Annotated in this window: 105 protein-coding genes, 1 tRNA gene and 5 pseudogenes (2 of these 111 only partly in view); 61 read left to right on the top strand and 50 right to left on the bottom strand. The window is 65.0% G+C overall.

The window, feature by feature from the left end:
- From THIX_RS19495 to ureA, 3 genes are all read right to left on the bottom strand, one after another.
- Positions 1–1,116, bottom strand: partial view of an urease subunit alpha gene (locus THIX_RS19495; protein ID WP_112487521.1) — the 5' portion only. It extends 678 nt beyond the left edge of the window; the window shows 1,116 of its 1,794 coding nt (coding positions 1–1,116); its start codon is at positions 1,114–1,116; its stop codon lies off the left edge, out of view.
- A 214-nt stretch (positions 1,117–1,330) separates the two neighbouring features.
- Positions 1,331–1,639, bottom strand: coding sequence for an urease subunit beta (locus THIX_RS19490; RefSeq protein WP_112487520.1), 309 nt, complete (start codon positions 1,637–1,639; stop codon positions 1,331–1,333).
- Positions 1,640–1,652: 13 nt separating this feature from the next.
- The gene (gene ureA / locus THIX_RS19485; protein WP_112487519.1) at positions 1,653–1,955 is read right to left on the bottom strand and encodes an urease subunit gamma; all 303 of its coding nucleotides are present in this window, start codon (positions 1,953–1,955) and stop codon (positions 1,653–1,655) included.
- A 363-nt stretch (positions 1,956–2,318) separates the two neighbouring features.
- On the opposite strand from ureA, the gene urtA reads away from it, so the two are divergent.
- The 5 genes from urtA (at position 2,319) to urtE (ending at position 8,035) form a co-directional block, all read left to right on the top strand.
- Positions 2,319–3,560, top strand: a complete 1,242-nt coding sequence (gene urtA, locus THIX_RS19480) for an urea ABC transporter substrate-binding protein (protein ID WP_112487518.1) — start codon at positions 2,319–2,321, stop codon at positions 3,558–3,560.
- A gap of 134 nt (positions 3,561–3,694) precedes the next feature.
- Positions 3,695–5,323 carry an urea ABC transporter permease subunit UrtB gene (urtB, locus tag THIX_RS19475; protein WP_112487517.1) on the top strand — a complete coding sequence of 543 codons (1,629 nt, stop codon included), beginning with the start codon at positions 3,695–3,697 and terminating at the stop codon, positions 5,321–5,323.
- Positions 5,324–5,327: 4 nt separating this feature from the next.
- On the top strand, positions 5,328–6,479 hold the full coding sequence (urtC, locus tag THIX_RS19470; RefSeq protein WP_112487516.1) for an urea ABC transporter permease subunit UrtC: 1,152 nt from the start codon (positions 5,328–5,330) through the stop codon (positions 6,477–6,479).
- Positions 6,472–7,323 (top strand): urea ABC transporter ATP-binding protein UrtD, encoded by an 852-nt coding sequence (gene urtD, locus THIX_RS19465; RefSeq protein ID WP_371412951.1) that lies wholly within the window; start codon positions 6,472–6,474, stop codon positions 7,321–7,323. Before urtC ends, urtD begins: the two co-directional genes overlap by 8 nt.
- A gap of 19 nt (positions 7,324–7,342) precedes the next feature.
- Entirely contained in the window at positions 7,343–8,035 is a 693-nt protein-coding gene (gene urtE / locus THIX_RS19460) for an urea ABC transporter ATP-binding subunit UrtE (protein WP_112487515.1), read from the top strand.
- 18 nt (positions 8,036–8,053) lie between these two features.
- Here urtE and THIX_RS19455 read toward each other — a convergent pair whose 3' ends face one another.
- Positions 8,054–9,058 (bottom strand): integron integrase, encoded by a 1,005-nt coding sequence (locus THIX_RS19455; protein WP_112487514.1) that lies wholly within the window; start codon positions 9,056–9,058, stop codon positions 8,054–8,056.
- Positions 9,059–9,587: 529 nt separating this feature from the next.
- Between THIX_RS19455 and THIX_RS19450 the strand changes: the two genes are divergently transcribed.
- Positions 9,588–9,782: a hypothetical protein gene (locus THIX_RS19450; RefSeq protein WP_112487513.1), complete on the top strand. Its 195-nt coding sequence runs from the start codon at positions 9,588–9,590 to the stop codon at positions 9,780–9,782.
- A gap of 198 nt (positions 9,783–9,980) precedes the next feature.
- Here THIX_RS19450 and THIX_RS19445 read toward each other — a convergent pair whose 3' ends face one another.
- Complete coding sequence (locus THIX_RS19445) at positions 9,981–11,342, bottom strand: IS1380-like element ISCARN34 family transposase (protein WP_086558171.1); 1,362 nt, start codon at positions 11,340–11,342, stop codon at positions 9,981–9,983.
- A gap of 584 nt (positions 11,343–11,926) precedes the next feature.
- On the opposite strand from THIX_RS19445, the gene THIX_RS19440 reads away from it, so the two are divergent.
- The 4 genes from THIX_RS19440 to THIX_RS19425 all read left to right on the top strand — a co-directional run bounded on the left by THIX_RS19440 (position 11,927) and on the right by THIX_RS19425 (position 15,670).
- Positions 11,927–12,151 (top strand): addiction module protein, encoded by a 225-nt coding sequence (locus THIX_RS19440; RefSeq protein ID WP_112487512.1) that lies wholly within the window; start codon positions 11,927–11,929, stop codon positions 12,149–12,151.
- Complete coding sequence (locus THIX_RS19435) at positions 12,148–12,441, top strand: type II toxin-antitoxin system RelE/ParE family toxin (RefSeq protein ID WP_112487511.1); 294 nt, start codon at positions 12,148–12,150, stop codon at positions 12,439–12,441. Before THIX_RS19440 ends, THIX_RS19435 begins: the two co-directional genes overlap by 4 nt.
- A 177-nt stretch (positions 12,442–12,618) precedes the next feature.
- Positions 12,619–14,097 (top strand): IS1182 family transposase, encoded by a 1,479-nt coding sequence (locus THIX_RS19430; RefSeq protein WP_112487510.1) that lies wholly within the window; start codon positions 12,619–12,621, stop codon positions 14,095–14,097.
- 553 nt (positions 14,098–14,650) lie between these two features.
- On the top strand, positions 14,651–15,670 hold the full coding sequence (locus THIX_RS19425; protein ID WP_112488482.1) for a ketopantoate reductase family protein: 1,020 nt from the start codon (positions 14,651–14,653) through the stop codon (positions 15,668–15,670).
- Between the two features lie 66 nt (positions 15,671–15,736).
- Here the strand turns inward: THIX_RS19425 and THIX_RS19420 are convergent, their stop codons facing one another.
- Both THIX_RS19420 and phaP read right to left on the bottom strand, forming a co-directional pair.
- Positions 15,737–16,534: a serine protease gene (locus THIX_RS19420; RefSeq protein ID WP_112487509.1), complete on the bottom strand. Its 798-nt coding sequence runs from the start codon at positions 16,532–16,534 to the stop codon at positions 15,737–15,739.
- Between the two features lie 305 nt (positions 16,535–16,839).
- Positions 16,840–17,391: a TIGR01841 family phasin gene (gene phaP / locus THIX_RS19415; RefSeq protein WP_112488481.1), complete on the bottom strand. Its 552-nt coding sequence runs from the start codon at positions 17,389–17,391 to the stop codon at positions 16,840–16,842.
- 415 nt (positions 17,392–17,806) lie between these two features.
- Between phaP and THIX_RS19410 the strand changes: the two genes are divergently transcribed.
- Genes THIX_RS19410 through THIX_RS19375 form a run of 8 tightly spaced genes read left to right on the top strand, consistent with a single transcriptional unit; the run spans position 17,807 to position 27,255 of the window.
- Complete coding sequence (locus THIX_RS19410) at positions 17,807–18,526, top strand: nitroreductase (RefSeq protein WP_112488480.1); 720 nt, start codon at positions 17,807–17,809, stop codon at positions 18,524–18,526.
- Complete coding sequence (locus THIX_RS19405) at positions 18,523–18,888, top strand: DnaJ family domain-containing protein (RefSeq protein ID WP_112487508.1); 366 nt, start codon at positions 18,523–18,525, stop codon at positions 18,886–18,888. Before THIX_RS19410 ends, THIX_RS19405 begins: the two co-directional genes overlap by 4 nt.
- Complete coding sequence (pncB, locus tag THIX_RS19400) at positions 18,885–20,105, top strand: nicotinate phosphoribosyltransferase (protein WP_112487507.1); 1,221 nt, start codon at positions 18,885–18,887, stop codon at positions 20,103–20,105. Before THIX_RS19405 ends, pncB begins: the two co-directional genes overlap by 4 nt.
- A 58-nt stretch (positions 20,106–20,163) precedes the next feature.
- Entirely contained in the window at positions 20,164–20,826 is a 663-nt protein-coding gene (locus THIX_RS19395) for a lactate utilization protein C (protein WP_112487506.1), read from the top strand.
- Positions 20,816–22,243 (top strand): sodium:proton antiporter, encoded by a 1,428-nt coding sequence (locus THIX_RS19390; protein WP_112487505.1) that lies wholly within the window; start codon positions 20,816–20,818, stop codon positions 22,241–22,243. Before THIX_RS19395 ends, THIX_RS19390 begins: the two co-directional genes overlap by 11 nt.
- On the top strand, positions 22,240–23,229 hold the full coding sequence (locus THIX_RS19385; RefSeq protein ID WP_112487504.1) for a D-glycerate dehydrogenase: 990 nt from the start codon (positions 22,240–22,242) through the stop codon (positions 23,227–23,229). The genes THIX_RS19390 and THIX_RS19385 overlap by 4 nt, the downstream gene beginning before the upstream one ends.
- Before the next feature lie 20 nt (positions 23,230–23,249).
- Complete coding sequence (gene rmuC, locus THIX_RS19380) at positions 23,250–24,791, top strand: DNA recombination protein RmuC (RefSeq protein WP_112487503.1); 1,542 nt, start codon at positions 23,250–23,252, stop codon at positions 24,789–24,791.
- Positions 24,792–24,828: 37 nt separating this feature from the next.
- Complete coding sequence (locus tag THIX_RS19375; RefSeq protein WP_112487502.1) at positions 24,829–27,255, top strand: adenosylcobalamin-dependent ribonucleoside-diphosphate reductase; 2,427 nt, start codon at positions 24,829–24,831, stop codon at positions 27,253–27,255.
- Between the two features lie 78 nt (positions 27,256–27,333).
- Here the strand turns inward: THIX_RS19375 and THIX_RS19370 are convergent, their stop codons facing one another.
- The 8 genes from THIX_RS19370 to THIX_RS19335 form a co-directional block, all read right to left on the bottom strand.
- Positions 27,334–28,941: a gamma-glutamyltransferase family protein gene (locus THIX_RS19370; RefSeq protein ID WP_112487501.1), complete on the bottom strand. Its 1,608-nt coding sequence runs from the start codon at positions 28,939–28,941 to the stop codon at positions 27,334–27,336.
- 45 nt (positions 28,942–28,986) lie between these two features.
- A complete protein-coding gene (locus THIX_RS19365) occupies positions 28,987–29,871 on the bottom strand; it encodes an ABC transporter permease (protein WP_112487500.1) in 885 nt (294 codons plus the stop codon).
- 2 nt (positions 29,872–29,873) lie between these two features.
- A complete protein-coding gene (locus THIX_RS19360) occupies positions 29,874–30,815 on the bottom strand; it encodes an ABC transporter permease (RefSeq protein ID WP_112487499.1) in 942 nt (313 codons plus the stop codon).
- A 38-nt stretch (positions 30,816–30,853) separates the two neighbouring features.
- Positions 30,854–32,389, bottom strand: a complete 1,536-nt coding sequence (locus THIX_RS19355) for an ABC transporter substrate-binding protein (RefSeq protein WP_112487498.1) — start codon at positions 32,387–32,389, stop codon at positions 30,854–30,856.
- A gap of 187 nt (positions 32,390–32,576) precedes the next feature.
- Positions 32,577–33,677, bottom strand: a complete 1,101-nt coding sequence (locus THIX_RS19350) for an ABC transporter ATP-binding protein (protein ID WP_112487497.1) — start codon at positions 33,675–33,677, stop codon at positions 32,577–32,579.
- Complete coding sequence (locus tag THIX_RS19345) at positions 33,674–34,708, bottom strand: ABC transporter ATP-binding protein (protein ID WP_112487496.1); 1,035 nt, start codon at positions 34,706–34,708, stop codon at positions 33,674–33,676. The genes THIX_RS19350 and THIX_RS19345 overlap by 4 nt, the downstream gene beginning before the upstream one ends.
- Positions 34,705–35,424 (bottom strand): DUF1028 domain-containing protein, encoded by a 720-nt coding sequence (locus THIX_RS19340; protein WP_112487495.1) that lies wholly within the window; start codon positions 35,422–35,424, stop codon positions 34,705–34,707. Before THIX_RS19340 ends, THIX_RS19345 begins: the two co-directional genes overlap by 4 nt.
- Positions 35,425–35,674: 250 nt before the next feature.
- Positions 35,675–36,352 (bottom strand): GntR family transcriptional regulator, encoded by a 678-nt coding sequence (locus THIX_RS19335; protein ID WP_112487494.1) that lies wholly within the window; start codon positions 36,350–36,352, stop codon positions 35,675–35,677.
- A 105-nt stretch (positions 36,353–36,457) separates the two neighbouring features.
- Between THIX_RS19335 and mdcA the strand changes: the two genes are divergently transcribed.
- Together mdcA and THIX_RS19325 are read left to right on the top strand one after the other, a co-directional pair.
- Positions 36,458–37,984 (top strand): malonate decarboxylase subunit alpha, encoded by a 1,527-nt coding sequence (gene mdcA / locus THIX_RS19330; RefSeq protein WP_256359982.1) that lies wholly within the window; start codon positions 36,458–36,460, stop codon positions 37,982–37,984.
- A pseudogene (locus THIX_RS19325) lies at positions 37,953–38,241 on the top strand (hypothetical protein); the annotation flags it as partial. The gene mdcA and the pseudogene THIX_RS19325, both read left to right, overlap by 32 nt.
- 46 nt (positions 38,242–38,287) lie before the next feature.
- Here THIX_RS19325 and efp read toward each other — a convergent pair.
- Together efp and earP are read right to left on the bottom strand one after the other, a co-directional pair.
- The gene (gene efp / locus THIX_RS19320) at positions 38,288–38,842 is read right to left on the bottom strand and encodes an elongation factor P (RefSeq protein ID WP_112487493.1); all 555 of its coding nucleotides are present in this window, start codon (positions 38,840–38,842) and stop codon (positions 38,288–38,290) included.
- Positions 38,843–38,914: 72 nt separating this feature from the next.
- Positions 38,915–40,072, bottom strand: a complete 1,158-nt coding sequence (earP, locus tag THIX_RS19315) for an elongation factor P maturation arginine rhamnosyltransferase EarP (RefSeq protein WP_112487492.1) — start codon at positions 40,070–40,072, stop codon at positions 38,915–38,917.
- Between earP and THIX_RS19310 the strand changes: the two genes are divergently transcribed.
- The 14 genes from THIX_RS19310 to pbpG all read left to right on the top strand — a co-directional run bounded on the left by THIX_RS19310 (position 40,064) and on the right by pbpG (position 54,535).
- Positions 40,064–40,768, top strand: a complete 705-nt coding sequence (locus THIX_RS19310) for a uracil-DNA glycosylase (RefSeq protein ID WP_233224639.1) — start codon at positions 40,064–40,066, stop codon at positions 40,766–40,768. The two genes, earP and THIX_RS19310, sit on opposite strands and share 9 nt — an antisense overlap.
- Positions 40,769–40,781: 13 nt before the next feature.
- Entirely contained in the window at positions 40,782–42,761 is a 1,980-nt protein-coding gene (uvrC, locus tag THIX_RS19305) for an excinuclease ABC subunit UvrC (protein ID WP_112487491.1), read from the top strand.
- A gap of 98 nt (positions 42,762–42,859) precedes the next feature.
- Positions 42,860–42,934 (top strand) — tRNA-Val (locus tag THIX_RS19300).
- A 176-nt stretch (positions 42,935–43,110) separates the two neighbouring features.
- Complete coding sequence (locus THIX_RS19295; RefSeq protein WP_112487490.1) at positions 43,111–44,340, top strand: integrase arm-type DNA-binding domain-containing protein; 1,230 nt, start codon at positions 43,111–43,113, stop codon at positions 44,338–44,340.
- Between the two features lie 110 nt (positions 44,341–44,450).
- Entirely contained in the window at positions 44,451–45,221 is a 771-nt protein-coding gene (locus THIX_RS19290; RefSeq protein ID WP_112487489.1) for a hypothetical protein, read from the top strand.
- A 144-nt stretch (positions 45,222–45,365) separates the two neighbouring features.
- Positions 45,366–45,614, top strand: coding sequence for an AlpA family transcriptional regulator (locus tag THIX_RS19285; RefSeq protein ID WP_112487488.1), 249 nt, complete (start codon positions 45,366–45,368; stop codon positions 45,612–45,614).
- A 109-nt stretch (positions 45,615–45,723) separates the two neighbouring features.
- The gene (locus THIX_RS19280) at positions 45,724–46,062 is read left to right on the top strand and encodes a CHC2 zinc finger domain-containing protein (RefSeq protein WP_112487487.1); all 339 of its coding nucleotides are present in this window, start codon (positions 45,724–45,726) and stop codon (positions 46,060–46,062) included.
- Between the two features lie 2 nt (positions 46,063–46,064).
- The gene (locus tag THIX_RS19275; RefSeq protein ID WP_112487486.1) at positions 46,065–48,077 is read left to right on the top strand and encodes a DUF3987 domain-containing protein; all 2,013 of its coding nucleotides are present in this window, start codon (positions 46,065–46,067) and stop codon (positions 48,075–48,077) included.
- Positions 48,064–48,489, top strand: a complete 426-nt coding sequence (locus tag THIX_RS19270) for a hypothetical protein (protein ID WP_146748640.1) — start codon at positions 48,064–48,066, stop codon at positions 48,487–48,489. The genes THIX_RS19275 and THIX_RS19270 overlap by 14 nt, the downstream gene beginning before the upstream one ends.
- Complete coding sequence (locus THIX_RS19265; protein WP_112487484.1) at positions 48,486–48,770, top strand: hypothetical protein; 285 nt, start codon at positions 48,486–48,488, stop codon at positions 48,768–48,770. Before THIX_RS19270 ends, THIX_RS19265 begins: the two co-directional genes overlap by 4 nt.
- A 2-nt stretch (positions 48,771–48,772) precedes the next feature.
- On the top strand, positions 48,773–49,303 hold the full coding sequence (locus tag THIX_RS19260; RefSeq protein WP_112487483.1) for a hypothetical protein: 531 nt from the start codon (positions 48,773–48,775) through the stop codon (positions 49,301–49,303).
- Between the two features lie 7 nt (positions 49,304–49,310).
- The gene (locus THIX_RS19255) at positions 49,311–49,856 is read left to right on the top strand and encodes a hypothetical protein (RefSeq protein WP_112487482.1); all 546 of its coding nucleotides are present in this window, start codon (positions 49,311–49,313) and stop codon (positions 49,854–49,856) included.
- Positions 49,857–50,100: 244 nt separating this feature from the next.
- Positions 50,101–52,881, top strand: coding sequence for a DNA methyltransferase (locus THIX_RS19250; RefSeq protein WP_112487481.1), 2,781 nt, complete (start codon positions 50,101–50,103; stop codon positions 52,879–52,881).
- 529 nt (positions 52,882–53,410) lie between these two features.
- A complete protein-coding gene (gene pbpG / locus THIX_RS19245; RefSeq protein WP_112487480.1) occupies positions 53,411–54,535 on the top strand; it encodes a D-alanyl-D-alanine endopeptidase in 1,125 nt (374 codons plus the stop codon).
- 14 nt (positions 54,536–54,549) lie between these two features.
- Here the strand turns inward: pbpG and THIX_RS19240 are convergent, their stop codons facing one another.
- Positions 54,550–55,359, bottom strand: coding sequence for an IclR family transcriptional regulator (locus THIX_RS19240; RefSeq protein WP_112488478.1), 810 nt, complete (start codon positions 55,357–55,359; stop codon positions 54,550–54,552).
- 119 nt (positions 55,360–55,478) lie between these two features.
- Here THIX_RS19240 and THIX_RS19235 point away from each other — a divergent pair, with 119 nt between their 5' ends.
- The gene (locus tag THIX_RS19235; RefSeq protein ID WP_112488477.1) at positions 55,479–56,222 is read left to right on the top strand and encodes a (Fe-S)-binding protein; all 744 of its coding nucleotides are present in this window, start codon (positions 55,479–55,481) and stop codon (positions 56,220–56,222) included.
- Positions 56,222–57,631, top strand: coding sequence for a lactate utilization protein B (locus THIX_RS19230; protein WP_112488476.1), 1,410 nt, complete (start codon positions 56,222–56,224; stop codon positions 57,629–57,631). The genes THIX_RS19235 and THIX_RS19230 overlap by 1 nt, the downstream gene beginning before the upstream one ends.
- A 19-nt stretch (positions 57,632–57,650) precedes the next feature.
- Here THIX_RS19230 and pagP read toward each other — a convergent pair whose 3' ends face one another.
- The 3 genes from pagP to aat are packed head-to-tail and all read right to left on the bottom strand — an operon-like array spanning position 57,651 to position 59,728.
- Positions 57,651–58,220 (bottom strand): lipid IV(A) palmitoyltransferase PagP, encoded by a 570-nt coding sequence (gene pagP / locus THIX_RS19225; protein WP_112487479.1) that lies wholly within the window; start codon positions 58,218–58,220, stop codon positions 57,651–57,653.
- 18 nt (positions 58,221–58,238) lie between these two features.
- Positions 58,239–58,985: an arginyltransferase gene (locus THIX_RS19220; protein ID WP_112487478.1), complete on the bottom strand. Its 747-nt coding sequence runs from the start codon at positions 58,983–58,985 to the stop codon at positions 58,239–58,241.
- The gene (gene aat, locus THIX_RS19215) at positions 58,982–59,728 is read right to left on the bottom strand and encodes a leucyl/phenylalanyl-tRNA--protein transferase (protein WP_112487477.1); all 747 of its coding nucleotides are present in this window, start codon (positions 59,726–59,728) and stop codon (positions 58,982–58,984) included. Before aat ends, THIX_RS19220 begins: the two co-directional genes overlap by 4 nt.
- A gap of 144 nt (positions 59,729–59,872) precedes the next feature.
- Here aat and THIX_RS19210 point away from each other — a divergent pair, with 144 nt between their 5' ends.
- Positions 59,873–60,400, top strand: coding sequence for a gamma carbonic anhydrase family protein (locus THIX_RS19210; RefSeq protein WP_112487476.1), 528 nt, complete (start codon positions 59,873–59,875; stop codon positions 60,398–60,400).
- A gap of 31 nt (positions 60,401–60,431) precedes the next feature.
- On the top strand, positions 60,432–61,370 hold the full coding sequence (locus tag THIX_RS19205; protein WP_112487475.1) for an Hsp33 family molecular chaperone HslO: 939 nt from the start codon (positions 60,432–60,434) through the stop codon (positions 61,368–61,370).
- Positions 61,371–61,504: 134 nt separating this feature from the next.
- Here THIX_RS19205 and ftsB read toward each other — a convergent pair whose 3' ends face one another.
- The 7 genes from ftsB to THIX_RS19170 form a co-directional block, all read right to left on the bottom strand.
- Positions 61,505–61,852 (bottom strand): cell division protein FtsB, encoded by a 348-nt coding sequence (gene ftsB / locus THIX_RS19200; protein WP_112487474.1) that lies wholly within the window; start codon positions 61,850–61,852, stop codon positions 61,505–61,507.
- 42 nt (positions 61,853–61,894) lie between these two features.
- The gene (eno, locus tag THIX_RS19195; RefSeq protein ID WP_112487473.1) at positions 61,895–63,178 is read right to left on the bottom strand and encodes a phosphopyruvate hydratase; all 1,284 of its coding nucleotides are present in this window, start codon (positions 63,176–63,178) and stop codon (positions 61,895–61,897) included.
- Between the two features lie 68 nt (positions 63,179–63,246).
- On the bottom strand, positions 63,247–64,083 hold the full coding sequence (gene kdsA, locus THIX_RS19190; RefSeq protein ID WP_112487472.1) for a 3-deoxy-8-phosphooctulonate synthase: 837 nt from the start codon (positions 64,081–64,083) through the stop codon (positions 63,247–63,249).
- Between the two features lie 6 nt (positions 64,084–64,089).
- Entirely contained in the window at positions 64,090–65,781 is a 1,692-nt protein-coding gene (locus THIX_RS19185; protein ID WP_112487471.1) for a CTP synthase, read from the bottom strand.
- A 95-nt stretch (positions 65,782–65,876) separates the two neighbouring features.
- Positions 65,877–66,716: an alpha/beta fold hydrolase gene (locus THIX_RS19180; RefSeq protein ID WP_112487470.1), complete on the bottom strand. Its 840-nt coding sequence runs from the start codon at positions 66,714–66,716 to the stop codon at positions 65,877–65,879.
- Positions 66,717–66,764: 48 nt separating this feature from the next.
- Positions 66,765–69,449 (bottom strand): DNA mismatch repair protein MutS, encoded by a 2,685-nt coding sequence (gene mutS / locus THIX_RS19175; protein ID WP_233224638.1) that lies wholly within the window; start codon positions 69,447–69,449, stop codon positions 66,765–66,767.
- Positions 69,450–69,463: 14 nt separating this feature from the next.
- On the bottom strand, positions 69,464–70,369 hold the full coding sequence (locus tag THIX_RS19170) for an inositol monophosphatase family protein (RefSeq protein ID WP_112487469.1): 906 nt from the start codon (positions 70,367–70,369) through the stop codon (positions 69,464–69,466).
- Between the two features lie 66 nt (positions 70,370–70,435).
- On the opposite strand from THIX_RS19170, the gene THIX_RS19165 reads away from it, so the two are divergent.
- From THIX_RS19165 to cysE, 4 genes and pseudogenes are all read left to right on the top strand, one after another.
- Positions 70,436–71,287, top strand: coding sequence for an RNA methyltransferase (locus THIX_RS19165; RefSeq protein WP_112488474.1), 852 nt, complete (start codon positions 70,436–70,438; stop codon positions 71,285–71,287).
- A gap of 355 nt (positions 71,288–71,642) precedes the next feature.
- Positions 71,643–72,869 (top strand): annotated as a pseudogene (locus tag THIX_RS19160) (IS110-like element ISCARN20 family transposase); the annotation flags it as partial.
- Positions 72,870–73,133: 264 nt separating this feature from the next.
- Positions 73,134–74,459, top strand: a complete 1,326-nt coding sequence (locus tag THIX_RS19155; protein WP_086558138.1) for an IS110-like element ISCARN20 family transposase — start codon at positions 73,134–73,136, stop codon at positions 74,457–74,459.
- A 176-nt stretch (positions 74,460–74,635) separates the two neighbouring features.
- Positions 74,636–75,403, top strand: coding sequence for a serine O-acetyltransferase (cysE, locus tag THIX_RS19150; protein WP_112487468.1), 768 nt, complete (start codon positions 74,636–74,638; stop codon positions 75,401–75,403).
- 150 nt (positions 75,404–75,553) lie between these two features.
- On the opposite strand, the pseudogene THIX_RS19145 reads toward cysE, so the two are convergent.
- The 6 genes and pseudogenes from THIX_RS19145 to THIX_RS19120 form a co-directional block, all read right to left on the bottom strand.
- Positions 75,554–76,192: pseudogene (locus tag THIX_RS19145) on the bottom strand (selenium-binding protein SBP56-related protein); the annotation flags it as partial.
- A 94-nt stretch (positions 76,193–76,286) separates the two neighbouring features.
- Positions 76,287–77,111, bottom strand: a complete 825-nt coding sequence (locus THIX_RS19140; protein ID WP_112487467.1) for a UDP-2,3-diacylglucosamine diphosphatase — start codon at positions 77,109–77,111, stop codon at positions 76,287–76,289.
- Complete coding sequence (locus tag THIX_RS19135; protein WP_112487466.1) at positions 77,101–77,592, bottom strand: peptidylprolyl isomerase; 492 nt, start codon at positions 77,590–77,592, stop codon at positions 77,101–77,103. Before THIX_RS19135 ends, THIX_RS19140 begins: the two co-directional genes overlap by 11 nt.
- Before the next feature lie 12 nt (positions 77,593–77,604).
- The gene (locus tag THIX_RS19130) at positions 77,605–78,231 is read right to left on the bottom strand and encodes a peptidylprolyl isomerase (protein WP_112487465.1); all 627 of its coding nucleotides are present in this window, start codon (positions 78,229–78,231) and stop codon (positions 77,605–77,607) included.
- Complete coding sequence (locus THIX_RS19125; RefSeq protein WP_112487464.1) at positions 78,228–79,466, bottom strand: murein L,D-transpeptidase family protein; 1,239 nt, start codon at positions 79,464–79,466, stop codon at positions 78,228–78,230. Before THIX_RS19125 ends, THIX_RS19130 begins: the two co-directional genes overlap by 4 nt.
- Before the next feature lie 66 nt (positions 79,467–79,532).
- A complete protein-coding gene (locus tag THIX_RS19120) occupies positions 79,533–80,675 on the bottom strand; it encodes a tetratricopeptide repeat protein (RefSeq protein WP_112487463.1) in 1,143 nt (380 codons plus the stop codon).
- Positions 80,676–80,817: 142 nt separating this feature from the next.
- Here THIX_RS19120 and cysS point away from each other — a divergent pair, with 142 nt between their 5' ends.
- From cysS to THIX_RS19095, 5 genes are all read left to right on the top strand, one after another.
- On the top strand, positions 80,818–82,197 hold the full coding sequence (cysS, locus tag THIX_RS19115; protein WP_112487462.1) for a cysteine--tRNA ligase: 1,380 nt from the start codon (positions 80,818–80,820) through the stop codon (positions 82,195–82,197).
- Between the two features lie 25 nt (positions 82,198–82,222).
- Positions 82,223–82,843, top strand: coding sequence for a DNA-3-methyladenine glycosylase (locus THIX_RS19110; protein ID WP_371412949.1), 621 nt, complete (start codon positions 82,223–82,225; stop codon positions 82,841–82,843).
- A 104-nt stretch (positions 82,844–82,947) separates the two neighbouring features.
- Positions 82,948–83,922, top strand: coding sequence for an acetyl-CoA carboxylase carboxyltransferase subunit alpha (locus THIX_RS19105; RefSeq protein ID WP_112487461.1), 975 nt, complete (start codon positions 82,948–82,950; stop codon positions 83,920–83,922).
- A 62-nt stretch (positions 83,923–83,984) separates the two neighbouring features.
- Positions 83,985–84,980, top strand: a complete 996-nt coding sequence (tilS, locus tag THIX_RS19100; RefSeq protein WP_158540965.1) for a tRNA lysidine(34) synthetase TilS — start codon at positions 83,985–83,987, stop codon at positions 84,978–84,980.
- Between the two features lie 165 nt (positions 84,981–85,145).
- On the top strand, positions 85,146–86,402 hold the full coding sequence (locus tag THIX_RS19095) for an aspartate kinase (RefSeq protein WP_112487459.1): 1,257 nt from the start codon (positions 85,146–85,148) through the stop codon (positions 86,400–86,402).
- 8 nt (positions 86,403–86,410) lie between these two features.
- Here THIX_RS19095 and THIX_RS19090 read toward each other — a convergent pair whose 3' ends face one another.
- The 3 genes and pseudogenes from THIX_RS19090 to THIX_RS19080 form a co-directional block, all read right to left on the bottom strand.
- The gene (locus THIX_RS19090) at positions 86,411–87,760 is read right to left on the bottom strand and encodes an ATP-binding protein (protein WP_112487458.1); all 1,350 of its coding nucleotides are present in this window, start codon (positions 87,758–87,760) and stop codon (positions 86,411–86,413) included.
- Positions 87,761–87,870: 110 nt separating this feature from the next.
- Positions 87,871–88,524 (bottom strand): annotated as a pseudogene (locus THIX_RS19085) (response regulator); the annotation flags it as partial.
- Between the two features lie 61 nt (positions 88,525–88,585).
- Positions 88,586–88,857: pseudogene (locus tag THIX_RS19080) on the bottom strand (IS5/IS1182 family transposase); the annotation flags it as partial.
- A gap of 625 nt (positions 88,858–89,482) precedes the next feature.
- On the opposite strand from THIX_RS19080, the gene THIX_RS19075 reads away from it, so the two are divergent.
- The 9 genes from THIX_RS19075 to THIX_RS19040 all read left to right on the top strand — a co-directional run bounded on the left by THIX_RS19075 (position 89,483) and on the right by THIX_RS19040 (position 97,802).
- Positions 89,483–90,076, top strand: a complete 594-nt coding sequence (locus THIX_RS19075; protein ID WP_112487456.1) for a gamma carbonic anhydrase family protein — start codon at positions 89,483–89,485, stop codon at positions 90,074–90,076.
- Between the two features lie 555 nt (positions 90,077–90,631).
- Positions 90,632–92,698: a PAS domain S-box protein gene (locus tag THIX_RS19070; protein WP_112487455.1), complete on the top strand. Its 2,067-nt coding sequence runs from the start codon at positions 90,632–90,634 to the stop codon at positions 92,696–92,698.
- Complete coding sequence (locus tag THIX_RS19065; RefSeq protein WP_112487454.1) at positions 92,695–93,516, top strand: response regulator; 822 nt, start codon at positions 92,695–92,697, stop codon at positions 93,514–93,516. Before THIX_RS19070 ends, THIX_RS19065 begins: the two co-directional genes overlap by 4 nt.
- 19 nt (positions 93,517–93,535) lie before the next feature.
- Positions 93,536–94,297: a Crp/Fnr family transcriptional regulator gene (locus tag THIX_RS19060; protein WP_112487453.1), complete on the top strand. Its 762-nt coding sequence runs from the start codon at positions 93,536–93,538 to the stop codon at positions 94,295–94,297.
- Positions 94,298–94,398: 101 nt separating this feature from the next.
- Positions 94,399–94,527 carry a hypothetical protein gene (locus THIX_RS24655; protein WP_256359991.1) on the top strand — a complete coding sequence of 43 codons (129 nt, stop codon included), beginning with the start codon at positions 94,399–94,401 and terminating at the stop codon, positions 94,525–94,527.
- A gap of 822 nt (positions 94,528–95,349) precedes the next feature.
- Positions 95,350–95,820 (top strand): hypothetical protein, encoded by a 471-nt coding sequence (locus THIX_RS19055; RefSeq protein WP_158540964.1) that lies wholly within the window; start codon positions 95,350–95,352, stop codon positions 95,818–95,820.
- A gap of 17 nt (positions 95,821–95,837) precedes the next feature.
- Positions 95,838–96,266, top strand: a complete 429-nt coding sequence (locus tag THIX_RS19050; RefSeq protein ID WP_112487451.1) for a molybdopterin-binding protein — start codon at positions 95,838–95,840, stop codon at positions 96,264–96,266.
- A 275-nt stretch (positions 96,267–96,541) separates the two neighbouring features.
- Positions 96,542–96,700 (top strand): substrate-binding domain-containing protein, encoded by a 159-nt coding sequence (locus THIX_RS19045; protein ID WP_233224636.1) that lies wholly within the window; start codon positions 96,542–96,544, stop codon positions 96,698–96,700.
- Between the two features lie 82 nt (positions 96,701–96,782).
- Complete coding sequence (locus THIX_RS19040) at positions 96,783–97,802, top strand: sulfurtransferase (protein WP_112487450.1); 1,020 nt, start codon at positions 96,783–96,785, stop codon at positions 97,800–97,802.
- 108 nt (positions 97,803–97,910) lie between these two features.
- Here the strand turns inward: THIX_RS19040 and THIX_RS19035 are convergent, their stop codons facing one another.
- The 5 genes from THIX_RS19035 to THIX_RS19015 all read right to left on the bottom strand — a co-directional run bounded on the left by THIX_RS19035 (position 97,911) and on the right by THIX_RS19015 (position 103,122).
- The gene (locus THIX_RS19035) at positions 97,911–98,396 is read right to left on the bottom strand and encodes a GNAT family N-acetyltransferase (protein WP_112487449.1); all 486 of its coding nucleotides are present in this window, start codon (positions 98,394–98,396) and stop codon (positions 97,911–97,913) included.
- A 9-nt stretch (positions 98,397–98,405) separates the two neighbouring features.
- A complete protein-coding gene (locus THIX_RS24405) occupies positions 98,406–98,612 on the bottom strand; it encodes a DUF2867 domain-containing protein (protein WP_371413018.1) in 207 nt (68 codons plus the stop codon).
- Positions 98,613–98,766: 154 nt separating this feature from the next.
- Positions 98,767–99,267 (bottom strand): MarR family winged helix-turn-helix transcriptional regulator, encoded by a 501-nt coding sequence (locus THIX_RS19025; protein WP_112487447.1) that lies wholly within the window; start codon positions 99,265–99,267, stop codon positions 98,767–98,769.
- A 21-nt stretch (positions 99,268–99,288) separates the two neighbouring features.
- Complete coding sequence (locus THIX_RS19020) at positions 99,289–101,550, bottom strand: FAD-dependent oxidoreductase (protein ID WP_112487446.1); 2,262 nt, start codon at positions 101,548–101,550, stop codon at positions 99,289–99,291.
- A gap of 558 nt (positions 101,551–102,108) precedes the next feature.
- The gene (locus THIX_RS19015) at positions 102,109–103,122 is read right to left on the bottom strand and encodes an NAD-dependent epimerase/dehydratase family protein (protein ID WP_112487445.1); all 1,014 of its coding nucleotides are present in this window, start codon (positions 103,120–103,122) and stop codon (positions 102,109–102,111) included.
- A gap of 73 nt (positions 103,123–103,195) precedes the next feature.
- Here THIX_RS19015 and THIX_RS19010 point away from each other — a divergent pair, with 73 nt between their 5' ends.
- Positions 103,196–104,098: a LysR family transcriptional regulator gene (locus tag THIX_RS19010; RefSeq protein ID WP_112487444.1), complete on the top strand. Its 903-nt coding sequence runs from the start codon at positions 103,196–103,198 to the stop codon at positions 104,096–104,098.
- A 6-nt stretch (positions 104,099–104,104) separates the two neighbouring features.
- Here THIX_RS19010 and THIX_RS19005 read toward each other — a convergent pair whose 3' ends face one another.
- The 4 genes from THIX_RS19005 to THIX_RS18990 all read right to left on the bottom strand — a co-directional run bounded on the left by THIX_RS19005 (position 104,105) and on the right by THIX_RS18990 (position 106,328).
- On the bottom strand, positions 104,105–104,533 hold the full coding sequence (locus THIX_RS19005; RefSeq protein WP_112487443.1) for an EVE domain-containing protein: 429 nt from the start codon (positions 104,531–104,533) through the stop codon (positions 104,105–104,107).
- Complete coding sequence (locus THIX_RS19000) at positions 104,530–104,901, bottom strand: VOC family protein (protein WP_112487442.1); 372 nt, start codon at positions 104,899–104,901, stop codon at positions 104,530–104,532. Before THIX_RS19000 ends, THIX_RS19005 begins: the two co-directional genes overlap by 4 nt.
- A gap of 125 nt (positions 104,902–105,026) precedes the next feature.
- The gene (locus THIX_RS18995) at positions 105,027–105,716 is read right to left on the bottom strand and encodes a YafY family protein (protein WP_112487441.1); all 690 of its coding nucleotides are present in this window, start codon (positions 105,714–105,716) and stop codon (positions 105,027–105,029) included.
- 231 nt (positions 105,717–105,947) lie between these two features.
- On the bottom strand, positions 105,948–106,328 hold the full coding sequence (locus THIX_RS18990) for a homoserine dehydrogenase (RefSeq protein ID WP_112487440.1): 381 nt from the start codon (positions 106,326–106,328) through the stop codon (positions 105,948–105,950).
- 93 nt (positions 106,329–106,421) lie between these two features.
- Between THIX_RS18990 and THIX_RS23620 the strand changes: the two genes are divergently transcribed.
- Complete coding sequence (locus THIX_RS23620) at positions 106,422–106,568, top strand: hypothetical protein (protein ID WP_233224635.1); 147 nt, start codon at positions 106,422–106,424, stop codon at positions 106,566–106,568.
- A gap of 1,063 nt (positions 106,569–107,631) precedes the next feature.
- On the opposite strand, the gene THIX_RS18980 is transcribed toward THIX_RS23620, so the two are convergent.
- A complete protein-coding gene (locus THIX_RS18980; protein WP_112487438.1) occupies positions 107,632–108,891 on the bottom strand; it encodes a DDE-type integrase/transposase/recombinase in 1,260 nt (419 codons plus the stop codon).
- On the opposite strand from THIX_RS18980, the gene THIX_RS18975 reads away from it, so the two are divergent.
- The 3 genes from THIX_RS18975 (at position 108,890) to THIX_RS18965 (ending at position 112,161) form a co-directional block, all read left to right on the top strand.
- Positions 108,890–110,860: an EAL domain-containing protein gene (locus tag THIX_RS18975; protein WP_112487437.1), complete on the top strand. Its 1,971-nt coding sequence runs from the start codon at positions 108,890–108,892 to the stop codon at positions 110,858–110,860. The two genes, THIX_RS18980 and THIX_RS18975, sit on opposite strands and share 2 nt — an antisense overlap.
- Positions 110,861–110,904: 44 nt before the next feature.
- Positions 110,905–111,894 (top strand): GGDEF domain-containing protein, encoded by a 990-nt coding sequence (locus tag THIX_RS18970; protein ID WP_112487436.1) that lies wholly within the window; start codon positions 110,905–110,907, stop codon positions 111,892–111,894.
- Positions 111,895–111,996: 102 nt separating this feature from the next.
- Positions 111,997–112,161, top strand: a complete 165-nt coding sequence (locus THIX_RS18965) for a hypothetical protein (protein WP_158540961.1) — start codon at positions 111,997–111,999, stop codon at positions 112,159–112,161.
- Between the two features lie 142 nt (positions 112,162–112,303).
- Here the strand turns inward: THIX_RS18965 and THIX_RS18960 are convergent, their stop codons facing one another.
- The 3 genes in view from THIX_RS18960 to dmpH are tightly spaced (at most 53 nt apart) and all read right to left on the bottom strand, a layout consistent with a single transcriptional unit that may run on beyond the window.
- The gene (locus THIX_RS18960) at positions 112,304–112,495 is read right to left on the bottom strand and encodes a 2-hydroxymuconate tautomerase (protein ID WP_112488472.1); all 192 of its coding nucleotides are present in this window, start codon (positions 112,493–112,495) and stop codon (positions 112,304–112,306) included.
- Between the two features lie 53 nt (positions 112,496–112,548).
- Positions 112,549–113,421, bottom strand: a complete 873-nt coding sequence (locus THIX_RS18955) for a transporter (RefSeq protein WP_112487434.1) — start codon at positions 113,419–113,421, stop codon at positions 112,549–112,551.
- Positions 113,422–113,466: 45 nt separating this feature from the next.
- Positions 113,467–113,582 carry the end of a 2-oxo-3-hexenedioate decarboxylase gene (gene dmpH / locus THIX_RS18950; protein ID WP_112487433.1) on the bottom strand. 673 nt of this gene lie beyond the right edge of the window, so 116 of the gene's 789 nt are visible here — the last part of the coding sequence; its start codon lies beyond the right edge, outside the window — the gene reads right to left on this strand; its stop codon occupies positions 113,467–113,469.

Genomic DNA, 113,582 nt, shown 5'->3' with positions numbered 1-113,582 from the left:
GACGCGGCCCATGGCCTGGCTGTCGCTGGACATGATGCTGATGGCGCCGAGGTCGTGCAGCACGTCCTCGGCGGCGATGGTCTCGCGGCGGATGCGGCTCTCGGCGAAGGCCAGGTCCTCGGCGATGTTGGGGTCGAGGTGGTGGCACACCATCAGCATGTCGAGGTGTTCGTCGATGGTGTTGACGGTGAAGGGCCGCGTCGGGTTGGTGCTGGAGGGCAGCACATTGGCCTCGCCCAGCACCTTGAGGATGTCCGGCGCGTGCCCGCCGCCGGCGCCTTCGGTGTGGAAGGTGTGGATGGTGCGGCCCTTGAAGGCGGCGATGGTGTCCTCGACGAAGCCCGATTCATTGAGCGTGTCGGTGTGAATCGCCACTTGCACGTCGGTCTCTTCGGCCACGCTCAAGGCACAGTCGATCGCCGCGGGCGTGGTGCCCCAGTCCTCGTGCAGCTTGAGGCCGATGGCGCCGGCGTCGATCTGCTCGCGCAGCGCGTCGGGACGGCTGGCGTTGCCCTTGCCGAGAAAACCCAGATTCATCGGAAAGGCGTCGGCCGCCTGCAGCATGCGCGCGAGGTTCTCCGGCCCGGGCGTGCAGGTGGTGGCGTTGGTGCCGGTGGCCGGCCCCGTGCCGCCGCCGAGCATGGTGGTGACGCCGGACATCAGGGCTTCCTCGATCTGCTGCGGGCAGATGAAGTGGATGTGGCTGTCGATGCCGCCGGCGGTGAGGATCATGCCTTCGCCGGCGATGATTTCCGTGCCCGGGCCGATGATCATGTCCACCCCGGGCTGCACGTCCGGGTTGCCGGCCTTGCCGATGGCGGCGATGCGCTGGCCGCGGATGCCCACGTCCGCCTTGACGATGCCCCAGTGGTCGAGGATGAGCGCGTTGGTGATGACCAGGTCCATCGCGCCCTCGGCGCGGGTGCGCTGGCTTTGCGCCATGCCGTCGCGGATGGTCTTGCCGCCGCCGAACTTCACCTCCTCGCCATAGCCGCCGGCGCGCAGGGTGTGGTCGTCTTCCACTTCGATGAACAGCTCGGTATCGGCCAGCCGCACGCGGTCGCCCACGGTGGGGCCGAACATTTCGGCATAGGCGCGTCGGGAAATTTTGGACATGGTTGCGCTGCTTTCAGAAACTCAGGTTGTTGGACCGCGCTCTCCCCCTCCCGGCCTCCCCCACGAGGTGGGGGAGGTGAGAACGGGCTGCACGAAAAGAAGCATGTGCCTCCAGGCCTCGTCCACGAACGGAATGGAAACGAGAGCCCCTCCCCACTGGCGGGGAGGGCTGGGGTGGGGAGTCTTGTGGCGCGCTGCATGCCATCGCTCGGCATCAGTCGAGCTTGCCCATCACGCCTTGCCGAAATCCAACGACCACACGCTCGCCTGCAAAAGCCACGAGTTCGATGGTCCGCTGCTGTCCCGGCTCGAAGCGCACCGCGGTGCCGCTGGCGATGTTCAGGCGCATGCCGCGTGCGGCCTTGCGGTCGAAACGCAGGGCGGGGTTGGTCTCTGCGAAGTGGTAGTGCGAACCGACCTGAATCGGGCGGTCGCCGCTGTTCTCCACCAACAGGGTGATGGTGGCGCGGCCGGGGTTGAGGCTGATGTCGCCTTCGGCGCAAACAATTTCTCCGGGGATCATGCGCGGCTCCGTTTCAGACAATGGGTTGGTGCACGGTCACCAGTTTGGTGCCGTCGGGGAAGGTGGCTTCCACCTGAATGTCGGGGATGAGTTCGGCCACGCCGTCCATCACCTCGTCGCGGGTCAGCAGCGTGCGGCCATGGCTCATCAGTTCGGCCACGGTGCGGCCGTCGCGTGCGCCTTCCATCACCGCTGCGGTGATGTAGGCGATGGCCTCGGGCGCATTGAGCTTGAGCCCGCGCGCCTTGCGGCGTTCGGCCAGCAGGCCGGCGGTGAAGATCAGCAGCTTGTCTTTTTCGCGAGGGGTGAGGTCCATGGGCTTGCGGTTCTTGGTGGGTGTGTCGCCAGCTTAGCGGCGCGCACGGGCCGTGCCGCAGGCCAGCGAAGGTGAATCGGCCGTTGGAAGGGGCGCAGCAAGATCTGCGCAAAAACCATACCCATGCGTTGCCGGCGTTTCACGGCGGCTATGCCCTTGATGCGCAAGACAACACACCAAAGCGGTGCATCCGGCCGGTGCGCGGGCTGGTGCATGCGCACCGAATTGCAGCCTGGTCGCCGTGGCGCGCCTGCCTGGGCTGGGCATGCCGCTTGACCCTTGCAGGACAACTGTTATTCCGATGTGGCACGGGACTTGCTGACGTGGTGCTTGCATTTCGCATCCACCGGAGGGAGTTTCAACATGGATCGTCGTACCGCATTGAAAACCGTCGGCACCACCGTCGCCGCCGCCGCAGCCAGCAGCCTGTCGTTCCCGGCCATCGCATCGAAGAAGGCGCCGATCAAAGTCGGCATCCTGCATTCGCTTTCGGGCACCATGGCCATTTCCGAGACCGCGCTCAAGGACGTGGACCTGATGACCATCGCCGAGATCAACGCCGCTGGCGGCGTGGACGGCCACATGATCGAGCCGGTGGTGGTGGACCCAGCCTCCAACTGGCCGCTGTTCGCCGAGAAGGCGCGCCAGCTCATCTCGCAGGACAAGGTGGCCGCCATTTTCGGCTGCTGGACCTCGGTGTCGCGCAAGTCGGTGCTGCCGGTGCTCGACGAACTCAACGGCCTGCTGTTCTACCCGGTGCAGTTCGAGGGCCAGGAGGAGAACCCGCACGTGATCTACACCGGCGCGGCGCCCAACCAGCAGGCCATTCCCGCCACCGAATACCTGATGAGCAAGGACGGCGGCGGTGCCAAGCGCTTCTTCCTGCTGGGCACCGACTACGTCTACCCGCGCACCACCAACGCCATCCTGCGCGGCTTCCTGCACTCCAAGGGCGTGAAGGACGCCGACATCGCCGAGGTCTACACCCCCTTCGGCTTCAGCAACTACCAGAACATCGTCGCCGACATCAAGAAATTCGCCTCGGCCGGGCCGACCTGCGTCATCTCCACCGTGAATGGCGACTCCAACGTGCCGTTCTACAAAGAGCTGGGCAACCAGGGCATCAAGGCCACCGACATTCCGGTGGTCGGCTTCTCCATCGCCGAGCAGGAAATCGCCGGCATGGACTTGAAGCCGCTGGTGGGCCAGCTCACGGCGTGGAACTACTTCGAGTCGCTGAAGAACCCGACCAACGCCAAGTTCGTCAAGTCGTGGCAGGCCTGGGTCAAGACCAAGGGCCTGAAGGACTACCCCGTGACCGACGACCCGATGGAGGCCTCCTACATTGGCATCCACATGTGGAAGCAGGCGGTGGAGAAGGCCAAGTCCACCAAGACCGACGCCGTGCGCAAGGCGCTCATCGGCCAGAAGTTCGCCGCGCCGGACGGCTACACCGTCGAGGTGCTGAAGAACCAGTACCTGAGCAAGCCGGTGTTCATCGGCCAGATTCGCGAAGACGGCCAGTTCGACGTGGTGTGGAAGTCCAAGGGCCTGGTCCCGGGCGAGTCCTGGAGCCCGTACATCCCCAAGCCGAAGAACGCCTGAGTTCCTGAAAAAACTTCCCCTCCCCAGCCCTCCCCACGCCGTGGGGAGGGAGTGAAAGCTCCTCCCCCACTGTGGGGAGGACGGGAGGGGGAGCCTGACAAGCGCCGCCCTGCATCAAACCTGCCCTCCGCTCCATGACCAACCCGCGCAACTTGTGGCACCTCCCCGGCACCTGGCTTCGCGCGGCCTTTGGCCTGCTGCTGCTGGGTCTGCTGCCCCTGGCGCACGCCCTCACACCGCAGGAGGCCATGGCGATTTCCAGTGGCGATACCGACTCCCGCATGGCGGCTTTGCACCAGGCCGTGGGGCGCCCCGATCCGCGGCTCGCCAACTTCCTGCACAAGCTGCTGAACAACGAGGTGCAGATCGACGGCAGCATGGTGCAGGTGCAGCGGGGGGATGACTGGATCGACCTCGCCACCGGCCGGAAAGTGACGCCCAGCGCCAACGCGCAGGCGGTGATCAACAACAACTATGTGCGCAAGGAACTGCAGTCCGCCCGCGCCGCGCTGGACTTGTTTTCCGGCGACCGTGCATTGCGCCTGAAGGCCGTGCAGCAGTTGCAGGACGACCCGACCTCGGTGGATCGCGGTCTGGTGGAACAAGCCCTCAAAACCGAGAAAGACCCCGAAATTCTGGAGCGGCTGCAACTGCTGCACGCCGCCATTCTGCTGACGAGCAAGAACGCCACCGAGCGCCTGAGCGCGGCGCAAGACCTTGCCGCCAGCAACTACCCGGCGGTGCGCAGTCTGCTGCTGTCGCGGCTGGACAAGAAGGATGGCCAGTTCGTCGAGCCCGACGCCGCCGTGCGCGCGCAAATCAAGTCCAGCCTCGCCGACATCGACGAGCGCCTGGCCTGGGGCGAGTGCCTGGGCACGCTGTTTTCGGGCATCAGCCTGGGCAGCATTCTGCTGCTGGCCGCGCTCGGCCTGGCCGTGACCTATGGGCTGATGGGTGTGATCAATATGGCGCAGGGCGAGTTCATCATGATCGGCGCCTACTCCACCTATGTGATGCAGGGCTGGTTCCAACGTGATTTGCCAGGCCTGCAGAGCTACGCGCTGGTGGCGGCGGTGCCGTTCTCCTTCATCGTCGCCGGCGGCATCGGCATGGCGGTGGAGCGCACCATCATCCGCAAGCTGTATGGCCGGCCGCTGGAAACGCTGCTGGCCACCTGGGGCATCAGCCTGGTGCTGATCCAGGTCGTGCGCACCGTGTTCGGGCCGCAGAACGTGCAGGTGGACAACCCGCCGTGGATGTCGGGTGGCCTGCACGCCATGGCCAATCTCATCCTGCCCTACAACCGCATGGTCATCATCGCCTTCACCGCCTTCGTGCTGCTGGCCATGTGGCTGCTGATCTCGCGCACGCGCCTGGGCCTGTTCGTGCGCGCCGTGACGCAAAACCGGCCGATGGCCTCCTGCGTGGGCGTGCGCACGCCACGGGTGGACATGCTGGCCTTCGGCCTGGGCACGGGCATCGCGGGATTGGCGGGCTGCGCGCTGAGCCAGATCGGCAACGTCGGTCCTGAAATGGGGCAGGGCTATATCGTCGACTGCTTCATGGTGGTGGTGCTCGGCGGCGTCGGCCAGCTCACCGGCACGGTGACGGCTGCCCTCACCCTGGGCGTGGCCAACACCCTGCTCGAAGGCGTGGCCGGTGCGGTGCTGGCGAAGATCGCGGTGCTGGCGGCCATCATCCTGTTCATCCAGAAGCGCCCGCAAGGCATGTTCGCCCTCAAGGGCCGCAGCGTGGAAAGCTGAAGCCATGGCCGCCGTCACCAACGAGTCGGGCGTGGTCGTCACGCCGCCACCCCAGCCCTCGTCACCACGGGCGCAGCTGCAGCCGGCCACGAGTTTCCTGCCCGCATGGGGCTGGGCCGCGTTCATCGTCTTCCTGCTGCTGGCCTGTGTTGCCGCGCCGCTGCTGGCGCTGGCCGTGCCGCAGGGCAGCAGCCTGCATCTGTCGCAATACTGGATAGGCCTGGCCGGCAAGATTCTTTGCTACGCCATCGTCGCGCTGGCGATGGACCTGGTGTGGGGCTATGCCGGCATCCTGTCGCTGGGCCAGGGGCTGTTCTTCGCCCTGGGCGGCTATGCCATGGGCATGTATTTGAACCGCAGCATGACCGCCGCCAGCGGCAATCTGCCCGACTTCATGCAGTTCATGCAGTGGACGCATTTCCCCTGGTACTGGGCGGGCACCGAGCATTTCGCCTATGCCCTCTTCCTCGCCCTCTCCGCCCCCGGCCTGCTGGCCTTCATCTTCGGCTTTTTCGCCTTCCGCTCGCGCATCAAGGGGGTGTATTTCTCCATCATCACCCAGGCGCTGACCTATGCCGCCATGTTGCTGTTCTTTCGCAATGAAACCGGCTTCGGCGGCAACAACGGCCTGACCGATTTCAAGGTGCTGCTGGGTTTTCCCATGGGCACCGCCGGCATGACCGTGGCGCTGTTCGTCGCCACCAGCGTGGCACTGGCCGGCTGCTTCGTGTTCGCCCGCTGGCTGGTGCGCAGCAAGTTCGGCCGCGTGCTCACCGCCATCCGCGACGCCGAGAGCCGCGTCATGTTCTGCGGCTACAACCCGCTGTGGTTCAAGCTCGGCGTGTGGACCATCGCCGCGATGATGTGCGGCCTGGCCGGTGCGCTGTACGCGCCGCAGGTGGGCATCATCAACCCGAGCGAAATGTCCACCGCCAACTCGATTGAAATCGCCATCTGGACGGCCATCGGCGGGCGCGGCACGCTCATCGGCCCCATCATCGGCGCGGTGCTGGTGAACGCCGCCAAAAGCTGGCTGACCGTGGCCATTCCCGAAGCCTGGCTCTATCTCCTCGGCGGGCTGTTCATCGTCGTCACGCTCTACGCGCCTTACGGCATCGTCGGCCTGGTCAAGCAATGGAGGCGGCGCCGTGGCTGAGATCGATTGGCGGGACATCGTCTTCCAGCAGCCGAATCCCGAACTGGGCGGCAGCGTCCAGGAAGGCGGCTACGGCCATCTGCGCCAGTCGGGCGTGGACATGAGCCATGGCGTGGCGCTCTACCTCGACGACATCAGCGTGAGCTTCGACGGCTTTCGCGCGCTGAACAAGCTGTCGCTGGCCATCGACACCGGCGAGCTGCGCTGCATCATCGGCCCCAATGGCGCCGGCAAAACCACGATGATGGACGTCATCACCGGCAAGACCCGGGCCGACTCCGGCAGCGCGTTTTTCGGCCAGACCATCGACCTGCTCAAGCTGCGCGAGGCCGAGGTGGTGGAGGCCGGCATCGGCCGCAAATTCCAGAAGCCCACCGTGTTCGAAGACATGAGCGTGCAGGACAACCTGGAGCTTGCACTCAAGGCCGACAAGCGCGCCCGCAGCACCTGGCGTTTTCGCCTGAGCAGCGCGCAGCGCGAGCGGGTAGAAGAAGTGCTCACGCAAATCCGTCTGCACGACCAGGCCGCGCGCCGCGCCGGCGACTTGTCGCACGGCCAGAAACAGTGGCTGGAAATCGGCATGCTGCTCATGCTGGAGCCGCAGCTCCTGCTGCTGGACGAACCCGTGGCCGGCATGACCGACGCCGAGACCGACCGCACCGCCGAGTTGTTCATCTCGCTGGCCGGCAAGCACACCCTGGTGGTGGTCGAGCACGACATGGAGTTCGTGCGCAAGATCGCGCACAAGGTGACGGTGCTGCACGAAGGCAGCGTGCTGGCCGAAGGCAGCCTGGAGCAGGTGCAGGCCAACGAACGCGTGGTCGAGGTCTACCTGGGGCGCTGAAGCGACGAGCCACGACACCATGCTGAACATCGACGCGGTCAATCAGTACTACGGCGGCAGCCACATCCTGCGCAACGTCAGCCTGCAGCTCGACAAGGGCCAGGTGCTGACGCTGCTGGGCCGCAACGGCGTGGGCAAGACCACGCTGCTCAAGTCCCTGATGGGGCTGGTGGGCATCAAGAGCGGCGGCATCACCCTGGACGGCCAGCGCATCGACCACCTGCGACCCGACGCGCGGGCGCGGTTGGGGCTGGGCTACGTGCCCCAGGGCCGCGAAATCTTTCCCCGTCTGAGCGTGGAAGAAAACCTGCGCATGGGCCTGGCCACCAAACCCGGCGGCACCGCCATTCCCGCCGAGTTGTACGAACTGTTTCCCGTGCTCAAGCAGATGCTGCACCGGCGCGGCGGCGACCTCTCCGGCGGCCAGCAACAGCAACTCGCCATCGCCCGCGCCCTGGCGGCAGGGCCGAAGCTGCTCATCCTCGACGAACCCACCGAAGGCATCCAGCCGTCCATCATCAAGGACATCGAACGCGTCATCCGCATGCTCGCCGCACGCGGCGACATGGCCATCCTGCTGGTGGAGCAGTACTACGACTTCGCCAAGGCCCTGGCCGACCAGTACGCCGTGATGTCGCGCGGCGAGGTCATCAAGGCGGGGAAGGGCAGCGAGATGGATGCGGACGGGGTGCGGGAACTGATTTCGGTGTAGAGCGCTGCCGTCGTCTCTTTACACCCTGAGCAACCGATCCAACGGGCTGGCCGTGCCACCCGCCGCCACCTTCAGCACATGGGTGTAGATCATGGTGGTGCTCACGTCGGAATGACCCAGCAGTTCCTGCACGGTGCGGATGTCGGTGCCGGTCTGCAGCAGATGCGTGGCAAACGAATGACGTAGCGTGTGCACAGAAACTGGTTTGACAATCTGCGCAGCAGCGCTGGCCAGTTTGATGGCGCGCTGCAATCGCTCCTCATACAGGTGATGCCGACGTTCAATCTGAGAGCGGGGGTCGACCGATGGCCTGGGCGCCGGAAACACCCAGAACCAGCCCCAGCGACACCCCAGGCTCGGGTATTTGACCGACAGCGCATCCGGCACCTCCACACCGGCGGCACCGACATCACGGTCGCGCGTCCAGACTGCTCGTGCACGCGCCATTTGCGCCTTCAGCGCATCATGCAAGGTGCGAGGCAACATCACCACCCGGTCCTTGCCGCCCTTGGCTTGGCGCACCACCAAGACTTGCCGGTCAAAATCCACGTCCTTGACGCGCAGACGCAAGCCCTCCATCAACCGCATGCCCGTGCCATACAACAGACTGCCCAACAAAGCCATTTCACCATCCATGGCCCCCAACAGGGCAGCGACTTCGGCTTGCGTCAAGACCGATGGAATGCGCCTAGGCCGGCTTGGACGCTGCACCTCCGACAACCAGGGCAAATCAATCCCCAGCACATCCCGGTACAAAAACAGCAAGGCACTCAGCGCCTGATTATGTGTGGACACTGAGACCCGACGCTCATTGGCCAGCATGGTGAGAAACTGCGTCACTTCCGCGGCGCCCATGTCGCGAGGATGTCGCAACTGCCCGCCGTGCCCGCTCCACCGGACGAAAAAGCGAACCCAATACACATAGGCTTGCTCGGTCTTGAGGCTATAGTGCTTGTACCGCAAAACCTCGCTCACCTGCTCCAGCAGGCGCTTCGATTGGGGGAGATAGATGACAGGGTTCATGGCGTCACCGCTGGCTGTATGCGCATACAGTATTTGGCCTGGAACGGCTGCTGTCAAGCGGGCAGCAGCCTTGCGATGCGCTGAGCGCGTTCTTGAGTCATTGTGCTTATCCCGTCGGATATCCTGGGATGCCCGGTTTATCCGACGATCTACATTACGTTGGGCAAAGACAAATCCATGTTCTTGCACCTGAACAATTTGAAGCACAATCGCTTCCTCGGCAGTGACGGCAAGTCGCTGCCCTGGGCGGTAACGTTGCCACCTTCCCCTTCGTTCACCGCCGCATCCGTTTGCGGCACGCTTCAACGTGGCTTCGGTTTGCTCTCCGCAAGAACGCGCGATCACAACGCGCCTTGCGCGCCGCAAGCCGGTGTTCTTGGCAAACAGCGCCGCAGTGTCTCCTTCTACAAACACAGTCGCTGTGCTGCCGTTTCTTCTTCCACAACCAGGCCCAACCCATCATTCAACCGGACTGCCCGCAAGCGGGCATCCGGTTAATTCAGACGCTGGGCATCTTGAAAGTTCACATATGCGCATACTGACCTACAAGCGAACTCATGTTGGCGACCCGGATGAATTTGGTCGTTTCGGAATCAACGATTGCATGGGTCGGGTTCGCGGCTATCGCTACGATGCTGTCATTGGTGTAGGTGGTACTGGATGGGAAGCAAAAAGCCATGACATAGAACCTGAATCCGTGACTTCCGATAATCCATCGACTTGAAAGCTGATTGTGACGGCCCGATTTTCCCGATTTCCCGCAGGTTCACGGTTCGAGCGCCGTGTCGAAGGGGGCTGTGGGGCTGTGCGCGAACGATCGGCCCCCTTGATCGGTCATTTCGGGTGGGTTGCGCGCAGCCGTTCCCCCGCTGAGCCCTTGTGGCCAGCGTCTTGGGGTGCTGGGAAAGCTTGGACTGCGTCTTCAGCCGCTGGCGGCGAACTGCGCATGCAGATCGCAAAAGGCACGGGCTGCCTTGTCGTTGGCGCCCAGTCCCAACCACAGCCGCCCGCCATGGTTGATCACGCGTGCTGCGCGGATGACAAGTTCCTGGATCACAGTCTTCAGACGCCGTCGCCTGGCCGCATGGCGCACCGGTGCATGCGGCCCCAGCAGCCCTTGCTGCCCCATGAGGCGCAGCACGTTCATCGTCAGGGCCGCAAGCTGGCAGACAAGATCGTTCGTGTCGAACTTCCCCGAGGGCAGTCGCTCCAGATCCATGTCGGTTTTGAATTCCGCATGGAACTGCTCGTGCGTAGCGTGCCCGGCGTACAGGTCGATGATCGCCTCGGCGCTGATGGCCTTGGGCAAGCTTGTCGTCCAGCCCTCCAAGATGATCTCGGGGACCAAAAACTGCTGGCCACGGGCATCGACGGTGCGCTCCGTGATGCGCACAATGCGGCGCAGGCGATGGGCGATGCCTTCGACCTGCACGGCCACCTCCCAAACCGCCACGCGCTTGCCTGCGCGCGGATGCTGCCACAACAAACCCCCTTCCAGTTCCTGCCGTCGCAAGACCTCCAGAGGATCGGTCTTGCGGGGATTCCACTTGATCAGAACATCGACCCGGGGCAGTCCTGGCCTGTTGCAGCGCTGCATGTCGGCCATCAAGGCGGCCGAGCAAAACCCCGCATCCATGCGCACGAGAATCGGCGCCTTGGGGCCTGCGGTCGACAGGCGCTGCGCCATGGGCACGGCCGTCTCGAGGTTGTAGGTCGTCTCCGAAGCCGAGTGCTGCGCGCCCGGACGTAGGGCGAACTCCAGGCAAAACCCATGCGTGCCCAGGTAGGCCGCCAGCGGGCAGTAGCCATCGACCCCCGCGTAGGTGCGGCTCACCCCATCCTTGGCTGTGCCCGAGTTGTCCATCGCGAAGGTGTCGATGTCCAGCGGCACATGACCGCAAGGCAAAAGACCATAGTCCGGTTGGCTCTTGCGCAGCAGCGCTTCAATCGCCTGGGAGGTGAAGTCAAACCACAGGGCGGCCTGCGCATCCAGGCGCTGGCGCAGGGTGGGCGAGGACGGCACACCCACCAGACCCAGCGCCTCCTGGAAGAAACGATCGCCTCGAAAGCCTTCGATGGCATCGAAGTCGCTCTTGCTCTGCGCGAGCAAGCCAACATAGCTGCGCATCAGTGTGCTGGGCGGCAGTCCGCCGCGGCAAGGCCACTGGGCATCCAGGCGTTTGAACAGAGGATCGAGGCGCTTGAGGTGATGACCGACAAGGGCCAGACCGGCCACCGGCGTCAGGTCATAGTCGAGTTGCTTGACGCGAAATCCAAACCCCATGCCATACCCCGGAACGTTCACCCGCTGGGTGAGAAGACAAAGGGGTCATTTTATCGAATAAACCATTATGCATCAACAACTTATGAAAATTCCGCATGCCCGAGCTCACGGATTTAGGATAGACAGAAAAATCACATGGGTTGGCATTGGCCCCAAGCGCAAGTACGGTGGAAGTAATCGTCGTGCTGCGATAATAGAATTTGAGCACTTCGTTTTGTTTGACCGCGCTGGCCCACTTCTCTATAGCTTTGCGCCAAATCTCGCAAACAAAATCTACAACGGTCGCCGATATATTTTGGACGCATACTCCGACACAGAAATATCCGAGGTAATATCTATTATCGATTGGGCGCGCCGTATCACAGACAATCGGCAAGCAACTGGCTTGAGGAAAGTTAAGCGAAATTGCCGTCAATCCAGGTGCCAATTGGTAAAGCGAAATAATCGTTGCAGAAAGCAGCCCAACCCGTCAGTCGAGAGGGACTGCGCAAAAGCGCGCAGCCCTTAGCTCCACGTTGGGCGTCTCCATCACTCAGCACCAAGTTTGCGGTACAATTTTTATTATCTCTACGGAGGCATTTGCCATGGGAAATCAACTCGAATTCCTCGAAGCCGAAGCCCTGAAACTAACAGCCGGTGAACGCGCAGCTTTCGCCCAGCTATTGCTCGCCAGTCTCGACGAAGATGCCGAGATTGAGGAGGCGTGGGCCGTTGAAACGGAGCGCAGAATTGCTGACATCGAGAGTGGAGCGGTACAAGTCATTCCGATTGCTGACGCACTTGCACAGGTCCGTGCAGCGCTGAAGTGAAGCTCGTCGTTTCTCCATCGGCGCTCACCGAACTGCACGACGCAGCCGCGTTCTATACGCTGAAGGCGGATGTCGGGCTTGGTCTCGCGTTTGTGACTGAGTTTGAACGAACGGCCAATCTCGTTCTGGCTAATCCTTTGCTCGGTGCTGTGTTTCGAGGCACTCGCCGGAGATATATCCTCCGTCGGTTTCCATATAGCATTATCTATCAGGTCACCGCAGAGGAGCTTCGAATTCTCGCCGTGGCGCATCACAGGCGGCGCCCTGGCTACTGGGCGCAACGGAAGTAGTACGCCGTGTCACTTCGAACGGTGACGCCCAACCCATCCATCAACCCGGACGCCAGCGATAAGGCCGCTGGCGCCGGTTATGTCAGACGTTGAGGCTGTGCAAAAACACCCGCCGACCTGGAACAAGCTGCACGCTAAAGAGTCGATGTCGAAACGCTCAATGCAGGAGAGCAGGACATGGCGAGATACAAACAGATCGACCGCAATCCCCGGCTCCTGCCGGTGGTGCTGAGCGAGCAGATCCAGCCCGGCAGCTTTGAATTCGCGCTCGATCACCTGATCGACCACGAACTCGACCTCAGCGCTCTCGATGCGCGCTTTCGCAACGACGAGACCGGCGCCAGCGCCTACGACCCCCGCGTCATGCTCAAGATCGTGCTGCTGGCCTACAGCCGGGGTTTGATCAGCAGCCGACGCATCGAAGCGGCCTGCCTGCACAACGTGCAATTCATCGCGCTCAGCGGCGACAGCCAACCCAGCTACACCCACATCGCCAAGTTCGTGCGCGAGCTCGGTGACGACATTCAGGCCTTGTTCACGCAGGTGCTGCTCACCTGCGACCGGCTGGGCCTGATCGGGCGGCAGATGTTCGCCATCGACGGCGTCAAGCTGCCAGCCAACGCTAGCAAAGAACGCAGCGGCACCCACGCCGAACTGGCGCACCGGGCCGATCGGCTGGACAAGGCCGCGCGCAAGATCATCCAAGCCCACCAACGGCAAGACGCCAGCGGGGATGAGCCGGGCTTGGACAGACAACGACAGAGCCGCATCGACGCGCTGCGCAAGGAAGCGCAGGCCACGCGCGACTTCATCGCCCGCAGCGCTCCCCGACTCAACCGCAAGGGCCAGGAGCTCAAGACCAACGTCACCGACCCCGACAGCGCCAAGATGGCCACTGGCAAAGGCGTGATCCAGGGCTATGCGGCCCAAGCCGCGGTGGACAGCGAGCACCAGATCATCGTGGCGGCCGAGGTCATCGGCTCAGGCTCGGAGCAGGCCATGCTACTGCCCATGGTCCAGGCCAGCGAAGCGGTGAGAAACCAGGACACGCTGATCACGGCCGATGCCGGCGACCACAGCAGCGAGAACCTGCAGGCGCTGGCTGAGCAAGGCATCGAGGCACTGATCGCAGACAACCAGATGCGACAGCGCGATGAGCGCTTGGAAGGTCAGGGCAAAGAGGGAACGATCCGGCTGTACCGGCCCGAGGACTTCCGCGTGACCGAAGACGCCAGTCACTGCATCTGCCCGGCGGGCCAGAAGCTCTACAGCAACGGCAGCGGCTGCACGATCAACGGGCGAAGCTGCCACAAGTACACCGGCAGCAAAAGCGGCTGCGGGCCCTGCGAGCAAAGACACCGATGCCTGCGCCATCCGCAGCGCACGGCGGTGCGACAGGTGGCGATCTTTAAGAAGCAACAGGCCAGTGCGAACGAGGTGCTCGAAGCCATGAAGCACCGCATCGATAGCCCGGAGGGAAGAAGGCGCTACAGCCGGCGCATCGGCACGGTGGAGCCGGTGTTCGGCAACATCCGGCACAACAAGCGGTTGAACCGGTTCACGCTGCGCGGGCGGCAGAAGGTCGGCGTGCAGTGGCGGCTGTACTGCCTGGTGCACAACATCGAGAAACTGGCCGGGTACGATCTGAAGACATAGCGAGCATAGGCAGGCCCGGTTCGGTGCCAGAATGAGTACTGCGGGCCCGAACTGACGGGAAGATCAACCAAAAACGAGATGAGGAGGGCCGAGGCCTTGGACATCCGAACGCCCACGCTCATGCGCCAGCCAGCGGCTGGACTTGGGGTTTTTGCACAGCCTCGTTAGCAGGTTGTTGAAATACTGTTTTCGGGACTTCGAGCTATCGTTTGAACCTATCGCCATGGCACTCGGGAGCGCTTGAAGGTCGGCAAAGATGCAGAAAAGGCCGCCTTTATCGGTTGGTCATGGGTTTTTTCTATGGCGCCAGCCGTGACCGAGGTATTTCAACAGCCAGTTAGGGCCAGTGCGGTATTTTTTCCGTGCCCGGGGTCGTGGCGATGGAAAAACTTTGCGTCCATCGCCGCGCCTATGGGGTAGTGCAACCATGGCAAGGAGTCGGCGAACCGGGACGGCAACTCCTACCATGCGGCAGGACGGCAGAACCAACCGGCGACGGATTGGGTGCCGGGACGAATGGATGCGCGAACAGGCGAAAGCGCGTGACGGGAGCATGGCGATGCGGGTTGTGGTGGTGGGCGCGGGAGCGGTGGGCGGCAGCCTTGCGGTGAAGCTGGCGCGGGCCGGGCATGCGGTGGGTGTGGTCGCGCGCGGCGCGCATCTGCAGGCCATACGCGCCCGGGGTCTGCGTTTGCAAGACCCGGCTGGCGACGAGACGGCGCAGCTGCAAGCCAGCGACCGACCCGAAGATTTCGGCCCGCAAGACTTGATCGTGCTGGGCATGAAGGCCCACCAGATTGCCCCGCTGCTGCCACGCCTTGGCAGCATGCTGCAGCAGGACACCGTGGTGCTGCCGGCGATCAACGGTCTGCCCTGGTGGTATTTCCACGGCGACACCAGCCCGCAGGCGCTGGCGGCCGACGGCAGCGCTGCGCGCATCGCCTGCCTCGACCCGGACGGCAGCATGGCCGGCGCGCTCGACCTCGCGCACATCGTCGGCTGCGTGGTGCATAGCGCGTCCGAGGTCACGGCGCCGGGTGTCATCAAGGCCAACGGCCAGTACCGTTACGTCATCGGCGAGCCTGCCCATCCAGCGCAGGGGACGGCGGGTTTGAGTCCGCGCGTGGAAGCGCTCGCCGCCGCGTTGCGCGAAGCCGGATGCGACCCCAAACCCACCGCGCGCATTCGCGACGCCATCTGGATGAAGCTCATCGGCAACGCCTCGTTCAACCCGGTGGCCGCGCTCACCCGCGCGCGCATGGACCAGATTTGCGCCAGCCCTGGCCTGCTCGACCTGGTGCGTGGCGTCATGCAGGAGCTGATCGCGCTCACCCGCGCCTATGGCTGCGACCCGCAGGTGGATGCCGAGAAGCGCATTGCCATCGGCCGCGGCATCGGCCCGGTCAAGCCCTCCACCCTGCAAGACCTGGAGCGCGGCCGGCCGCTGGAAGTGCAGCCCCTGCTCGGCGCCCCGGTGGAACTGGCCCGGCGCGCCGGCATCGCCATGCCCTTGACCGAGGCCATGCTGGCGCTGCTCACCGAGCTTGACAGCCGCACGCAGCGGGCGGCGTGATTAGGCCACCTCCTGCATGACCTGAGCCAGCTCTCAGCCGTAGCCGGGCGCTGCGGCTGGCTGGTGTCAAGTCCCACCCGTGGCCAAGTTCGCGTCGGCCGCTGCACTCGCGCCTTCGTCGTCGGGCAAGAGGTCTTGCGCTTCAGGTGCCGTCAGTGTCAGCAGGATGTCGGCGTACCAGGCGCAGTTCAAGCCGAGCGATTCGTCGAGTTGCAAATCGCGTCCGCGCATGTCGATGCGCATGGAGTGCACGCCCAGAAGGGTCCACGGCAACTCGGCGTCGCCGTCCGTGTTGCGCATCACCACGGGCGCGCCGCTGGTGCCGCGGTGCGTGCGCCCATCGGTGAGGAAATAGCCCTGGCCCTGGAACCGCATGCCGAAGGAGGAGGCAATCACCGCCTGGCGCACCACCGGCAGGTGATGCAGCGTGTCGTGAAAGCCCAGCGGGAAACCGACGATCAGCAGCGAGCTTCCCACCTCCACGGCTTCGAGCGAGCTGGGCAGATGTTCGGGCGTGAAGCAGCGCAGCACAACAGACTCTGGCAGCGCCGAGCGGTCGAGTTCGATCACCGCCACGTCGATCTCGCCGGCGGCATCGCATCCCTGGCGCCAGACGGACTTGCCGTCGCGGTACAGCAGCACCGAGAGCGCCGTCGAACGCGTGAGGTTGTCTGCATCGGTATGCAGTTCGATCTCGATGCGATTGGGGAAGTGTTTGCTCGGCTTGTCGATCACCACATGGCGGCTGGTGACCAGAAACAGGTGCGCGTCGCGCTCGAACAGGAAGCCGCTCGCGCCAGTCAGCGCCCGGTCGTTGTCGAACGTGGAAACGCGGGCCGTGGTCAATAGCAGGGGCTCGATCATGGTGTCCTTCAAGGCCAGGTTGCGGGGCAGTCCGCGCTATTGTCATGTCTGCCTCGGGATTGAGCGGACAGCCGGTTGCATCCTCGCGCCCATAAAAAAAGCCGGTCAGAACGACCGGCTTAAAAGGTACTTGGAAGTACCGAGGAGACAAACGGTTCAACGACTGAATTCTGTGTGGTCAGGTTGACTGTGCGGTTGAAAACATGCGAGCAAGCGCAGCGCCACCCCTCTTGAATCTTGTTCATCCCAGGGCGGCGGTGTTGCGCGCCAACCCTGAAGCGTTCGATGGTCGGTGCGGCTCTGGCTCAGGCCGTGCGCTTGCCGCGTGAGCTGGTTTGGGCGGCCTTCATCGCCGTGTTGGTCACGGTGTTGAAGTTGGCTTCCACCACTTCGGCAGCCTGCTTGCTGGCTTTTTGCACGGTGTCGTAGGCGCTGTTGGCGGCGCTCATGGCGCTTTTCATCATGGCCACGGCGGTTTCGGTGCCGGCAGGGGCGTTCTTCACGGCCGTGTCGACCAGCGCCTGCATTTTCTTGTGCGCTTCAGCGGCGTTGGCTTCGATGGCCTTGGCGAATTCAGCCTGCGTGCCCGAGGCAATTTCATACAGGTGGTGCGAGTAGGACAACATCTTCTCGGCCATGGGCTGGGCCATGCCCGGCTGCATCGCGACCAGTTCCTGAATGTCTTTCACGGACAAGGCGGCCATGGCGGCCTCGGAGGTTTCGTGCATGGCGGTTTTCATGGTTTGCATATTCAGCTCAACCATTTTCTCCAAGCCATCGACAGCCTTGCCGGTCAGGGCAAACATGGCTTCGAGTTGGGACTTTTGCGCGGCGATCATTTGCTCGGGGGTCATCATCATGGGCTCCTAGACTTCCAAAGTTAACAGGACAGCATGCACGATTTTGACTGGGTGCCAAGTCATTTTCATGACACTGGCCTCTGTTCCCGGCATGCATATTGGTGCAGCGCACAAGGGCAATTCTAGATCGCGAAGTTGACTTGTCAAGCCCTTTTTTGTTGCGTCGCAACAAAAAGTCGGTGCACCATAAAAAATCCATATAAAACAACAGATTGCGTCTTTCGATTGGGTGGCAATCCCATGTTTGCGGAAGCGGTTTTTCCGCTTGGGCACGAGAAAACCGGGAGATTGCACTGTCGCGCCGCAACATGCGGGCGGCCACGTGCCCGCAAGCGCTGGGTCGGTGGCGCTTTCAGCGCGGCGGCACATTCCCCGGCCGGGCAATACACTTTTCCGCATGATCAAGCCCAGCATGCCCACGACGGCGGATGCCGATGCCACGGAGTTCCCTGGCGCGGCCTCGGTGGACGCCGCCATCACCAGCCGCCGCTCCATCCGCCGCTTCCTGCCCACGCCGGTGTCGCGCGCAACGATCGAAGCCATCTTGCAAGTCTCCGCGCGCGCGCCCTCCGGCACCAACACCCAGCCCTGGCAGGTGCACGTGCTCACCGGCGCGGCGCGCCAGCGCCTGAGCGCGCGCCTCGCCGCCGCCTACGACGATCCCGCGCAGGAAGCGCAGCACACCGAGGAATACGCCTACTACCCGCGGCAATGGGTGTCGCCCTACATCGACCGCCGCCGCAAGGTGGGCTGGGACTTGTACGGTCTGCTGGGCATCGCCAAGGGCGACAAGGCGGCGATGCACGCCCAGCACCGGCGCAACTACCTGTTCTTCGATGCCCCCGTGGGGCTGATCTTCACCATCGACCGCATCATGGAGCTGGGCAGTTGGCTGGACTACGGCATGTTCCTGCAGAACATCATGGTCGCGGCGCGGGCGCGCGGGCTCGACACCTGCCCGCAGGCGGCGTTCTGCCAGTTCCATCGCATCATCGAGGACGAACTAGGCCTGGGCCCGCAGCAGCAGGTGGTGTGCGGCATGTCGCTGGGCTGGGCGGACCCGGTGGCGATTGAAAACACCCTGGTGACCGAGCGCGTTCCGGTATCCGAATTCGCGAGATTCCTGGCATGAACGCGCTGGCGTGGATCGGCGCGGCCCGCATCGCCCAGGCCCTCCTGGACGGCGCGTTCGACCACCTGCCCGGCGCGGGGCGGCCGCTGGACGTGCAGCCGCGCGATGCGCTGCTCGACACCCAGAGCCGGCTCGCCCTGGGCTTGCTCGAGCGTGCCAGCAAGCTGCCGTGCGGCGCGGCGGCACGGCAGCGCGAACGCGCGCAACTGCGCCTGCTATGGGCCGCCGGGCTCAGGCGCAAGGGGTTGAACCACCAGCGCCGGGCGCCGGCCGGCATGGCCCAAACCGCCGAAGCGGATGCGCGCGAGCCGGAGCCGGGCCGCGCGCCCCGGCAGCCCGAGGCGCCGCGCCCGCAGCCATGATCATCGACTCGCTGCTCGACACCGACCTGTACAAGTTCACCATGATGCAGGTGGCGCTGCATCACTTTCCGGCGGCCCAGGTGGAATACCGCTTCACCTGTCGCACGCCGGGGCTGGACCTGGCGCGGCACATCGACGCCATCGAGCGTGAAATCGCCCATCTGTGCAGCCTGCGGTTTCGTGCGGACGAACTGGATTACCTGCGCGGCCTGCGCTTCATCAAGAGCGATTTCATCGACTTCCTCGGCTTGTTCCAGCTCAACCGCAAGGCCATCGTTCTGGCGCCGGCGCGCGACGCGGCGGGGCGCGAGACCGGCGGCATCGAATTGCGTATCCACGGGCCGTGGCTGCACACCATCCTGTTCGAGGTGCCGCTGCTGGCCATCGTCAACGAGGTGTACTTTCGCCACGCCGTGCCCGCGCCGGATCTGGATCTTGGCCGCAGGCGCCTGCGGGGCAAGGCGGCCGCCTTGCGGCAGCCCGGCCTGGAGGGCGTGCGCATCGCCGACTACGGCACGCGCCGGCGCTATTCGAAGCACTGGCACGACGAGGTTCTGCGCACGCTCAAAAGCAGCCTCGGCGCGCAGTTGGCGGGCACCAGCAATGTGATGTACGCCATGCGCCACGGGCTCACGCCACTGGGCACCATGGCGCACGAGTACCTGCAGGCCTGCCAGGCGCTGGGCCCGCGCCTGCGCGACAGCCAGACCTTCGCCCTCGAGACCTGGGCGCAGGAATACCGCGGCGACCTCGGCATCGCGCTGTCGGACGTCTACGGCCTGCAGGCCTTCCTGCGCGACTTCGATCTGTACTTCTGCAAACTGTTCGACGGCGCCCGGCACGACTCGGGCGACCCGGTGGCCTGGGGCGAGGCGCTCATCGCGCACTACCAGCAGCACCGTATCGACCCGCGCACCAAAACGCTGGTCTTCAGCGACGCACTGACCGTCGACCGCGTGATCGATCTGTACCGGCTCTTCCATGGCCGCGCCCAGCTGGCCTTCGGCATCGGCACGCACCTGACGCACGACCTGGGCCACGCGCCGGCGCAGATGGTCATCAAGATGGTGCGCTGCAATGGCCAGCCGGTGGCCAAGATCAGCGATTCGCCCGGCAAGAACCAGGTGCTGGACCCGGCCTACATCGCCTACCTGCGCGAGGTGTTCGACATCCCGCCCCAGGCGGTGCTGCCCGAGGCCGAGCCCGAAGGCGGCTGAGGCCGGTTTCGTGCCGGGCCGAGGCGCGCAGGCCGTCCGAACTCCTATCATCCGACCCATGGAGACCGCCACCGCACGACAAGCCATCCTCGACCGCATACGCGCCCGCCAGCGGCGCGATGCGCGGCTCAAGCCCGCCGAGCACCGCGCTGCCGAGGCCGACATCGCCAACCACCTGCGCGGTCCCCAGCCCGCGCTCGGCAGTGACATGGCGCAGCGTTTCGCGCAACAGGCCCAGGCGCTGCAGACCACGCTGGAGCATGTGGCCGACTGGGCGGCGGCGCCAGCCGCGGTGGCGGCCTACCTGCGGACCGGCGCGCTGCCGCTGGCCGCGGCGGTCTGGCCCGAGCTGGGCCATCTGCCCTGGGCCGAGGCGGGGCTGGCGGCGCAGCTGCGGCGCGCGCACGACGCGGACGCCGTGGGCATCACCGCCTGCTTCTGCGCCGTGGCCGAAACCGGCTCCCTGGTTCTGGCTTCGGGCCCGCGGACCCCGGCTTCGGTCCATCTGCTGCCGCAAACCCACGTCGCGCTGGTGCCGCGCAGCCGCATCCTGCCCACGCTGGAAGACGCCTTCGCGCTGCTGCGCGCGGAGCGCGGGGCCGTGCCGCGCGCGCTCAACATCGTGTCCGGGCCGTCGCGCACCGGCGACATCGAGCAGACCATCGTGCTGGGCGCCCACGGGCCGTACCGCGTGCATGTGGTGATCGTCGATGCGGCTTGATCGGGGTTTGCGGCTGGGCCTTCCTGGCGCGCTGCTGCTCGTGCCGGGCCTGTCGCAAGCCGCAGCGACCGCCGCACATGGTGTCGATGCCGCCACGCTGAGCCTGTGGTGGGGCCTGCCCTTCGCCGCCATGCTGCTGTCCATCGCCTTGCTGCCGCTGCTCGCGCCCGGGCTGTGGCACCACCATCAGGGCAAGATCGCCGGTGGCTGGGCGCTGCTGTTCCTGCTGCCGTTTTCCGCCACCTACGGCGCCGGCGTCGCCGCCGACGCGGTCCTGCACACGCTGCTGCAGGAGTACCTGCCATTCGTGCTGCTGCTCACCGCGCTCTACACCGTCAGCGGCGGCATCGCGGTGCGCGGCAATCTGCACGGCAGCCCGGCGCAGAACACCGCGCTGCTGGCCATCGGCACCGCGCTGGCCAGTGTCATGGGCACCACGGGCGCGGCCATGCTGATGGTGCGCCCGGTCATCCGCGCCAACGACGCGCGCAGGCACAACGCCCACGTGCTGGTGTTCTTCATCTTCCTGGTGGCCAACGCGGGCGGCGCGCTCACCCCGCTGGGCGATCCGCCCTTGTTTCTCGGCTTTCTCAAGGGCGTGGATTTCTTCTGGACCCTGCGCCACCTGTTCGCGCCCACCGCCTTGCTCTGCGCGCTGCTGCTGGCGGGGTTCTATCTGCTCGACCGCTGGTACTGGCGGCGCGAGGACGAGCGCAAACCCGTCGATCCCTCGCCCGACAGCCCCATCCGCATCATCGGCGCCTGGAACGTGCTGTGGCTGGCGGCCATCGTCGCCGCGGTGCTGCACAGCGGCATCTGGAAACCCGGCTTGACCGTGCATGTGCTGGGCCAGGAGCTGGAACCGCAGAACCTCACGCGCGATGCGGCGCTGGTTCTCGTGGCGCTGCTGTCCCTGCGCACCACACCGCGTGAGGCGCGCGAGGAAAACCACTTCAACTGGGGGCCGATGATCGAGGTGGGCAAGCTGTTCCTGGGCATCTTCCTCACCATCATCCCGGTCATCGCCATCCTGCGCGCCGGTAGCGGCGGCGCGCTTGCCGGGTTGGTGCGCCTGACCAGCGACGCGCAAGGCCAGCCCGTCAGCGCGGCGTATTTCTGGCTCACCGGCCTGCTGTCCGCGTTTCTGGACAACGCGCCGACCTATCTGGTGTTCTTCAATCTGGCCGGCGGCGACGCGGCCCACCTCATGGCGCAGGCCACCACGCTGGTCGCCATCTCCACCGGCGCCGTGTTCATGGGCGCGTTGACCTATATCGGCAATGCGCCCAACTTCATGGTCAAGGCCATCGCCGAGCATCGCGGCGTGCGCATGCCCTCGTTCTTCGGCTATATGGGCTGGTCGTTCGCGGTGTTGCTGCCCGCCTTCGCCATCCTCGACCTGGTGTTTTTCCGATGAGTGCTCTTACAACCGAAACGCAGCGCCCGCGCGTGCTGGTGGCGCGCGCGGTGTTTCCGGACATCGTCACGCAACTGGCGCGGGTCGCCGAGGTCGAGGCCACGCCGGACGACGCCATCCAGACCCCCGAACGGCTTCGGGAACGGCTGCGCGACAAGCACGGCGCCTTCATCACCAACAGCGAGCGCATCGACGCGCAGCTGCTCGAAGCCTGCCCGCTTCTGCGCGTGGTGAGCACCATGACCGTCGGGGTCGACCACATCGACCTCGCCGCCTGCGCGGCGCGCGGCGTCATCGTCACCCACGCCCCCGACGTCCTCACCGAGACCACCGCCGATTTCGGCTTCGCCCTGCTGCTCGCCGCCGCACGGCAGATGAGCGAGGCCGAACGCTATTTGCGCGAAGGCCGCTGGAACAAATGGCGCTACGACCTGTTCGCCGGCGCCGACGTGCACGGCGCCGTGCTGGGCATCGTCGGCATGGGACGCATCGGCCGGGCCATCGCCCGCCGCGCCGCATGCGGCTTCGACATGCGCGTGCTCTATCACAACCGCAGCCGGCTTGACGCCGGAGTCGAGCAGGCCTGCCGCGCCGAATACCGCAGCCTCGACGACCTGCTGCGTCAAAGCCAGCATGTATTGCTGGCGCTGCCCTACAGCCCGGCGGCCTACCACCTCATCGGCGCCCGCGAACTGGCGCTGATGCGGCCCGGCGCCACGCTGGTGAACGTCGCCCGTGGCGGCGTCATCGACGAGGTCGCGCTGGCCGCTGCCCTGCACAGCGGCCGTCTCGGCGCGGCCGGGCTCGACGTGTTCGAGGGCGAGCCGACCGTCAACCCGGCCTTGCTCGCCGCGCCGCGCGTGGTGCTCACGCCGCACATCGCCAGCGCTTCCGTGCCCACCCGCCGCGCCATGGTGCAGCTCGCGGTGGACAACCTCGCTGCCGTGTTGCGCGGGCAGCCGCCCCTCACCCCCGTTCGCGTTTGATTTTCCGCTGAAACCAACCCATGTCCTTCGAACTCGTCCTGCTGCTCGTCATTGCCGTGCTGCTGGTGCTCAGCCTGCTGCTGGGCTGGCTTGCGCGCATGCGGGCGCTGGCGGGCCTGCGGCAAACGCTCGCCGCCGACATCGCCCCCCAGTTCGAACGCCTGGAGCGTGAACTGCGCGGCGCGGTGCAGGCCAGCGGCCAAAGCCTGCGTACCGAGCAGGCCGGGCAACTGGCGCAGTTCCAGCAAATGCTGCTCAACCAGCAGGGCGAGAGCACGCGCACGCAAAACGCCCAGCTCGACGCCGTGAACCTGCAATTGCAAAGCCTGCAAAAGGCCGTGGGCGACACACTCGTGCAGCAGGTGGGGCAGCTCACGCAGACCAGCACCCAGACCATCCAGACCCTGCAGTCGCAACTCGTGCAGCGCCTCGATGCCTTGCGCAACACGACCGACCAGCGCCTGGTCGAATCGCGCCAGAGCGCCGAGCAGGGGCAGACGGCCATGCGCCAAGCCACCGAGCTGCGTCTCACCGAACTGCGCCAGACCACCGATAAAGGCCTGAACGAGATGCGCGGCACGGTGGAACTGCGCCTGCGCGAACTGCAGGCCGACAACGAGAAAAAGCTGGAGCAGATGCGCGTCACGGTGGACGAAAAGCTCCACGCCACGCTGGAGCAACGCCTGGGCGAGAGCTTCAAGCAGGTGGCCGAGCGGCTGGAGTTGGTGCACCATGGCCTGGGCGAAATGCAAAAGCTCGCGCAGGGTGTGGGCGACTTGCAGCGCGTGTTCAGCAACGTCAAGTCGCGCGGCGTGTTCGGTGAAATTCAGTTGGCTGGTTTGATCGAGCAGGTGTTCACGCCCGAGCAATATGGCGTCAACGTCGAAACCGTACCCGGCTCCGGCGCACGGGTGGAATACGCCATTCGCCTGCCGGGCAAGGGCGACGGCCCGCTGTGGCTGCCCATCGACGCGAAGTTTCCGCGCGAGGACTACGAACGCCTGCTCGACGCCCAGGAGCGTGCCGACAAGGCCGCCGCGGACGCGGCCTCCAAGGCGCTGGAGCTGCGCCTGCGCGACGAGGCCAAGACCATCCAGAGCAAATACATTGCCGCGCCGCACACCAGCGACTTCGGCATCCTGTTCCTGCCCACCGAAGGCCTGTACGCCGAGGCGCTGCGCCGCCCCGGTCTGGTGGAGGCGCTGCAACGCGAACATCGCGTCATGCTCGCCGGGCCCACCACGCTGCTGGCCCTGCTCAACAGCCTGCACATGGGTTTTCGCACCCTGGCGCTGGAGCAGCGTTCCACCGAGGTCTGGAAGGTGCTGGGCGCGGTGAAGACCGAATTCGGCAAGTTCGGCGATGTGCTGGCCAAGACCCGGAAAAAGCTGGATGAAGCGAGCAACACCATCGGCGCCGCCGAAACCCGCACCCGCGCCATGACCCGGCAGCTCAAGTCGGTCGAAGCGCTTCCCGCCGACCAGACCCAGGCTTTGCTGGGCCTGCCGGCAGAGGATGCCACTGACCCCGTCAGCCTCGACGACCCCGACGACGCGTTATAACCCCCAATGGGCGCGAGCCCAGGTTTCAGGAGTTTCCATGCAGCCACAAGACATCAGCCTCGACGTGCTGGCGGAGAAATACGCCAAGGGCGAGGAACGCACCATCGCCGACGTGCAGCAGCGCGTGGCTCGCGCCCTGGCTCGCGCCGAGGCCGAGCCGGCGCGCTGGGAGAGCGTGTTTTTGCAGGCGCTGCATGCGGGTTTCGTGCCGGCGGGGCGCATCCTCTCGGCGGCGGGCACCGACATTCAGGCCACGCTCATCAACTGTTTCGTGCAGCCGGTGGGCGATTCGGTGTCCGACGCGGTGGACGGCAAGCCCGGCATCTACAAGGCCTTGGCGCAGGCGGCGGAAACCATGCGGCGCGGCGGCGGCGTGGGCTACGACTTCTCGCGCATCCGCCCGGCGGGCGCGCATGTGGGCGGCACGCGCAGCCGCGCCAGCGGGCCGCTGTCGTTCATGCGCGTGTTCGACGCCTCGTGCGAGACGGTGGAATCCGCCGGCAGCAGGCGTGGTGCGCAAATGGGTGTGCTGCGCATCGACCACCCCGACATCGAAGCCTTCATTCACGCCAAGGACGCCGGCGCGTTCAAGAACTTCAACCTCTCGGTTGGCGTGAGCGATGCCTTCATGCAGGCGGTGGAGGGCAACGCCATGGTGGACCTCGTGCACATGGCACGCCCGGGCGATGACCAACTGGCGCAGGGCGCACACCAGCGGGCCGATGGCCAGTGGATTTACCGCTCCGTGCCGGCGCGTGATCTGTGGGACCAGATCATGCTGTCCACCTACGACCACGCCGAGCCCGGCATCCTGTTCCTCGACACCGCCAACCGCGAGAACAACCTGTATTACTGCGAGACCTTCGAGGCCACCAACCCATGCGCCGAGGAGTTCCTGCCCGATTACGGCTGCTGTTGCCTCGGCTCCGTCGACCTCACGCGCTTCGTGCGGCAGCCGTTCGAGCCGCAGGCAGGCTTCGACTTCGACGGTTTCCGCGCCGTGGCGGCTGCCGCCGTGCGCATGCTCGACGACGTGCTCGACGCCACCTACTGGCCGCTGCCCGAGCAGCAGCAAGAGGCGCGCGACAAGCGCCGCGTGGGGCTGGGCTTCCTCGGCCTGGGCGACGCCTGCGTGATGCTGGGCCTGCGTTACGACACGCAGCCCGCGCGCGACTTCGCCGCCGAGATGGCCCGCGTGCTGCGCGACGCCGCCTACGAGACATCCGTGCAACTGGCGCGCGAGAAGGGCGCCTTCCCGCTGTTCGACGCCGGCAAATTCCTCGCCGGCAGCTTCGCCCGCCGCCTGCCGGCTGCGTTGCGCGAAGCCATTGCCGAGCACGGCCTGCGCAACTCGCACCTGCTGGCCGTGGCGCCCACCGGCACCATCAGCCTGGCCTTCGCCGACAACGCCAGCAACGGCATCGAACCGGCGTTCTCCTGGGTCTACACGCGCAAGAAGCGCATGGCCGACGACACCACGCGTGCGTACGAGGTGGCCGACCACGCCTGGCGTCTGTACCGCGAGCAGGGCGGCGACGTGAACGCGCTGCCGCCGCAGTTCGTCACCGCGCTGGACATGTCGGCGCAGGACCACATGCGCATGCTCGCCGCGGTGCAGCCCTTCATCGACACCAGCATCAGCAAGACGGTCAACGTGCCGGCCGACTACCCCTTCGCCGAATTCAAGGACCTCTATCTCGAGGCCTGGAAATCCGGCCTCAAGGGCCTGGCCACCTACCGACCCAACACCGTGCTGGGCGCGGTGCTGCAGGCCGCCCCCAGCGCCCAGCCCGCCGTGGCCGGCCTGCCGCCCGACATCGACCCGCTCACGCGCCGCATCGAGGGCCGGCCGCAGGGCGACCTGCAGGCCGTCACCGGCAAGGTCAGCTACATGACGCCGGAAGGGCGCAAGACCGTGTACCTGTCGATTTCCTTCGCCGAGGTGGAGGGCGTGGTCGGCGGCCAGCCGGTGCGCATCGAGCGGCCCATCGAGTTCTTCATGCCGGCCGGCCAGCGCGACGAGGGGCAGCAGTGGATCGCCTCCAATATGCGCCTGCTGTCGCTGGTGGCGCGCTCCGGCGGCTCGGTGGCCAAGTCCCTGCAGAACATGCGCGAGGTGGTGTGGGACAAGGGGCCGGTGCGCTGCGGCGAGGTGATCAAGGCCGACGGCAGCCGCGCGCCGCGCTTTCACCAGTCCGAGGTTGCCGCCATCGCCTATGCGCTGCAGGAAATGCTCATGCGCCGCGGCTTCCTGGACGAGCAGGGGCGGGAGCAGGCCCTGGCGGCGCTGGCGCAGCGCGCCAAGGCGCCCGACTCGCGGCGCATCGACCTCGAAACCCCCGGCGATGCCCCGGACCTCCTGCCCGGCGGGCGCATCTGCCCCGACTGCGGCGGCCCCTTCCTGCGCCGTGTCGACGGCTGCGACCGCTGCGACAACTGCGGCTATCTCGGCAGTTGCGGCTGAGTTTGCGAGGGAGGTTTGTGGGTTACGTGCGCGTTGTCGCGTGACAGCGTCGCATTCCGCGTTTCGCGCGGGTGGATGTCAGAATCCCACGGCTTGCCCGTCGCGCCTGGAGTCGCTCGCGGCGACGTAGCCGTCCTGCGGGTCGTCCGAGAGCTTCCAGATGAACTGTCCCGCGCCGAAGTCCATATAGGCATCGGGGTCGGCCGTGACCGCGTGGCCCATCGCGCGCAATTCTTCGACGCGGTCCCGGGCCATCGTCGCCTCGCAGTCGATCGACAGTCCCGTGCCGACCTTCCAGCGCGGCGCATCGCAGGCGGCCTGCGGCTGCTGGGCATAGGTCAGCATGCGCACCAGGGTCTGCAAGTGGCCTTGCGGCTGCATATTGCCGCCCATCACGCCGAAGCTCATCTGCGGCTTGCCGTCCTTGGTGACGAACCCCGGAATGATGGTGTGGAAGGGGCGCTTGCCGCCTTGCACGAGGTTGGGGTGTCCTGGCTGCAGCGAGAATCCATGGCCGCGGTTCTGCAGGCTCACGCCGGTGCCGGGCACGACCACGCCGCTGCCGAAACCCATGTAGTTGGACTGGATCAGGCTGACCATCATGCCGCCCGCGTCGGCCGCCGACAGGTAGATGGTGCCGCCGCGCGGCGGGGCGCCGTGCTGGAACGCCGTGGCGCGCCGCATGTCGATGCGCCTGGCGCGCTCGGCGAGGTAGCCGTCGTTGAGCAGGTCGGCCGGCGTGACCTCGGTCATCGCACGCGCGTCGCCGACCCAGCGGTAGGTGTCGGCGAAGGCCAGCTTCATCGCCTCGATCTGCAGGTGCTGGGCCTCGACGCCGTCGACGGGATAGCGGCCGATGTCGAGCTTGTCGACGATGCCCAGCGCCATCAGCGCGGCGATGCCCTGGCCATTGGGCGGGATCTCGTGCACGGTATGGCCGGCATAGTCCTTGGCGATCGGCGTCACCCACTCCGGCTGGTAGCCGGCGAGATCCGCAAGGCTCAGGCTCGCGCCATGGTTCTTGGCGTGCGCGGCTAGTTTCTCGGCGACCTCGCCGCGGTAGAACGCCTCCCCCTGCGTCAACGCAATCTGGCGCAGGGTCGCGCCGGCGTCGCGGAACACGAAGCGCTCGCCAGGCCGGGGGGCGCGCCCGTAAGGCATGAAGGCCGCGGCGAAACCAGGCTGCTCCTGCAGCAGCGGAACCTGCCGCGCCCATTTGTCGGCCACGATGCAGGCCACCCCATGGCCACGCTCGGCCAGTTCGATGGCGGGTTCCAGAAGATCGGCGAACGGCAGCTTGCCCAGGCGCTGCGACAGCGCCACCCAGCCCGCCACCGCGCCCGGCGTCGTGACCGTATCCCAGCCCCGCACCGGCAAGGCGCCGCCGTGTTTGCGGGCGAAGTAGCCCGGATTCCACGCCTGCGGCGCCACGCCCGAGGCGTTGAGTCCCTGCAGTCGCGTGCCGTCCCAGACGATGGCGAAAAGGTCGCTGCCCAGGCCGTTGGACACCGGTTCGACGATGGTCATGGCCGCGGCCGCGGCAAGCGCCGCATCCACCGCGTTGCCGCCCTTGAGCAGCATGCGCAGCCCGGCCTGCGCGGCCAGCGGCTGCGACGTGGCGACGACGTTGCGCGCCATCAGCGGGCTGCGGATGGTGGGGTAGGGGTTATGCCAATCGAATTGCATGGTCTGGATTCGCGTCGAGGTTGAACTGCAAAGGATGCGGGAGATTCAACGCTGCCGGGGGTCGAGGGCGTCGCGCAGGCCATCGCCGAGCAGATTGAACGACAACACCAGGAGAAAGATCGCCGCGCCCGGCCATATACCCATCCAGGGGGCGTTGTCGATGTAGTCCTTGGCCGTATTGAGCATGCTGCCCCAACTCGGCGCCGGCGGCTGCTGGCCCAGGCCGAGAAACGACAGACTCGCCTCGGCGATCACCGCCGAAGCGATGGCCAGCGTGGCCTGGACGATCAGCGGCGCGAGGACGTTGGGCATGACGTGGCGCCAGGCGATGCGCAGGGGCGAGTTGCCGACCGCTCGCGCGGCCTCGATGTAGTCCTCCACCTTGACGTTGAGGACCTGGGCGCGCGTCAGGCGCACGAACACGGGTGTCGTGGAGACGCCGATGGCGATCATGGCGTTGGTGAGGCTGGGTCCCAGGAATGCCGCCAGGGCGATCGCCAGGATCAGGAAAGGGCAGGACAGGAAGGCGTCGGTCATGCGCGAAATCAAAGCGTCGGTCAAACCGCCGAGGTAGCCGGCGGCCAGGCCGATGGGCACACCCAGCAGCAGCGAGATCGACACCGACACCACGCCGGCCGAGAGCGACGCGCGCGTGCCCCAGATGACGCGCGACAGCACGTCGCGCCCGAGTTCATCGGTGCCAAACCAGTGCGCCGCCGAAGGCGCCTGGCGGATCGCGCTCCAGTTGGTGGCCAGCGGGTCGAACGGGGAAACCCAGGGCGCAAAGACCGCCATCAGCACAAACAACACGACGACAACGAGCCCCGCGAGTGCCGCGCGCCGGCGGTAGAGACGGCGCCAGCCCCGGCGCCAGGGGCCAGCCTCCAGGACGGGTTGGGACGCGGCAACGGCAGGGAGGACTGCGGACATGGCTAGCGGCGCAGGCGTGGGTTGATGAGGAAGGAGGCCAGGTCGGCCAGCAGGTTCAGCACGATGTAGGCGAGCGCGGTGATCAGCACCACGCCCTGCACGACGGCAAAGTCGCGGTTGGCCACGGCATCGACGATCAGCTTGCTGAAGCCGGGGATCGTGAATACCTGCTCGGTGAGGACGGCGCCGGAGAGCAGGGTGCCGAGTTCGAGGGCGCCCAGGGTGATGATGGGCGTCAGCGCATTGCGAAAGGCGTGCTTGAGCACGACCACGGGTTCGCTCAGGCCCTTGGCGCGTGCGGTTCGCACATAGTCGGCGCTGAGCACCTCCAGCATGGCGCTGCGGGTGTGGCGCATGAGCACCGCCGCGATCGAATTGCCCAGCACGAAGGCGGGCATGGCCATGCCCAGCAGATTGGCGCGAAGGTTCACGAACGGACTGACGTAGCCGGATGCCGGGAACCAGCCCAGCTGCACGGAGAACAGCAGGATCATCAGGATGCCGAGCCAGAAATTCGGCGTCGACAAGCCCCACAGCGCGAAGGCGTTGGCGGCGTAATCCCAGGCCGTGCCGCGCCCCACGGCGGCGACGATGCCTGCGGGGATGCTGACGAGCAGGGCCACCGCCATGGCCAGCAGCGACAGCTCGATGGTGACCGGAAGCTTCTGGGCGATGAGTGCCGACACGGGCTGCTGCAGGCGCATCGATTCGCCGAGGTCGCCATGCAGCACGTCGCGCACCCAATAGCCGTAGCGCACCGGCAGGGGTTGGTCCAGGTGCAGCTTCTTGTGCAGGTAGGCAACGACCGTCGGGTCCTGCTCCTCACCGGCCAGGATCAGCGCCGGATCGCCTGGCAGGAGCTGTTGCAGGCCGAAGATCAGGATCGAGACGAACACCAGGGTCGGCACGATCGAGGCCAGCCGCTTGAGGAGAAATTCGAGCATGTCGATGGCCGCGCCCTCGACGGGCGCGGCCCATGGCTTCAGGCCATCTTCAGCCCGGTCACCCGGAGCAGGCCGTCGGGGATGTCGCGCACGCCGGTGAGCTTGCGCGTGTAGCCCCACAGCCAGTGGGCGTGATAGACATAAAGAATGGGGCGGTCCTTGAGCACGCGCGCGGCGATTTGTTCATAGTCGGCCACGCGTTGCGCCGTCTGCAGATCGCTGCGCGATTTGTTCAGGAGCGTGTCCACGGCCGGCACGCAGTAACCGCTGTAGTTCAGCGGCTGTTTGCAACCGTCGAAACTGAACAGGTTCCCGTCCGGGTCGGCGCGCCCGCTCCATTGCAGGACGTAGGCTTCGTATTCCCCTTTCTCGGCCAGATTGAGCGAGGTCGCGAACTCGGTCGATTGGATCTTCACGTCGAACCCCGCGTCCCGCGCCATGGACTGCACGGCCTGCGCAAGACGCTGCGCGTCGGAGGTTGTCGGCGTCATCAGGGTGAAGCGGGGATTCGGCACGCCGGCCTCCTTCAGCAAGGCCTTGGCCTTGGCCACGTCGCGCTTGGGCACGGGGACGTTCTTGGCGTAGAAGCGATTGGTCGGTGGCACCCACTGGTTGCCCACGGTGGCCTCGCCGTTCATCACGACCTGAACCAGTCCTTCGCGGTCGATGGCCAGCTCGAAGGCCTCGCGCACACGGGCGTCGCGCCCGAGCGGGTTCTTCTGCGCCAGGGCGCTCTTGCCGACATTCATCGTGATGCCCTGGTAGCCGATTCCCGTGATGCTGGACGTCTTGAAGTGGCTGTCCTTGCGCAGCCCGGCGATGTCCGACGAAGCCATGCGTTCGATGAAGTCGAGCTGGCCCGCGCGCAGGTTCGCCAGGCGGACCGCGGAGTCGGGGATGGGTGTGTACACGACCTTGTCGAAGTGAACCGCGTCCTTGTTCCAGTATTCGGCGAAGCGCTCCAGCACGATGTGTCCTTGAGGGACCCGTTCGACGAATTTGAACGGCCCACAGCTGACCGGCTTGTTGGCGAAGTTCTCGCCTTGCGCCTGCGCGGCCTTGGGCGAGACCATCATGCCGGCACGGTCGGCAAGCACCGAAAGCAGTGGAGCGAAAGGGGCCGAAAGATTCAGTCGTGCCGTGTAGGGATCGATGACCTCGACGCTTTCCACGGGTGCAAGCTCACCGCGGCGGCTCGACCCCGGGAGGGTCTTGTGCCGCTCGATGTTGTATTTCACCGCCGCTGCGTCGAATCTCTCGCCATCTTGGAACAGGACGCCTTCGCGCAGCTTCAGCGTCAGCGCCTTGTTGTCGGGCGACCATGCATAGCTGGTCGCAAGCTGAGGCACGATATTGAGTTTCTCGTCGATGTCGAACAGCTTGTCGCACAGAGCCGCAAACACGATGCGGCCGACGAAGGTGCGCGCCAGTGTCGGGTCCAGCATGTCGGGGTCTTCGGCCAGGCCCACGCGCAGAGTCTGAACCTGCGCGGCCAAGGCTGAAGCGGGCAACGCATGCCCGACGGCCCCGGCCAGCGTGAGACTTGATGCCTTGATGAATGAACGTCGATCCATGGTGTTAATCCCCCAAAGTGAGTGTGAAAAATCCTGACCTGTGATGCCCTTGGCGATGGACGCCAACCTGACCCGGGCCGAGTCCTCGAGACGGGGCCGGATTTGGAACAACGCCAACGGGAAATGGCCTGCCCCGTTTGGCGATGGAAACCGGACTGCAGCGATCGGTGCATGTCGCAGGCGTTGCTCATGCCGGGGCTCCGGTACGGGCGGCGAAGGCCGACTGCAGCTTGGCCACGCGCGGGTTTGCCGGCGCGCCGCCGGCGCCTTTCCGCAAGGCCAAAGGCACCTCGATCTCGCGCCAGTAATGACATGCCACGCCGTGCCCGCCCTCCACAGCGAGAACAGGCGTGCTTTGCGCGCACAGCGGGCGCGCATGCGGGCAGCGCGTGTGGAAGTGGCAGCCAGGCGGCGGTGCGAGCGGGCTCGGCACATCGCCGGCCAAGGCGATGCGTCGCCGTGCCGTGCGGGGCTGCGGCGAGGGAATGGCCGACAGCAGGGCCTGGGTATATGGATGGCGCGGCGCGGCGTAGAGCGCGCGCTTGTCGGCGAGTTCGACGATGCGCCCGAGATACATCACCGCAACCCGGTCGGCGATGTGCTTGACGACGGCGAGGTCGTGCGCGATGAAAATGTAGGCGAGGCCGAACGTCTGCTGGAGGTCCTGCAGCAGGTTCACGACCTGGGCCTGAACGGACACGTCCAGCGCCGAAACCGCCTCGTCGCACACGACCAGCTTGGGTTCGACGGCCAAGGCGCGCGCGATGCCGATGCGCTGACGCTGGCCTCCCGAGAACTCGTGCGGATAGCGCAGCGCATGTTCCGGCGCCAGCCCCACGGTCTTGAGCAGCTCGGCCACGCGCTCGCGGCGCCGGCCCTCGGCAAGGCCGTGGAGGAGCAGCGGCTCGCCGAGTGTCTGGCCCACCGTCATGCGCGGGTTGAGCGAGGAGTAGGGGTCCTGGAAGATGATCTGCATGGCGCGCCGCCGCGCCCGCAGCGCCTGCGCATCCAGCGCGCCGAGGTCGGCGCCGTCGAACCAGATGCGTCCCGCGGTGGGTTCGATGAGGCGAAGAACCAGCCGCCCGAGCGTCGATTTGCCGCACCCCGATTCGCCGACGACGCCCAGGGTTTCACCGGGCGCGAGCGCAAAGTCCACGCCATCGACCGCGCGCACGGCATCCTGGGCACGGCCCAGGATGCCGCGCTTCACCGGGAAATGCTTGACCAGCCCTGCAACGCGCAGCAGCGATGAGGCCGTGGACGGATGCGCTGGCATGGGCTTGTTCATGCGGGCATGACCGGACAGGCGGCGAAGTCCATGGACGGTGTTTTTTCAAACAGGGCTTGCGGATCGAGAGGGGCCTTCCAGCATGCCGAGACATGGTTTTCACCCACGTTTCTGAGTGCGGGCGCAGCGGCATGGCATTGTGCGTCGGCAAACGGACAGCGGTCGGCAAAGCTGCAGCCCGAGGGCAGGCGCAGGGGGTTGGGCACTTGGCCGGCGATGGACGCGAGGCGTGTTTGCGCGTCATCCAGCCTGGGTATGGAACCCAGCAGCCCGATGGTGTAGGGATGCTGCGGCTCATCGAACAGGGCCTGAACCGGCGCCCGCTCGACCACCCGGCCGGCATACATCACCACCACCGCGTCCGCCACTTCGGCGACCACGCCCAGGTCATGGGTGATGAGGACGATGGCCGTGCCGGTTTCTTCCTGCAGCGTGCGCATCAAGTCGAGGATCTGCGCCTGGATCGTCACGTCCAGCGCCGTGGTCGGCTCGTCGGCGATCAGCAGGCGCGGCTCGCAGGCGAGGGCCATGGCGATCATGACGCGCTGGCGCATGCCGCCGGACAGCTTGTGGGGATATTCGTGGAAGCGCTGCTCGGGGGCCGGAATGCGCACGCGCCTGAGCATCGCCATGGCGCGCTCGGTGGCTTGCGCGCGGCTGATGCGTCGATGGCGCAAAAGGCCCTCGACGATCTGGTTGCCGATGGTGTACGCCGGGTTCAGCGAGGACATCGGCTCCTGGAAAATCATGGCCATGCCGTTGCCGCGCAAGTTTTGCATCTCGGCTTTCGGCAGGCCCAGAAGTTCGCGGCCCTCGAAGCGGATGGAGCCGCCCACGATGCGCCCGGGTGGATGAGGCACCAGGCCCATGATGGACAAGGAGGTCACGCTCTTGCCGCTGCCGGATTCGCCGACGATGGCGAGCGTGCGGCCCGCGTCGATCGAAAAACTCATGCCGTCAACGGCTGGAAATTCACCATCTTCCGTGGTGAAGTGGGTGCGCAGGTCCCGGACCTCGAGCAGGGCCGTCATGGCGTGTCCTGGCGCCTCAAGGTCTGGAATCGGGCGATGCGCGCTTCGATCTCGCTGCGGTCGGTCAGGCCGGCAGGATCGTCCCGCTTCGGCAGGCAGGCCAGAAAGGGCTGGTAGCGCTCCAGGCTCTTGGCATACAGGCGCCGTAGTTCCGCGATGGGTTCCGCATGGTCGTCGATGCGCAGGTCCAGCAGCGGGTAGTCCTCGCGGCCGTGGATGCGCAGCGCGGCCGCCTGCTTGCCGCGCTTGTCGCCGCCCGCCGCTTCACCGGCCGCCATGGCGGCAATCAACCGCTCGGCGAGCGCTTGCCCCTTGGTTGCGACGAAGGTCTGCGCGGTGGCTTCGATCACCTGCGGACCGGCCAGCATATTGCCGGCGACGCTGAAGTCGTCGTGCACCGCATGGCCGCACCATCCGATGCACGAGGCGCCGGTGTGGGCGGCACCCCTGCCCGAGGCCGGCAGCACGTGCAGCTGGCGATGATCGCGGCCCGCATCGGCGCCAGTCAGCGCCGCGACCAATTCCTCCGGGTTGCAGCCCGCGGCAAGCGCGTCGAGGCCGGCGGGGCCATAGAGCGGATTCATCAGCGCCTGTGTCGACAAAGCCCCAACTTGGCTTCGCGTATGGACGCAGAGCCCGCCGACGGCAAAGAAGCGGCTGGCGATCGCGACACCGAATGTGCCGTCGTCGTCGCGCGCCAGGATGGACCAGGTCATAGGCTTTGCCGTTCGGGCTTTTGTTCGAGCTGCTCGGGTGTATGACATAAAAAGTGCGCGGGTTCTACCGACCTCAAGGCGCGGTTCGTCAAACGCAACTTCCATGCCCAAGCCCCTGTGCTTGTCGTGGCGCATGCGAGGGAATGAAGCATGGAGAAGCGTGTACACAGGCAGCTTCCATTTTGGTGCCAAACGCCCCATGTTGGAAAGTTTGCGCCACAGGGCAGCGCGCTTGGTGCAGCGGTCGACATCAGGCTTCTGCCGTTGTGGTCTGCAGTTGCGCCAGCGCGGCCATCAGGTCGGCGAAGCGCTCGCCCTGGACCATGACATGCCGGCGCAGGGCCTGCGCGGCGCGCTCGCCGTCGCCGGCCTGGATGGCGTCGACGACGGCCTGGTGCTCGCTGTAGGACGCCTGCAGCCGGCCCTTGACGCGCAATTGCAGGCGCCGGTAGGGGCGCAGCCTGCGATGCAGCGTCGTGGCCTGTTCGCACAGGAAGCCGCTGTGGCTGCCGGCGTAGATCTGGTGATGGAAGGTTTCGTTGAGGTGGTAGTAGGCATCGGCGTCGCCGGCGTTGCGCGCGGCCTCGCAGGCCAGGTGCGCGGCTTCCAGCGCGGCCAGTGCCTCGGCCGGCATGCGCCGGGCGGCATGCCGCCCGCACATGGCCTCAAGCTCGGCCATGACCTCGAACATCTCGATCAGGCGCTGCGGGCCGAGCTGGGCCACGGCGGCGCCGCGCCGGTGCCGGATGTCGACCATGCCGGCCGATGCCAACTGCATCAGTGCCTCGCGCACCGGCGTGCGCGACACGCCGAAGCGCTGCGTCAGCTCGGCTTCGTCCAGCGGCGCCCCGGGGGGCAGTTCGCCAGTCGCGATGTCCTCTTCAATGGACTCGCGCAGCCGGTCGGCGAGGGAAAGACTCTTGTCCATGCGCCAATACTACTTGGACTTGGAACGACACGGTGGATGTGTTTTGTGTACTGGTAAACCCAAAATTACGCATGCAATGCAATCAAATAAAAATACAAAAACAAATTGGGGTTGCTGCTGATGCCGGGCGACCGCGTCGCGCTCGAAGGCAACAACCAGAAGCAGGCGGACTTCCTCTGGCGCAGCCTGGCGCAGGTCGATGCCCGCCGCGTGCACGATCTGCACCTGTTGATTTCGAGCATCAGCCGACCCGAGCACCTGACGCTGTTTGAGCGCGGCATCGCGCGGCGGGTGGATTTCGCCTTTGCGGGGCCGCAGAGTTTGCGCGTGGCCCAACTGCTGGAGGACGGCAAGCTGGAGATCGGCGCGATTCACACCTATGTCGAGCTTTACGCGCGCATGTTCATCGACCTGACGCCGCACGTGGCGCTGGTTTGCGCCGAGAAGGCCGACGCGCAGGGCAACCTCTACACCGGGCCGAACACCGAGGACACGCCCACCCTCGTCGAGGCCGCCGCATTCCGGCAGGGCATCGTCATCGCCCAGGTCAACGAGATCGTGGACGCGCTGCCGCGCGTGGACATCCCCGGCTCGTGGGTGGACTTCGTCGTGGTCGCGGACCGTCCCTTCGCCATCGAGCCGCTGTTCACGCGCGATCCGCGCCACATCACCGACTTGCAGGTGCTCATGGGGATGATGGCCATCCGCGGCATCTACGAACGCTACCAGGTCACCTCCTTGAACCATGGCATCGGATACGACACCGCCGCGATCGAACTGCTGCTGCCGACCTATGGCGCATCGCTCGGGCTGAAGGGCAGGATCTGCCGCAACTGGGCGCTCAACCCGCATCCCACGCTGATTCCGGCGATCGAGAGCGGCTGGGTGCAGAGCGTGCATTGCTTTGGCAGCGAAGTCGGCATGGAAAACTACGTTGCCGCCCGTTCCGACGTGTTCTTCATCGGCCGCGACGGCTCGATGCGCTCGAACCGCGTGCTGTGTCAACTGGCGGGCCAATACGGGGTGGACCTGTTCATCGGCTCGACCTTGCAGATGGACGCCGACGCCAATGCTTCGACCGTGACGCTGGGGCGGCTGACGGGCTTCGGCGGCGCGCCCAACATGGGGCACGACCCGCGTGGGCGCCGCCATCCCTCCCCCGCCTGGCTGTCGCTGATCACCGCCGACGCGCCGGTTGTCCGGGGGCGCAAGCTGGTGGTGCAACTGGTCGAGACGTACCAGAAAGGCGGCGTGCCGGCGCTGGTGGATGCGCTGGACGCCATCGCGGTCGGGGAAAAGAGCGGGATGCCGATCGCGCCCATCATGATCTACGGCGACGACGTCACGCATGTGGTGACCGAAGAGGGCATCGCCTACTTGTACAAGGCGCAGGGCCAGGAGGAGCGGCGTGCCGCGCTGGCGGCGATCGCCGGCGTCACGCCCATCGGCCAGCGCTCGGACGCTGCCGTGGCGCGCAACCTTCACGCGCGCGGCATCGTCGCCTATCCGGCCGACCTCGGCGTCAGTCCGCTGCAGGCCAAGCGCTCCTTGCTGGCGGCGCGCAGCATCGAGGACCTGGTGGACTGGTCGGGCGGCCTGTATCAACCGCCCTCACGGTTCCAGAACCGGTGAGACTGCGCATGCTGCGCTCGGCGCAGGCGCTTCGCCTGCCCTTCGCCGACATGGCGCGCGCGGCACCCTGGACGGCCATGCCGCCGTGGCGCTGTCCATCGAAGGCGCATTCCAGGGCGGCAGCATCGGCGAAGTTCTCCGGTGCCAAGATCGCCGGCGCGCCGGAACTGGCCTTGCGCGACTGCGAGGCCGGCCGCCCCGTGCGGCCCCTGTTGCTGCTGGAGACCGGCGGCGCGCGCCTGCAGGAAGCCAACCTACCAGCCCGCTCCAACCGGCTCATGGGAAATCTCGGTTGAGTCCTGCTCAGACCCGGCCTTTGTATTCGCCGGTGCGGGTGTCGATTTCGATCTTGTCGCCGGTGGCAACGAAGATCGGCACCGGGATTTCCACACCGGTGGAAATCTTCGCCGGCTTGAGCACCTTGCCAGAGGTGTCACCCTTCACGGCGGGTTCGGTGTAGATGATTTCGCGCACCACGGTGTTGGGCATTTCCACCGAGATGGCCTTGCCGTCGTAGAACACGACTTCGACGGGCATGCTGTCTTCGAGGTAGTTGATGGCGTCGCCGAGGTTGTCCTTTTCCACTTCGTACTGGTTGTACTCGGTATCCATGAACACATACATGGGGTCGGCGAAGTAGGAATAGGTGCAGTCCTTGCGGTCGAGCATGACCTGATCGAGCTTGTCGTCGGCCTTGTAGACGACTTCGGTGCCGCCGCTGGTCAGCAGGTTCTTCAGCTTCATTTTCACCGTGGCGGCGTTGCGGCCACCGCGGCTGTATTCGGTCTTTTGCACGACCATGGGATCCTTGCCCACCATGATGACATTGCCGGCGCGGATTTCTTGAGCGAGTTTCATAAATCGGGGGAGAACAGGTGTCTGTTGAAAAGTCAACGCGTCATTTTAGCCGGGGCGGGCCAAGACAGTTGGCTACAGCGGCAGTATGCGAGCCTGAAGGGTGCGGCCAGCGGTCAGCAGCTGGCTGGCCAGATCGGGCTGGCTGGCCAGGCGGTTGCACCAGGTGCGGGCGTGGCGGCGCAGTTGCGGCAATGCGGCGACGAACCCGGACCAGGCGCTGTCGAGATCGAGGTTGCGGTTCCAGGCCGTCCACAGCGGGATGATGGCGTCGCGTACGTCGGCCGGGGCATCCTTGAGATACAGGTCGAAAAAGGCATCGAGCTTCTTGTCATGCGCGCCGTCTTGCTGGGGGTAGATGTGCCACACCATGGGTCGCGCGGCCCACTGCGCGCGCACAAAGGAGTCTTCGCCGCGCACGATGCAGACGTCGGCCGCCCACAGCAGTTCGTCGAAGCGCTCCTGCGGCATGAAGGGCAGGGCGCAGAGGGTGAGGCTGCCGCGCACCGTGGTCTGGCCGGTGAGCAGTTGCATATGCAGCCAGTCGTTGACGGCTTCGATGATGGGGCCGGGACAGATCCACAGCACGGTGGGACGATCGGCTGCGGCCAGGCTTTGCAGCCAGGACTCCATCTTTGCACGCGCATAGCTGAACAGCACCACGGTGGTGGCATGTTCGGGTGGAGGCGGCAGGCTGAGCGAGCGCAGGGCGATGCGGCGGGCGGCGGGCATGGCCTGCCAGGCGTCGCGCCGGGCCAGCAGATCGGCCTCCCGGATCAGGCCGCCGGTCGCCGGTGTGAAGCCGGGAAAGAAGAACAGCTTGTTGATGCCGCCGGGCTGGGGCGACGGCTTGAGGTGGCTGCCTTCGACCCAGGGTTCGGCACTGAGGTGCTCGAGATTGAACCAGCGCAGGCCCTCGGCACCACGCTGCTGGATGCGTTCCAGGAAGGCTGGGGCCAGCTTGCAGCCAAACAGCTCGACCACCACGTCGCCGGGTTCGAGCTGGAGTTGGCGGCCCCAGTTGAACACCTGAACGCCGTCCACGCTCTGTTGTGCCAGACGCGGATTGACCTGCGGGCAAATGACGCGGAAGGTGTTCAAATCATCGACGAACAGCCGCACGTTGCGGCCATGCTCGTGCACGAGCTGGCGTGCCAGACGCCAGCCCACGCCGATGTCGCCGAAGTTGTCCACGACATGACAGAACAGATCCCAGGTATCCCGTTGGTTCATCAGCTAGGCGGCGCAGGCGCCGTCGGTTCGAAGGTGAGTGTGTACGACGCACATTGTCGTCGCTGTTCACGTCTGGCGGATTTTCGCGATGCGGTGCATGCGCGCCATCCGGGTTACACCTGCCTGCCGGTTCCATCCTTCGGCCCGCTTTCGGCATCGATGCTGGTGGTGGGCCTGGCGCCCGGCCTGCACGGCGCCAACGCCAGCAACCGGCCGTTCACCGGAGACGGCGCCGGGCCGCTGCTGTACGGCACGCTCACCGAACTGGGCCTGGCGCGGCGCGAGCCGCAGGTGGCCATCACCGATCACCCCTCCAGCATCACCGCGGGCGACGGGCTGGCGTTGTTGAACTGCCGCATTTGCAACAGCGTGAAATGCCTGCCGCCCGACAACAAGCCTCTGCCTGCCGAGGTGCGCGCCTGCAACCCCTATCTGGTGGCCGAGATACAGGCCATGCCGCAACTCAAGGTGATCGTCGCGCTGGGCACGGTGGGCCACGGTGCGGTGCTCATGGCTCTGGGCCTGAAGGCGTCCGCAGCCCGCTTCGCGCATGGCGCGCGTCACGGACTGCGCGGCATCGCCCTGTACGACAGCTACCACTGCAGCCGCTACAACCAGAACACCGGACGACTCACACCGGCCATGTTCCGCGCGGTGTTCTCCGAGGCCTCACGTGAGGCTGGGGCAGGCCTTTGACCCGTCGAAAAAGATGAACCAGCCACCGGAAACGCCGCGCGCCGCAGCAGACGCCGCCGATGTGGCCGACCCCGAGGCGTTGGCGCGGCAGGTTGCCGCATTGCCTCATCTGCCCGGGGTCTATCGCTATTTCGCGGCCGATGGCACGCTGCTGTACGTGGGCAAGGCGCGCGACCTGAAAAAGCGCGTGTCCAGTTATTTTCAGAAAGACCACGGCGGCAGCCGCATCGGCCATATGGTGTCGCGCATCGCGCGGCTGGACACCACGGTGACCGGCTCCGAAGCCGAGGCCCTGCTGCTGGAAAACAACCTGATCAAAACGCAGGACCCGCGCTACAACATTTTGTTCCGCGACGACAAGTCCTATCCCTATCTCAAGCTCACCACCGGCCATGCCTTTCCGCGCATGGTGTATTTCCGTGGCGCGGTGGACCGCAGGCATAGCTACTTCGGGCCGTATCCCAGCGCCTGGGCCGTCAAGGAAAGCATTGCCTTGCTGCAGAAGGTTTTCCTGCTGCGCACATGCGAAGACACCGTGTTCGCCAACCGCAGCCGACCGTGTTTGTTGCACCAGATTCATCGCTGCACGGCCCCTTGCGTGGGGCGCATTTCGAGGGAGGCTTATGCCGCAGACGTCGCCGCTGCAACGCGTTTTCTGCGCGGCGAGCATGACGGCGTGCTGAAGGATTTGGAGCTGCGCATGCACGACCTGGCCGAGCATCTGCGCTTCGAGGAGGCGGCCGTGGCGCGCAACCAGATCACGGCCCTGTCGCGCGTGCTGCACCAGCAGAGCATGGAGGTGGGCCGCGATCAGGATGCCGATATCCTGGCTGTGGTGCTGCAGGGTGGCCGCGCCTGCGTCAACCTGGCCATGGTGCGTGGCGGCCGGCACCTCGGCGACCGGGCCTACTTCCCCAGCCATGTGCGCTGGCTGGATGTGGCGGCGCCGGGTGAGGTTGGCGCAGCGTCCTCCGAGGCGCCGTCCCCGGAGGACGCCGACGATGGTTCCACTGAGGTCTCGAACAACATCGCCGCCTTGCGGGCCGTGCTCGATGCCTTCGTCGCCCAGCATTACCTGGAGTTGCCGTTGCCGCCGGTGCTGGTTTGCAATGTGCCCGTGGATGCCGATTTGATGGCGACCTTGCAGCAGCACAGCGGCCAGCGTTGCCAGCTTGTGACCGCACCGCGCGGCACGCGCCGGCGTTGGCTGGACATGGCGGCGCAGGGCGCGCAACTGGCGCTGGCGCGGCTGCTGGCGGAGGAGGGCGCGCAGCACCACCGCACCCGTGCGCTGGCGGATGCGCTCGGCCTGGATACGCAGGATCTGGACGCTCTGCGCATGGAGTGCTTCGACATCAGCCACACGGCCGGTGAGGCGACCCAGGCCTCCTGCGTGGTGTTCCAGCACCATGCCATGCAGTCGTCGCAGTACCGCCGCTACCGCATCGACGGCATCACCCCGGGCGACGACTATGCCGCCATGCGCCAGGTGCTCACCCGCCGCTACGCCAAGCTGGCCGAGGCGGCCGAGACCCAGCTGGCCAAGCTGCCCGATCTGGTGCTGATCGACGGCGGCCGTGGCCAGGTGTCCGCCGCGCGCGAGGTGTTCGAAGAACTGGGCCTGGACATCGCCCGCCTGGTGGGCGTGGAGAAGGGCGAGGGCCGCAAGGTTGGCCTGGAGGAGCTGGTGTTCGCCGACGGACGTCCCAAGGTGACGCTGCCGCCCGACAGCCCTGCGCTGCTGCTGGTGGCGCAGGTGCGCGACGAGGCGCATCGCTTCGCCATCACCGGCATGCGGGCGCAACGGGCGCGCACCCGGACCGGCAGTTCCAAGCTCGAAGACATTGCCGGCATCGGCCCCAAGCGTCGCGCGCGCCTGCTCTCGCGCTTCGGCGGGGTGCGCGGCGTCGCCACCGCCAGCATCGAAGACTTGATGACGGTCGACGGTATTTCACGCGACTTGGCGCAGAGCATTTATGCCGCCCTGCGCTGAACTCCGGATGCGCCACTTCTCGCGTTTTCCCAGGGAAGCGAAGAGCCGTTCTCGGATTGCCCGTAAGCGCATGACCCTGTGGCATAATTTCAAGCTTTGGGTGGTTAGCTCAGCGGTAGAGCACTGCCTTCACACGGCAGGGGCCACAGGTTCGATCCCTGTACCACCCACCAAAAACCAGTTCGCCAGCATCCGCATAAGGCCGTAAAGCTAAGAAAAATCAAAGCTTTACGGCCTTTTTCATGCCGTAGGCGTTCGCAGGGGTGCGTTGACAGCCGGGGATACATGGGGCTATAAAACGGTGGTATATCCCAAAGCGAGGGGATACAAGCCACTCAGGAGGGCCGCCATGCCACTGACAGACACCGCCATCCGCAATGCCAAATCTGCGGAACGCCAATACAAGCTAGGCGATGAAAAAGGGCTGTTCCTGCTGATTCACCCGAACGGCTCGAAATACTGGCGCTTGAAGTATCGCTACCTGGGGGCAGAAAAGGTGCTGGCGCTGGGGGTATATCCCGAAGTCGGCTTGAAGCTCGCCCGTGATCGACGCGACGAAGCCCGCGCCCACCTTGCCGCTGGCCGTGACCCTGGAGCCGTCAAGCAAGCCGAGAAGGCCCGCGCCTACGCCCTGGCTGCCGATTCCTTCGAGGTTGTCGCACGCGACTGGATCGAACGCCACCTGTCCACCAAGGCCCCCAGCCATCGGGACAAGGTTATCCGCCGCTTGGAGCGCGACGTGTTCCCCTACCTTGGCCGTCGCCCCGTGTCCGAACTCAAGGCGCCTGACATCTTGGTTGTGGCCCGCCGCGTTGAGGGTCGCGGAGCACTGGACACCGCGCACCGCGTCATTCAGAACGTAGGCGAAGTGATTCGCTACGCCATCGCCACCGGCAGGGCCGAAGCTGACCCCACCCCGGCTCTGCGCGGCGCGCTGCCGCCTGCCAAGCACACGCACTACGCGGCGCCGACCGACGATCCCGCCGCCGTGGGGGGCATCTTGCGCATGTTCGACGCACTGACTGGGCAGCCCCAGGTAATTGCAGCTGTGCGGCTGCTGCCGCTGCTGGTGTGCCGGCCTGGTGAACTGCGCGTCATGCGCTGGGAGGATGTGGACCTGGACGGCTCGACGTGGAGCTATCGCGTTACCAAGACCAGCATCGACCACATCATCCCGCTGTCGACCCAGGCTGTGGAGATCCTGCGCGACCTGCACCCGCTGACCGGGCACCTGCCGGGCGGCTGGGTGTTTATTGGGGGCCGCAGCCCGCTGAAGCCCTTGAGCGAGGCCGCGATCAACGCGGCGATGCGCCGTCTGGGAATTGACACCAAGGACGAATTGACCGGCCACGGCTGGCGCGCGCTGCTACGCACGCTCGGTCATGAGCGCCTTGGTTTGAAGCCCGAGGTGATCGAAACCCACATCGCGCACAAGGCCCCCGACCCATCGCGTATGGGAGGGGCCTATGCGCGGATGCGGTTCATTGAGGAGCGGCGCAAGATGATGCAGGAATGGAGCGACTACCTGGACAAGTTGAAAGCAGGTGCCGACATCATCCCGATACGCGGCGCGGCGTGATTTGAAACCGTTTCGCCTGGCCTAGGTGCTGCCTGATCCGCAGTGCTGAAAACCTGATCCCTTCTCAGGCTGGCCGGGCACCCCACGAAGGACATGCGAAAGGGCATGAGATGGCATCGGATAGCGAGTTGTCCCATTGGCGAGCAATCAAGAAGTTGACGCCAGAGCAAGCCGGGCTTTTGATCGCAGGAGTTGATCCGTTTAACGTGACCGAGGCAAAAGGTAGTGATATTGCCAAAGGAAAGACATTCGAGATTGCAATTCAGGACGCGGCGGAGCGTGCATGGAGCTATGGCCACAAGGTTGTGCATCAACTCGATAAGAACCCTGTTGACCCGTGGACACCGGATATATGGGAGATGTCCGATTCATTCTCGGACTTTCTTCCGACTGGTGAGCTTAGGCAAAACGTTTCCGATGTCCTGCAGGACCCGGAAACGGTTCCCTATCTTGTGCCTGTTGATCCTTGGTGGTCCGCAACAGTTTATGCGGGGGAGTTGAAACGTTGGATGCGTGACAACGCAATTCACTCAAGTTTTGTGTTCGCAGACGATCAAACCATAATTATTCAAGAGCGAGACGAACGCGCGATGCGCGAGTGGTACATGGAGATGCATTCGCCAAAAAATAACGAGCCGGACAAGAAAATTTCGGCTGCGGGTTTGAACACTTCGACGGGGCACACCACAAAATTGTTGCAACACCTTGCCGCCGCCGCCGATGCGTGCTGGAAGAACTACGACCCCGCCGAAGCCGACACCGCACCGACAAACGAACAGGTCGAGGCATTCCTTGTGGCGCGCGGAGTGAGTAAGAGCATGGCCGAAAAGATGGCGACGATCCTGCGCGCAGATGGTTTGCCGACTGGCCCGCGCAAATAGTTCCCCGCGCCCATTCGAGCAAGAAACGGCGCGGGCTGCAGGCAGATTCTGGAGTTATCCGCGCCCAGTTCCCGCGGTGGACTGCGCCTATTTTTTGAGCAAGTCCGCAGGAATTATGCGAGGCATCCAACCACGGAGGCCCGCATGGATTCACTACTTAGCCGCAAGCGTTCACCCCCAACCGTTGCGCCAGCAACGGCGCAGATTCACCCCGACGCGCTGATTCGCAAAGCGCAGATTCTTGGAAGAAACGGCAATGCGCCGTTACTGGCCGTCGGCAACACGCGGTTCTATGAACTGATTGCCGAGGGCAAACTACCGAAGCCCCGCAAGATCGGCACCGCTTCATTTTGGCGTGCTGGCGACATCCTGGCCGCGCTGGAGGCTCTGTAATGCGCGCCCGCCTGTATGCCGTCATCACCTGGCTGGTAGTGCCCATGTCCATCGGGCTTTGCATCGGCTTCCTTATCGCAGACGCGGCGCTGCTGCTGGGGGTACGTCCATGATGCCCACCCGCTCCAGAGTACCCCCAGCCAAGAGCCGCGCCGCATTGCTTTCGCAAAAGCCGCTCGGACGGTTCGACCGTTCCCTGCTGCCCGATCCAGCCGAGTTCTACAGCCGTGAGCTGGGCACGCTCAAGGGTTGCGGCGCATGGCGCGATGCCGTTTGCCCCTTCCACAACGATACGAAGCCGAGCCTACGCGTCAAGCTGGAGACCGGCGCCTGGCATTGCTTTGTCTGCGGCGAGGGTGGCGGCGACGTGTTGGCATTCCACCGCCGCAAGACCGGCCAGAGCTTTATCGACGCCTGCAAGTCTCTCGGCTGCTGGGTGGAGGGTTGACCATGCAAGACGTGATCGACCGCACCGAGACGGCCAAAGAGGCCGCGCGCCGGCTGGCCGCACCGATGCTACGCAAGGGCTTCGCGCCGACCGGCCTGCACGAATACACCAGCGCCAGCGGCGAGTCGCTTTACTGGCGCATCCGCGCCGAACATCCGAGTGAACCTAAATGGATTCGCCCGATGATGCAAGACGAAGCCGGCGCTTATGTCATGAGTGAGCCGCCTGCACCCGAGGCCGGTAAGCCGCTCTATCGGCTGCACGTCCTGGCGCAGACGCATGCCGATGTCGTCGTCATCGTGACCGAGGGCGAGGGCAAGGCCGACATGCTGGAGCGCATCGGCTGCACCGCAACAACCAGCGGCAGCGCGAGCAGCGCCGAGGGCGCCGACTGGACACCCTTACGGGGCCGGCGCGTGCTGATCTGGCCGGACCACGACGACGCGGGCGCCAAGTATGCGCAGGCCGTGGCCGCGAAGCTCCAAGGCATCGCCGTCGAGGTCCGCGTCATCGACGTGGCGACGTTGAAACTACCCCCAAAGGGCGACGCCGTGGAATGGCTGGAGGCGCACCCGAAAGCGACCGCCACCAATGTGCTGGCGCTGGCTGTGGTGTCTGTTGTTGCACCCCCTGCGCCTGTGGTTGATGCATTGCCTTTGCTGCCTATCCCGCAGGCATTGGAACGCGCACGCGCCCTGCTGCTGCCACCATCCGAAGGAACAGACGCGCTTTATCCGCTTGAATCGCTCGGCCCGCTGGCTGACGCGGCGCGCGAACTCGCAGACGGCGCACAGGTCTCCCCCGCGATGGCCGGGCAATCACTTCTCGCTGGTGTGGCGTTGCTGGCGCAGGGCGTGGCGAATGTCCGCACACTCTCTGGAAACACGGCACCCTTGAGCCTGTACGCCCTGACCGTGGCGAACAGTGGCGACGGCAAGGACACCGCAGACCGACCAGCCCTTCGCCCGATCCATGACACCCAGCGCGAAGAAGGCAAGCGTTATGCCGCTGACCTGGCTGCATTCGAGGATGCCAAAACCAGCCGCAAGAAGGGCGACCCAGCGCCACAGCATCCTGGACCGTCGCCGTATCGCATCGCCTCCGATCTGACCATTGAAGGCATGCGCAGGAGTTTTGCCGAGGGCATCGCTGCGCAAGGCATCTTCTCGACGGAAGCCGGCGCAGTGCTGGCCGGGCATGCCATGACACCAGAGCAACGCACCAAGACCGCCGCGAACTTATGCGGCCTTTGGGATCGCGGGCACCTGTCTGTAGTCCGAGCCGGTGGAGGCCGTACAGAACGCTATGGCGTGCGCCTGAGCGCCCATTTGATGATCCAGCCCGCCGCCCTGGGCGACGTGCTCGGAGATGAGGTGCTCTCGGGTATTGGTTTCTGGCCCCGGTTTCTGCTCGCATGGCCGATGCCCCTTGCGCCCCGCACCTTCAGGCCGTGGCGACCAGAGAACAGCCCCGTAATCCTGCGCTATTGGGCGGACTGCAAGCGCCTGTTGTCCCGCCCCATGCCCGACGATTGCGACGGCTTGCCGGTGATCGAACTTGACCACCAGGCCACCGAGCGGATGGCCGCGTTTTTCGAGAGCATGGAACGCGAGGGGAGGCAAGGCGCTTTGCGTGACGTGCAGCCGTTCGCCCTGCGAGCAACCGAACAAGCGTGTCGCATCGCCGGTGTGCTGGCGTGCTTTGCCGGGCATGACGTGGTCGACGAACGAGCCGCCGCCTGTGGTGCTGCACTCGCTGCGCACAGTCTCGACAACTGGCAATCTGCACTATCGGGCAAAGCTGATCCGACACCCGGCTGGGCGCTGGCCTTGTATCGCTGGCTTGTGGAACGTGTCGGCTGGGTTGCGCTGAAGGACATTCCACGAATCGGCCCCGCAAATCTGCGATCTGCCGAGCGCAGGAATACGGCAATCGACCTTCTCGACGCTGCCGGGCTTGTGGATTTCGACGGCGGCAACGTCAAGGCTGGAGGAGTTGACCATGCGAGCCGCTGATCTGGTGAAAAGCATTTGGGGTGAACGACCACCTGCGAATGCTGCGAATCTTGCGAACGCCGTAAGAGTACCCCCCGGCCATTCGCAAGATTCGCAGGTTTCGCAAGGGGTGGAGCAGGGAAATCGCCGGTTGCCTGGCGTGCTGCACATCGCGGCTGATCCCTTCGACCCCGCAGACTTCGGCCTGGAGTGCATCACGCACCTGCACCAGCACGGCATCGTGGCCGCGCTTGTGGGCGATGCCATCCACCTGCACGGCTTGGCCGAGGCCAGCCCTGCCGTAGCGGATGAAGCCGACGCCCTGCTGCACCTGCATGGCAATGACCTGCGGGCGGCGCTACGGGCACAACAAAGGGCACGGCAGGCCATCGACCAGGCTGCGGGCAAAGACTGCGAAGACCGCCAACCATGACGCAATCCAAACCGGCTGAACTGCGCATCGTTGCTGGCGATGTCGTCACCCCTACCCCTCCCAAAAACAGGGTTCGGCTGCACACCCTGGACGACATGCGTCTGGAGCTTGGCAAGGTCTACAACGACATGCGCGACAACTCCCTGGACCCGGCCACGGGAACGAAGCTCGCCTATGTCCTGGGCCAGATGGTCCGCATCTACGAGGTGCACGAACTGGAACGGCGCACCGAAGCCCTGGAGCGGGCCTTGAAGCTTCAACTTCCCCCAAAGAAAGGTTGACCATGCCCCTGACCGACAAGCTGTATGAAACCCTGACCCCGGCGCAGCGATTGGCCGCGATGGTGCCGGCGATGGCACGGCGCGATGCCGCCGAGTCTGCGCGCTTGTTCGGCACGGCGCCAAAGTTCCACTATCACGCCCCCGACCTGGAGTTCATGCGCGGCATGCGCGCGGTGGAGCGCATGGCCTTGCACACGGCATTGGCAATGCACCGCGAGACCGCGCAATGGCTGCTGTGCCTGGCTGTCGTCGGGCATGGCTTGACGCCCGAGGGCGAATTGCCTGTGGAGGATCTGGAACAGGCGCAGGCCCAAGGCCAAGCCGCGATGCGCAGCGCGAAGGCGTCATGGCTGGCCTACACCGAGGCATGCGCGGGTCTAGGCGTGGACGCTGACGAAGCCATGCGGGCTGTCGGCGTGCTGGGAACCGAGGCGACCGTGCGCAGCGTCCTCGATACGCCTGTGGAGCCGGACCCCGAAACGCTGGAGGCCATGCGCGCGCTGATGGCCGTGATCGTCGGCGAAGCCTGGTGAGGACACCATGAACCTGCATGAAAAGCTGTATTCGACCCTGACACCCCAGCAGCGTGCCGTCGCCATGTTTGCGGCCCTGGCCCGACGCGATGATGCGGAGTGTGACCGATTAAACGAGTCGGCGCCTGTGTACACCTACCGCGCGCATGATCTGGAGTTCCGGCGCCTGCTGACCAGCTCCACGTTCATGGCATTACATACCGCGCTATTTATTGAACCGGAGGTTGCTCGCTATCTCGGCTGCCTGGCGTCCATGGCGATGCTTGGCCTGGACGATGACGTGGACGTGGACGAATTCAACGCAGTGCAAGACCGATTCAAGCGCATCGGCGCGAGTGTCAAAGCGTATTGGCTGGCGTACGCCGAGACTTGCGCCGGCATGGGCATCGACCCCGACGAACTGTTGCGCGGCATCGGCGTTGAACTGTCCGAGCATGCGCGTGCGCTGATCGGCAAGGACGTCGAGCCGGACCCGGTATTGCTCGCCAGCGCCAGCGAACTGATGGGCCAGCTTGCGGGCAGTGTGTCCACCGCGCGTTTAGCGGATTCGTAGGTTTTGCTACTGCCGAAACCAACTTGCTTGGCCGCAAGGTCGCGCGATGCTCCGACTTCTACCTGTGGAAATTTTCCATAGGTAGCCTGCCATGCCGTGGGCGCAGCGTAGCCCGTGAAAACGCCACGAACTGCACGGCTAGCCTGAAGGCGAGCGAAGTCAGCCTGCGAAGCGCGGGCCGTGTTACCAGTAAAAACAAGGGCTGCGCTACCCTAGACGCTCAACAAATCCACTGCGTCATGCCATGCCCACGCTTACGTTTAACGAAATTCGCACGCGCCTGGCCGCGTTCGCTGCGCAGTGGAAAAACGCATCACGCGAGAACGCCGACGCCAAGCTTTTTTGGGCACGCTTCTATGAGTGCTACGGCATCCGGCCTGAGTCAGCCAACGTCTACGAAAAGGCCGTTGAAAAACTCGATGGCGCGACTGGCTTCATCGACAGCTTCATCCCTGGCAAGCTGATCGTCGAGCACAAAAGCCGGGGCAAGAATTTGGACTCGGCTTTCGAGCAGGCTACGGAGTATTTCATGGCACTGCCGGAGGCGGAGCGCCCGCGCTACATCATCACCTCAGACTTTGCCAATTTCAGGCTGTACGACCTGAAGGCGAACCATCGCAGCGAATGCAAACTCAAGGACTTGCCCAAACGGGCCGGCTGGTTCCGCTTCCTGCTGGACGATGACGCCCCGGAAATCGTCGAGGAATCCCCGATCAATCGGAAAGCTGCGTATGCCGTGTCCAAGCTGCATGAAGCGCTTTTGCGTGCGAATTTCAAGGGCCGCGACCTTGAAGTTTTTCTCACACGCTTATTGTTTTGCCTGTTTGCGGATGACACCGGCATCTTTGGCGAGGATGGACAATTTCGGCGACTGGTCGAGACCACCCGCGAGGATGGGCGCGACACCGGGGCGAGGCTGTCCGAATTGTTCGACGTGCTGGACACTGCCGACGCTGAGCGGCAATCCAGCCTAGACGAGCAACTGGCCGCATTCGCCTACGTCAACGGCAAACTGTTCTCGGAACGCGCACGTATCCCGGCGTTTGACGCCACCATGCGCGCCCTGCTGTTTGAATGCGCAGTGCTGGATTGGAGCGATATTTCACCGGCCATATTCGGGGCCATGTTTCAGGGTGTTCTTGAGGCCCATACGCCCGATGAAAGCAGGCAGGCCAGCCGGCGTGAACTAGGCGCGCACTACACCAGCGAGCGCAACATCCTGCGCGTGATCGACCCGCTGGTGATGGATGATTTGCGTGCTGATCTGGACGCCGCTAGGCATTCCAAGCCAAGGCTAAGGGCGCTGTATGACAAGCTGCCGGCGCTCACCTTTTTAGACCCGGCGTGCGGCTGCGGCAATTTCCTGGTCATTGCCTATCGTGAACTGCGCCGACTGGAAAACGAAGTCATTGCCGAGCTGTTCGACTTTGATCGCATGCGGGGTCTGCTCGATGTTTCCACACTGTGCCGGGTTCGCGTGAATCAGTTCTACGGCATTGAAATCGACCAAGCCGCTGCACATATCGCGCGGGTAGCGCTGTGGATTACCGACCACCAGATGAATCTGGAAGCCGCTGAGCGTTTTGGCAACACGCGGCCGACTGTGCCATTGGTGGACACGCCGCATATCCACTGCATGAACGCCCTGCGCGCTGACTGGGCAAACATCCTGGCGCCTGAGCAGTGCAGTTTCGTCATGGGTAACCCGCCGTTCGTGGGCAAGCAGCATCAAGGCGTCGAGCAGCGATCCGACATGGAGGCCGTATGCGGCAAGCTGAAGAATTGGGGCTTGCTGGACTTTGTGGCGGCGTGGTACGTCAAGGCGCTTGGCTACATCAAGGGCCATTCCGAGATCGGCGTGGCGTTCGTGTCCACCAACTCGATTACGCAGGGCGAACAGGTCGCGGCGCTGTGGCCGCACCTTCTGCAAGGCGGCGCGCGCATCCGCTTCGCGCATCGCACCTTCAAGTGGAGCAATGAAGGCAAGGGCAAGGCCGCAGTCCATTGCGTGATCGTCGGCTTCGGGCTGACCGACCCGAAGCATTGCGCAATCTTCGACTATGGCAACGACCCGAAGGGCGACGGGCGCAAGATCGACGCGAAGCGGATCAATCCGTACTTGGTGGACGCCCCGGACGTCGCCTTGACCAATCGACGTAGCCCGATTTGCTCCGTCGCGGAAATGGTCTACGGCAGCAAACCTACCGATGCCGGGCACTTGCTGCTTGACGATGAGGCGCGATCGGCCTTGCTTGCGGTAGAACCTGAAGCCGAAAAGTGGATACGCCCGTTTCTCGGCGCGGATGAGTTCATCAACGGCCTATCGCGTTGGTGCCTCTGGCTAGTCGATAGCACGTCGGCCGAACGACGGGCGTTGCCAGAGATCAACAAGCGAGTGCAGGCGGTCAAGGCCATGCGGCTGGCGAGTGTGGATGCACAAACGCAGAAAGATGCAGAGGTGCCCTACTTGTTTCAGAAAATCCGCCAGCCGACCAGTGGCAGGTTGATCGTGGTGCCGTGTCATTCGTCTGAACTGCGGGAGTTTGTGCCTCTGGGGTTCGCAGGGGACGAGACGATCATCGGGAACGCGAACTTGATGATCCCCGAGGCCACCCTCTACCACTTCGCCGTGCTCAACAGCACGATGCATAACGCCTGGATGCGGGCGGTTTGCGGGCGGCTGGAGAGCCGTTATCGTTATTCGGCCAGCATCGTCTACAACAATTTCCCATGGCCCCAGCCGACCGATGCTCAGCGCCACGCCATCGAGGTATCAGGGCAGGCGATCCTCGATGCGCGTGCGCGTGAGCCGGAATCGACGCTCGCCGACCTTTACGATGCGTCGAACATGCCGCCCGCGCTTCGTGACGCACACAAGGCCAACGACCGCGCCGTGGACGCCGCCTATGGGTACAGGGGGGGCAAGGACGACGCTGCGCGGGTAGCGTTCCTGTTCGAGGTGTACCAGCGCCTGACAAGCCTGCTGCCTGTCGAAAAACCAAAACGCAGGAAGGTCACAGGGTAGAGTTTCTTCAGTCCCTAAAGGGAACAAGCAGCCAACGCCACGGGAAGCAAATGCAAGATAAGGCTTCCGGCGCCCATAACGGCAGACCGCGCCTGTAATTTTTGGCCTGCGAGTGAAGGCAGCATCACTCTGCTGGGGGCATATTCGGGGGCATATTCGGAAATCGATTTTTCTTTCTCTCATTAAATCAGCGAGATAGGCGATTTGTTCGATAGCTGTACCACCACCAGAATCAGCAAAACCCATCAGGGTCAAGCAAGTCAACGGCCACGCGCGGTGGCCGTTTTCTTTGGGCGCCGTGTCCGAGCCGAGCGGCGATGCATGTCTTCCTTGCCTTGTCCGAGGACGAATCACAGGTCGAGGCGATCTGCTCAATTCTGGATTCACCTCAAGTCCAAGGTGCAAACTTTTGATCTTGCATCCATTTTTGGGTTTTGTTACGCTGCGCGCTAACCCACGCCATTCACGCCATGCGCTCCCACTTCTGCTCCAAACGTCCAAACAGGGGGTTGCTGTGTTGCTGTCACTGATGCTTGTGTTCGCCTTGTTCGTGACGGGCGCAGGCGCTGCGTTGGCGGCTGATCGAGACGGGTCGGTTTCGGTGTCTGGCAAGACCAGCAAGGCAATGCCTCATCGCCTGATCCCAAAGAAGCCCTTGGCGAAGAAGCGGCCCGCGGCGCTTGTCAAATCGGCCAAGCGCGGCCGCGTGCACGTTGTGCTGCCAGCACGACGCAACAAGGCTGTGGCGCGTGTGAAAACGGCGCGTCACGCGCAAGCTATGGTTCGGCGCGTTGTTGCCGATGAGCCCATGTCCAGAGCCAAGCTGGCGACGTCGGATGATCCGATTGCCTTGCGTTCCGGCTCCGCTCTGGTGATCGATGCGCAGACCAATCAAGTGTTGTTGAGCAAGAACGCGATGGATGTGCGCCCCATCGCTTCGCTCACCAAGTTGATGACGGCCGCGGTGATCCTCGACGCACATCTGCCCATGGATCAGATCATCGAAATCACGGATGCGGACATCGACACGCTGAAGTGGAGTAGTTCTCGCCTGCGTCCTGGCATGAAGTTGAGCCGTGAAGAGCTGCTCAAGTTGGCCCTGATGTCGTCCGAGAACCGCGCCGCCCATGCGCTGGCGCGCACCTACCCGGGCGGCATCGACGCTTTCATGCTCGCCATGAACCACAAGGCCCAGTTGCTGGGCATGACCCAGACCCGCTATATCGACCCGACCGGGCTGTCGCCGCAGAATGAATCCAGCGCGCACGATCTGGCGCTGTTGGTGAAGGCGGTCTACGCCTACCCCTTGATCCGCGAGTTCTCCACGCACGAAAAAAGCACCGTGGACGTGGGCCATCGCCAGCTTCAGTACCGCAACACCGATCACCTGATTTTCAACCGCGGCTGGGACATCCTGCTGCAAAAAACCGGCTACATCAACGAAGCGGGTCATTGCCTGGTGCTCAATGCCGTGGTGCAGGGGCGCAAGGTCATCGTGGTTCTGCTCGATGCCTGGGGCAAATACTCCCATTTTGGCGACGCCGAGCGCATCCGCAACTGGATGGAAACCTCGGGGCGTACCGTGCTGACACGGACCGACCCCTTGCCGGCCGATTCCTCCGCGCGACTGATCCGAACCTCGGTCAACGAGTAAGCCTCGGGCGGGCCCTAAACTCGACGAGCCACGGTGCCGCCGTTCTTGGGCCTGTAACCGAGCGCAGAGGAAATGTTGGCCGCCGTATCCATCACCTTCTCGAGCCAATCCTCCTGCAGCCGGTCGGCTGGTGCCGAGAGCGACAGGCCGGCGACCAACTGCCCGGAGTCGTCGTAGATGCCGGCGGCCATGCAGCGCACGCCAAGCTCCAGTTCTTCGTTGTCACGCGCATAGCCCAACTGCCGCACGCGCGCCAGTTCGCCTTCCAGTTGCGCGGCGTTGGTGATGCTGTTGCGGGTGTGGCCAACCAGGCCGGTTCGCAAGGCGTAGGCCTTGACGCGCAGCACATCATCGGAGGCCAGGAAGAGCTTGCCGACCGAGGTGAGATGCAAGGGCGCATGCCCCCCCACGGTACGCACCACCTGCATGCCGGAGCGCTCGCTGTAGGTCCGTTCGATATAGACGATCTCATCGCCCTGTCGCATGCTGAGGTTCACCGGCTGATGCGTCAGTCGGTGTAATTCCCGCATGGGGCCCAGCGCCACGTCGCGCACACTCAAGCGCGCTTTCACCAAGTTGCCCAATTCCAGCAGGCGCATGCCGAGTTGATAGACACCGGGTTCGCATCGATCGATCAAATGCCCCATGGCCATATCGTTCAGAATCCGGTGGGTGGTGGAGGGGTGCAGTCCCGTACGCTCGGATATCGTTTTCAGCGGCATCGGCTCCGAGTGCGCGGCCAAGACATCCAGGATGGCGAACATGCGCTCGATGACCTGGATGGTGGGCTGTTCGCGGCGGGCGCTGGTGGATGAAGGCTTCATGGCCTGCATTTTAGATGGCGAAATGGGAGCCTGTCATCCGGGAAGAAGGCCGTCCCGCCCCGATTTGCCTGTGCGGGTGAACCTTGCCCACCGCCAATGCCGACACCGATAATGACCTCATGCGACCCAAAGTAGGATTGTTCATCACCTGTCTGGCCGACGGCATGCGGCCTTCCATTCCGTGGGCAGCCACGCGCTTGCTGGAGCATGCGGGTTACGAGGTTGTCGTGCCCATGGACCAGACCTGCTGCGGTCAGCCGGCCCATAACTCGGGCGATGCACACACTGCGCGCTTGCTGGCGCAGAAGTTTCTGGACGAATTCGAGGCCTTCGATTTCGTTGTGGCGCCATCCGGCTCCTGCATGGGCACCATCAAGACGCATTACGCCGATTTGTTCAATGGCCACTCCGACCTGCTGCGCCGCTACGAGCGGCTCCAGCCGCGTCTGTACGAACTCACCGATTTTCTGACCCATGTCGCCGGGCTGAAAAGCCTGCCTGGCGCCTACAGCGGACGGCTCACCTACCACGACAGTTGCTCAGGCCTGCGTGAACTTGGCATCAAGCGGCAGCCGCGCAACTTGTTGGCGCTGCATGCCGGCGTTGAACTGGTGGAGCTGGAGCAGTGCGAACAATGCTGCGGCTTCGGCGGCACCTTCGCGGTGAAATACGGCAACATCTCGGCGGCCATCGCCGATGACAAATGCGCCCATATTCATGCCAGTGGTGCCGAGGCGGTGGTGATGGGTGACCTGGGTTGCATGCTGCACATCGAGGGTCGTCTGCGCCGTATCGGCGACACCCAAACCCGGGTGTTGCACATCGCCGAAGTGCTGGCGGGCACTGAACCCGGAGACGCATGATGCAAGTGCAGAGCATGCATTTCAAAGCCAGGGCCGGGGCAAAACTGGCCGATCAGCGATTGCAGCAGAACCTGAAAAAGCTCTCGGCCAAGTTCGTCTCGGGGCGCTCGGCGGCTGTGGCCGCATTGCCCGAGTTCGAGGCCATTCGTGCGGCTGCCGTGGCGCGGCGCGACCATGCCCTGGCCGAGTTGGACGTCTGGCTGATGCGCTTCGAGGCCGAGGCCACGCGCCGGGGCGCCACCGTGCTGTGGGCTGCGACCCCGGCCGATGCGGCGCAGTTGGTGGTGGACATCGCGCGCAAGCATGGCTGCCGATCGGCCATCAAATCCAAGTCCATGGTGACCGAGGAAATGGCGCTCAACGCCGCCTTGCAGCAGGCCGGCGTGGGCGTCACCGAGACGGATCTGGGCGAATACATCCTGCAGATCAACGACAACGAGGCACCCTCGCACATCATCGCCCCCGTGGTGCACAAGGACAAGGACGAGATTGCCGATTTGTTCGCGCGCGTGCACGACAAGCCGCGCAAGACCGATATCCCCGACATGACGCGGGAGGCGCGTGAAGTGCTGCGCGAGCGGTTCCTGCAGGCTGATCTGGGCATCACGGGAGGCAACTTTCTCATTGCCGAAACCGGCTCGGTGGCGGTGGTCACCAACGAGGGCAACGAAGGCATGTGCACCATTCTTCCACGGGTGCATGTGGCCATCACCGGGATTGAAAAGGTGCTGCCGACGCTGGAAGACTTCGCCGCGGTGCTGCGTCTGCTGCCGCGCTCGGCCACCGGGCAGACGATCAGCAACTATGTGTCCTTGCTCACCGGGCCGCGCGCCGAGGGCGAGCCGGATGGCCCCGAGCAGATGTATTTCGTGCTGCTCGACGGCGGCCGCAGCGAACTGCTGGGCGGCGAGTTCCAGGAGATGCTGCGCTGCATTCGTTGTGGTGCCTGCATGAATCACTGCCCGGTCTACCAGAAGGTCGGCGGCCATGCTTACGGCTGGGTGTACCCAGGGCCCATGGGTTCGGTGCTGACCCCCAATTTCGTGGGGCTGGAGCAGGCGCTGGATTTGCCTCACGCGGCAACGCTTTGTGGTCAGTGCGCGGTCGTCTGCCCCATGAGCATTCCCTTGCCGGACTTGTTGCGCAAGCTGCGCGAGAAGCAGTTCGAGCGCGATTTGCGTCCTCGTTTCGAGCTCCTCGCACTGCGGGTCTGGGCGTTTGCCGCGCTGCATCCCAGGCTTTACCGCCCCGCCAGTGCGGTGCTGGTCTGGATGCTGGCGCGGGTGGGCGGCTCGCGCCAGCGCATCGAGCATCTGCCACTGGCATCGGGCTGGAGCCGCTACCGGGATTTGCCAACGCCCGCAGGCGGTTTATTCCGCAATCAATTCGCCCGCCGCGGGCCGCGTTGAGCGCACTCAGGCGCCGGTTTCAATAGGCGTAGCGCAAGAACAAGAAGGCGACGTTGCCGTTGTTGGGCGAACCGTTGAAGCGGGGGATGAGCACGCTGTAGAGCGTCAGGCCGCGATAGCCGACGGACAGCAGCGGCAGTGCGATCGGGATGGGGAAATTCTTGGCAAGATCCGCACGCGAGGTGATGGCTGCCGTGTAGCCAGCTCCGAGCTTGAAATCGCCGTCGAAAGGGCGCCACTGCCATTGCTTCGCATAGCCAATCACAGGCTCTGCATTCCAGTGGGAATCGGAAAACACCATGGCATAGACCATCTGGTCGTTGCCATGGGCATCCTCGATGTGTTTGCCCCAGCCCAGGCCCCAGGCGTGGCTGTTGAGTTCAGCACGTTTAGCGGCGGTGTAGGTACCCGGATCGTGCCAGGTGTAGCCAGAGACAAAGGCGTCGGACGTGCCGTTGTCGTAGATGTTGCCGAGGTTGGCGCCGACGCCGTCAGCCCAGCTTTTGACGCTGCTCAGCCCGAAGGCGTGACTGGAAGGAGGGAGCAGGAGAACGATGCTGAACAGGATGGCTAGACAGGCGCGAGGCATGGGCTGGGAGTGCTGCGGTCAAGGCGCGGATTCTAGCCAGCGGCCATCGCTGAAGGTCTCGTTGGGCCGGAAGCGCGATTTGTAGGCCATTTTCTCGCTGGCGGCGATCCAGTAGCCAAGATAGGCATGCGGTAAATGCATGGCCCTGGTCTGCATGATTTGCCACAGCACGTTGTAAGTGCCGTAGCTGGCCCCGGCATCGTCAGGTTCGTAGAAGGTGTAGACGGCCGAAAGCCCATCGGACAGCAGGTCGACGATGGACACCATCTTGAGCGTGCCGCGCTTGTCGGTTCCCGGCGCGGGCTCGCGGAACTCCACCAGACGCGTGTTCACCCTGCTTTGCAGCAGGAACTGGGTGTACTGGTCGATGCTGTCCTGGTCCATGCCGCCGCCGGCATGGCGCCGCGCCTGGTAGCGCAGATAAAGCTGGTAATGCTCGGGCACGAAGCCGAGCTTGAGCACAGTGGCCTTCAGACTGGCGTGTCGCGCCCAGACCCGGCGTTGCGTGCGGTTGGGGGTGAAGCGCTGCGCCAGCACCCGCAGCGGAATGCAGGCCTTGCAGTTGTCGCATTGCGGCCGATACGTGAACAGCCCGCTGCGGCGAAAGCCGGCTTGCACCAGGTTGGTGTAGACATCGGCGTGGATGAGGTGGCTGGGCGTGGCCACTTGCGAGCGCGCCTGCAGCCCGGGCAGATAGCTGCAGGGGTAACTGGCAGTCGAATAGAACTGCAGTGTGGTGAACGGAAGTTCTTTCGGATGGGTCACAGCCAGGGGGCGCAGTCGCGCTGGAACTGTGACCGATCATACTGCCATGAAGGCGGGCCGGGCTTGACCAGGGCCTGCCCGAGGATTTGCAGAAACACCGGCCGCGGCCAGGGCCGGGCCCCCATGTTCGCGAGGTGCGGGGTCTGTTGCTGGCAGTCGATGGGGCCGAGTCGATGCCGCAGGCAAAAGCCGCACAAGGCCATGAGCAGAATCTTGGAGCCATCGCTCACGCGGGTGAACATGGATTCACCGAACACCATCCCGCCGCGCGCCACGCAATACAGCCCGGAGACGAGTTCGCCGGCGCACCAAAGCTCGAAACTGTGCGCCTGCCCGCGCGCATGCAGCGCGCTGTAAGCGTCGACGATGGCGGGCACGATCCAGGTCTCGGCTGTATCGCGGCGTGGGGCGGCACAGGCCAGCATCACACGCCGGAAGTTGCGGTCGACATGCAGGCTGTAATCCGCGTTGTCCATCACGCGCCGGGCCGATTGCCGCAGCGAACGCCGCACCTTGAGATCATGGGGGGCGAGCAGCATGCGTGGGTCGGGGCTCCACCACATGGGGGGCTCGCCTGGACCGAACCAGGGGAAAATTCCCTGGCTGTAGGCGGCCTCCAGGCTGTCGGCATCGACCCGCCCGCCAACCGCCAGGAGCCCCGCAAACGGCGCCCCTGCAGGCAGGGCCTGATCGGCCGGCGGGAACGGATCGCCGGGTCGTAAACGGACGAGGGGCCAGTTCATCGGCGGGCGGGATTTGCCGGGTTCCGGCGCCGTGCGCAGCAGGCGGGTATCAGGCGGGCAGACAGGGCGTGCATGCACTATTCTCACTTGAAGTCCAAGATTTGGAATCCCGTTTCTGCCACCCATTGGTTCACACCATCAGCCATGTCGCTCTACCAACTTGAAAACATACGCCCCGAGGCGGCCGCCAATGCCTTCGTTGCCGACACCACCGCGCGGGTGATCGGCCGTGTCAAGCTGGGTCTTGGCGTCAGCGTCTGGTACGGCCCCGTACTGCGTGGCGACAACGAACCCATCGTCGTTGGCGACAACAGCAATGTGCAAGAAGGCGCTGTGCTGCACACCGACCCCGGTTTCCCGCTGACGGTTGGCGCAGGGGCGACCATCGGCCATCAAGCCATGCAGCATGGCTGCGCCGTGGGCGCGGGCAGCCTCATCGGCATCCGGGCCGTGGTGCTCAACGGCGCCCGCATCGGCCGCAACTGCCTGGGCGCCGGGGCGCTCGTGACCGAGGGCAAGGAGTTTGCGGATGCGGTGCCCATCCTCGGCTCCCCGGCGCGGGCCGTGCGCGAGCCGACCCCCGAGCAGATCGAGCAGTTGCAGCGCAGTGCCCGCACCTGTGTGGACAGAGGCCAGCTCTACCGTTCCAGCCTCAAGGAGGTGCAGGCATGAGCGATCCGCACGGCCGCCCGAAGGAGCAAAGATGAGCGACACGCTGTTCAAGTTCATGCTCGGGGCTGGTCATGTACGTGGCGTGGTGGTGAGGCTGCAGTCGACTTGGCAGGAGATGCGCCGGCGGCGTCAGCACGATGCGCTGGTGCAGAGCCTTCTCGGAGAAATGACCGTGGCCTCGGCCCTGTTGGCTGGCAGCTTGAAGTTCGATGGCACCTTGATTCTGCAGATTCAGGGTGATGGCCCGCTGCAACTGGCCGTGGCTGAGTGCCAGCCCGATTTCGGCCTGCGCGCGACCGTCAAAACCGAAGGGCTCTCGGCGCAGGCGGCGAGCTTGCCCGAACTCGCCAACGCCCATGGCCTGGGGCGCTGCGTCATCACCCTGGACCCGCGCAACAAAATGCCCGGCCAACAACCTTACCAGGGCATCGTCTCGCTGGCCGATGCCGACGGCGAGGCGCTGGACAGCATGGCCACGGTGCTGCAGCAATATCTCGCCCAGTCGGAGCAAATTCCGTCCTGGCTCATCTTGGCCAGCAACGATGAGGCGGCCTGCGGCTTGCTGCTGCAGCGCATGCCCGACTCAGGCGGCAAGCTGGGCGCTGCGAGCAGCGAGGAGCAGGCCGACGAGGATTTTTCGCGGGCCGTGCACCTAGCGTCCACGCTGTCGCGCGATGAGTTGCTGCGGGGCCTGCCCGAGGAACTGCTGCACAAGCTGTTCTGGCAGGAAGAGCCGCGTGTGTTCAACCCCCAGGCGCCGCATTTTCACTGCACCTGCTCCAAGCTGCGGGTGGCCGACATGCTGCGCATGCTGGGCCAGGGCGAGGTCGAGTCCGTGCTCAAGGAGCAGGGCGAGGTCGATGTGACTTGCGAGTTCTGCGGGGCTCAATATGCGTTCGACCTGGTGGACGCAGCCCAACTGTTTCGCCCCGAAGTCAACCAACCTCCGGCGCCACCGCAGCGGCAATAGCTGCGGTGCGGAGCAGATGCTCTCCAGCTCGTTGCGGGCGATGCCGACTGCGGCCAGCGCGGCGGCCATGACCTCCAGCCAGGACGCGGCTGTGACCTGCAGCATGACCTACAGCGCGCGTGCGGCGCACGGCATCAGTGCCGCGGCTTGGGTTTGGCGGTGTTGGCGGCTGGCTGCGAGCCGGTGGGCGAGGTCGGCGGCAGTGGACTGGAGGCTGGCAGCACCTGCACGAAGATCTCATCGGGCTTGACCATGCCCATCTCGCGCCGGGCGCGATCCTGCACCGCCTGCATGCCATGGCGCAGATCGTGCGCCTCGTTTTCCAGGCGCTGGTTCTGTTGGCGTGCCTGGTCGTTGGCCTGGTGCTGGGCCTCCAGGTCGACGCGCAGTTGCCGCACCTGCGGCCAACTGCGTTCACCGAACCACAGCGGCCACTGCAGCAGCAGCAGCACACCCAGCAAGAGCATGGTGACCCAGCGCATGGCTCGCACGTCCGACGCCGTTGTTGCTGGCTGCAGCCGCGCTCAGCGCAGGTTGTAGAACGTGGCGCGGCCGGAAAAGCGTGCCACGTCGCCGAGGTTTTCCTCGATGCGCAACAGCTGGTTGTACTTGGCGATGCGGTCCGAGCGCGACAGCGAGCCGGTCTTGATCTGCCCGGCATTGGTGGCCACGGCGATGTCGGCAATCGTCGTGTCCTCGGTTTCGCCCGAGCGGTGCGAAATCACCGAGGTGTAGCCGGCGCGCTTGGCCATCTCGATGGCAGCGAAGGTCTCGCTCAGGGTGCCGATCTGGTTCACCTTGATCAGGATGGAGTTGGCAATGCCCTGCTCGATGCCGCGCTTCAGGATTTCCGTGTTGGTGACGAAAATGTCGTCGCCGACCAGCTGCACCTTCTTGCCCAGCGTGGTGGTCAGGTGCTTCCAGCCGTCCCAGTCTTGTTCGGCCAGGCCGTCCTCGATCGAGACGATGGGGTATTTGCCAATCCAGCTTTCGTACAGGGCAACCAGCTCGGCGCTTTCCAGCGCCAGGCCCTCGCCTTCAAGGTGGTATTTGCCGTCCTTGTAGAACTCGCTCGCCGCTGGGTCCAGCGCGATGGCCACCTGCTCGCCGGGTTTGAAGCCAGCTTTTTCGATGGCCTCGACGATGAGTTGCAGCGCTGCCTCGTGGCTTGCCACGTTCGGCGCAAAACCGCCTTCATCGCCCACGGTGGTGGGCATGCCGCGGTGGTGGATGATGCCCTTGAGCGCATGGAACACCTCGGCGCCGTAGCGCAGCGCTTCGCGGAAATTGGGCGCGCCCACCGGCATGATCATGAATTCCTGCATGTCCAGGGTGTTGTTGGCATGGGCGCCGCCGTTGATCACGTTCATCATCGGCACCGGCAGCTCGCAGGCCGAGAAGCCGCCGAGGTACTGGTACAGCGGCACGCCGGCTTCTTCCGCCGCCGCCTTGGCCACGGCCATGCTCACCGCCAGCAGCGCGTTGGCGCCGAGGCGCGACTTGTTCGGGCTGCCGTCGAGCTCGATCAGGGTGCGGTCGAGGAAGGACTGTTCGGACGCGTCAAGGCCCATCACCGCCTCGGTGATTTCGGTGTTGATGTGTTCGACTGCGCGCAGCACGCCCTTGCCGCCATAGCGCTGCACATTGCCGTCGCGCAATTCGACCGCTTCGCGCGTGCCGGTGGACGCGCCCGAGGGCACGGCGGCGCGGCCGAGGAAGCCGGTCTCCAGCACCACATCGCATTCCACCGTGGGGTTGCCCCGGCTGTCGAGAATTTCGCGGGCGTTCAGGTCGACGATTGCACTCATAGGATCTCCAACGTTGTTCGGTTTCGGGGGTTACGAGGGTCTTGGCCACCGCGCCGCGGTGACCCGGCTCAGCGCAACTGATCTTCGAGATAGCCGCGGCGCTTGACCGCGGCGTCGAGCTCTTTCAGGCTCTCCAGCAGGGCGCGCATGTGTTTGAGCGGCACGGCATTGGGCCCGTCGGACAGCGCATGCTCGGGGTCTGGATGGGTTTCAGCGAACAGGCCGGAGATGCCCGCCGCCACCGCGGCTCGTGCCAGCACCGGCACGAACTCGCGCTGGCCGCCGGACTTGTCGCCCATGCCCCCGGGTTGCTGCACCGAGTGCGTGGCGTCGAACACCACCGGGCAGCCGGTGTCGCGCATGGTGGCCAAGGCCCGCATGTCCGACACCAGGGTGTTGTAGCCAAAGCTCACGCCGCGCTCGCAAGCCATGATCTGCTGGTTGCCCACGGCGCGTGCCTTGTCCACCACATTCTTCATGTCCCAGGGCGCGAGGAACTGGCCCTTCTTGATGTTCACCGGCTTGCCCTGGCGGGCGACGTTCTGAATGAAGTTGGTCTGGCGGCACAGGAAGGCCGGGGTCTGCAGCACGTCCACCACGGCGGCCACCTCGGCCAGCGGCGTGTCTTCATGCACGTCGGTGAGCACCGGCACGCCGATCTGCTGCTTCACCTTCGCCAGGATGCGCAAACCCTCTTCGATCCCCAAGCCGCGGAACGACTTGCTCGACGAGCGGTTCGCCTTGTCGAACGAGGACTTGAAGATGAAGGGGATGCCGAGGTCGGCGCAGATGGCTTTGAGCGTGCCGGCCGTGTCGATGGCGAGTTGTTCACTCTCGATGACGCAGGGTCCGGCGATGAGGAACAGCGGCTGCTCGGGGCCGACTTCAAATCCGCAGAGTTGCATGGTGCTTCAGGCGTGGGCCGCGGCGCTCGGCGCGGTGATGTTGGCCGCCCCAATCTTGGCCTGGCGGCGTGCCAGCGCGGCCTGGACAAAGGCGGTGAAGAGAGGATGGCCGTCGCGCGGGGTGGACTTGAACTCGGGGTGGAACTGCACACCCATGAACCAGGGATGCACATTTTGCGGCAGCTCGACGATTTCGGTCAGGTGCTCGCGCGTGGTGTAGGCCGAAATGACCAGGCCCGCCTGCTGCAACGCGTCCAGGTAGCGCACATTGGCCTCGTAGCGGTGACGGTGGCGCTCGTTCACCGTGTCGCCATAAATGGCGTGGGCGAGCGAGCCGGCTTGCACCCGCGACTCCTGCGCGCCCAGGCGCATGGTGCCACCGAGGTCGGACTGCTCGCTGCGCTGGTGCACCGCGCCGTCCTTGCCCTGCCACTCGGTGATGAGGGCGATGACGGGGTGGGGCGTGTCGGGGTCGAACTCGGTGCTGTTGGCGTGGCTCAAGCCGGCCTTGTGGCGGGCGTATTCGATGGTGGCCACCTGCATCCCCAAGCAGATGCCCAGATACGGAATGCGGTGCTCGCGGGCATATTGCGCCGCCAGGATTTTGCCCTCCACGCCGCGCTTGCCGAAGCCGCCCGGCACCAGGATGGCATCGAAGGCGTCGAGCTGCTCGATATTGCCCGGCTCCAGGGTTTCCGAGTCGAGATAGGTGATGGCCACCTTGGCCGCGTTCTTGATGCCGGCGTGGCGCAGCGCTTCGTTGAGCGATTTGTAGGAATCCGACAGATCGGTGTACTTGCCCACCATGGCGATGCGCAGGTTGTGGCGCGGGTGGGCCTCGGCGGCCACCAGCGCATCCCAGGCGGACAGGTCGGCCGGGCCGCCGACGAGCTTGAGCTTGTCGCAAATGAGCGCGTCCAGACCCTGCTCGTGCAGCATGCGCGGAATCTTGTAGATGCTGTCGGCGTCCCACACCGAAATGACGGCTTCCTGCGGCAGGTTGGCGAACAGCGAAATCTTCTCGCGCTCGTCGTCCGGAATCGGTCGGTCGGCGCGGCACAGCAGGGCGTCGGCGGTGATGCCGATTTCGCGCAGCTTCTGCACGCTGTGCTGGGTGGGCTTGGTCTTGAGCTCGCCGGCGGCGGGAATGAACGGCACCAGCGTCAGGTGGATGAAGGCGCTGTGGTGGCGCGGCATGCGCAGGCTCATCTGCCGCACCGCCTCCAGGAAGGGCAGGGATTCGATGTCACCCACCGTGCCGCCAATTTCGACGATGGCCACTTCCGCCTCGTCGTCGGTGCCGACACCGGCGCCGCGGCGGATGTATTCCTGGATCTCGTTGGTGATGTGCGGAATGACCTGCACCGTCTTGCCGAGGTATTCGCCGCGGCGCTCCTTGCGGATGACGCTGTCGTAGATCTGCCCGGTGGTGAAGTTGTTGGTGCGGCGCATGGAGCGCCGGATGAAGCGCTCGTAGTGGCCGAGGTCCAGATCGGTCTCGGCGCCGTCGTCGGTGACGAACACCTCGCCGTGCTGGAACGGCGACATGGTGCCGGGGTCGACGTTGATGTAGGGGTCGAGCTTGATGAGGGTGACGTTGATGCCGCGCGACTCGAGAATCGCGGCCAGTGAGGCGGCTGCGATGCCCTTGCCGAGGCTGGACACCACACCGCCGGTGACGAAAACGTATTGGGTCATGTCGCCGTAATGGGCCGGTAAACACGCATTATAGGAAGGCGCCTGCGTGCCTTCCCGCGCCGCAGCGCAGGGCCGCGCCATGCACGTCTCGGGCCTCAAGACGCCGTCAGTTGCCGCACCAGCGCGGCGATGGCCTCGGCCGTGGCCTGCGGTTGCTCGAAGGGGAACAAGTGGCTGCCGCCTTCGATCCAGCGCAGATGCGTGCCGACTAGTTGGCGCGTTGCGGCCAGGCCGGCCATGCGCAATTCTTGCGAAGCGGTGCCGCCGATGAAACCCACCGGCACGGCAGGCGGGCGGCGCAGCAGGCGGCCCAGGCGATGCGGCAGCGTGGCGTAGATGCGGGCCTCGATGTCGCGCTCGAAGGCGAGCACGCGCTGACCCCCGAGCTGCCGGGTGCCGGCTTCGGCGTAATCGGCCAGCATCTCGGGGTCCCAGCGGGCAAAGCCGGGCTTGCCGGCGAAGTGCGCAAACACGGCCTGCACATCGGGCCATTCCTGCCGCCGCCGCAGCGCCGGGGCGACCGGGGCGAAACGCCGGATCAGCCCGCTGCGCTTGCCGAACCACAGCGCACTCGCACGCCAGCCGGCGATGACCGGGGAGTCCAGCAGCACGACGCAGCGCGCCAGTTCGGGGTGAGCGCGGGCCAGCATCAGGCTGAGAAAGCCGCCGAGCGAATGACCGACCAGCACCGCTTGACGACCCTGCGCGCGCGCCTGCACGAAAGCGAGCAATTCGCGCTGCAGCTGCGGCCAGCCATCGCTGACGGGATGCGCAGGGTCATGGCCGAGCCGGGGCGGGGCCTGAACCTCGAAGTGCGCGCCCAGCATGGCGAAGAGCTTGCGGTAGCTGCCCGCAGGAAAGCCGTTGGCGTGGGAGAAGATCAGCAGGGGGCGGGCGTCAGGGCCGGGGTCGGAGCTTGCGGATAGGGAGGACATCGGTTGCGGCGAAGATCGGTGAACGATCGCGGGTTGCGGCAGCCGGCTTCAGTCGGCCGGGTTTTCGCGTGCGACGACTTGCAGCGCGTAGAGCAGGTCGAGCGCATCGCGCGGGCTCAAGGCGTCGGGGTCGATGGCGGCGAGTTGTTCACGCAGCGGGTCGGGTTTGCTGGCGCGTGCGGGGTCCAGCGCTTTTTCCAGTGCGTCGTCCAGCGGTGCTGCGGGTGCGAACAGGTCGAGTTGCGCGAGCTGTGCGCTTTGCGCCTGCTGCAGGGTTTCGAGCCGGCGGCGTGCGTCACGAATCACCGCCTGCGGCATGCCGGCCAGTTGCGCCACCTGCACGCCGTAGCTGCGGCTGGCGGGGCCGGGTTGCACCTCGTGCAGGAAGACGATGCCGTCGCCATGCTCGGCGGCGCTCACATGCAGATTGATGGCCTCCGGGTGGCTGGTCGGGAAGGCGGTGAGTTCGAAATAATGCGTGGCGAACAAGGCGTAGGCATGGCAGCGCTCGTGCAGGTGCGCGGCAATCGCCGCGGCCAGCGCCAGGCCGTCGAAGGTGGAGGTGCCGCGTCCGATTTCGTCCATCAGCACCAGGCTCTGCGGCGTGGCGCGACGCAGGATGGCGGCGGCCTCGGTCATTTCCACCATGAAGGTGGATCGGCCGCCGGCAAGGTCGTCACCGGCGCCGATGCGGGTGTGGATGGCGTCCAGCGGGCCGATGCGCGCTGATGTTGCAGGCACGAAACTGCCGCAATACGCCAGCAGCGCGATCAGTGCCGTTTGCCGCATATAGGTGGACTTGCCGCCCATATTCGGGCCGGTGATGATGTGCGTGCGGCTTTGCGGCAGCAGCACGCAGTCGTTGGGCACGAAGCGCTCCACCTGCGCCTGCACCACCGGGTGGCGCCCGCCACGAATCTCGATGCCGGGCAGCGCCGTCAACTCCGGGCAGACCCAGTTCCAGGTCTGCGCGCGCTCCGCCCAGGCCGCCAGCACATCCAGCGCGGCCAGCGCCAGCGCCGCCCGTTGCCAGGGGCCGACGGCCGCCTGCAGCGCCGTGACCAGCTCGGCGTAGAGCGTGCGCTCGCGCGCCAGGCCGCGGTCTTGCGCCGACAAGGCCTTGTCCTCGAAGGCCTTGAGCTCGGGCGTGATGTAGCGCTCGGCGCCCTTCAGGGTCTGGCGGCGGCGGTAGTCGGCCGGCACCTTGTCGGTCTGGCCGTGGGTGACTTCGATGGCGAAGCCGTGCACCTTGTTGTAGAGCACGCGCAGGTTGGCAATGCCGGTGCGCTCGCGCTCGCGCGCTTCCATCTGCAGCAGCCAGGCGCTGCAATCGCCGCTGATGCTGCGCAGCTCGTCCAGCTCGGCATCGAAGCCGGTGGCGATGACGCCGCCGTCGCGCAGATTCAGCGCGGGCGGGTCGGCCAAGGCGATGTCCAGCAGCGCCAGCGGCGCGTCTGGCAGGCAGAGCGCCGCGTGCTGCGCCGCCAGCAGCGGGTCGTCGAAGCTGGCGGCCAGCGCCATGATCCCGGGCAGCTTGCGCAGGGTGTCGCGCGCCGCGGCCAGCTCCCGCGGGCGCACCTGCTGCAGCGCCAGGCGCGAGGCGATGCGTTCCAGATCGGCCAGTCCGCGCAGCGCGGCGCGTAGCTCTTGCCACGGGCCCGCGTGCAGGGCGGCGATGGCCGCATGGCGTCCGCGTGCCACCCGCTGGTCGCACGCGGGCGCCGCCAGCCACTGGCGCAGCAGCCGGCTGCCGGCGGGGGTCTGGCAAACGTCCAGCAGGGACATGAGCGTGGGCGCCGGCTCGCCGCGCAGCGTGAGCGTGAGTTCGAGATTGCGCCGCGCCGTGGCGTCGAGCTGCACGGTGTCGTCGCCGCGCTCCACCTGCAGGTCGGTCACATGGCTGAGCAAGCGTCCCTGCGTCTGCTCGGCATAGCTCAGCAGTGCAGCGGCGGCGGCATGGGCACGTTGCAGGCCTTGCGCGCCAAAGGCCTCCAGCGATTGCACGCCGAGCTGGCGCCGCAGTTTGTCCAGCCCCGCGCTGGCGTCGAACTGCCAGGGTGCGCGCGGGCTGAGCATGGCGCCGGACGGGCGGCTTCGCGCATCCGCGCCGGCGGCCGTACCGGGCAGCGCGGTTTGCAGCGCCGCCGGCACCGGCAGGTCTTGCGGCCACAGCACTTCGGCCGGCTGAATGCGCGCCAGCCAGGAGTCCAGCTCCTCGGGGGCGCATTCGGCCAGGCGCAGCGCACCGCTGGTCAGCACCAGCCAGGCCAGGCCGAGCTGCGGTTCGCGCCGGGATGCTGCGGGTGCAATCGCAAGCAGGGCGCAGTCCGCCTTGTCGTCCAGCAGCCCGTCATCCAATCGCGTGCCGGGGGTGACGATGCGCTCCACCCGCCGTTCCACCGGTCCCTTGCTGGTGGCCGGGTCGCCCACCTGCTCGCAAATGGCGACCGACTCGCCCAGACGCACCAGCTTGGCCAGGTACGTGTCCAGCGCCTGTACCGGCACCCCGGCCATGACGATGGTCTGCCCGGCCGACTGGCCGCGCCGCGTGAGCGTGAGGTCGAGCAGCCGCGCGGCCTTCTCCGCGTCGGCGAAGAACAGCTCGTAGAAGTCACCCATGCGGTAGAGCACCAGCACGTCGGGATGCTGCGCCTTGATGCGCAGGTACTGCTGCATCATCGGCGTGTGCGCCGACAGCTCGTCGGTCGGCGCGGGCAACGGGGCGCGAACCATGGCAGGCGCTGCCGTCAGAACGGTGCGCTGTCGTCCGCCGCTTCGGCGGGCTGGGTGATGGCTGCGGTGGCGGTTTGCACTGCCGTTGCGCTCATGCGCTTCGGCGCCGCTTCGGGAGCGCTGCGGTCGGCCTGGGCGTAGGGCTTGAGCAGGGTGACGAGCTGGGCATAGATGCGCGGGCTGCCGGTGACGAGTTCTTCGCGGTGGAGGAAGTCGGATTCGCCGGTGAAATTGCCCACCAGGCCGCCGGCCTCGGTGACGAGCAGCGAGCCGGCCGCCACGTCCCAGGGTTTCAGGCCGATCTCGAAAAAGCCGTCGTAGCGGCCGGCGGCGACATAGGCCAGGTCGATGGCGGCGGCGCCCGGGCGGCGCAGGCCGACGCAGCGCTCGGCCACTTTCTTGAACATCTCCAGATACGTGTCGAGGTCGTCGCCCTTGCGGAAAGGAAAGCCGGTGCCGATGAGCGCTTCTTCCAGCCGGGTGCGTTTGGACACCCGCAGGCGCCGGTTGTTGAGGAAGGCGCCGCCGCCGCGGCTGGCGGTGAACAGTTCGTCGCGGGAGGGGTCGTACACCACGCCGTGCTGCACCACGCCCAGGTGGGCCAGGGCGATGGACACGGCGTAGACCGGCATGCCGTGGATGAAGTTGGTGGTGCCGTCCAGCGGGTCGATGATCCACTGGTAGTCGGAATCCGCCCGGCCGTGGGTGGAGCCGGTTTCCTCGCCGAGGATGCCGTGCTGCGGGAAGGCTTTGAGCAGGATGTCGATGATGGCCTGCTCGCTGGCGCGGTCGACTTCGGTGACGAAGTCGCGCGCGGACTTTTGCGTCACGCGCAGCAGGTCGAGGTCGAGGCTGGCGCGGTTGATGATTTTGCCGGCATCGCGCGCAGCGCGAACGGCAACATTGATCATGGGATGCATGGTGGCGGCGAAGGACGCGACAATGGCGCCTCGAAAAGGAATGCTCGGGTGGATGTGAAAGAACGAATGCAGACGCAGGATTTTATCGGAGGGGGTGTGCCCGCCACGCCGGATGGTTCAAGCGCCTGCGCGCAGCCGCTGTTCGTGCTCGTGAACACCAGCCATCCGGGCAATGTGGGCGCGGCGGCGCGGGCCATCAAGACCATGGGTTTCGCGCATCTGGCGCTGGTGGCGCCGCGCTATGCGGATGTGCTGCAGCAGCCCGAGGCGCTGGCGTTCGCCAGCGGCGCCGACGATGTGCTCGCCGCCACCCGGATCAGCGCCAGCCTGATGGATGCTGCCGGCGATTGCGGCGTGCTGGTGGCGCTGTCGTCGCGCGTGCGCGACTTCGGGCCGCCGCTGCACGGCCCGGAATGGCTGCCGCAGTTGGCGCGGCAGGCGGCCGAGCAGGGCCGGCGGGTGGGCTTCGTTTTCGGCAGCGAACGCTACGGCCTGGACAACGACACCGTGTACCGCTGTGACGCCCTGCTCAGCCTGCCGGCCTATTCGCAATACGCCTCGCTCAACCTGGCGCAGGCAGTGCAGATCGTGGCGTGGGAATGGCGCAAGGCTGTCGGCGCCTTCAACCTGCCGTCGGGGCCGCCGGCCGAGGTGGCGGCCACCCAGGCCGAGGTGCAGGGCCTGCTGGATCATGCCGAACGGGCCTTGGTGGCGCTGGGTTATCTGGACCCGGCCGCGCCGAAAAAGCTGCTCCCCAGGCTGGCGCGGCTCGCCACCCGGGCGCAACTCACCCAGCAGGAAGTGCATATCCTGCGGGGCATTTGCAAGGCTTGGCTGGAGCGCTTGGCGATTGAACGCCCCCAGGCCGCTGCCATGCAGCGGCTGCCCCCCGAGGGGGATGAGAAAACTCGGGGCTGAGGGCCGCGACTCCAAGCCTGCGCCGGCAGGCTTGGACGGCACGAAGGCCAGCCGACTCCGGTGGCTGGCGGCCCTGCGTTTTCTCATGAGCATCCCAAGCCCCTGGGGGCGCCCGGCGTTCGCGAAGAAACGATCTTTGGGCTACAAGGTGAACGGCAGTGCCGAGATGACCGACAAGTCATTGGTGCGAGCCTGCGGCGTTGTAGGACGCCGTGAGGTGAGCCCGCTCGTGAGCATGGTCCGGGAATCGTCGGCGACAGTGGTGAGCACAGCGATGTGCATCCCGTTTGAGAGATCGAGTCGAATTCGACGACTCCCATGGCGCTGCCGTTCGTTGACAATCTTGGAGCAAACGATGGCGATGCGCAAGCGAGATGATGATCTGGTCTTCCCCAACGCGGCGGGTATCGACGTAGGAGGGTCGAGCCACTGGGTGGCGGTACCCCGGCAAGCCTGCGACGAACCGGTGCGCGAGTTCGGTGCGATGACCGACGATCTGCACGCCATGGCCGACTGGCTGCTCGCGTGTGGGGTCGACACCGTGGCGCTGGAGTCCACCGGGGTGTACTGGATCCCGGTGTTCGAGGTGCTGGAGCAACGCGGCTTGACGGTGTTTTTGGTCGATGCGCGGCAGATGAAGTATGTGCCTGGGCGCAAGAGCGATGTGCAGGACTGCCAGTGGTTGCAGAAGTTGATGAGCCTGGGGTTCTTGCGCGCGGCGTTCCGCCCGACCGATGAGGTCTGTGTGGTGCGTGCCGTGGCCCGTCAGCGCGACGTGCTCTTGGCCGAGCAGGCCAGTTGGGTGCAGCGCATGCAAAAGGCGCTGGTGCAGATGAACATCCAGCTCACCGAGGTTCTGACCGATGTCATGGGACTGACGGGACAAGCCATCATCCGCGCCATCGTCGCTGGCGAGCGCGACCCCAAGACGCTGGCCCGGTATCGCAACGCTCGTGTCAAGGCCAGTGAGACGGAGATTGCCAAGGCCTTGACGGGCAATTGGCGCGATGAGCACCTGTTCGTGCTGCGCCAGGCGCTGGCGATGTATGACGACATTGCCCGGCACCTGGGCGAATGCGACGCCAAGCTGCAAGGACTGCTGAGCCAGCTTGGCGCGGCCAAGGTCGATCTGGGCAAGACGCCTCGTGCAGGCAGCAAGCTGCGCGCGCAGTTCGACGCACGCCAGATTCTGGCCAACTGGGCCGGCGTCGATCTCACGCGCATCAACGGCCTGGGTCTGGCTGCGGTGATGAAGATCCTCTCGGAGGTCGGCCCCAACCTGAGTCGCTTTGCCAACGTCAAGCACTTCTGTTCTTGGTTGGGGCTGTGTCCGGGCACGAAGATCAGCGGCGGCAAGGTGCTGTCAGCCAAGACCCGGCGATCCGCCAATCGGGTCAGGCAGGCGCTGAAGATGGCCGCGATGAGCCTGTCGCACAGCGACTCGGCCCTCGGCGCGTTCTACCGCCGCTTGTCGGGCCGCATGGACAAGCCGCGTGCCAATACCGCCACCGCGCACAAGCTGGCGCGCATGGTGTATTTCATGCTGACGCGTGGCGAGGCGTTCGTCGATCAAGGCCAGCAGCNCCCAAGCCCCTGGGGGCGCCCGGCGTTCGCGAAGAAACGATCTTTGGGCTACAAGGTGAACGGCAGTGCCGAGATGACCGACAAGTCATTGGTGCGAGCCTGCGGCGTTGTAGGACGCCGTGAGGTGAGCCCGCTCGTGAGCATGGTCCGGGAATCGTCGGCGACAGTGGTGAGCACAGCGATGTGCATCCCGTTTGAGAGATCGAGTCGAATTCGACGACTCCCATGGCGCTGCCGTTCGTTGACAATCTTGGAGCAAACGATGGCGATGCGCAAGCGAGATGATGATCTGGTCTTCCCCAACGCGGCGGGTATCGACGTAGGAGGGTCGAGCCACTGGGTGGCGGTACCCCGGCAAGCCTGCGACGAACCGGTGCGCGAGTTCGGTGCGATGACCGACGATCTGCACGCCATGGCCGACTGGCTGCTCGCGTGTGGGGTCGACACCGTGGCGCTGGAGTCCACCGGGGTGTACTGGATCCCGGTGTTCGAGGTGCTGGAGCAACGCGGCTTGACGGTGTTTTTGGTCGATGCGCGGCAGATGAAGTATGTGCCTGGGCGCAAGAGCGATGTGCAGGACTGCCAGTGGTTGCAGAAGTTGATGAGCCTGGGGTTCTTGCGCGCGGCGTTCCGCCCGACCGATGAGGTCTGTGTGGTGCGTGCCGTGGCCCGTCAGCGCGACGTGCTCTTGGCCGAGCAGGCCAGTTGGGTGCAGCGCATGCAAAAGGCGCTGGTGCAGATGAACATCCAGCTCACCGAGGTTCTGACCGATGTCATGGGACTGACGGGACAAGCCATCATCCGCGCCATCGTCGCTGGCGAGCGCGACCCCAAGACGCTGGCCCGGTATCGCAACGCTCGTGTCAAGGCCAGTGAGACGGAGATTGCCAAGGCCTTGACGGGCAATTGGCGCGATGAGCACCTGTTCGTGCTGCGCCAGGCGCTGGCGATGTATGACGACATTGCCCGGCACCTGGGCGAATGCGACGCCAAGCTGCAAGGACTGCTGAGCCAGCTTGGCGCGGCCAAGGTCGATCTGGGCAAGACGCCTCGTGCAGGCAGCAAGCTGCGCGCGCAGTTCGACGCACGCCAGATTCTGGCCAACTGGGCCGGCGTCGATCTCACGCGCATCAACGGCCTGGGTCTGGCTGCGGTGATGAAGATCCTCTCGGAGGTCGGCCCCAACCTGAGTCGCTTTGCCAACGTCAAGCACTTCTGTTCTTGGTTGGGGCTGTGTCCGGGCACGAAGATCAGCGGCGGCAAGGTGCTGTCAGCCAAGACCCGGCGATCCGCCAATCGGGTCAGGCAGGCGCTGAAGATGGCCGCGATGAGCCTGTCGCACAGCGACTCGGCCCTCGGCGCGTTCTACCGCCGCTTGTCGGGCCGCATGGACAAGCCGCGTGCCAATACCGCCACCGCGCACAAGCTGGCGCGCATGGTGTATTTCATGCTGACGCGTGGCGAGGCGTTCGTCGATCAAGGCCAGCAGCGCTATGAAGATCAGCAGCGCGAGCGCTCAATCGTCGCCCTCAAGCGCCGCGCCGCTGCCCTTGGCTTCCAGATCCATCCAAACCCGGTGCCAGCATGAAACCGGCCTTCAACCCATTTTGTTTCTTGAGAGCGAGTCGGCAAGCCCGGCGCGCAGCAGGCCGGCCCGCCAGATCACGAGACGGCGCCGCGCGCGCCGGATTGAGCCGCCGCCCAGCGCCGCATGCGGCGCTCCAATACACTCGACTCCCGCTCCGAAAGCTTCTTTCCGACTCCATGTTCCGGCACTTGCGCGAAGATATCCAGGTCATCCTCGAACGCGACCCCGCGGCCCGCTCGCGCTGGGAGGTGCTGACCTGTTATCCCGGCCTGCACGCGCTCATGCTGCACCGCCTGGCGCATGGCCTGTGGCGGCGCGGCTGGCATTGGCTGGGGCGCTGGATTTCGCACTGGGGGCGCTTCCTCACCGGCATCGAGATTCACCCTGGAGCGAGCATCGGCCGGCGCGTGTTCATCGATCACGGCATGGGCGTGGTCATCGGCGAGACGGCCGAAATCGGTGACGACTGCACCATCTACCAGGGCGTCACGCTCGGCGGCACCTCGCTGTACAAGGGCGCCAAGCGCCACCCCACGCTGGAGGCCGAGGTGGTGGTGGGCGCGGGCGCGCAGGTGCTCGGCGGCTTCACCGTGGGGCAGGGCGCGCGCATCGGCTCCAACGCCGTGGTGGTGAAGGCGGTGCCGGCGGGGGCCACGGCGGTGGGCAACCCGGCACGCATCATGCAGAAAGAGGCCGAGCTGGAACGCGAGGCCACCGCGGCGCGCATGGGCTTCTCGGCTTACGCGGTGATGCAGAACGGCGACGACCCGCAGGCCAAGGCCATCCTCGGCCTGATCGACCACGCGGCGCGGCTGGAACATCAAATCGCGCTGCTCTGGCGGGAACTGGAACAACGTGGCGTTTGCCCTGCGGAAGTTTGCCCGCCGGAGGCCTTGCGCGAGGAGCATTTCGATAAGGGCGAGTTGGAAAAGCTGGTGAAGTGACACCTCAGTTGTCACACCTCGCTCGCCACTTCAGCGGGTCGCAGCCCAGGTTGCCAGGGCGCCGCTGCCCGGCAGCATCACCGACCACAGCAAGTCCAGGTTGAACCAGGATTGGCGCAGCGCGCGCAAGCCCCAGTAGCGGTAGACCAGCCTGGCGATGCCGCCGAGATGCGCCGAGCCGGCCAGTTTGGGCGTCATCGGGTCGGTCACGTCGTACTGGCGCAGTTCACCGGTGCCCCAGCAGGCGACATAGAGGAAGCGGTCGTCGAGTGAAAGGTCGATGTCGGTCGCCAGGGGGAGGCACGGCGCCGAAGGGTTTGAGCAGATCGGGCAGTTGCTCGGCGCTGGCCGGCTCGGGTGGAATGGCCGCGGTTTTCTTGGCATGGAATGTGCCGTTTTTCTCGCGCCGCCAGGTCCAGATGGAGCCTTCCAGGTTTTGCGTGTCGACCACCACGCCAGGGAAACCGTAGTCCTTGGTCGGCTCGTGGGCCGGGCGCACGTCCAGCGCCATCTGGTGGTTGGCGCCAATGTCGATGGTCTGCAGATGCTGGCGTCCGCGCAAGTCCCGGAAATGCAGGCAATGGCCGTAGCGGTTGGCCAGCAGGTCTTCGCCAACCAAGCCGTTTTCGAATTGCGGCGGCAGGCCCCACTCGCTCGACACCATGTAGTCGTGCGGGATGTTCCACCAGAAGTCGTAGCTCATGCGCTGCGGGCCGCGGTCGAGTTCCCAGCGGGCGAGGATCTCGAAGTTCTCGAGTCCATCAGGAAAATGCCCGGAGGGCCGTCGGTGCGGCCTTGCAAGCCGGTCGTGGGGCTGGCATCCAGAAATAGCGTGGACAGGCCCTAATCTGGGGGTGGGCGACTGCGAGCGTCAGCTACGGATTCAGGCGGCAGGGCGGCGTTCGGCCGCAAGCGTCGTGCCGCCTGCATGCAGCCACAAGGCCTGGGCGCGGTGCGCTGCGCCACCTGCAGGCGCGTCCAGATCCCAGTCGGACAAAACCTGGCGCAATTGGCCATGGTCCCAATGCTCGCGCGGGCGGTGGGTGTGGCCGTGGATCATCCAGGTGCTGTTGGCGGCCTGCAGCCAGCGTGCGGCTTCGGCGGGGTCGGCATCGCTCCAGGTGTCCATGCGGCTTTGTGCGGCGCGGCTTTGGGCGCGCATGGTCGCGGCCTGCTCGATTCGCGCCTGAAGCGGCTGCGCCAGGAACCGGGCCTGCCAGTCGGCACTGCGGCAAAGCGCGCGCCACTGCAGGTAGGGGGCATCGCTGATGCATAGCGCGTCGCCATGAGTGAGCAGGATTCGCTGCCCGGCGAGCACCAGCACGCAAGGGTCTGGCAGGAGAGGGGCGCCGCAGCGGCGGGCAAAGCCTTGCTGCAGCAGGAAATCCCGGTTGCCATGCATCACCCGCACGGCGTGGCCGCTGGCGGCGTAGGCGGCCAGGGCGGCGCAAACCTGGTGGTGGGCATCGGGGGGGGCAGCGTCGAGCAGGTCGTCGCCGACCCAGGCTTCGAACAGGTCGCCGAGGATGAACAGGGCATCCGCGGCCAAGGCCTCTCCACGCAGCCAGCGCAGAAAGCCGGCCGTGGTGACGGGCGCCTCGGGGCCGAGGTGCAGGTCGGAGACGAAAGCAAGGCGCCGCCACGCGGGCGGCGCCGTCAGCTCCGGCAAAGTCTGCAGGAGCGGCTGTGGGTGCGACTCAGACTTCAATGGCTTTGAGGATCACCACGTCTTCGAGCGGCACGTCCTGGTGGCCGCCCTTGCCGCCGGTTTTCACGCCCTTGATGGCATCCACCACGTCCTGGCCTTCGACCACGTGGCCGAACACGGCATAGCCCCAGCCCTGGGCCGAAGGTGCGGTGTGATCGAGGAAGGCGTTGTCGGCGACGTTGATGAAGAACTGCGCGGTGGCCGAATGCGGGTCATTGGTGCGGGCCATGGCCAGGGCGTAGCGCTTGTTCTTCAGACCGTTGTTGGCCTCGTTCTGGATCGGCGCCTGGGTGGGCTTTTGCTTCATGCCGGGCTCGAAGCCGCCGCCCTGAATCATGAAGCCGTCGATCACGCGGTGGAACACGGTGCCGTCGAAGTGGCCGCTCTTCACATAGGCCAGAAAATTGGCAGCGGATTTGGGGGCTTTCTCGGCGTCGAGTTCGATGCCGATGACGCCTTTGTTCGTATGCAGTTCAACCATGATGGTCCTTGTTTACTTGAGAAGAATGGCTTGTTTGATGACGACTGGCGTGACCGGCACGTTCTGCATCGGGCCGTCGTTTTGCGTGGCGACCTTGGCGATGCGGTCCACCACGTCCATGCCCTTGATGACCTGGCCGAACACGGCATAGCCATGGCCGTCGGGTTGAGGATAGTCGAGCGAGGCATTGTCGACGAGGTTGATGAAGAACTGCGAGGTGGCCGAGTTCGGGTCGGAGGTGCGCGCCATGGCAATGGTGCCCCGCAGGTTCTTCAGCCCATTCTTGCTTTCCAGCGGAATCGGTGGGCGAGTAGGCTTTTGCTGCATGTTGGCGGTGAAGCCGCCACCCTGGATCATGAAGCCGGGAATGACGCGATGGAAGATGGTGCCGGCGTAGAAATCGTCCTTCACGTATTGCAGGAAGTTGGCCACGGTCTTGGGCGCACGTTGCGGGTCGAGCTGGATCTCGATCGTGCCCAGCGTCGTCACCAACTCCACGCGGGTCGGCGCTTCGGCGCGAATGGGACGGGCGGTCAGCAGGGTACCGCCGAGCACTGCGGCGGCGCCCAGTAGCAGCCAGCGACGTGAACGGACGAGATCGGTTGACGAGGTCGATGCGCGAGGGGAAAAAACGGTCATGAAAGCACTCCAGCGTGGAAAAGTCGCCACTGGCCGTCCTGCTTGGCCCAGTAGTCGTGGTAGGTGATGGGTTTGGGCAGTTGCTGGCCGCCGTATTGCACGACCAGCAACCCGTGTTCGCCCTGGTCGTAGAGCACCGTGGCCTCGGCCAGTTCCGGACGCGGCGTGGCGGCCGGGCCGCCAGGGAGGGCAGGGGCATGGGCCAGCGGCTTGTGCACGCGGGCGCGCTGTGCCGCCATCTGTGGCGGCGTGAGCCACTGCGCGCGCGAAGTGATGACGACGGGGGTGGCTCCAGGTTCGACGCGCGTCATGAGCGAGGTGATGCCGGGGTTGGGCAGCACCACGCAACCATCGCTGTCCAGCGGCGGGCGGGCGTAGCTGGTCGGCGGCACGCCATGCAGCCAGATGCCGCCGCCGGTGCGGCCCAGCAGCCGGTCCCAAGCGTTCGGATGGTTCGGCGGCATGGCGCCGGCGCCATGGGCGGCATTCAGCCAGCGCCGGCCCACTTCGCGGGTGATGAGATAAATGCCCAGCGGGGTTTTCATGTCCCCGGCCCGCTGCTTGTCGGTGCCCAGCTTGTCCTGGGCGATGTCGTCGTTCGCTTCGAGTTGCAAGGAGCCGCTGGCGGTGCGCCGGAACAAATACAGCCGCGACCGGCTGGCATCCACCGGGATGGCGTGTTTCACCCCGGGGGCCAAGGCCGCGAAATTGCTCGGCACCAGCCCGGGTGCCGGCGCCTGGGTGAAGGCGCGCAGCCGCTGGCGGCCTTCGTTCACCAGCGCCGCGAGCCGCGCCGACTGTGCCGCATTGCCGGGCGCGGCGGGCACATCGGCAAAGTGCCGAAGCCGGCCGGCTTCGGCTTGCAGCAAGTCGCCGCGCAGCAAATGGGCCAAGGCGAAATTCGGATATCGCTCAGCTGGCAAGCCACTGCGGTGCAGCGCCTCGCGCAGCCGTCCTTGGGCGACGAGCTGATCGATCGCGATCGACTCGACTTCGGCGCGATCGTCGAAGCCCTGGCGCATCAAAGCCTGCGTGCCTTGCCCCAGAAGCGAGCGCGAGGTTGCTGGCGCGGTGATCTGCGCGGCGCTTTGCGACGATCCTGGCGACAGCCATCGATGGACGAAATCGGGCTGGAACTCCTCGGCGCGCACCCCCCTGCCGACCAGCAACATGGTCAGCAGCCAAGCCAAGACTTGGGCGATATGGCGGCGCCGGGTTCGCAGGGGTCGGTTCATGCGTGGCAGCGACTTGGGTCAGGGCCTGGTGGGCGGTGAGTCTGCGCTGACGGCAGCTTCAAACGCTCAGGCCGCGATTTCCTGCACGATCAGCCAGCGCCCGTGCACGCGCTGGAATTGCAAGGTCTTGGGGCTGTCGAAATTGAGCGAGCCCGAGGTGTAAATTTGGCGGAAGCGGGCGGTGGCTTTGTCGCCATCGACCTTCACCTGCAGGTGCTTCACATCCACCGTGATCTTGGCCTTGTCGCCGATGCGGGCCTTGCGCTGCGCCATCCAGGCGCTGCGCGGCTCGTTGCCGGGGGGATTGAAATCCGGTGCATAGCTGCCGAAGTAGGCGCTCAGGTTTTTCGACGCCCAGGCATGCGCCCATGCATGCACGGCAGCCTCCACCTGCGCCTGGCTCGTGTCGGCCGCGCCAGTCTCCGGCTTGGCCTCGGCAGCCGCTGGTTTTGCAACGGGCTTGGACGCCGCTTCCGCAACGGGTTGGATGGCGGGTGCGATGGCTGCTGCCACCACGGCTGGGTTGGGCACTGGCGCCGGCTGAACCGCGACAGGCGGTTGCGCCAAGGTGCTCGGCGTTGGCTTGACCGCCTCGTGCGGCGCTGCATCGGCCGCCACGACGGCTGGCTTTGCCGCCGCCTGTGGCTCCCCGCCCTTGCTGAACAGCTGGCGAATCAGTGCCAGTTTGGTCTGCGTGGCGTCATTCTTGCTGCCGTCGAGTTGGAGCGCTTTTTGGTAAGACTGGCTGGCCAGTTTGGCGTACACATCGCCCAGGTTCTCGAACGCCGTGGCGTAGCTGGGGTTGGTGCGGATGGCCATGTCCAGCGCAGCCCGGGCCTTGTCGTACTGGCCTTGCTGGGCGTACAGCACGGCCAGGTTGTTGTAAGGCTCGGGCAACTCGGGGTATTGCTCGGTGAGCTGGGTGAAGGCCTGGATGGCGTCAGCCGTCTTGTGCTGTTCGGTGAGAATCACACCGCGCAGAAATTTGTATTGCGGATCCTTGGCGTTGGTGGCGATCAGCGCGTCGACCTGCGCCAGCGCTTGCGCCAATTTGCCCGAGGCAACGAGTTGCCGCACCTCCGCCAAGCTGTCGGCATAGGCCGCTGCAGGGACGGCGCTGCATGCGAACCCCGTCGCAAGCCCCAGTGCCGCCAGCAGGCGCGTCAGTTTGCGCAGGAGCGGCTTGGTCTGGGAGTGGTGGGTGCGCATGGGTTCAAGTTGGCTCCGGCTGTGCTAAGTTTTTGATTTTATCCGGGCCTGCCTGCCGGCTCGCCCCATTCCTCCCCATCCATGCAGCAGCCGCCGCCTGCCGCATCCGGTACTCCCGGCGCGGCAGGCGGCACGACATTCCATGACCTTGCAGATTTACAACACGCTGTCGCGCGAGAAGCAGCCGCTAGCCCCCATCGACCCCGGCCAGGTGCGCCTGTATGTCTGCGGCATGACGGTGTACGACTACTGCCATCTCGGCCATGCGCGGGTGATGGCGGTGTTCGATCTGGTGCAACGCTGGCTCAAGGCGCGTGGCCTGCGCGTCACCTATGTGCGCAACATCACGGATGTGGACGACAAGATCATCCGCCGCGCGGTTGAAAGCGGCGTGAGCGTGCGCGAACTCACCGACCGCTTCATCGCCGCGATGCACGAGGACACCGACGCGTTGGGCATCGAGCGCCCCACGCACGAGCCGCGCGCCACGGATTACATCCCGCAGATGCAGCAGCTCATCACCCGCCTGATGGACAAGGGCCTGGCCTACCAGGACACCGCGGGGGATGTGGACTACGCCGTGCGCGCCTTCCCCGGCTACGGCCGGCTCTCGGGCAAGTCGCTGGATGAACTGCAGGCAGGCGAACGTGTGGAAATCGACCGGGCCAAGCGCGATCCGCTGGACTTCGTGCTGTGGAAGCGCGCCAAGCCGCAGGAGCCTGCCGAGGTGCAATGGGCTTCGCCCTGGGGAGAGGGGCGGCCGGGCTGGCATATCGAATGCTCGGCCATGAGCTGTGCGCTGCTGGGCGAGCATTTCGACATCCACGGCGGCGGCGCCGACCTGCAGTTCCCGCATCACGAGAACGAAATCGCGCAGAGCGAGGGCGCCAGCGGCAAGCCCTTCGTCAACCTCTGGATGCACAACGGCTTCGTGCGCGTGAACGACGAGAAGATGTCGAAGTCGCTGGGCAACTTTTTCACCATCCGCGACGTGCTCAAGCTGTTCGACGCCGAAACCGTGCGGTTTTTCATCATTCGCGCCCATTACCGCAGCCCGCTCAACTACTCGCAAGACAATCTGCACGACGCCCGCCATGCCCTGGCCCGGCTCTACACCGCGCTGCAGAACTTTGCCGATGTTCCCGCCACGCTGGACTGGAGCCAGCCGGCGGCGCAGCGCTTCGGCGCAGCGATGGACGACGACTTCAACACCCCCGAAGCCCTGGCCGTGCTGTTCGAACTCGCCAGCGAGGTCAACCGCAGCGCCAGCGCGGAACTCGCCGGCCTGCTCAAGGGCCTGGGCGGCACGCTCGGCCTGCTGCGGCAAGTGCCGCAACGCTTTCTGCAGGCCGGGGCGAATCAGGTCGACGCGGGCTGGATCGATGCGCAGGTGCAGGCCCGTGCCGCCGCCAAGAAGGCACGCGACTTCGCCCAGGCCGACGCCATTCGCGCGGTGCTGCTGGAGCGCGGCATCGTGCTCGAAGACAAGCCGGATGGCGTCACCCTCTGGCGCCAGGCCTGAGATGGCAACATCGAAAACCGCAACCATGACGCTCCCCGCCTACTGGGACGAAGCCTGCGCTCAGCTGATGCGGGCCGACCGGGTGATGCGCAAGCTCATTCCGCAGCACCGGGCAACGCAGCTGCAAAGCCGCGGCGACGCCTTCCAGACCCTGGCGCGTTCGGTCGTCGGTCAGCAGATTTCGGTCAAGGCGGCGCAATCGGTGTGGGAGCGGCTGCTGACGCAAGTCGGCGAAGTCACGCCGCACAGCATTCTGGCGCGCGAGATCGCGGCGCTGCGGCTGGCCGGGCTGTCGCAGCGCAAGTGCGAATACCTGCGCGACCTGGCCGCCAAGTTCGATGCCGGCGAGGTTCACCCCGGGCAGTGGGCCGAGATGGCGGACGAGGCCATCATCACGGAGCTGGTGGCCATCCGCGGCATCGGCCGCTGGACGGCCGAGATGTTTCTGATGTTCCACCTGATGCGCCCGGATGTGCTGCCGCTGGACGATCTGGGTTTGCAGCGCGGCATCAGCCTGGGCTATTTCTCCGGCGAGGCCGTCAGTCGCAGCGAGCTGCGCGAGGTGGCCGCCGCCTGGGCGCCCTGGCGTTCGGTCGGCACTTGGTATATTTGGCGCAGCATCGACCCGGCCGTGGTCGACTACTGAATCGCATCAACATAGAACCGACGCCAGCTGCGCGGCAACCATCTGCCCGCCATGCATGGCGCTTCCGCCGCTTCAAGCCGACGGAATCGCGAAGGGGTTGAACCATGAGTAAAAAAGTTTTTCTCGACTTTGAGCAGCCGGTTGCCGAACTGGAAACCAAGATCGAAGAGCTGCGCTATGTGCAGGACGAGTCGGCCGTCGACATTTCCGAAGAAATCAGCCGCCTGCAGAAAAAAAGCCAGCAGCTGACCAAGGATCTGTACGCCAAGCTCTCGCCCTGGCAGGTCACGCAGATTGCCCGCCATGCCCAGCGCCCCTACACGCTGGACTACGTGGCGCAGATGTTCACCGATTTTCACGAATTGCATGGCGACCGCCACTACGCCGACGACCTGTCCATCGTCGGCGGCCTGGCGCGCTTCAACGGCCTGGCCTGCATGATCATCGGCCACCAGAAAGGGCGCGACACGAAGGAACGCGCGCTGCGCAACTTCGGCATGACCAAGCCCGAGGGCTACCGCAAGGCGCTGCGCCTGATGAAACTGGCCGAGAAATTCAGCCTGCCGGTGTTCACCTTCGTCGACACCCCCGGCGCCTATCCCGGCATCGACGCCGAGGAGCGCAATCAGTCCGAAGCCATCGGCCGCAACATCTTCGAGATGGCGCAGTTGCAGGTGCCCATCATCTCCACCATCATCGGCGAGGGCGGCTCGGGCGGCGCGCTGGCCATTGCCGTGGCCGACCATGTGCTGATGCTGCAGTACTCGGTGTACTCCGTCATCTCCCCCGAAGGCTGCGCCTCCATCCTGTGGAAAAGCGCCGAGCGCGCGCCCGAGGCTGCCGAGGCGCTGGGCCTGACCGCCCACCGGCTCAAGGCGCTGGGCCTGATCGACAAAATTGTGAACGAGCCCATCGGCGGCGCGCACCGCGACCCGCTGGCCATGACCGCCAGCCTCAAGCGTGCCCTGGCCGAAAGCCTGCGCCAGTTCCAGGGCATCAAGCCGGCCGATCTGGTGAAGCAGCGCTACGACCGCCTTTGCGCCTTCGGCAAATTCCAGGACACCAAGTCCACGCGCTGAAACTCGCTGCGAACGAGCCCCGTCGCGGCGGTTCGATGCTTCCTTCAACCGCGTCATCCACCATGCCGGCTGCCCAAGGTTCGCAGGCTGATCCGGCCTTGGTCGCCTTGCGCAGCTTCGTGCGCCGGCATGCTGCTTTGGGCGCGGCCCCGGCCCCGGTGGCCATCGCCTTCAGCGGCGGTGCCGATTCCACCGCGCTGCTGTTGGCGGCGCTGCAACGCTGGGGGCCTGCGCGCCTGCGTGCCTTGCATGTGCACCACGGTTTGCAGTCTGGCGCCGATGCCTTCGCCGACCATGTGCGCAAGCGCTGCGCAGCCTGGAACATGCCGTGCACCGTGCTGCCGGTGCAAGTGCAGGCGCAGCGTGGCGACAGCCTGGAGGACAAGGCCCGTGATGCCCGCTATCGGGCCTTGGGTGAGGCTGCGCGGGGGCTGGGTTGCGACTGGCTGCTGCTCGGCCATCAGGCCGACGACCAGGCCGAGTCGCTCTTGCTGGCCTTGCTGCGGGGTGCCGGTCCCAAGGGTTTGGCGGCCATGCCCGAAGCGACGCAGCGCGACGGCTTGTGGCTGGGCCGGCCCTTGTTGGCTTGTTCCGCCGAGGCACTGCGGCAATCGCTCGATGCTCGAGCGCTGCCGTATCTGCGCGATCCGATGAACCATGATCCGGCGTTTCGCCGCAGCCGCATCCGGCATGAACTGTTGCCGGTCATCGCCAGGCTGGAGCCAGCCTGGCGCAGCACCCTGGCGCGCTCGGCGGCGCTATGCGCCCATGCCGCGGCCAGCATCGAGGAGATGGCCGCGCTCGATCTCGCCCGATGCGCCGCCCCCGACGGCTTGGGTCTCGGCGCACTGCGAGAGCTAAGCGACGCCCGCCTGGGCGAAGTGCTGCGGCTGTGGCTGCGGCAGGCCGGGTTGCGCAGCAACCATGGGCAGATCGACAACCTGCGGCGGCAGGTACGCGCCACAGCGCGCGGTGCCATGGGCCTGCAGGTGCGGCTGGAGGCAGCGACCCTGGAGCGTCGGGGCGGCTGCTTGGTGCGGGTGGCGCCAGCGGACTGAGCGGAGCGTCCTGCTGCGGCCTTGCCGCCCCCGAGGGATGCGAAACGACCTGTGGCCGTGAGTCTCCTCCATGCATGGAGAAACGTGCTGCCTATAATTTCCGGCTTTCCGCAGCGGGCGCGCACTGGGGGTTTGCGCGCCTTCTCGTTCCCTTCCAACGCAATCATGGCGCTCATCGTCCAGAAATACGGCGGCACCTCGGTCGGTTCCGTCGAACGCATCAAGAACGTCGCGCGCCGCGCCATCAAATGGGCCGATGCCGGGCATCAGGTCGTGGTGGTGGTGTCGGCCATGTCGGGTGAGACCAACCGGCTCATCGCCATGGCCCGCGAAATCCAGCCCGACCCCGATCCGCGCGAACTCGACGTGGTGGCCTCCACCGGCGAGCAGGTCAGCATCGGCCTGCTGGCCATGGCGCTGAAGGCGCAGGGGCGCGAGGCGCGCAGCTACACGGGCTTTCAGGTCGGCATCCGCACCAATAGCGCGTTCACCAAGGCGCGCATCGAATCCATCGACCAGACGCGCATGCGCGCCGATCTGGATGCCGGCATGATCGTCGTCGTCGCCGGTTTCCAGGGCGTGGACGATGCCGGCAACATCACCACCCTGGGTCGTGGCGGCTCCGACACCTCGGGCGTGGCCCTGGCCGCGGCGCTGGGCGCCGACGAATGCCAGATCTACACCGATGTCGATGGCGTCTACACCACCGACCCGCGCGTCGTGCCGGAGGCCAGCAAGCTGTCCACCATCACCTTCGAGGAAATGCTGGAAATGGCCAGCCTGGGCTCCAAGGTGCTGCAGACGCGCTCGGTGGAATTCGCCGGCAAATACCGCGTGCGCTTGCGCGTGCTCTCCAGTCTCACGCCCTGCGACATTCCGCTGGAGCAGGAAATGCGCAGCGGCACACTCATCACCTTCGAGGAAGACCAGACCATGGAACGAGCCGTCGTCTCCGGCATCGCCTTCGCCCGCGATGAAGCCAAGATCACCGTCGTGCGCGTGCCCGATCGCCCGGGGATCGCCTACCAAATTCTGAGCGCGGTGGGCGGCGCGAACATCGATGTCGACATGATCGTGCAGAACCAGAGCGTCGACGGCTACACCGACTTCTCCTTCACCGTCGGCCGCGGCGACTACGCCCGCACGCTGGACATTCTCAAGACCAGCATCCAGGCGCATATCGGCGCCAAAGACATCATCGGCGACCCGAAAGCCTGCAAGGTGTCCATCGTCGGCGTCGGCATGCGCTCGCACGCCGGCGTGGCCAGCAAGATGTTCCGCACGCTGTCGGAGGAAGGCATCAACATCCAGATGATTTCCACCTCGGAAATCAAGGTCTCGGTGCTGATCGAGGAGAAGTACCTCGAACTGGCGGTGCGCGCCTTGCACAAGGCGTTCGACCTGGACGCGCCGGCGTCCTGAGCGCCGGGTTATCCGGGCGCCGGCCCGTGGTCCGTGGCCGCCGCCGCGACCGACGCCACAACGGCCGGGAATTCCACCCGCACCCGCAGCCCGCCGAGGGGTGAATCCAGCAGGCTGAGCTGGGCGCCGCTGCGTTCCGCCACGCTTTGCACGATGGCCAGGCCCAGGCCGCTGCCACCGGGTGGCGCGTTCTCGCGGCGGTAGAAGCGATCGAACACGCGCGCCCGGTCGTCCACCGGAATGCCGGGGCCGGAATCGTCCACTTCGAGCACGGCCCGGCTGCCTTCGCGCCGCACCCGCACGTCCACCCGCCCGCCCGCCGGGGTGTAGCGCAAGGCGTTGTCCAGCAGATTGCGGGCCAGCATGCGCAGGCCGTTGGGTGGGGCTTGCACGGTGAGTTCCTCGGCCTGCTCCAGCCCGGCGTCGACGCCGCGTGTTTGCGCCAGTTCCAGCGTGTCGGACAAGGCCAGTCGCGCGGCCTGGGTGAGCGAACTGGGCGCGGCGGCTTCCTGTCCACTGGAGTCGGCGCGTGCCAGGGCGAGCAGTTGCTCGACCAGATGCGTGGCGCGGTCCAGGCCCGAGCCCAGGCGCTGCAGTGCGACCTGGCGGGTGGCCTCATCCTGCGCGCGGCCGAGCATCTGGATCTGCACCTTGAGCGCGGCCAGCGGCGAACGCAGTTCGTGGGCGGCGTCGGCCACGAACATCTGCTGCGTGTCGAAGGCCTGGCGGGTGCGTGTGAACAGGCCGTTCATGGCGCGCACCACGGGTTGCATTTCCTGCATCACCGGTTGCGGGTCGATGGGGTCGAAAGAGGTGGCGGCCCGGTTTTCCAACTCCTGCGACAGCGAGCGCAAGGGCTTGAGCGAACGCCGCACCACCCAGGCCACGGCCAGCAGCAGGAGCGGGGCGATCAGCAACATGGGCCAGACGGAATTGAAGGCGAAGGTCAGGGCGAGGGCGCGGCGGCTGAGCAAGGGCTGCGCCACCTGGATGGTGCGCCCGCCCGCCTGCATGGAAAACACGCGCCATTGCTGCGCGCCGACATCCACATTGGCATAGCCCAGCACCGCCTGATCGGGCAGTTCCAGCCGCGGGCGCGAAACATAGATGCGCTGGCCGTCCGGGGCCCAGACCTGCACCACATAGTCCACGCCGTTATGGTCGTCGGCATTCGGGCCGAAGCCAGGCAGGCCGAGGTCGCCGCTGGCCAGCGACAGGGCGAGTTGCTGCAGGTGGTAGTCGAACACCGCATCGGCTTCGCGCATGGCGCTGTTGAACACCACCACCGCCTGCACCAGGGCGGCGAGCAGCACGGCCGCGGTGAGCAGCACCAGCAATTGAGCGCGCAGGGATTTCACGCCTCGCCTCCCTCATCGCCTGCGTCGCCGCTGACATCGCTGGCGCCGCGTGCCGTGTCGGCCGGATCGGCCGGATCGGCCCCTGTGCCGCGATGCGTCGCTGGGGCTTCGCGCGAGATCACGTAGCCCATGCCGCGAATGTTGCGGATGAAATCGGCACCCAGCTTTTTGCGCAGGCTGTGCACATACACCTCCACCGCGTTGCTGGAGATCTCGTCTTTCCAGCTGTAGAGTTTTTCTTCGAGCTGGGTGCGCGAGAGAATGATGCCGGGGCGCGCAATCAGCGCTTCCAGCACCGCCCATTCGCGCTGCGAGAGTTGCACCGGATGACCCTCGAAGGTGGCTTCGTGGGTGGCCGGGTTCAGGCGCACCGGGCCGTGCTCGAACACCGGCTCGGCGCGGCCGGCGGCGCGGCGCAGCAAGGCGCGGATGCGGGCCTGCAACTCGTCGAGGTCATACGGCTTGAGCACATAGTCGTCGGCACCGGCATCGAGCCCGGCGATGCGGGCCTGCACCGCGTCGCGCGCGGTGGCGATGAGCACCGGAGTGCGGTCGCGCCGGGCGCGTGCCTTTTTCAGCACCTGCAGACCGTCGAGCCGGGGCAGGCCGAGGTCGAGCAGCACCAGGTCGTAATGCTCGGTGCTCCAGGCGGCGTCGGCCATCTGGCCGTCGCGCACCCAATCCACCGCGTAGCCGTCGTCGCGCAGCGCGTCGAGCACGCTCTCGCCGATCATGGCATCGTCTTCGACAAGCAGCAGGCGCATGGGGATGGCGGAGTATGGGCGGAGTTGGATTGTGCCGCAGCGGTAGCACTGCAGTATCGCCCTAAGCGGCCAGTCTGGTGGCGAGGATACGCGCTTTGGCCAGCCAGACCCATGCGAGGGGAGCCCAGTTTGACCGGTCATGGTGTGCCATGAGGCGGGGTACGCGCTCGTTCCAGGCCTGCGTGCGCTCGACAACCCAACGCTTGGCCTGCACGACGAAGCCCCTGGGACGCCCTCGGGCCACAGGGGCTGTTGCGCGTCTTGCCACATGCTCGCGCTGCGGTTGCCGGGGTGGCGCGCGATGTCCACGCGGATGCCGTGAGCCTCTTCGATGGCTGTCCCTTCTTGCCGGCATCGAACCCCGTGTCGCCGCCAGGCGCAGCCCGTGCGCAGCGCGTCGCAGCAGGCGTTGACCCTATGGCGGCGCTCGTAACGCTCATAACGGGCTGGCGCCCCGCTTGCTCGCCGCGCGCCTTCGTCGCCATCTGCCACCCCGCCAACCTGGGCCTCGATCCGAGCACAACGCGCGCGATGTTGTTTTCGTCTGCGCCCTCTGAGCGCCCCCAGGGTCGGCTCGCCGACCCGCCCCCCCGTGGGGGTCAAGGAAACTTGGGACGGCCCTGCGTTTCCTTGAGAGGGGCACATCATGAACCTGGGGAGCCTGACCATGTCGGGGGGGGGGTAAAACTGATGGCCTCTGGAATGAGCTCTGTTGAAATCGTCCTCGATAATGGCGCAGCATGGGAGTCCTCGAATTGGAAGCCATGTTGGTGCCGGGCAGGCTCTCGGGCGGCCAACGGCCATGGCCTGCCTTGTCGACAGACGCCCAATCCGGTGCCAGGAAACGGACATGCACACCGCCGCGACCGTGATCAATCTTCCCGTAGGTGAGTCCTGCCGTTCGCATCCGTGAGTTTCAAACTTCAGGCGCTCAAATTTTCCAACCCCGGAGACCGGCATGCTCTTCACCCATAATGGCAAGAAACCATCGGTCGACCGCGACGCCTGGATTGCACCGAACGCGGTGCTTTGTGGTGATGTGACGGTTGGTCCTGGATGCCGGATCCAGTATGGAGCCCAGGTCATCGCCGAAGGCGGCTCGATCGTCATCGGTCAAGAGTGCATCGTGATGGAGAATGCCGTTTTACGGAGCTCCGCCAAACACCCATTGCGCATTGGCCGGAACTGCCTGATCGGTCCGAATGCGCATGTTGTCGGCAGCACGATCGAGGACGAGGTTTTCATTGCCACGGGTGCAGCGGTGTTCCACGCGTCCCATTTGGGCAAGGGAAGCGAAGTGCGCATCCATGGCGTCGTCCACTTGAGAACGCACCTGCCCGCCGGGGCGACCGTACCCATCGGCTGGGTTGCCGTTGGCAATCCGGCGCAGATCATCGCTCCCGATCAGCATGAGCGCATCTGGGCGCTGCAGAAGCCGCTGAACTTTCCACTGACGGTCTACGGCTTTGAGCGCGAGCAGGCTTCCATGGTCAAGCTGACGCAGCGCCTATCGGAAACACTGGCTTCCCACATCTCCGACGAGAGCGCCTGAAGTTTGCCCGATCGCCACTCCGTCACGCATTGCACGCCGCGCGCCGGCAAAGGGTCGAACAGCCACGGTCGCGGTTCGGCCAGGTGTTGTCGTCTGCCAGTCGCCTTTCCGGGTGACGGATTCGCCAGGCCCAGGTACTGCCAAGCAAGCAGTCCATGGGAATTGGCACCACGCCTGTGTGGCCGGGACTGGGCTCACGCGCCGGCCGAGCGTGGATGGGGTGGCCCCATTCGGAACGTCCGGGCACAGTCCGGCTCCCGCCCGGGGCATGCGTCGGTCCTGGGCGCCCGCGACCTTTGGGCACCCGTGCAGCCCGACGCGACCGCAACACAGCCACGCCAGCGCCCCTGTGTCTGTCTGCCAGCGCACAGACGCGCGTTGAGGGCTGGCGCGATCATTTCGAAATGACCGATCCGCGTCATCCCGCCCGTTCCGGCGCCCCCAAAGCCCGGAGTCCCCGAAGTTGATCCTCACCATCCCCTCATGAAACCTGACAAGTCCAGGTCAGGTCGACAAGCCACGACGCTCTCAACCTCCGCGACGTCGCGCGGCGGCATGGAGGCACGTCGTCAAACGGCCCTGCTGAAGACGGGCGCACTGCAAAGTGCGATCCTCAACAGCGCCAACTTCTCGAGCATCGCCACCGACGACAAGGGCGTCATCCAACTCTTCAACATTGGCGCCGAGCGCATGCTGGGCTACGCGGCTGCCGACGTGATGAACCGCATCACCCCGGCTGACTTCTCCGATCCACAGGAAGTGATCCTGCGCGCCCAGGCTCTGAGCGTGGAGTTCGGCACCGTCATCGCTCCGGGCTTCGAAGCCCTCGTGTTCAAGGCTTCGCGCGGGATCGAGGACATCTACGATCTGACCTACCTGCGCAAGAACGGCAGTCGCTTGCCAGCCGTCGTCTCGGTCACGGCGCTGCGAGACGCGCAGAACGCGATCATCGGCTACTTGCTCATCGGCACCGACAACACGGTGCGCAAGCAGGTGGAAGCCGAGCAGGAACGGCTGGATCAGCGCCTGCGCGACCAGCATTTCTACACGCGGTCCCTGATCGAATCCATCGTCGACGCGCTGATCACCACCGACCCGTCCGGCATGATCACCGACGTCAACGAGCAGGCCGAGGTGCTCACCGGCCGAAGCCGCGACGCGTTGATCGGCACGCCCTTCAAGCGCTACTTCACCGATTCTGAGCGCGCGCAGGTGTGCATCGAGCGGGTCTTGAGCGAGAAGAAGGTCACCAACTACGAGTTGACCGCCAGCGCCGCCGACCAGCGCGAAACCGTGGTGTCCTGCAACGCGACGCCGTTCTATGACCGGGACCGGAAGCTGCGCGGGGTGATCGCCGCGGCGAGGGACGTCACCGAGCGCAAGCGCCTCGATTCGGCCTTGCGCGAAACGAACCTCGAACTCCAGGGCGCCAAGATCACAGCGGAGCGCGCCAACCAGGCGAAGTCGGAGTTCTTGTCCAGCATGAGCCACGAACTGCGCTCGCCGCTGAATGCGATTCTCGGCTTCGCGCAACTGATGGACTCGGGCTCACCGCCGCCGACACCTGCCCAGAAGGACAGCATCGACCAGATCCTCCAGGCCGGCTGGTACCTGCTGGAGCTGATCAACGAGATTCTCGATCTGGCCCTCATCGAGTCCGGCAAGCTGTCCTTGTCGCCAGAGCCCATGTCGCTGGCTGAAGTGCTCGGCGATTGTCAGGCGATGATCGAACCCCAGGCGCGCAAGAGCGGTATCAACGTCAGCTTTCGTCCGCCTGACCGTCCTTTGTTTGTCAAGGCAGATCGCACGCGGGTCAAGCAGATCTTTGTCAACCTGCTCTCCAACGCGATCAAATACAACCGCGTGGGCGGCATGGTCGAGGTCAGTTGCCACGCCAGCCTGGGGGGGCGCATCCGCGTCAGTTTCCAGGACACGGGAGAGGGCTTGCCGGCCGACAAGCTCGCACAACTGTTCCAGCCCTTCAATCGTCTTGGTCAGGAAGCTGGTGTCGAGGAAGGCACCGGGATCGGCCTGGTGGTCTGCAAACAGCTGGTCGAGTTGATGGGTGGCGAGATTGGTGTTGACAGCACGGTCGGCGTTGGCAGCTTGTTCTGGGTCGAGCTGGGGGCGGCTCAGGGCCTTGAAATTCCTTCCGAGGCCACGCTGCCGGTTGCCACAGCCCCCGCGGGCATCGCGGTCGACACGCCGCTGCGCACCGTGCTCTGCGTGGAAGACAATCCGGCGAATCTGATGCTGGTTTCCCGGCTCCTGGAACGTCGCCCGGACATCCATCTGCTGAGTGCGAAGGACGGCCGGCGCGGCATCGAATTGGCCTGCGCAGCGATGCCCGAGGTCATCCTGATGGACATCAATTTGCCCGGCATCAGCGGTGTCACGGCGCTCAAGATCCTCGCCGGTGACCCGATCACCGCGCACATTCCGGTGATCGCACTCAGCGCGAACGCCATGCCCAGAGACATCGAGAAGGGGTTGGAAGCCGGGTTTTTCCGCTATCTCACCAAACCGATCAAGGTCGACGCGTTCATGGAAACCCTGGATCTGGCCCTGCAAGAGGCGCAGACCCGATCGCTGCGCAGCATCGACGAGGCGACAAGTCCGTGACCATAGAACACGACATTCTGGGCGCCAACATCCTGATTGTGGACGATCAGGATGTCAATGTGAGGCTCCTGAGTCGCTTGCTGGCTGAGGCCGGCTACAGCCGCGTCGCGTCGACCATGAAGCCGGCCGAGGTCTGCGCTCTGCACCGCCGGGACAACTACGACCTGATCCTGCTTGACTTGCAGATGCCGGCGATGGATGGGTTCAGCGTCATGGAAGCCCTGAAGACCAACGAACAAGAGAGCTACCTGCCGGTCATCGTGCTCACCGCCCAGCCCGGCCACAAGTTGCGGGCGCTGCAGGCAGGTGCCAAGGACTTCATCAGCAAACCCTTCGACCTGGTGGAGGTCAAGACCCGCATCCACAACATGCTGGAGGTCCGACTGCTGTACCGAAAGCTGGAGGCCCACAACAAGGACCTCGAACGCGCCGTGAGCGAGCGCACCGCGGAGCTGCGGGAAAGCGAAGCCCGCTATCGCAGCCTGACCGAGTTGGCCTCGGACTGGTACTGGGAACAGGACGATCACGGTGAATTCACCAAGGTTTCGGGCCCGGTGATGGAAATGCTCGGCCTTCGGGTGGGTCCATTGGCGGCGGGCTCGGCGCCGAATCTCGACGACGGCTGGGACCTCGCAGAGCGCAAAGCCTTGCAAGACAGCATCGCGGCCCGCCGGCCCTTCCTCGACTTCGCCTTCCACCGCACCAACAGCGACGGATCGCGGCAGCAGTTCCGGGTCAGCGGGCAGCCGATGTTCGATCAGGCCTGTCGCTTCGTGGGCTACCGCGGCATCGGCGTGGAAGTCACATCAGGCAGGTAGCACGCAGCGCTGCGCTCCGATGCCCAGACTCCACACGCCCAACCAAAACCATCTGATCGCCGCCCTGCCCACGGCGGAGTTCGAGCGGCTGAACGATGCCCTGGAACTGGTTCCGATGATGCTGGGCGAGGTGCTTTATGAGCCTGGGACGCTGTTGCCGCATGCCTACTTTCCGACCACGGCGGTGATCTCGCTGTATTCCGCAACGGTCACGGGAGCCGCCGCGGAAACCACAGGAGTCGGCCGCGAAGGCATGGTCGGCATGGCGCTCTTCATGGGAGGTGACACCACGCCAAGTTCCGCCGTGGTGCTGACGTCGGGGCATGGCTATCGGCTGCCCCGCAGCGCGCTGATGCGGGCCTTCGAGGGGCCGGGGCAGATGCGGCGCCTGCTGCTGCGCTACACCCAGGCGCTGATCACGCAGATCACCCAGGCGGCCGTCTGCTACCGCCATCATTCGATCGAGCAGCAGCTCAGTCGCTGGTTGCTGTCAACCGCCGATCGTTCGCCAGCGGGAGAGTTGGTGATGACGCAGGAGCTGGTGGCCAGTATGTTGGGCATGCGCCGCGAAAGCGTCACGCAGGCTGCTGGAGGGCTGCAGGAAGGCGGCTATATCCGGTACCGCCGAGGCCACATCACGGTTATTGATCCGATCGGGCTGCAGACCTGTGCGTGTGAGTGCTACGGCGTGGTGAAGCATGAGTTGCACCGTTTGCTGACCGAAACCCGGCTCCGTCAGGACGACACGGCGTTCGAGCGCCCAAGCGCTGGCCTGGTCTGACCGCGTCGCGAGGCCGGCAGCGGCTTGCGTGCGGTGACGCACAGAAGTCGTTGGGCCGCAGCGCGCACAATCTCCGTTCAATCAAATCTGGAGTACGCACCATGACCAAGGGCAAGCACGGCAACAAGGAAGCCAAGAAACCGAAGAAGGTGCACGTCCCCAACCCACCCGGACTGCCCGCGAGTTTGGCGCCGATGATCCCCAACCCGCTTCGACCGAAGAAGCGGTAACGAATCTGGCCGACGGGCGTCCGCTTCAGCCTTCGGCGGCGAAGATGCCATCGTCGCCGCCCGCAGCCTTGCCCATCTGGAAGAGCTTCCTATTGTCGTCGAGTTGCCCTCAGAGGGTGTGAATGAATCCGGCGTGGCCGAGCAGGGCGCCCAAACGGTTCCAATCAAGGTGACGGCACGGCGCGCATTGGCAACGCCGAGTGGGGCCGTTTGGGCGGGATGAGCGGGCATGGCGGATTTGTTCACACCCTCTCAGGTGATCGATGGTGCCGACCTGGAGGTGTTTGTGTAGTCTGGCCTTGCAGAGCTTGGTCACAGGGCGCCAAGCGATGAGGCGAATGTCTGCTTCTTGGCGGTAGGTCCCACGAAGCGTACGTCGGCTCAGGGTCGCGCAGAGTCGGTCGCTGAGGGTCGCACTGATCCTTCCGACAGGATGAACGCGGAGTTGGAACGAGAACCGGCTCAGGTGCTTGACCGCATTTCTCGAAACTTACCCGCCATTGCACCAGACGAGCGCCATCCATCGACCAAGAGAACCGCGAACGCTGTCTCGTTGATTTCTGGTCGGGAGCGTTCTCGATTGGTTTGTTCTCTCAAGGAAACGCAGGGCCGCCCCAAGTTTCCTTGACCCCCTCGGGGGGGGCGGGTCGGCGGGCCGACCTGGGGGCGCTCAAAAACGGTCGTTCTCTGAACCCACCTCAAGCCTGCAAAGCCAGGTGTGGATGTCGGCGTTTCGCGTGCAAAGAGGCGGAATTCGGAGGGCCTTGCTTGCTCCAGAATGACGTGTGCGCTATATTCAGCCAAACATCACGAGTGAGTTTGATGCTTATGCCGTACGTTTGCCGCAGCCCCATCTTCTTCATCCTGCTATCTCTACTGCCATGCGGCATGGCCTTTGCCAGCAATGTGGACACTCGGCTGGTGGTGCCTTTGCCGAAGACTGCCTACCTGCATGAACTCGCACTGATGCGCGATCACCTGCGGGCCATGGCAGCGATCGAACGCAAGATGGGCCAGCGCCAATGGCTTGAGGCGGCCCGTATTGCCCAGATGCACCTGGGCCTGAGTGTCATGGGCTCCCGGCAGATGCGGCTCATGCATCGCGCCATGCCTGCCGGGATGCAGCAGATCGGCATGGCTTTTCACCGCCAATCGGAGCTGTTCGTCGTGCAACTGCAAAACACCGCAGCGACGGGCCAGGTCGGCCCTGCATTCCAGGCCCTGGCAGACGTCACATCCAACTGCGTAGCCTGCCACGCGGCGTATCGATTCGAGATCAAGCCATCACCCTGATTCCAACGGAGGTCAACATGCGAACCAGCGCACGCAACGTGCTGCACGGCACGATCGAGGTCGTCACGCCCGGCGCCGTCAATGCCGAGGTGGTCCTGCGACTGCCCGGAGGAGAGCGGCTTGTCGCGATCATCACCTTGGACAGCATGCGCCGTCTCGGCCTGGAGCCCAACACACTCGCGTGGGCGATGATCAAGGCGTCCTGGCCCATTCTGTGCACCCCACAAGACTGTACGAAAACATCGGCCCGCAATCGGCTCTGCGGCCAAGTCAGCCGCATTGTCCCCGGGGTCGTCAATGATGAAATTTCCATCGAGCTGAGTGGTGGCGGCGAGTTGGTCGTCATGATCACGCCCGCGAGCACCCGTCACCTGGGTCTCCAGCATGGCCTGCACGTATGCGCCTTGATCAAGGCTTCACACATCATCCTCGGGGTGGACGACTGACCGTCACGATCCTCGCTTGCGCGGCCCTTCGGGGCCGCTTTTTTGTGGATCCTTGATCCGCCGCGAGATTGCACGAACGCACACCGGGGTACCCCGCGCATCATCCGGCGGCCGATTTGACAAGTGCCAATACGATATAATCCTACGAATATTTCGAGTGCCTTTTGAATTCGCCTGTCCGACCATCACTCGCGTCCCATCGCGATGTCACCACAAACCATCCTGAACCGAGGAATTTCTGATGCAGCGACGCGCCTTTCCGCCTCTTTCCCTGGTTGCCCACCCAGCCGCTGGTGTTCTACGCCGCCGTGCTGAAGAACGCGCCCAACCCCAGAGCCGGCGAAGCCTTCGTCAAGCTCATGACCAGCGCCGAAGGGCGGACGTTGTTCAAGGACTACGGCTACAGCGAACCCAAGGGCGACGCTCTGAAGTGAAATCCGCATGAAGCATGCGTAGCCAAGAGGCTTGGCCCAGCCACTCTCGGTAACTCAACTTTCTTCAATGGAGACTGACACCATGGCCTTTTTGAACCCCCTGCTGCGCTCGGTCGCCCCATGCCTCGGATGGGTGCTCTCGGCCGCATGCTGCCCGGCTGCGTACGCAGCCGGGCTTCCGGGGCCCTTGGTCTCCGTGCAGTGGCTGCACGATCACGCCAAGGCTGTCCAGATCGTCGATATCCGCGACGACATCAACAGCTTGACCAGCGACCCCACATTCAACACCGAAGGCGGCAAAAAAGTCTTGAGCAAGGTCGGTGGCTATGTGCCAGGCGCCTTGTCTGTCAATTTCTGGGCGATTCGGGACAAGCGCGACATCGACGGTCACAAGGTCGATTTTCTGCTGCCGACCTCGTCGGATTTTCAGGCCGTGATGCAGGCCTCTCAGTTCGAAGCTGACAAGCCCGTGGTCCTTGTTCCAACGGGAGACGACGCTTCATCACTCCAGGAAGCGGCCTACCTGGCTTACGCGCTGCAAGTCTTCGGCATGCCGGCCGATGAGGTCGCCATTCTCAACGGCGGGACGCATGCATGGATCGCCGCCGGCTATCCGGTGGATACGGACGCCATTGCGCCGATGACATCCGGACATTGGGTCGCCAAGCCTGCCGACATGAAACTGGTGGCCACCACGCAGCAAGTGCTGGCGGCGAGCAAACATCCGGGGCGTCCCATCCTCGTCGATGCCAGACCCATGGCCCAATTTGTGGGGGTCGAGCAAAGTATCGTGGCGACCGAAGCTGGACGCATCCCAGGAGCGCGCTCCTTGCCACCTTCGGTGTTGTATCGAACCGCCAAGGACGGATCAGCCCGGTTTCTGCGTGCGGCCCAGTACCGGGCCCTCCTGCCCTTGGTGGGTCTGTCCGAACGCGGTCCGATGATTGCCTACTGCAACACGGGCCAATACGCCGCGAGCACCTGGTTCATCCTGACCCGACTGGTGGGCGACCAGCAAGTCCGTGTGTACCCAGGCTCGATCAACGAGTGGTCCCATTTGGGCTATCCAATGCTGGGCCTGCCAGGCCAGGAGGCAGGATGAGTCGGCAATCCAAGACGACGGCTCCCGGTGCCATCGAATGACAATGATGACGCTCCTGGGCCGCTGATTCACCTCGAACCGGGGGCGGCGCAGGAGCAAGATCCGGTCTCAATGCCGGACATTGCGCACCCCGACCTGTTTGCACATCACGGCAACCATGCCGCCGGGAAGCGGGCGATGCCCCAGCACCGACCAACCCAGGCGTGCATAGAACTGCTGCGAACCTGGGGTATAGAGGTGGAGCCGCTCAACCCCGAGCGAGGCGGCTTCGCGTTCTGCCGCCCGCACCAGCAGCGCGCCGATCCCGTGGCGACGAAACTCCGGCACGACGTATAGGCCAGCTAACCACGGCGATTCCGGAAACTGCGGCAATTCCCGCTCTTTCAAGGCCACGGTCCCGACGACCTGGTTCTCGGAAAGTGCAACGAGAGCGGTTGGGATCTGCCGCTGCGTGAGCCAGCTTTCGATACGGCGCTGCACCGAGGCTTGGGTCTCATCGCCATAGATCAGCCTCCACTCCTCGAAGAACCACGCGGCGATGCGCGGCACCGCCCCTGCATGTTCGATCATCGGCCGAATGACGATGCCATCCATGGCAAGTTCTCAGGGCGCCGCGGATTGCCCAGTCTCCAGCCGCGCCAGCGTGGCGGGAACGATGCGGCGGTGGATCGGCGCGACGAGCAGCATGTAGACGCGTCCCAGCAGGTTGTGAAGATGCACCACGGTAGAGACCGCCAACGCGTTGCGGCCGGCTTCAGCGACCTTGCAAAACGAAACCTTGACGTCCAGATGCTGGTCCGCGTCGTCCAGGATGACCTATCGCCAGCGCCGACGATGTGCTTGGCGCGATCGGCAACGCGTAGCAGTCCTTGAAATCCGCCCCAGCCAGAGAGCGACTGATTTGCGTGCCGGTCGGAGCCGGGATGGCCCGGATGGTTGAGTGTGCCTGGTGTCTGTTTCGGTTTCAATGGATGTGCGAATCCACATTGGTTAGATTGCCAGCGTCGCCGTGCGCCTCACGAACTAGCGCATCCTCGGTGATTAACGCATCCTGCAGGTGGCGCAGCGCCTGCAGGAAATGGGAGCGCGCGGGACCCAAAACGTTGAAAACCTTCGAGGCATTGTTGGCCATCTCTTGATAGATCTGTTCCAGCGACTCCTGCCCGGTCGCCGTCAACTCAAGCCTCACCTGTCTGCGATTATGCTCATCACGACGCTGGAGAACAAATCCCTTGGCCAGCAACGCAGTGACCCGCTGGCTCACCAAGGACTTGCTCATGTCAAGCAGCTCGCCGACTTCTCTGTGAGTCGGTTGCGCCTTTTCGCGCACAGCCATCGCGACGAGAAACTCCGCGTAGCTGATGCCCTTGGCGTCGAGCACACGTTGGCGCGCGAGACGGTCGAGCCGGGCGACGATCTCGTGCAGCAAGAAGACTTCGGTCTGCGTGAACCATGAGTTTTTCATTGCGTGTCTTGCGTCAATCTCTCAATAAGATTCAGCCAGGATCTGGGATGCTCCGGCGCGTTCCAAAATCGTCCTGCACTCGGCGACCATGGCTGCTGAGCCGCAAACATAGAAATCCGTCGTCGCGGAGATGAATTCCAGGCCCGCAAGGGCCTGCGTCACGCGCCCCTGAAATTCGCCTGCCGTTGCCTGCGCTCGGCTGACGCAGGTGACGGTCCGCTGCGGCAAGCGGGCGAATGCTTTGGTGATGTCCTCCGCCATGCTGCGACAGCCAAAATAGAGCTCGGCTGCACTCAATTCGCCGGCATGCGCGAGTTGTTCGAACATCGGCAGGAAGGGCGCCAGCCCGGTTCCAGTGGCAACGAACACCTTGTGGTGTGCATTGCGCAGCAGATGGTAGCTGCCCAACGGCAACTCGATTTCGGTCGCCTCACACGGTTGCACTGCGTCTGCGAAGTTCGAGCCGTCGCCGTGCGTGCGGTTGCTGACCAGAAGAGTGAGCCGGTTGCCGGAGGCTGCAACTATCGAATAGTCGCGCCATTCGAATCGGGCGACGCGCAACCTGGCGTACTGCCCGGGCACGAAACGAATTTGCGCATCGAGTTCGAACTCCAGGCGCCAGATCGAAGGCGTCAGCGCCATCTTCGCCACGAGCTGAGCGCGCTTCTTTTCCGGGACACGCGCCGCATCCGGCGCAAGCGCCTTAGCTCGGCTGACGCTGGCCATGATGTGCAGGAATCCGGCAGAGCCGAGTACTTTGCTCGCCGCCGCCACGCCGCCCATCATGGCGCCAACGATACCGAGACTGCCCACGTCGGAGCCGCTCAAGTACAGGCCGGCGATCGGTGCGCGCACGGCAAGGGGTGCAGATTGGTATCTCGCTGGTGTTCCCGGCAGGCCGTAGAAACGGCCTGCCGGATGCGATGTGTAGTGCTCGACGGTCAGCGGTGTGGACAGTTCGCAGTATTGCACGAGCGCAGAGAACCCCGGCACTGCGCTGTCGGCCAGGCGCAGGAGGCCTTGCGTGATGCATTCCTTGAGCTCGGCGTAGTCGCGTCCGCGAATTCCTTTGATGGTGCTGCGCCACGCGTCGAAAGCATCGGGGCGCAGCAGCGCGATGATCTCGGCGGTGTGGAAGCGGCCATCTCCCGACTTGGCCGACGGAAACGACAGATAGATATGGCGAGGATCACCTGCCAGAGTCATTGTGGTCTGCGCCAGCACGTCGTCGTGGTCGAGTGTGGCATTGATCCAGTAGTTTTCGCCCTGAATGCCAAGGGTAGAAATCGGCGCCTTCAGGCGAACGTAGAGCGTCACGGCTGACGTGCCTCCGGCCAGCGAGTCGATGAACGCGCGCGCCTTCTCGGTTCGTCGGCCGATTTCGCCATTGGTGGGAAGCAGTCGCTGGTAAGTGTTTTGTGCGCCGACGTTGGAGATGACGACGGGCGCAAGATAGGTGACTTCCGCCGCTTCAACTCCCCGCCGATCAATGACCTTCACGCCAACAGCACGCCCGTCGCGGGTGAGGATCGCGGTGACTTCCTGGCCTACCCTGATCGAGCCTGCGCTTGCTTCGATGCCCTGTTCGAATGTGCGCGCGATTCGCCCGCTGCCGCCTTCGGGAAACCATCCTCCCTGCAGGTAGCTGCCGACCACGAGGGCATGCATGGCGAAGGCGCTTTCACGTGGCGGCAAGCCATAGTCGCCCCACTGCGAAACGAGCAACGCTTTGAGTTCTGGCGAACGGAAATGGCGCTCCAAATAGTCCCCTGTCGTCTGCGTGGCCTTGGCTGCGCCAAAGCGGCGGTACTGCGCCAGCAGGAACGCCAGGAGACCTGGCATCAGTTGTTCCTGGATGCCAAGGATGGACCAGCGAGCAACTGAGCGCATGTCGCGGAAGTAGCCTCGGATCGCTCCGGCTTCACCGGGAAATCGCTCGACGAGCCGGTCCTCGTAACGCAACGGATCCGAGGGCACGGGAAAATTGATCCCCGGATAGACGAAGCGCTCGAACTCCTCAGGCATACGGTTCCAGCTAAGCGCACCGCCCGACAGGAAATCGAACAGCTTGCGCTCGAAGGTGCCATTCTGCAAATGTCCGACGTAATGCAGGCCGACATCCCAGGATGCGCCGTCGCGACGAAAGGTATGCGTCAATCCACCACGCTCTGTATGCTTTTCCAGCACCAGAACCTTCATCTTGGCGACTCTTGCCAGAAGGCCGGCAGCAGTCAAACCGCCGATGCCCGAGCCGATGACGATTGCATCCCAACTCGATTCCATGAGGTCCTCGCGGATAGGTTAATTATTAAACAGTGTAATAACTTAACCTTTTATCGTCAAATGTGCGAGCCGTCGGCTTGAGGGCGGTGTATGGAGTGTTCGGGCCGGTGCCCGCTTGACGATTCCACACGAGGCGGGCCTCGCCCAAGTTCCTCCGATCCAAGCCAGATGGCGGTACGGACTGCCGGATTCGCGGTGTTGCCGCTCCTGACGGGGATCAATAATCGATCGCCAGCGACAAAGACGCCAAACTTTGACGTTGCTCAAGCCAACGTTTTCAAGAACACTGCACAAAGCGCCAAGGGTCGCACGCGCGCTACGACGGCCAGAGGTGCAACGTTATCGGCGAGCCTTTCACCGGCGCCGTCCGACGAGGTCAAGGGCTTGCGCGATTTGGCCGCGTTGAAATAGATCGGTCTGGCGTGACGTCTTCCGCGAGCGCGGGATCGAGCTGCCGCTGGCGCCTGCCGTTGTCGTTGTGGGTGAGGCAGGTTGATGGGCTGAAGGGCATCACGGCAACACCCACTTGCACAGGGGCGGATCTCGCGGCAACCTTGGTCAGACAATCGTGGCGCCGACCTTGTCGCCTTGGGCAAGACCGAGATCGATCAGGGCCTGTCGTAAGGCATCCGGGAGGGGGGTTTCCTGCACAGGACCAACAAGCTGACCCAGCGCCCGGCCATCCAGCGCATGCGGCACCCGCCACAGATAAGCCATCTCCGCCACCTCCCGCCACATCGGCACCACCAGGCCCCCGAGGCGAATGACACCCCATGGCATGGAACCTCGCTTGAAGCCATGGACGGGGCGGATGCCGAGGTCCAGGGCCGCGGCTTCGAGACCACCAAGCAACTCGGCACCGGTGGGCGTGTACCCGGCGAACTGCAGCCGTGCAAATCCCTGAGCATCGCCGCGCTCCGCCACCGCCACGAAAGCCCGCGCCAGATCCGGCAGATAGGCCCAGGCATGCGGAACATCCACCGGCCCTGGATAGACCAGCCTGCCGCGTGCCAGCGACTTGGCGATGATCAGGTCGAACCAGGAACCACGACCGCAACCGAAGAAATCGCCGGCGCGGATCACCACACTGCGCAGCCCCCGGGGGGCGCGAGCGGCGAGTTCGGCTTCCATGGCGCAACGCATGCGCCCCTTGACCGTGGTCGGTCGCTCGGGCGTGCGTTCGTCAAGGACCGGCGGCATGCCCGCGCCGTAGTTGTAGACATTGCCCGGCAGCATCAACAGGGCGTCCAGGCGCTGCGCCAGATCCATGCCCAGCCGCAGCAGCGGCAAGGCCTGTTCGCGCCAGGCGGTATACGGTGGATTGACGGCGTAGACCACCACGGCCGCTCCCTTGGCCTGGGCGGCCAAGTCCCGGCTTGCATCCAGCGGAGTGGATAGGGCCATCACGCCTGCAGGCAGCGGATCGGCAGATCCATGCCGCGCCTGCGCCAGCACCGTCCATCCTGCAGCGGCGAACGCCGCCACCGCAGCCTGCCCGAAACGCCCGTTGGCGCCCAGGATCAACACGGTCTTCTCGGACTGGGGAATCGCCACACCTCTGGGTTTGTTCATGGAAAGGTCAGTCTAGGCAGTCCGGCTTCATCTGAAAACTGTGCCCATCCGCAATCGAGCTCTACACTTTCGCATGGGACAACCATCCTTCGACTGGGCACTCATCCGCAGTTTCCTGGCGGTCATCGACGCCGGCAGCCTGATGGGGGCGGCACGCAGGCTGGGAGCGCAGCAGCCCACCCTCAGCCGCCACATGGCGGAACTCGAAGCGCAGCTCGGCGTGCCGCTGTTCGAGCGCACCGGGCGTGGCTTGACGCCCACGGCCGCAGCGCTGGCGATGGCCGATGCCGCGCGGCAGATGAAGCTGGGCGCCGATGCCTTGTCGCGCTCCCTGGAGGCCCAGCGCCAAGCCACGGCCGGGACGGTGCGCCTCAGCAGCAGCCAGGTGGCGGCGAGTTGGTTGCTGCCGCCGGTGCTGGCCGCGCTGCGCGACGCCGAGCCGGGCATTGCCGTGGAACTGGTCGTCTCGAACCAGCTGTCGAACTTGCTCGAGCGCGAGGCGGACATTGCCGTGCGCATGGTGCGGCCGCAACAAGGCGCGCTGATCGCGCGCAGGCTGGCCGACATCGCGCTGACCGCCGCCGCCCATGCGTCTTACCTGGCGCGTGCCGGGACGCCCAACAAGCCGGAAGAGCTGCTGCGGCATCGCCTGGTGGGCTACGACCGCGACGACACCATCCTGCGGGGGTTTGCGCGCCTGGGGCTGGCGATCACGCGCGAGGACTTCGCCCTGCGCACCGACGATCAGGTCGCCTACGGCCAGCTCGTGGCGGCGGGGGCAGGCATCGGCTTCGTCGCGGCCTACACCCTGCGCAACTGGCCGGGTGTGCAAGCCGTGCTGCCGGAGTTGCGGATTGCGCCCATGCCCTGCTGGCTGGCCGTGCACCGCGAGGTGCGTGCCAGCCGGGTGGTGCGGCGCGTCTATGACTTCCTGGCCGAGGCGATTCCGCGCGAGGTGGCACGATCCAATGCATGACCGGGTTCATGCCGGCCAAACAGCACCCATCGCTTGAACGATGATCTGCAGGTCCTGCTCGGACACCTCGAACAACCCAAAGCGCAACGTGTAGCCCCAGTTGCGCTGGCCCGAGGTCCATGCGAGGCGATCGAGCAGGGGCTGGATCGGGGCTTCGCGGGCTTGCAGCCAATGCACGTCCCGCCGGAAGGGACAGAACCCATGGCCCATGTCCGCCTGGTAGGGCGCGCCTGGCTTGACGATGCCGATGGCGGTGAAGGCCTGCAACTTGGTCTTCGTCTGAAACTGCGCGGTGGGCGAGTAGTACACGACCGGGTCGCCCGGCTGGATCCGGCGCAAGGGCGCCGCCTTGCCATGGCAGACCTGCATGAAGCCTTCGGCGCGGCCCCGGCGCACATGATCCGCCGAGGCGACGGCGATCCAGTTGCGGCTCACGCTGCGTTCGGTGCAAACACCCGCAGCCGATGACCGTCCGGGTCCTGCGCCACGAACGTCTCACCAAAATCCATGCGCACCGGCGTCTGCAGGATGGTCAGTCCGCGCCGGGACCAGTCGGCATGCATGGCGGCGACGGCCTCGGCGTCGCCCACCGCGAAGGCGAGTTCGGTACCGCCACCCAGCGCCGTTGCGGCAGGCTCGACCGCGTGTTTCGACCACAGGCCCAGCATGACGCCGGAATCAAGCGCAAACAGGACGAAGGTCGGCGAAGCCTGGACAGGTGTCAGGCCGAGCAGGTCGGTATAGAAGGCGGCGCTGACCGCTGGGCTGTCGACATAGAGAATGCAGAAGTTGGGGCTGGGCATGGTGTGGCTCCGCAGTGGGGTCAAGGATGAGGAGTGGCGACCAAGCCTTCTGCGTTGAGTGCGGAGGGCATGAATCACTTGTCCACCATCCTAGAAACCACCCCTGCCAGTTTCTGGCAGCAGTCTTACTGCGCGGGAATGCCTTCGATCTGACGCCACTCCTTCATCAGCGCCTGGCGCCGGCGCGGGTAGCGGGCGTCGCAGACCTGCAGGCTGACGATCCGGTCGGTGCGGAAGTGCCGGAATGCCTGACGCGACTCGCACCAGGCCGCGACGACACGCGTCTGCTCGAAGAAGCCGAGCGCGAAGGGCCAGATGATGCGTGCCGACAAGTTGTCTTGGAGGTCGCGGTAGTGAATATCGAGTTTGCGTTCCATGCGGATGGCTTGGCGAATCCGGCGCAATTCCGCATCACCCATCGCCATGGGGGTGCCGGGGCCGACCAGCAGTGCCGAGCTGTCCAGTTCATGGCGCAGGTCTGCGGGCAGGACGGCACCGATCTTGGCCAGGGCATTGCGCGCGGCATCGCCGAGGCTGGAATCGGCGCGGTCGGCAACCCAGCGCGAGCCCAGGACCAGGGCCTCGATCTCCTCCGCGGAGAACATCAGCGGGGGCAGCAGGAAGCCGGGCCGCAGGACGTAGCCGACGCCCGGCTCGCCATCGATGTGGGCGCCCTGGGCGCGCAGGGACGCGATGTCCCGGTAGAGCGTGCGCAGGCTGATGCCGAGTTCGGCGGCCAGCACCATCCCGCTGGCCGGCTGCCGCTGGCGGCGCAGGCTTTGCATCAGGGCGAGCAGGCGTTCAGCGCGGGACAAATCCGTTCTCCACCACAAAGCGGTCTGTGCGGGATCAGGAGGTTCCCATGGCTTTACCTGTAACGAGGACTCCCCACCGTGGCTTTTTTTACAGGGCTGTGAATCGGGTGAGGCTCGTTCAAGTTGCGACCAAACAACATCAATCTTTGGACGCTCTCAAGGAAACGAAGGGCCGCTCCCGAGTTTTCTTGCCCCCTCGGAGGCAGTCCGCTGGCGGACTGCTGGGGGCGCTCAATAGCCCTCATGGGCATGCACATCGGGGAGTTCCACACCTGGCACCACGAGGGCCCAGATCAGGCGTGCCACACTCTCCGGGGCGATGACCGTATGGTCGTTGTGCGCGGCAGCCAGCCCTTCGCGTAATTGCCGGCGCACGGCTGCCACGCCTGTGAGATCGAAGACGATGTCCAGATCACCGTTGCGCTGCAGCAATTCCGCCACCGTCAGCACTGGAATCCTCAGGCTGCGAGCCGTCCTGCATCCAGGGGTGTCCGGGTTGGCTTCCGCCACCGCCACGATGTCCACCGCCTGGTCTTGCTGCTTGAGCAGCACATCCAAAAAAATCGAACCCACCCGTCCCAGGCCCACGAGGGCTACGCGTTCCTTGTGCATCGTTGTTGTCTCCCGTTTATGCATGACCTACGCGCCAATTCGGCGCCGTGCCGCATGCTCCCAGCAGGATACGGGCAAGCTTCCATGGGCGCAATGACTTGGGCCATCCTCGGCGTATCGGGCTACTACCTGTGGGCGGCGGTTCAGCGCAACGCCCTGGCCTTGCTGCAAGCCTATGCGAGCGAATACACCGTCCTTTCTGTATCTGCTCAATCTGCCGGTGAAGTATCTGAAAATTGAGATGGAACTGGTGCAACGCGCCGTCACCGATCCCAAAGCCCGAGTCATGGTCAAGTCGATCCAGGCCATGGCCCAGAAACGCGCGACCTCATGTGTTCCATCGGCGTGAGTCCTTGGGCGCCAGCATGATCCCCTGATCGCGCAAGGGTGATCGGTGCGGTGAGACCCGACTCCAGGACGTCCTGCCGAGGTGATCGCCATCCATCAAGCATGAGAACCGAGAACGCGATTCAGTGGGATGCTGGGCCATGTGCTTAATCGATGTTCCCGGGCCATTCTGTGAGATTTTTCACAGTTTCACGATTTTGTTGGTTGAATGGCTGGACATGAAGCCTTGGTTCGAACAAAATCAAAACTTATGCATGGATGCATACAGAATGAGAATGCGCCTGGGTGCGTCAGATTGTCCCGCGGCAGTTGCAGGGATCGCGCCCTTTCTCGGAGAGATCAGAGGCTTCATTGGTGGTATGTCGGTGCTTGGATCGAAGGTGCCCAAAACATGGTGCGGCGGCCGTGACTGAACGCGTGATTGGCCCAAGGCCAAGATAAAAAATATCCCCGGAGGGCTTGACTTTGACCCATGATGATGTTGCCCCCCCCCCCCCCCCCCCCCCTCCCCCNCCGGGCTGGGAGGCGCTCGTGGTGAGCTTATCGAGTTTTCACGACGTTGGGTGCCACGCGGCGCCACCCTTCCACGCAGGGTTCAGTCTGGAGCTTTCTTGCGGATGCCTTCGCGCCCCAGCGTGCGACGGCATAGCCATCACGCCCCACAAACAGAACCGTTCCGCTCACTCGAGGGGTGTGGCGGAGTATTTTCTAATTCAGGAATGAGCCTGAAGCCAGGTTGAGTTGGGTTCTTTGAAGTCGGGTTGATCGAAGTTGAAAGGGTCAGTGTAAAGAGGGTTGGGTTGTGGCTTGGACCTTTGATTGGAAGGCCCCTGCCAGGCCGCCGGAGGCCCCCCTCCAGTCTTGCTGCAAGCACTGCCCACGCGCGCCGTCTTTTCTGTTTGGATCTGAGCGGGTTGGGATGGATCCGTTCCCCGCGGCGCAGAGTGGCCCCCTGTCAGGCCTGTTGCCGTGGCGCGTTGAACCGCGCAAAGAGCGCCGCCTTGGCCTGCTGCATGGCCTGAGCGGCGGCCAGATCGGTTTGCGCAGCCGCCTGAGCCTGCAAAGCGTCTAGCGTGATGCCTGCCTTGAAGCGCACCAAGCCCTGCGCACTGAGCTGCGCCAGGCAAGCCAGGGGCGTCTTCACATCGGCGTGGGCGTAGCGCTTGACGATCTTGCCCTTGGGGCTGGTGATCTCCGTGGCAAACAAGCACGGACGATGCCCATTGAGCCAAGGGTTGAAGACCGTTTGGTAGAAGGCATTGATCCTCTGGGCATACTGCTGCGGGATGTGGCTGTACCCCATGTGTTTGCGCACCACGCTGGCGTTCTTGCTCTCGGCCAGCGCGTTATCGTTGCTGTGGCGGGAGCGGGACTTGGTCTGCTCGATCCGCAGCTTCTCCAGCATCTTGGTCACGCGGGCGTTGATGTATTCCGAGCCGTTGTCCGAATGAAAGCCTGCGATCTCGAAAGGAAACTGGGCGATGACCAGGGCCAGCACGGGCAACAGATACGCCTCGCTGATGCCCTGCACGCAAGCCTGCACCTGCCATTGGCTGACCGCATCCACGCAGGTGATGTGATACACCCCCTTGATGCCGTCCTGGTCGCCCTGGTGCACGGTATCGATGCGCACAAAGCCTGCGCGTCCCTGGGGTTGCGGTGCGCGCCGCGTGCCAATGGGGTTGTTCACCGGGCGGGTCTTGGTGACATGCAGGCGCTGGGCGCGGTAGCCAGCGCTCTTGCGCAGGTTGTACAGGTGCGAGACTGACAGCGTGGCCAGGCGGGCATAGCGCGCGTCGCCATAGACGTGGTAGGCCCGCTGCAGCAGGTGCGCGATGGCCGGGCCGCAGACATCCTCATGGGCGCGGTCCATCTCCACGAGCAGCGTCACATCGCCGGGCGTGAACTTGCGGGCAAAGGGGGCTGCCGGGGCGCCGTAACGCTTGACCAGCGGCTCTGCGGCCAGGCGGTTGGCCTGCCACCGGCGCACCAGGCGCGTGAGTTGCGCGCGGCTGTAACCGCTGGTGTGACGCAAATAGGCCAGCACCACCCCGCGTTCACACTTGGTGCGTCGGGGGTAGTCAAGCCGCCGCAGAACCCGACTGATGTGGGCGTAGCGCTGCGCATCGTCGCCGTGCGGTGAAAACGCAACTTGTGCATTGGCGCTGAGAAATTGCTCGAGTTGCGCGATTGTGGTCAGTCGCGTGTCGTCCATGTTGATCACCATCCTGTGGATGATCAACCCGCTTGAAACTCAGACCCGAACCCGCCTTCAGGCTCATCCCTCGATGGAAAGACGCGCCTCGCTCAGGCTCATTCCACGTTGGACAAGGCTCCGAGTTGACGGCGCAGTGCACTTCGAGCAGGCTCTGCGCGTGGGGCGCGTGCACGAGATGGTGGGGGTCGATCTGCCATCGCTGCTGGAGGCGTACCACCTCTACCACCTGGAGATCCGCCGCCTGCTGCCGGCCAGCGGTCTGGATGTGCAACAACAGGAATGCCTGGGGCAAGCCGTGCTGCAGCGGCTGATGCTCGACATCGAAGCCCAGATCACCAGTCATTATCGGGTCGATGTCGAAACGGCCGCGGCCGTGGTGGCCATCGACAAGGCGATTCGGGAGGCCGGCAACCTGTCGGATCTGCTGCACGACGCGATGGAGGCCCTGTCCACGCTCGACGGGGTGCGGGCTTGTTTGTTCGCGAGACCCGATGCGCTGGGTTTCCTGCAGATCGAAGCTTTTGGCGGTGAGGATGGCCAGCAATATGCCGAGGCCTTGCAAAGTCATCATGTGCCCTGGATCCAAACCTCCGCCGACAGCGCGGCAAGTCAAGGCCCGGCGGGACGGGCCTGGCGCAGCGCGCAGATCGAGGTCAGCGAAACCTTCGGGCTGGACTTGACGCTGCGCCCCTGGCAGGCCGAGGGTGTGCGGCTCGGGTTTCGTTCCTCGGCGGCGGTGCCGCTGCTCGACGAGGCGGGGCATGCATACGCCATCCTCGGGATTTACTGTCGCTGGCCGGGATTTTTCAGCACGACGGCGCGCAGGGTCTTGCTGCAGCATGTTCAACAGGCCTTGAGCCATGCGGTGCTGCGCTGGGAGCAAAGCATGGTGATTGTGTCCAATTCGCGCCAGGCGTATCGGCAGCGCATCGAATTGGGAGCGATCGGCATGGTGTACCAGCCGGTCATCGACATGCGGCATGGACGCCTGCAGCATGTCGAGGCCTTGGCACGCTTGCAGGGAAGCGATGGACAGAGCATCGCGCCAGCCGCATTTTTGCCGGCACTGGGCAAAGCCGGCTTGTTGCGCCTGTTTCAACTGGGCCTGGATCACGTTTGTCAGGATGTACGCATGTGGCGTGCGCAGGGATTGGAGTTTCCCGTGGCGATCAACATCCCTCCCGAGGGACTGACGCAGGACGTCTATCGGGACAGTGTGTTCGAGACGCTGTTCCGCTGGGGGCTGCCGGCGAGCGCCTTGCAACTCGAGATCCTGGAAACGCAAGATCCCATCGACATCCGGAAGCGTGATGCGCGCATCGCAGAATTCAAGCGGGCAGGCATCCGGATCGTGCAGGACGATCTGGGCTCGGGCTACAGCTCGCTGCTGCGCATGGACCACATGGCCTTCGATGCCGTGAAAATCGACCAGGGCCTGGTCCGCAGCGCCCTGGACAGGCCCATGCGCGCCTTGGAGTTCATCTGCCACCTCACCCGCCTGGCGCACGCCTTCAACATCCCGGTGACGGTGGAGGGGCTCGAGAACGAGGGGTTGATCGAGGCCGCGGCGATTCTTGGCGCCGACCATGGCCAGGGGTATGGCATTGCCCGGCCGATGCCGGCGCAGGCGCTGGGGGGGTGGGCTCGGGATTTCTGCTATGGCGTCGATCCGCAACAGCCGCGTACGGCGCTCGGCGCCCTGGCGGGCTATCTGTTGTGGGATGAGCAGCTTGTGGCCTTGGTCCGCTGGCCCGAACTGGTGAAGGACTTTGTGTGCGCCCCTTGCCTGGTTCAACGCTACCTGACGCAGTGTGACGCGCCGCAAGAGGCTTTGTTGGAGCTGTTGGCGCGCAACCACGCCCATGCCTTGCAGGGGACGGGCAGCCCGGGGTATATCGAAACACGTCGACAGTTGACCGAGGTGCTCAGCCGGGTCTGGCTGGAAGCCGGGCATTCGCCTGGGTGATGCGAATGATGTCCTAGAGCTTTCACAGATTGGAGCGAAGAAGCATGCAGATCCTGATGGATTTTTTGCAGTTGACGCACGCCGAAGCCCAGGCCCTGGCTGAATTCGCTGCCGAGTTGCTGAACCGTGCGCAGGCACCCACGCTCGCCTTTCAGGAGCAGGTCGAGATCCTGAGCACCCAGGGGGGCGTGCTGAGCGCCCTCAGCATGGACCAGTGCGCCCAGCTCATCGAGATGCATGAGGACCACTACCGGGAGTTGCTCGCGCCGCAATACACCCTGCAACTGCAGCACCGCATGATCGAGGTCGGGGATCTGTATTACCGCTGGGGGCTGCCACCGCTGTGGATCATGACCACGTCGTCGCTGTTCGCCGCCGATTTCGAGGCTTTCGCCGCCGATTTGTCGCTGCCGCAGCGCCGGCCGCTGATGGCGGCCTTGTACAAACGCCTGCGGCGCGATGAAGCCTGGCAGATGGAAGGGTATCGGCTGGCTGGCGACCATGTGCGCCGACAGCTCGAGCGCAGCCCCTTGCGCGATGCCCTGACCGGCCTGCTCAACCGCGCGGCCCTGGACGAAATGTTGCCCACCGCCTTGGACCGCGCGCGGCGCAACGGCACGAAAGTGGCGGTGGCGCGGCTCGACTTCGACGCCTTCCGCTGCGTGAACGACGCGCATGGCGCGGTCCTGGGGGATCTGGTGCTGCAGCAACTGGCCGAGCGCCTGCGGCGCGCGCTGCGCAGGACCGACCTGGTGGTCAGGCTGGACGCCGATGATTTCGTGCTGGTGCTGGAAGACATCCACCGCCTGGAGAACATCGCTCCCTTACTGGAGCGCCTGCAACTCGACCTGGATGTGCCCTATACCCTGTCCGACACGCTGTTGTGGCAATGCCCGATCAGCATGGGCATCACGCTCTACCCCGATGACAACGTCGATGCCCAGGGCTTGCTGCGCCATACCGAACAGGTGCTGCGCGAGGTCAAGGCGAACAAGGCGCAGCGCGAGCGCTTCTGGGGCGTCTACGGGCAGTAGGCCGGCTCAGGTGCGTCGGGATTGGCGATGTCTGCCCAGGCGATCGCCAAGGTTGTCACATCCCGGCAAGCAGCGACCTCGGCGCTCAACCAGCATGGCATCTTGCCTCGACTCCGCCCGGCCAAGTCTGGGCGGCGGCGACGCATCGAGCAGTTCGCCGCCGACTGGAACCAGCACGCCAAGCTACTCGCATGGGCGGCCATCGCAGAGTCCATCCTCGAGATGCTCGCTCGCCTTAGCAAGGCCATCTCTGGGACGGCACACTGAGGCCTGCCAAGAATGAACAGTGAAGCGCAGCGCAGTCGCGCCAGGAGCAATCAGATACTAACTACAAAAATCGGTGAGCATCCTTAATAAATTGGAATCGAATCCGATCGATTCGGGCGTCATACTTGCGCTTCGAGGAAAATCACCTTTCGCGTTTTTTTGCACTCTGCCCAGAGATTCCGAAATGCTCCTTGGGCATTTCAATGATAAGAACGCGAATGGACTCTATGGGTGCGTCGATGGTGCGGTGAATAGCCCCACTGACTTCTGCAATAAGGCGCTCTTTCTTCTCGTCGTCACGGCCTTCAAGAATATAAAGATGCACTATGGGCATGAATTTCTCCGAATGCCTGAGCGCCAAAATTCATGGCGCTCAGATCATAAAAGTCAAAACGCCTTGACGATGGTCATGCGCAGCAGATTGCCCTTGACCGCACCGCCGCTTGCGGAATATTCGGTGTAACCAGCAAACTTAAGAAACAATCCGTGATCGAGGATCGGGTAATCGAACTGAATACCGATGGCGCTCTTCCTTGGATTCAACGGGCTCGCCCCGGGGCCGCTGTTGTTCGAAGTCTGATCCTGGTAGTAACCCACGAGCCCAAGTTGCTTGCCGCCCCCGATTTGCTTGGCGATGCCCCATTCGACCGACAATCCATTGCCCGGCGTAATGCCAGTTTGGCTTTGCGTCCCATTCTTTTCAAAGCGAGCCAGAACGGAGGCAGACCACTCTTTTTTGACGTCCGGGTAAAAAGTGCCGCCAAGGGTCAGCATCGTCGACTTGTAGCCTAAACCGACTGACGATGGGTTGGTTGCAGAATAGCTTCCATTGTCCAGCCATTCGCCGAGCGCAAAAACTCCGTCCCAATTGGGGCCGTGCCAGCCCAACACGACTGGCCCCAGATAAATATCACCGAGCCCTCTGCTTGTCCCACCATAACCGATGCCATTCAATGTCAGCGAATTTGCTTGTATCGGTGCAATGGCCTCCATGCCGTAGTCTGCACCCAGGAACTTGTGGCTGCTGATCCAAACACCACGGTTTGCCAAGACCGACACCGTTCCGGTGTTGTCACCAGGGGCTCCCGATATTTCATTGATGTTGTAATTGACTAAATATCCAAGATAGTAAATCCCGGGCGGTGGTACTGACGCCGCCTGAATTCCCTCAACGCCGGGAACATAATGGCCTGCCGCAAACGATGTCGCACTGACCGCGGCGGCGGCAAATGCCAAACAAAGCTTTCCTCTCATCTTCATCAAAGTCTCCTTTTGTTGGATTGAATGAACGATCACTTGAAACAACTAGACGAATCGCATCCCCGTCGCTCCCATGCCCTGCACGCGCAGGCTCACGCAATCGCCGGCTTGCACGGCCACGGCCTCGGTGATGCCGCCGGAGAGGATCAGACTGCCGGCGG

Origin of the sequence: Thiomonas sp. X19 (assembly GCF_900089495.1) — a bacterium.
Classification (GTDB): Bacteria; Pseudomonadota; Gammaproteobacteria; order Burkholderiales; family Burkholderiaceae_C; genus Thiomonas_A.
The sequence above is the reverse complement of the archived record's forward strand: the minus strand, read 5'-3'. Positions and strand labels throughout refer to the sequence as shown.

Excerpts from the sequence above, each read along its gene's own strand:
- THIX_RS19490 (WP_112487520.1), bottom strand. The coding sequence starts at position 1,639 with ATGATCCCCGGAGAAATTGTTTGCGCCGAAGGCGACATCAGCCTCAAC.
- ureA (WP_112487519.1), bottom strand. The coding sequence starts at position 1,955 with ATGGACCTCACCCCTCGCGAAAAAGACAAGCTGCTGATCTTCACCGCC.
- urtA (WP_112487518.1), top strand. The coding sequence starts at position 2,319 with ATGGATCGTCGTACCGCATTGAAAACCGTCGGCACCACCGTCGCCGCC.
- urtB (WP_112487517.1), top strand. The coding sequence starts at position 3,695 with ATGACCAACCCGCGCAACTTGTGGCACCTCCCCGGCACCTGGCTTCGC.
- urtC (WP_112487516.1), top strand. The coding sequence starts at position 5,328 with ATGGCCGCCGTCACCAACGAGTCGGGCGTGGTCGTCACGCCGCCACCC.
- urtE (WP_112487515.1), top strand. The coding sequence starts at position 7,343 with ATGCTGAACATCGACGCGGTCAATCAGTACTACGGCGGCAGCCACATC.
- THIX_RS19455 (WP_112487514.1), bottom strand. The coding sequence starts at position 9,058 with ATGAACCCTGTCATCTATCTCCCCCAATCGAAGCGCCTGCTGGAGCAG.
- THIX_RS19450 (WP_112487513.1), top strand. The coding sequence starts at position 9,588 with ATGCGCATACTGACCTACAAGCGAACTCATGTTGGCGACCCGGATGAA.
- THIX_RS19445 (WP_086558171.1), bottom strand. The coding sequence starts at position 11,342 with ATGGGGTTTGGATTTCGCGTCAAGCAACTCGACTATGACCTGACGCCG.
- THIX_RS19440 (WP_112487512.1), top strand. The coding sequence starts at position 11,927 with ATGGGAAATCAACTCGAATTCCTCGAAGCCGAAGCCCTGAAACTAACA.
- THIX_RS19430 (WP_112487510.1), top strand. The coding sequence starts at position 12,619 with ATGGCGAGATACAAACAGATCGACCGCAATCCCCGGCTCCTGCCGGTG.
- THIX_RS19425 (WP_112488482.1), top strand. The coding sequence starts at position 14,651 with ATGGCGATGCGGGTTGTGGTGGTGGGCGCGGGAGCGGTGGGCGGCAGC.
- THIX_RS19420 (WP_112487509.1), bottom strand. The coding sequence starts at position 16,534 with ATGATCGAGCCCCTGCTATTGACCACGGCCCGCGTTTCCACGTTCGAC.
- phaP (WP_112488481.1), bottom strand. The coding sequence starts at position 17,391 with ATGATGACCCCCGAGCAAATGATCGCCGCGCAAAAGTCCCAACTCGAA.
- THIX_RS19410 (WP_112488480.1), top strand. The coding sequence starts at position 17,807 with ATGCCCACGACGGCGGATGCCGATGCCACGGAGTTCCCTGGCGCGGCC.
- THIX_RS19405 (WP_112487508.1), top strand. The coding sequence starts at position 18,523 with ATGAACGCGCTGGCGTGGATCGGCGCGGCCCGCATCGCCCAGGCCCTC.
- pncB (WP_112487507.1), top strand. The coding sequence starts at position 18,885 with ATGATCATCGACTCGCTGCTCGACACCGACCTGTACAAGTTCACCATG.
- THIX_RS19395 (WP_112487506.1), top strand. The coding sequence starts at position 20,164 with ATGGAGACCGCCACCGCACGACAAGCCATCCTCGACCGCATACGCGCC.
- THIX_RS19390 (WP_112487505.1), top strand. The coding sequence starts at position 20,816 with ATGCGGCTTGATCGGGGTTTGCGGCTGGGCCTTCCTGGCGCGCTGCTG.
- THIX_RS19385 (WP_112487504.1), top strand. The coding sequence starts at position 22,240 with ATGAGTGCTCTTACAACCGAAACGCAGCGCCCGCGCGTGCTGGTGGCG.
- rmuC (WP_112487503.1), top strand. The coding sequence starts at position 23,250 with ATGTCCTTCGAACTCGTCCTGCTGCTCGTCATTGCCGTGCTGCTGGTG.
- THIX_RS19375 (WP_112487502.1), top strand. The coding sequence starts at position 24,829 with ATGCAGCCACAAGACATCAGCCTCGACGTGCTGGCGGAGAAATACGCC.
- THIX_RS19370 (WP_112487501.1), bottom strand. The coding sequence starts at position 28,941 with ATGCAATTCGATTGGCATAACCCCTACCCCACCATCCGCAGCCCGCTG.
- THIX_RS19365 (WP_112487500.1), bottom strand. The coding sequence starts at position 29,871 with ATGTCCGCAGTCCTCCCTGCCGTTGCCGCGTCCCAACCCGTCCTGGAG.
- THIX_RS19360 (WP_112487499.1), bottom strand. The coding sequence starts at position 30,815 with ATGCTCGAATTTCTCCTCAAGCGGCTGGCCTCGATCGTGCCGACCCTG.
- THIX_RS19355 (WP_112487498.1), bottom strand. The coding sequence starts at position 32,389 with ATGGATCGACGTTCATTCATCAAGGCATCAAGTCTCACGCTGGCCGGG.
- THIX_RS19350 (WP_112487497.1), bottom strand. The coding sequence starts at position 33,677 with ATGAACAAGCCCATGCCAGCGCATCCGTCCACGGCCTCATCGCTGCTG.
- THIX_RS19345 (WP_112487496.1), bottom strand. The coding sequence starts at position 34,708 with ATGACGGCCCTGCTCGAGGTCCGGGACCTGCGCACCCACTTCACCACG.
- THIX_RS19340 (WP_112487495.1), bottom strand. The coding sequence starts at position 35,424 with ATGACCTGGTCCATCCTGGCGCGCGACGACGACGGCACATTCGGTGTC.
- THIX_RS19335 (WP_112487494.1), bottom strand. The coding sequence starts at position 36,352 with ATGGACAAGAGTCTTTCCCTCGCCGACCGGCTGCGCGAGTCCATTGAA.
- efp (WP_112487493.1), bottom strand. The coding sequence starts at position 38,842 with ATGAAACTCGCTCAAGAAATCCGCGCCGGCAATGTCATCATGGTGGGC.
- earP (WP_112487492.1), bottom strand. The coding sequence starts at position 40,072 with ATGAACCAACGGGATACCTGGGATCTGTTCTGTCATGTCGTGGACAAC.
- uvrC (WP_112487491.1), top strand. The coding sequence starts at position 40,782 with ATGAACCAGCCACCGGAAACGCCGCGCGCCGCAGCAGACGCCGCCGAT.
- THIX_RS19295 (WP_112487490.1), top strand. The coding sequence starts at position 43,111 with ATGCCACTGACAGACACCGCCATCCGCAATGCCAAATCTGCGGAACGC.
- THIX_RS19290 (WP_112487489.1), top strand. The coding sequence starts at position 44,451 with ATGGCATCGGATAGCGAGTTGTCCCATTGGCGAGCAATCAAGAAGTTG.
- THIX_RS19285 (WP_112487488.1), top strand. The coding sequence starts at position 45,366 with ATGGATTCACTACTTAGCCGCAAGCGTTCACCCCCAACCGTTGCGCCA.
- THIX_RS19280 (WP_112487487.1), top strand. The coding sequence starts at position 45,724 with ATGATGCCCACCCGCTCCAGAGTACCCCCAGCCAAGAGCCGCGCCGCA.
- THIX_RS19275 (WP_112487486.1), top strand. The coding sequence starts at position 46,065 with ATGCAAGACGTGATCGACCGCACCGAGACGGCCAAAGAGGCCGCGCGC.
- THIX_RS19270 (WP_146748640.1), top strand. The coding sequence starts at position 48,064 with ATGCGAGCCGCTGATCTGGTGAAAAGCATTTGGGGTGAACGACCACCT.
- THIX_RS19265 (WP_112487484.1), top strand. The coding sequence starts at position 48,486 with ATGACGCAATCCAAACCGGCTGAACTGCGCATCGTTGCTGGCGATGTC.
- THIX_RS19260 (WP_112487483.1), top strand. The coding sequence starts at position 48,773 with ATGCCCCTGACCGACAAGCTGTATGAAACCCTGACCCCGGCGCAGCGA.
- THIX_RS19255 (WP_112487482.1), top strand. The coding sequence starts at position 49,311 with ATGAACCTGCATGAAAAGCTGTATTCGACCCTGACACCCCAGCAGCGT.
- THIX_RS19250 (WP_112487481.1), top strand. The coding sequence starts at position 50,101 with ATGCCCACGCTTACGTTTAACGAAATTCGCACGCGCCTGGCCGCGTTC.
- pbpG (WP_112487480.1), top strand. The coding sequence starts at position 53,411 with ATGCTTGTGTTCGCCTTGTTCGTGACGGGCGCAGGCGCTGCGTTGGCG.
- THIX_RS19240 (WP_112488478.1), bottom strand. The coding sequence starts at position 55,359 with ATGAAGCCTTCATCCACCAGCGCCCGCCGCGAACAGCCCACCATCCAG.
- THIX_RS19235 (WP_112488477.1), top strand. The coding sequence starts at position 55,479 with ATGCGACCCAAAGTAGGATTGTTCATCACCTGTCTGGCCGACGGCATG.
- THIX_RS19230 (WP_112488476.1), top strand. The coding sequence starts at position 56,222 with ATGCAAGTGCAGAGCATGCATTTCAAAGCCAGGGCCGGGGCAAAACTG.
- pagP (WP_112487479.1), bottom strand. The coding sequence starts at position 58,220 with ATGCCTCGCGCCTGTCTAGCCATCCTGTTCAGCATCGTTCTCCTGCTC.
- aat (WP_112487477.1), bottom strand. The coding sequence starts at position 59,728 with ATGAACTGGCCCCTCGTCCGTTTACGACCCGGCGATCCGTTCCCGCCG.
- THIX_RS19210 (WP_112487476.1), top strand. The coding sequence starts at position 59,873 with ATGTCGCTCTACCAACTTGAAAACATACGCCCCGAGGCGGCCGCCAAT.
- THIX_RS19205 (WP_112487475.1), top strand. The coding sequence starts at position 60,432 with ATGAGCGACACGCTGTTCAAGTTCATGCTCGGGGCTGGTCATGTACGT.
- ftsB (WP_112487474.1), bottom strand. The coding sequence starts at position 61,852 with ATGCGCTGGGTCACCATGCTCTTGCTGGGTGTGCTGCTGCTGCTGCAG.
- eno (WP_112487473.1), bottom strand. The coding sequence starts at position 63,178 with ATGAGTGCAATCGTCGACCTGAACGCCCGCGAAATTCTCGACAGCCGG.
- kdsA (WP_112487472.1), bottom strand. The coding sequence starts at position 64,083 with ATGCAACTCTGCGGATTTGAAGTCGGCCCCGAGCAGCCGCTGTTCCTC.
- THIX_RS19185 (WP_112487471.1), bottom strand. The coding sequence starts at position 65,781 with ATGACCCAATACGTTTTCGTCACCGGCGGTGTGGTGTCCAGCCTCGGC.
- THIX_RS19180 (WP_112487470.1), bottom strand. The coding sequence starts at position 66,716 with ATGTCCTCCCTATCCGCAAGCTCCGACCCCGGCCCTGACGCCCGCCCC.
- mutS (WP_233224638.1), bottom strand. The coding sequence starts at position 69,449 with ATGGTTCGCGCCCCGTTGCCCGCGCCGACCGACGAGCTGTCGGCGCAC.
- THIX_RS19170 (WP_112487469.1), bottom strand. The coding sequence starts at position 70,369 with ATGCATCCCATGATCAATGTTGCCGTTCGCGCTGCGCGCGATGCCGGC.
- THIX_RS19165 (WP_112488474.1), top strand. The coding sequence starts at position 70,436 with ATGCAGACGCAGGATTTTATCGGAGGGGGTGTGCCCGCCACGCCGGAT.
- THIX_RS19155 (WP_086558138.1), top strand. The coding sequence starts at position 73,134 with ATGGCGATGCGCAAGCGAGATGATGATCTGGTCTTCCCCAACGCGGCG.
- cysE (WP_112487468.1), top strand. The coding sequence starts at position 74,636 with ATGTTCCGGCACTTGCGCGAAGATATCCAGGTCATCCTCGAACGCGAC.
- THIX_RS19135 (WP_112487466.1), bottom strand. The coding sequence starts at position 77,592 with ATGGTTGAACTGCATACGAACAAAGGCGTCATCGGCATCGAACTCGAC.
- THIX_RS19130 (WP_112487465.1), bottom strand. The coding sequence starts at position 78,231 with ATGACCGTTTTTTCCCCTCGCGCATCGACCTCGTCAACCGATCTCGTC.
- THIX_RS19125 (WP_112487464.1), bottom strand. The coding sequence starts at position 79,466 with ATGAACCGACCCCTGCGAACCCGGCGCCGCCATATCGCCCAAGTCTTG.
- THIX_RS19120 (WP_112487463.1), bottom strand. The coding sequence starts at position 80,675 with ATGCGCACCCACCACTCCCAGACCAAGCCGCTCCTGCGCAAACTGACG.
- cysS (WP_112487462.1), top strand. The coding sequence starts at position 80,818 with ATGACCTTGCAGATTTACAACACGCTGTCGCGCGAGAAGCAGCCGCTA.
- THIX_RS19110 (WP_371412949.1), top strand. The coding sequence starts at position 82,223 with ATGACGCTCCCCGCCTACTGGGACGAAGCCTGCGCTCAGCTGATGCGG.
- THIX_RS19105 (WP_112487461.1), top strand. The coding sequence starts at position 82,948 with ATGAGTAAAAAAGTTTTTCTCGACTTTGAGCAGCCGGTTGCCGAACTG.
- tilS (WP_158540965.1), top strand. The coding sequence starts at position 83,985 with ATGCCGGCTGCCCAAGGTTCGCAGGCTGATCCGGCCTTGGTCGCCTTG.
- THIX_RS19095 (WP_112487459.1), top strand. The coding sequence starts at position 85,146 with ATGGCGCTCATCGTCCAGAAATACGGCGGCACCTCGGTCGGTTCCGTC.
- THIX_RS19075 (WP_112487456.1), top strand. The coding sequence starts at position 89,483 with ATGCTCTTCACCCATAATGGCAAGAAACCATCGGTCGACCGCGACGCC.
- THIX_RS19070 (WP_112487455.1), top strand. The coding sequence starts at position 90,632 with ATGGAGGCACGTCGTCAAACGGCCCTGCTGAAGACGGGCGCACTGCAA.
- THIX_RS19060 (WP_112487453.1), top strand. The coding sequence starts at position 93,536 with ATGCCCAGACTCCACACGCCCAACCAAAACCATCTGATCGCCGCCCTG.
- THIX_RS24655 (WP_256359991.1), top strand. The coding sequence starts at position 94,399 with ATGACCAAGGGCAAGCACGGCAACAAGGAAGCCAAGAAACCGAAGAAG.
- THIX_RS19055 (WP_158540964.1), top strand. The coding sequence starts at position 95,350 with ATGCTTATGCCGTACGTTTGCCGCAGCCCCATCTTCTTCATCCTGCTA.
- THIX_RS19050 (WP_112487451.1), top strand. The coding sequence starts at position 95,838 with ATGCGAACCAGCGCACGCAACGTGCTGCACGGCACGATCGAGGTCGTC.
- THIX_RS19040 (WP_112487450.1), top strand. The coding sequence starts at position 96,783 with ATGGCCTTTTTGAACCCCCTGCTGCGCTCGGTCGCCCCATGCCTCGGA.
- THIX_RS19035 (WP_112487449.1), bottom strand. The coding sequence starts at position 98,396 with ATGGATGGCATCGTCATTCGGCCGATGATCGAACATGCAGGGGCGGTG.
- THIX_RS19025 (WP_112487447.1), bottom strand. The coding sequence starts at position 99,267 with ATGAAAAACTCATGGTTCACGCAGACCGAAGTCTTCTTGCTGCACGAG.
- THIX_RS19020 (WP_112487446.1), bottom strand. The coding sequence starts at position 101,550 with ATGGAATCGAGTTGGGATGCAATCGTCATCGGCTCGGGCATCGGCGGT.
- THIX_RS19015 (WP_112487445.1), bottom strand. The coding sequence starts at position 103,122 with ATGAACAAACCCAGAGGTGTGGCGATTCCCCAGTCCGAGAAGACCGTG.
- THIX_RS19010 (WP_112487444.1), top strand. The coding sequence starts at position 103,196 with ATGGGACAACCATCCTTCGACTGGGCACTCATCCGCAGTTTCCTGGCG.
- THIX_RS19000 (WP_112487442.1), bottom strand. The coding sequence starts at position 104,901 with ATGCCCAGCCCCAACTTCTGCATTCTCTATGTCGACAGCCCAGCGGTC.
- THIX_RS18990 (WP_112487440.1), bottom strand. The coding sequence starts at position 106,328 with ATGCACAAGGAACGCGTAGCCCTCGTGGGCCTGGGACGGGTGGGTTCG.
- THIX_RS23620 (WP_233224635.1), top strand. The coding sequence starts at position 106,422 with ATGACTTGGGCCATCCTCGGCGTATCGGGCTACTACCTGTGGGCGGCG.
- THIX_RS18975 (WP_112487437.1), top strand. The coding sequence starts at position 108,890 with ATGTTGATCACCATCCTGTGGATGATCAACCCGCTTGAAACTCAGACC.
- THIX_RS18980 (WP_112487438.1), bottom strand. The coding sequence starts at position 108,891 with ATGGACGACACGCGACTGACCACAATCGCGCAACTCGAGCAATTTCTC.
- THIX_RS18970 (WP_112487436.1), top strand. The coding sequence starts at position 110,905 with ATGCAGATCCTGATGGATTTTTTGCAGTTGACGCACGCCGAAGCCCAG.
- THIX_RS18960 (WP_112488472.1), bottom strand. The coding sequence starts at position 112,495 with ATGCCCATAGTGCATCTTTATATTCTTGAAGGCCGTGACGACGAGAAG.
- THIX_RS18955 (WP_112487434.1), bottom strand. The coding sequence starts at position 113,421 with ATGAAGATGAGAGGAAAGCTTTGTTTGGCATTTGCCGCCGCCGCGGTC.